This is a genomic window from Bradyrhizobium sp. CCGB20 (assembly GCF_024199855.1).
GTDB lineage: Bacteria > Pseudomonadota > Alphaproteobacteria > Rhizobiales > Xanthobacteraceae > Bradyrhizobium.
Genome location: NZ_JANADN010000001.1, coordinates 4947192 through 5058061 on the forward strand (window position 1 = coordinate 4947192; position 110870 = coordinate 5058061).

The 110870-nt window shown below is 64.3% G+C and carries 112 protein-coding genes and 1 tRNA gene (2 of these 113 cut by a window edge); 52 read left to right on the forward strand and 61 right to left on the reverse strand.

All coding sequences use genetic code 11. The features are described from left to right. Together mfd and NLM15_RS22825 are read right to left on the reverse strand one after the other, a co-directional pair. On the reverse strand, positions 1-1106 hold the start of the coding sequence (gene mfd / locus NLM15_RS22820) for a transcription-repair coupling factor (RefSeq protein ID WP_254119598.1). It extends 2413 nt beyond the left edge of the window; 1106 of the gene's 3519 nt are visible here — the first part of the coding sequence; its start codon is at positions 1104-1106; the stop codon falls past the left edge of the window. Continuing rightward, complete coding sequence (locus NLM15_RS22825; RefSeq protein ID WP_254119599.1) at positions 1103-1393, reverse strand: succinate dehydrogenase assembly factor 2; 291 nt, start codon at positions 1391-1393, stop codon at positions 1103-1105. Before NLM15_RS22825 ends, mfd begins: the two co-directional genes overlap by 4 nt. Positions 1394-1732: 339 nt before the next feature. Here NLM15_RS22825 and NLM15_RS22830 point away from each other — a divergent pair, with 339 nt between their 5' ends. The 3 genes from NLM15_RS22830 (at position 1733) to recG (ending at position 5782) form a co-directional block, all read left to right on the forward strand. Continuing rightward, on the forward strand, positions 1733-2923 hold the full coding sequence (locus NLM15_RS22830; RefSeq protein ID WP_254119601.1) for an RNA ligase RtcB family protein: 1191 nt from the start codon (positions 1733-1735) through the stop codon (positions 2921-2923). Continuing rightward, a complete protein-coding gene (gene prfH / locus NLM15_RS22835; protein ID WP_254119603.1) occupies positions 2920-3543 on the forward strand; it encodes a peptide chain release factor H in 624 nt (207 codons plus the stop codon). Before NLM15_RS22830 ends, prfH begins: the two co-directional genes overlap by 4 nt. A gap of 130 nt (positions 3544-3673) precedes the next feature. Continuing rightward, a complete protein-coding gene (gene recG / locus NLM15_RS22840; RefSeq protein WP_254119605.1) occupies positions 3674-5782 on the forward strand; it encodes an ATP-dependent DNA helicase RecG in 2109 nt (702 codons plus the stop codon). On the opposite strand, the gene panE is transcribed toward recG, so the two are convergent. After that, complete coding sequence (panE, locus tag NLM15_RS22845) at positions 5783-6658, reverse strand: 2-dehydropantoate 2-reductase (protein WP_254124361.1); 876 nt, start codon at positions 6656-6658, stop codon at positions 5783-5785. Between panE and NLM15_RS22850 the strand changes: the two genes are divergently transcribed. After that, on the forward strand, positions 6566-7408 hold the full coding sequence (locus tag NLM15_RS22850) for a hypothetical protein (RefSeq protein WP_254124762.1): 843 nt from the start codon (positions 6566-6568) through the stop codon (positions 7406-7408). The genes panE and NLM15_RS22850 overlap by 93 nt on opposite strands. A 28-nt stretch (positions 7409-7436) precedes the next feature. On the opposite strand, the gene NLM15_RS22855 is transcribed toward NLM15_RS22850, so the two are convergent. From NLM15_RS22855 to glmS, 3 genes are all read right to left on the reverse strand, one after another. After that, a complete protein-coding gene (locus tag NLM15_RS22855; RefSeq protein ID WP_254119607.1) occupies positions 7437-8306 on the reverse strand; it encodes an NAD(P)-dependent oxidoreductase in 870 nt (289 codons plus the stop codon). A gap of 105 nt (positions 8307-8411) precedes the next feature. Beyond that, positions 8412-9182 carry a DUF502 domain-containing protein gene (locus NLM15_RS22860; RefSeq protein WP_254119609.1) on the reverse strand — a complete coding sequence of 257 codons (771 nt, stop codon included), beginning with the start codon at positions 9180-9182 and terminating at the stop codon, positions 8412-8414. An 89-nt stretch (positions 9183-9271) separates the two neighbouring features. Beyond that, positions 9272-11098, reverse strand: coding sequence for a glutamine--fructose-6-phosphate transaminase (isomerizing) (gene glmS / locus NLM15_RS22865; RefSeq protein WP_254119611.1), 1827 nt, complete (start codon positions 11096-11098; stop codon positions 9272-9274). A 220-nt stretch (positions 11099-11318) separates the two neighbouring features. On the opposite strand from glmS, the gene NLM15_RS22870 reads away from it, so the two are divergent. Further along, positions 11319-11537, forward strand: coding sequence for a hypothetical protein (locus NLM15_RS22870; protein WP_254119613.1), 219 nt, complete (start codon positions 11319-11321; stop codon positions 11535-11537). An 8-nt stretch (positions 11538-11545) separates the two neighbouring features. Here the strand turns inward: NLM15_RS22870 and NLM15_RS22875 are convergent, their stop codons facing one another. Then, entirely contained in the window at positions 11546-11731 is a 186-nt protein-coding gene (locus NLM15_RS22875) for a hypothetical protein (RefSeq protein ID WP_254119615.1), read from the reverse strand. A gap of 12 nt (positions 11732-11743) precedes the next feature. Beyond that, positions 11744-13111: a bifunctional UDP-N-acetylglucosamine diphosphorylase/glucosamine-1-phosphate N-acetyltransferase GlmU gene (glmU, locus tag NLM15_RS22880; RefSeq protein WP_254119617.1), complete on the reverse strand. Its 1368-nt coding sequence runs from the start codon at positions 13109-13111 to the stop codon at positions 11744-11746. A 171-nt stretch (positions 13112-13282) separates the two neighbouring features. Here glmU and NLM15_RS22885 point away from each other — a divergent pair, with 171 nt between their 5' ends. Then, the gene (locus NLM15_RS22885; protein WP_254119619.1) at positions 13283-14674 is read left to right on the forward strand and encodes a hypothetical protein; all 1392 of its coding nucleotides are present in this window, start codon (positions 13283-13285) and stop codon (positions 14672-14674) included. A 183-nt stretch (positions 14675-14857) separates the two neighbouring features. Then, positions 14858-15238, forward strand: a complete 381-nt coding sequence (locus NLM15_RS22890) for a hypothetical protein (RefSeq protein ID WP_254119621.1) — start codon at positions 14858-14860, stop codon at positions 15236-15238. Here the strand turns inward: NLM15_RS22890 and NLM15_RS22895 are convergent. Next, on the reverse strand, positions 15198-16757 hold the full coding sequence (locus NLM15_RS22895; protein WP_254119623.1) for a beta-(1-6) glucans synthase: 1560 nt from the start codon (positions 16755-16757) through the stop codon (positions 15198-15200). The genes NLM15_RS22890 and NLM15_RS22895 overlap by 41 nt on opposite strands. Positions 16758-17084: 327 nt before the next feature. On the opposite strand from NLM15_RS22895, the gene NLM15_RS22900 reads away from it, so the two are divergent. From NLM15_RS22900 to NLM15_RS22910, 3 genes are all read left to right on the forward strand, one after another. Then, positions 17085-17681: a beta-1-3, beta-1-6-glucan biosynthesis protein gene (locus NLM15_RS22900; protein ID WP_254119625.1), complete on the forward strand. Its 597-nt coding sequence runs from the start codon at positions 17085-17087 to the stop codon at positions 17679-17681. Between the two features lie 215 nt (positions 17682-17896). Continuing rightward, a complete protein-coding gene (locus tag NLM15_RS22905; protein WP_254119627.1) occupies positions 17897-20566 on the forward strand; it encodes a glycosyltransferase in 2670 nt (889 codons plus the stop codon). Between the two features lie 326 nt (positions 20567-20892). Further along, a tRNA-Lys gene (locus NLM15_RS22910) sits at positions 20893-20968 on the forward strand. A 15-nt stretch (positions 20969-20983) separates the two neighbouring features. Here the strand turns inward: NLM15_RS22910 and NLM15_RS22915 are convergent. The 3 genes from NLM15_RS22915 to NLM15_RS22930 form a co-directional block, all read right to left on the reverse strand. Beyond that, on the reverse strand, positions 20984-21199 hold the full coding sequence (locus NLM15_RS22915) for a hypothetical protein (protein ID WP_254119629.1): 216 nt from the start codon (positions 21197-21199) through the stop codon (positions 20984-20986). A 2680-nt stretch (positions 21200-23879) separates the two neighbouring features. Continuing rightward, on the reverse strand, positions 23880-24119 hold the full coding sequence (locus NLM15_RS22925) for a hypothetical protein (RefSeq protein ID WP_254119631.1): 240 nt from the start codon (positions 24117-24119) through the stop codon (positions 23880-23882). A gap of 59 nt (positions 24120-24178) precedes the next feature. Next, a complete protein-coding gene (locus tag NLM15_RS22930; protein ID WP_254119633.1) occupies positions 24179-24328 on the reverse strand; it encodes a hypothetical protein in 150 nt (49 codons plus the stop codon). 335 nt (positions 24329-24663) lie between these two features. On the opposite strand from NLM15_RS22930, the gene NLM15_RS22935 reads away from it, so the two are divergent. The 4 genes from NLM15_RS22935 to NLM15_RS44055 all read left to right on the forward strand — a co-directional run bounded on the left by NLM15_RS22935 (position 24664) and on the right by NLM15_RS44055 (position 29482). Continuing rightward, a complete protein-coding gene (locus tag NLM15_RS22935; RefSeq protein ID WP_254119635.1) occupies positions 24664-26094 on the forward strand; it encodes an MBOAT family protein in 1431 nt (476 codons plus the stop codon). After that, on the forward strand, positions 26069-27064 hold the full coding sequence (locus tag NLM15_RS22940) for a hypothetical protein (RefSeq protein WP_254119637.1): 996 nt from the start codon (positions 26069-26071) through the stop codon (positions 27062-27064). Before NLM15_RS22935 ends, NLM15_RS22940 begins: the two co-directional genes overlap by 26 nt. Before the next feature lie 1164 nt (positions 27065-28228). Next, positions 28229-28399: a hypothetical protein gene (locus tag NLM15_RS22945; protein WP_254119639.1), complete on the forward strand. Its 171-nt coding sequence runs from the start codon at positions 28229-28231 to the stop codon at positions 28397-28399. A 900-nt stretch (positions 28400-29299) separates the two neighbouring features. Continuing rightward, on the forward strand, positions 29300-29482 hold the full coding sequence (locus tag NLM15_RS44055) for a hypothetical protein (RefSeq protein WP_375166856.1): 183 nt from the start codon (positions 29300-29302) through the stop codon (positions 29480-29482). A gap of 67 nt (positions 29483-29549) precedes the next feature. On the opposite strand, the gene NLM15_RS22955 is transcribed toward NLM15_RS44055, so the two are convergent. The 3 genes from NLM15_RS22955 to NLM15_RS22965 form a co-directional block, all read right to left on the reverse strand. Then, positions 29550-29942, reverse strand: a complete 393-nt coding sequence (locus tag NLM15_RS22955; RefSeq protein WP_254119642.1) for an NUDIX hydrolase — start codon at positions 29940-29942, stop codon at positions 29550-29552. A 96-nt stretch (positions 29943-30038) separates the two neighbouring features. Further along, entirely contained in the window at positions 30039-31118 is a 1080-nt protein-coding gene (locus NLM15_RS22960) for an AI-2E family transporter (protein ID WP_254119644.1), read from the reverse strand. A gap of 164 nt (positions 31119-31282) precedes the next feature. Continuing rightward, positions 31283-32002, reverse strand: a complete 720-nt coding sequence (locus NLM15_RS22965) for an outer membrane protein (RefSeq protein WP_254119646.1) — start codon at positions 32000-32002, stop codon at positions 31283-31285. 235 nt (positions 32003-32237) lie between these two features. Here NLM15_RS22965 and NLM15_RS22970 point away from each other — a divergent pair, with 235 nt between their 5' ends. After that, entirely contained in the window at positions 32238-32465 is a 228-nt protein-coding gene (locus tag NLM15_RS22970; RefSeq protein WP_254119648.1) for a hypothetical protein, read from the forward strand. Positions 32466-32723: 258 nt separating this feature from the next. Then, complete coding sequence (locus tag NLM15_RS22975) at positions 32724-34769, forward strand: acetoacetate--CoA ligase (RefSeq protein ID WP_254119649.1); 2046 nt, start codon at positions 32724-32726, stop codon at positions 34767-34769. A gap of 6 nt (positions 34770-34775) precedes the next feature. Here the strand turns inward: NLM15_RS22975 and NLM15_RS22980 are convergent, their stop codons facing one another. Continuing rightward, positions 34776-34988 carry a hypothetical protein gene (locus NLM15_RS22980; RefSeq protein ID WP_254119651.1) on the reverse strand — a complete coding sequence of 71 codons (213 nt, stop codon included), beginning with the start codon at positions 34986-34988 and terminating at the stop codon, positions 34776-34778. 209 nt (positions 34989-35197) lie between these two features. Between NLM15_RS22980 and NLM15_RS22985 the strand changes: the two genes are divergently transcribed. Beyond that, positions 35198-35500 carry a hypothetical protein gene (locus tag NLM15_RS22985; RefSeq protein ID WP_027534614.1) on the forward strand — a complete coding sequence of 101 codons (303 nt, stop codon included), beginning with the start codon at positions 35198-35200 and terminating at the stop codon, positions 35498-35500. A gap of 5 nt (positions 35501-35505) precedes the next feature. Here the strand turns inward: NLM15_RS22985 and NLM15_RS22990 are convergent, their stop codons facing one another. Together NLM15_RS22990 and NLM15_RS22995 are read right to left on the reverse strand one after the other, a co-directional pair. After that, entirely contained in the window at positions 35506-35739 is a 234-nt protein-coding gene (locus tag NLM15_RS22990) for a hypothetical protein (protein ID WP_254119653.1), read from the reverse strand. Positions 35740-36075: 336 nt separating this feature from the next. Continuing rightward, entirely contained in the window at positions 36076-36360 is a 285-nt protein-coding gene (locus NLM15_RS22995; protein ID WP_254119655.1) for a hypothetical protein, read from the reverse strand. 190 nt (positions 36361-36550) lie between these two features. Between NLM15_RS22995 and NLM15_RS23000 the strand changes: the two genes are divergently transcribed. The 3 genes from NLM15_RS23000 (at position 36551) to NLM15_RS23010 (ending at position 38170) form a co-directional block, all read left to right on the forward strand. Then, a complete protein-coding gene (locus NLM15_RS23000; RefSeq protein ID WP_254119656.1) occupies positions 36551-37138 on the forward strand; it encodes a formyltransferase family protein in 588 nt (195 codons plus the stop codon). 197 nt (positions 37139-37335) lie between these two features. Further along, the gene (locus NLM15_RS23005) at positions 37336-37680 is read left to right on the forward strand and encodes a hypothetical protein (protein WP_254119658.1); all 345 of its coding nucleotides are present in this window, start codon (positions 37336-37338) and stop codon (positions 37678-37680) included. Continuing rightward, complete coding sequence (locus NLM15_RS23010) at positions 37625-38170, forward strand: hypothetical protein (RefSeq protein WP_254119660.1); 546 nt, start codon at positions 37625-37627, stop codon at positions 38168-38170. The genes NLM15_RS23005 and NLM15_RS23010 overlap by 56 nt, the downstream gene beginning before the upstream one ends. 52 nt (positions 38171-38222) lie before the next feature. Here NLM15_RS23010 and NLM15_RS23015 read toward each other — a convergent pair whose 3' ends face one another. Then, positions 38223-38621, reverse strand: a complete 399-nt coding sequence (locus tag NLM15_RS23015) for a RidA family protein (RefSeq protein ID WP_254119662.1) — start codon at positions 38619-38621, stop codon at positions 38223-38225. A 147-nt stretch (positions 38622-38768) separates the two neighbouring features. Between NLM15_RS23015 and NLM15_RS23020 the strand changes: the two genes are divergently transcribed. Next, a complete protein-coding gene (locus NLM15_RS23020; RefSeq protein ID WP_254119663.1) occupies positions 38769-39644 on the forward strand; it encodes a DMT family transporter in 876 nt (291 codons plus the stop codon). Between the two features lie 203 nt (positions 39645-39847). Then, on the forward strand, positions 39848-41284 hold the full coding sequence (locus NLM15_RS23025; protein ID WP_254119664.1) for a caspase family protein: 1437 nt from the start codon (positions 39848-39850) through the stop codon (positions 41282-41284). A gap of 182 nt (positions 41285-41466) precedes the next feature. On the opposite strand, the gene NLM15_RS23030 is transcribed toward NLM15_RS23025, so the two are convergent. Together NLM15_RS23030 and cysK are read right to left on the reverse strand one after the other, a co-directional pair. Further along, positions 41467-41709 carry a BrnA antitoxin family protein gene (locus NLM15_RS23030; RefSeq protein ID WP_254119666.1) on the reverse strand — a complete coding sequence of 81 codons (243 nt, stop codon included), beginning with the start codon at positions 41707-41709 and terminating at the stop codon, positions 41467-41469. Positions 41710-41712: 3 nt separating this feature from the next. Then, complete coding sequence (gene cysK, locus NLM15_RS23035; protein WP_254119668.1) at positions 41713-42690, reverse strand: cysteine synthase A; 978 nt, start codon at positions 42688-42690, stop codon at positions 41713-41715. A 223-nt stretch (positions 42691-42913) separates the two neighbouring features. On the opposite strand from cysK, the gene NLM15_RS23040 reads away from it, so the two are divergent. After that, positions 42914-43132 carry a hypothetical protein gene (locus tag NLM15_RS23040; RefSeq protein ID WP_254119670.1) on the forward strand — a complete coding sequence of 73 codons (219 nt, stop codon included), beginning with the start codon at positions 42914-42916 and terminating at the stop codon, positions 43130-43132. Here the strand turns inward: NLM15_RS23040 and tgt are convergent. Then, positions 43129-44262: a tRNA guanosine(34) transglycosylase Tgt gene (tgt, locus tag NLM15_RS23045; protein ID WP_254119672.1), complete on the reverse strand. Its 1134-nt coding sequence runs from the start codon at positions 44260-44262 to the stop codon at positions 43129-43131. The genes NLM15_RS23040 and tgt overlap by 4 nt on opposite strands. Before the next feature lie 181 nt (positions 44263-44443). Between tgt and NLM15_RS23050 the strand changes: the two genes are divergently transcribed. The 4 genes from NLM15_RS23050 (at position 44444) to NLM15_RS23065 (ending at position 48663) form a co-directional block, all read left to right on the forward strand. Further along, positions 44444-45649 (forward strand): patatin-like phospholipase family protein, encoded by a 1206-nt coding sequence (locus NLM15_RS23050; RefSeq protein WP_254119674.1) that lies wholly within the window; start codon positions 44444-44446, stop codon positions 45647-45649. 135 nt (positions 45650-45784) lie between these two features. Beyond that, the gene (locus tag NLM15_RS23055) at positions 45785-46531 is read left to right on the forward strand and encodes a TetR/AcrR family transcriptional regulator (protein ID WP_254124363.1); all 747 of its coding nucleotides are present in this window, start codon (positions 45785-45787) and stop codon (positions 46529-46531) included. A 251-nt stretch (positions 46532-46782) separates the two neighbouring features. Beyond that, positions 46783-47385, forward strand: coding sequence for a PepSY domain-containing protein (locus NLM15_RS23060; RefSeq protein ID WP_254119676.1), 603 nt, complete (start codon positions 46783-46785; stop codon positions 47383-47385). A 240-nt stretch (positions 47386-47625) separates the two neighbouring features. Continuing rightward, positions 47626-48663 carry an aspartate-semialdehyde dehydrogenase gene (locus tag NLM15_RS23065; protein ID WP_254119678.1) on the forward strand — a complete coding sequence of 346 codons (1038 nt, stop codon included), beginning with the start codon at positions 47626-47628 and terminating at the stop codon, positions 48661-48663. A 99-nt stretch (positions 48664-48762) separates the two neighbouring features. On the opposite strand, the gene queA is transcribed toward NLM15_RS23065, so the two are convergent. From queA to coaD, 5 genes are all read right to left on the reverse strand, one after another. Continuing rightward, positions 48763-49836: a tRNA preQ1(34) S-adenosylmethionine ribosyltransferase-isomerase QueA gene (queA, locus tag NLM15_RS23070; RefSeq protein WP_254119680.1), complete on the reverse strand. Its 1074-nt coding sequence runs from the start codon at positions 49834-49836 to the stop codon at positions 48763-48765. Between the two features lie 170 nt (positions 49837-50006). Further along, positions 50007-50471, reverse strand: a complete 465-nt coding sequence (locus NLM15_RS23075) for a peptidylprolyl isomerase (protein WP_254119682.1) — start codon at positions 50469-50471, stop codon at positions 50007-50009. Then, positions 50468-50878, reverse strand: coding sequence for a hypothetical protein (locus NLM15_RS23080; protein WP_254119683.1), 411 nt, complete (start codon positions 50876-50878; stop codon positions 50468-50470). The genes NLM15_RS23075 and NLM15_RS23080 overlap by 4 nt, the downstream gene beginning before the upstream one ends. Before the next feature lie 9 nt (positions 50879-50887). Next, complete coding sequence (locus tag NLM15_RS23085; protein ID WP_254119685.1) at positions 50888-51451, reverse strand: peptidylprolyl isomerase; 564 nt, start codon at positions 51449-51451, stop codon at positions 50888-50890. A gap of 35 nt (positions 51452-51486) precedes the next feature. Further along, positions 51487-51984: a pantetheine-phosphate adenylyltransferase gene (gene coaD, locus NLM15_RS23090; protein WP_254119687.1), complete on the reverse strand. Its 498-nt coding sequence runs from the start codon at positions 51982-51984 to the stop codon at positions 51487-51489. A 270-nt stretch (positions 51985-52254) separates the two neighbouring features. Here coaD and NLM15_RS23095 point away from each other — a divergent pair, with 270 nt between their 5' ends. Together NLM15_RS23095 and NLM15_RS23100 are read left to right on the forward strand one after the other, a co-directional pair. After that, positions 52255-52512 carry a hypothetical protein gene (locus tag NLM15_RS23095; RefSeq protein ID WP_254119688.1) on the forward strand — a complete coding sequence of 86 codons (258 nt, stop codon included), beginning with the start codon at positions 52255-52257 and terminating at the stop codon, positions 52510-52512. 203 nt (positions 52513-52715) lie between these two features. Further along, positions 52716-54569, forward strand: a complete 1854-nt coding sequence (locus NLM15_RS23100) for a potassium transporter Kup (protein WP_254124365.1) — start codon at positions 52716-52718, stop codon at positions 54567-54569. A 196-nt stretch (positions 54570-54765) separates the two neighbouring features. Here NLM15_RS23100 and gyrA read toward each other — a convergent pair whose 3' ends face one another. Next, the gene (gene gyrA / locus NLM15_RS23105; RefSeq protein ID WP_254119690.1) at positions 54766-57546 is read right to left on the reverse strand and encodes a DNA gyrase subunit A; all 2781 of its coding nucleotides are present in this window, start codon (positions 57544-57546) and stop codon (positions 54766-54768) included. A gap of 192 nt (positions 57547-57738) precedes the next feature. Then, entirely contained in the window at positions 57739-58137 is a 399-nt protein-coding gene (locus NLM15_RS23110) for a DUF2306 domain-containing protein (RefSeq protein WP_254119692.1), read from the reverse strand. Positions 58138-58393: 256 nt separating this feature from the next. Here NLM15_RS23110 and NLM15_RS23115 point away from each other — a divergent pair, with 256 nt between their 5' ends. Further along, the gene (locus NLM15_RS23115) at positions 58394-58744 is read left to right on the forward strand and encodes a low molecular weight protein tyrosine phosphatase family protein (protein WP_254119694.1); all 351 of its coding nucleotides are present in this window, start codon (positions 58394-58396) and stop codon (positions 58742-58744) included. Here the strand turns inward: NLM15_RS23115 and NLM15_RS23120 are convergent. Further along, a complete protein-coding gene (locus tag NLM15_RS23120) occupies positions 58741-59241 on the reverse strand; it encodes a single-stranded DNA-binding protein (protein WP_254119695.1) in 501 nt (166 codons plus the stop codon). The two genes, NLM15_RS23115 and NLM15_RS23120, sit on opposite strands and share 4 nt — an antisense overlap. 448 nt (positions 59242-59689) lie before the next feature. On the opposite strand from NLM15_RS23120, the gene NLM15_RS23125 reads away from it, so the two are divergent. The 4 genes from NLM15_RS23125 (at position 59690) to NLM15_RS23140 (ending at position 63252) form a co-directional block, all read left to right on the forward strand. Next, on the forward strand, positions 59690-60469 hold the full coding sequence (locus NLM15_RS23125) for an outer membrane protein (RefSeq protein ID WP_254119697.1): 780 nt from the start codon (positions 59690-59692) through the stop codon (positions 60467-60469). Positions 60470-60706: 237 nt separating this feature from the next. Next, the gene (locus NLM15_RS23130; protein WP_254119698.1) at positions 60707-61396 is read left to right on the forward strand and encodes an outer membrane protein; all 690 of its coding nucleotides are present in this window, start codon (positions 60707-60709) and stop codon (positions 61394-61396) included. A 205-nt stretch (positions 61397-61601) separates the two neighbouring features. Next, on the forward strand, positions 61602-62363 hold the full coding sequence (locus NLM15_RS23135) for an outer membrane protein (RefSeq protein WP_254119700.1): 762 nt from the start codon (positions 61602-61604) through the stop codon (positions 62361-62363). Positions 62364-62502: 139 nt separating this feature from the next. Beyond that, positions 62503-63252 carry an outer membrane protein gene (locus tag NLM15_RS23140; protein WP_254119702.1) on the forward strand — a complete coding sequence of 250 codons (750 nt, stop codon included), beginning with the start codon at positions 62503-62505 and terminating at the stop codon, positions 63250-63252. A 47-nt stretch (positions 63253-63299) separates the two neighbouring features. Here NLM15_RS23140 and NLM15_RS23145 read toward each other — a convergent pair whose 3' ends face one another. Beyond that, complete coding sequence (locus tag NLM15_RS23145; protein WP_254119704.1) at positions 63300-63566, reverse strand: hypothetical protein; 267 nt, start codon at positions 63564-63566, stop codon at positions 63300-63302. Between the two features lie 27 nt (positions 63567-63593). Between NLM15_RS23145 and uvrA the strand changes: the two genes are divergently transcribed. The 4 genes from uvrA (at position 63594) to NLM15_RS23165 (ending at position 68972) form a co-directional block, all read left to right on the forward strand. Continuing rightward, the gene (uvrA, locus tag NLM15_RS23150; protein WP_254119706.1) at positions 63594-66578 is read left to right on the forward strand and encodes an excinuclease ABC subunit UvrA; all 2985 of its coding nucleotides are present in this window, start codon (positions 63594-63596) and stop codon (positions 66576-66578) included. Between the two features lie 127 nt (positions 66579-66705). Next, entirely contained in the window at positions 66706-67269 is a 564-nt protein-coding gene (locus NLM15_RS23155; protein ID WP_254119707.1) for a DinB family protein, read from the forward strand. Between the two features lie 18 nt (positions 67270-67287). Next, a complete protein-coding gene (locus NLM15_RS23160; protein WP_254119709.1) occupies positions 67288-67938 on the forward strand; it encodes an HAD-IA family hydrolase in 651 nt (216 codons plus the stop codon). A 107-nt stretch (positions 67939-68045) separates the two neighbouring features. Further along, the gene (locus tag NLM15_RS23165; RefSeq protein ID WP_254119711.1) at positions 68046-68972 is read left to right on the forward strand and encodes a nucleoside hydrolase; all 927 of its coding nucleotides are present in this window, start codon (positions 68046-68048) and stop codon (positions 68970-68972) included. A 118-nt stretch (positions 68973-69090) separates the two neighbouring features. Here NLM15_RS23165 and NLM15_RS23170 read toward each other — a convergent pair whose 3' ends face one another. Both NLM15_RS23170 and NLM15_RS23175 read right to left on the reverse strand, forming a co-directional pair. After that, positions 69091-70041: a YncE family protein gene (locus NLM15_RS23170; RefSeq protein ID WP_254119712.1), complete on the reverse strand. Its 951-nt coding sequence runs from the start codon at positions 70039-70041 to the stop codon at positions 69091-69093. Between the two features lie 2 nt (positions 70042-70043). After that, positions 70044-70625, reverse strand: coding sequence for an SRPBCC family protein (locus tag NLM15_RS23175; protein ID WP_254119714.1), 582 nt, complete (start codon positions 70623-70625; stop codon positions 70044-70046). Between the two features lie 987 nt (positions 70626-71612). Between NLM15_RS23175 and NLM15_RS23180 the strand changes: the two genes are divergently transcribed. Next, positions 71613-73694: a DUF1217 domain-containing protein gene (locus NLM15_RS23180; RefSeq protein WP_254119716.1), complete on the forward strand. Its 2082-nt coding sequence runs from the start codon at positions 71613-71615 to the stop codon at positions 73692-73694. 16 nt (positions 73695-73710) lie between these two features. Here NLM15_RS23180 and NLM15_RS23185 read toward each other — a convergent pair whose 3' ends face one another. The 3 genes from NLM15_RS23185 to NLM15_RS23195 all read right to left on the reverse strand — a co-directional run bounded on the left by NLM15_RS23185 (position 73711) and on the right by NLM15_RS23195 (position 76791). Beyond that, positions 73711-74571 (reverse strand): PCC domain-containing protein, encoded by an 861-nt coding sequence (locus NLM15_RS23185; RefSeq protein ID WP_254119718.1) that lies wholly within the window; start codon positions 74569-74571, stop codon positions 73711-73713. Between the two features lie 9 nt (positions 74572-74580). Then, on the reverse strand, positions 74581-76188 hold the full coding sequence (locus NLM15_RS23190) for an acyl-CoA synthetase (protein WP_254119719.1): 1608 nt from the start codon (positions 76186-76188) through the stop codon (positions 74581-74583). Between the two features lie 105 nt (positions 76189-76293). Then, positions 76294-76791, reverse strand: coding sequence for a hypothetical protein (locus NLM15_RS23195; protein ID WP_254119721.1), 498 nt, complete (start codon positions 76789-76791; stop codon positions 76294-76296). Between the two features lie 94 nt (positions 76792-76885). Between NLM15_RS23195 and NLM15_RS23200 the strand changes: the two genes are divergently transcribed. The 3 genes from NLM15_RS23200 (at position 76886) to NLM15_RS23210 (ending at position 78139) form a co-directional block, all read left to right on the forward strand. Continuing rightward, positions 76886-77245 (forward strand): hypothetical protein, encoded by a 360-nt coding sequence (locus tag NLM15_RS23200; protein WP_254119723.1) that lies wholly within the window; start codon positions 76886-76888, stop codon positions 77243-77245. Between the two features lie 91 nt (positions 77246-77336). Continuing rightward, positions 77337-77852: a DUF3828 domain-containing protein gene (locus NLM15_RS23205; RefSeq protein ID WP_254119724.1), complete on the forward strand. Its 516-nt coding sequence runs from the start codon at positions 77337-77339 to the stop codon at positions 77850-77852. Between the two features lie 11 nt (positions 77853-77863). Then, positions 77864-78139 (forward strand): GNAT family N-acetyltransferase, encoded by a 276-nt coding sequence (locus NLM15_RS23210; RefSeq protein ID WP_254119726.1) that lies wholly within the window; start codon positions 77864-77866, stop codon positions 78137-78139. Between the two features lie 45 nt (positions 78140-78184). Here NLM15_RS23210 and NLM15_RS23215 read toward each other — a convergent pair whose 3' ends face one another. Further along, on the reverse strand, positions 78185-78583 hold the full coding sequence (locus NLM15_RS23215) for an SPW repeat protein (RefSeq protein WP_254119728.1): 399 nt from the start codon (positions 78581-78583) through the stop codon (positions 78185-78187). A 265-nt stretch (positions 78584-78848) separates the two neighbouring features. On the opposite strand from NLM15_RS23215, the gene NLM15_RS23220 reads away from it, so the two are divergent. Next, complete coding sequence (locus NLM15_RS23220; protein WP_254119730.1) at positions 78849-79124, forward strand: GNAT family N-acetyltransferase; 276 nt, start codon at positions 78849-78851, stop codon at positions 79122-79124. Between the two features lie 53 nt (positions 79125-79177). Here the strand turns inward: NLM15_RS23220 and NLM15_RS23225 are convergent, their stop codons facing one another. Continuing rightward, the gene (locus NLM15_RS23225) at positions 79178-79579 is read right to left on the reverse strand and encodes a DUF3597 domain-containing protein (protein WP_254119732.1); all 402 of its coding nucleotides are present in this window, start codon (positions 79577-79579) and stop codon (positions 79178-79180) included. Between the two features lie 332 nt (positions 79580-79911). Between NLM15_RS23225 and NLM15_RS23230 the strand changes: the two genes are divergently transcribed. Beyond that, complete coding sequence (locus NLM15_RS23230) at positions 79912-80820, forward strand: DUF2189 domain-containing protein (RefSeq protein ID WP_254119734.1); 909 nt, start codon at positions 79912-79914, stop codon at positions 80818-80820. A 130-nt stretch (positions 80821-80950) separates the two neighbouring features. Next, entirely contained in the window at positions 80951-81775 is an 825-nt protein-coding gene (locus NLM15_RS23235; protein ID WP_254119736.1) for a lytic murein transglycosylase, read from the forward strand. Positions 81776-81850: 75 nt separating this feature from the next. Here the strand turns inward: NLM15_RS23235 and NLM15_RS23240 are convergent, their stop codons facing one another. Further along, a complete protein-coding gene (locus NLM15_RS23240) occupies positions 81851-82177 on the reverse strand; it encodes a hypothetical protein (RefSeq protein WP_254119738.1) in 327 nt (108 codons plus the stop codon). A gap of 622 nt (positions 82178-82799) precedes the next feature. Between NLM15_RS23240 and NLM15_RS23245 the strand changes: the two genes are divergently transcribed. From NLM15_RS23245 to NLM15_RS23260, 4 genes are all read left to right on the forward strand, one after another. Next, the gene (locus NLM15_RS23245; RefSeq protein ID WP_007590701.1) at positions 82800-82952 is read left to right on the forward strand and encodes a DUF1127 domain-containing protein; all 153 of its coding nucleotides are present in this window, start codon (positions 82800-82802) and stop codon (positions 82950-82952) included. Between the two features lie 126 nt (positions 82953-83078). Then, positions 83079-84506, forward strand: coding sequence for a methylenetetrahydrofolate--tRNA-(uracil(54)-C(5))-methyltransferase (FADH(2)-oxidizing) TrmFO (gene trmFO, locus NLM15_RS23250; RefSeq protein ID WP_254119740.1), 1428 nt, complete (start codon positions 83079-83081; stop codon positions 84504-84506). A 7-nt stretch (positions 84507-84513) separates the two neighbouring features. After that, positions 84514-85608: a serine/threonine protein kinase gene (locus NLM15_RS23255; protein ID WP_254119742.1), complete on the forward strand. Its 1095-nt coding sequence runs from the start codon at positions 84514-84516 to the stop codon at positions 85606-85608. Positions 85609-85705: 97 nt separating this feature from the next. Further along, the gene (locus NLM15_RS23260) at positions 85706-86269 is read left to right on the forward strand and encodes a CAP domain-containing protein (RefSeq protein ID WP_254119744.1); all 564 of its coding nucleotides are present in this window, start codon (positions 85706-85708) and stop codon (positions 86267-86269) included. 12 nt (positions 86270-86281) lie between these two features. Here NLM15_RS23260 and NLM15_RS23265 read toward each other — a convergent pair whose 3' ends face one another. From NLM15_RS23265 to NLM15_RS23285, 5 genes are all read right to left on the reverse strand, one after another. Beyond that, positions 86282-86755, reverse strand: coding sequence for a VOC family protein (locus NLM15_RS23265; protein WP_254119746.1), 474 nt, complete (start codon positions 86753-86755; stop codon positions 86282-86284). A gap of 126 nt (positions 86756-86881) precedes the next feature. Then, positions 86882-88213 (reverse strand): MFS transporter, encoded by a 1332-nt coding sequence (locus NLM15_RS23270; protein ID WP_254119748.1) that lies wholly within the window; start codon positions 88211-88213, stop codon positions 86882-86884. A 38-nt stretch (positions 88214-88251) separates the two neighbouring features. Continuing rightward, positions 88252-89193, reverse strand: a complete 942-nt coding sequence (locus NLM15_RS23275) for a hydroxymethylglutaryl-CoA lyase (RefSeq protein WP_254119749.1) — start codon at positions 89191-89193, stop codon at positions 88252-88254. Beyond that, positions 89190-90383, reverse strand: coding sequence for a CaiB/BaiF CoA-transferase family protein (locus tag NLM15_RS23280; RefSeq protein ID WP_254119750.1), 1194 nt, complete (start codon positions 90381-90383; stop codon positions 89190-89192). The genes NLM15_RS23275 and NLM15_RS23280 overlap by 4 nt, the downstream gene beginning before the upstream one ends. A 113-nt stretch (positions 90384-90496) precedes the next feature. Then, positions 90497-91456, reverse strand: a complete 960-nt coding sequence (locus NLM15_RS23285) for a LysR family transcriptional regulator (protein ID WP_254119751.1) — start codon at positions 91454-91456, stop codon at positions 90497-90499. A 202-nt stretch (positions 91457-91658) separates the two neighbouring features. On the opposite strand from NLM15_RS23285, the gene NLM15_RS23290 reads away from it, so the two are divergent. Further along, positions 91659-92837, forward strand: a complete 1179-nt coding sequence (locus tag NLM15_RS23290; protein WP_254119752.1) for an aminotransferase class V-fold PLP-dependent enzyme — start codon at positions 91659-91661, stop codon at positions 92835-92837. A 6-nt stretch (positions 92838-92843) separates the two neighbouring features. Here NLM15_RS23290 and NLM15_RS23295 read toward each other — a convergent pair whose 3' ends face one another. Genes NLM15_RS23295 through yajC form a run of 6 tightly spaced genes read right to left on the reverse strand, consistent with a single transcriptional unit; the run spans position 92844 to position 98485 of the window. After that, positions 92844-94088: a threonine ammonia-lyase gene (locus tag NLM15_RS23295; RefSeq protein WP_254119755.1), complete on the reverse strand. Its 1245-nt coding sequence runs from the start codon at positions 94086-94088 to the stop codon at positions 92844-92846. Between the two features lie 45 nt (positions 94089-94133). Further along, positions 94134-94994 carry a phytoene/squalene synthase family protein gene (locus NLM15_RS23300; protein ID WP_254119757.1) on the reverse strand — a complete coding sequence of 287 codons (861 nt, stop codon included), beginning with the start codon at positions 94992-94994 and terminating at the stop codon, positions 94134-94136. After that, entirely contained in the window at positions 94991-95374 is a 384-nt protein-coding gene (locus NLM15_RS23305) for an Mth938-like domain-containing protein (RefSeq protein WP_254119759.1), read from the reverse strand. The genes NLM15_RS23300 and NLM15_RS23305 overlap by 4 nt, the downstream gene beginning before the upstream one ends. Positions 95375-95434: 60 nt before the next feature. Further along, positions 95435-96454, reverse strand: coding sequence for a protein translocase subunit SecF (gene secF / locus NLM15_RS23310; protein WP_254119761.1), 1020 nt, complete (start codon positions 96452-96454; stop codon positions 95435-95437). Between the two features lie 10 nt (positions 96455-96464). After that, on the reverse strand, positions 96465-98069 hold the full coding sequence (gene secD, locus NLM15_RS23315) for a protein translocase subunit SecD (protein WP_254119763.1): 1605 nt from the start codon (positions 98067-98069) through the stop codon (positions 96465-96467). A gap of 47 nt (positions 98070-98116) precedes the next feature. Next, positions 98117-98485 (reverse strand): preprotein translocase subunit YajC, encoded by a 369-nt coding sequence (gene yajC, locus NLM15_RS23320; protein WP_254119764.1) that lies wholly within the window; start codon positions 98483-98485, stop codon positions 98117-98119. A 181-nt stretch (positions 98486-98666) separates the two neighbouring features. On the opposite strand from yajC, the gene NLM15_RS23325 reads away from it, so the two are divergent. Further along, positions 98667-99647, forward strand: a complete 981-nt coding sequence (locus tag NLM15_RS23325) for an ATP-binding protein (RefSeq protein ID WP_254119766.1) — start codon at positions 98667-98669, stop codon at positions 99645-99647. A 172-nt stretch (positions 99648-99819) separates the two neighbouring features. Here the strand turns inward: NLM15_RS23325 and NLM15_RS23330 are convergent, their stop codons facing one another. The 4 genes from NLM15_RS23330 to NLM15_RS23345 all read right to left on the reverse strand — a co-directional run bounded on the left by NLM15_RS23330 (position 99820) and on the right by NLM15_RS23345 (position 105196). Further along, on the reverse strand, positions 99820-101595 hold the full coding sequence (locus tag NLM15_RS23330; protein ID WP_375166857.1) for an arylsulfatase: 1776 nt from the start codon (positions 101593-101595) through the stop codon (positions 99820-99822). A 12-nt stretch (positions 101596-101607) separates the two neighbouring features. Beyond that, positions 101608-102606: a formylglycine-generating enzyme family protein gene (locus tag NLM15_RS23335; protein ID WP_254119768.1), complete on the reverse strand. Its 999-nt coding sequence runs from the start codon at positions 102604-102606 to the stop codon at positions 101608-101610. Between the two features lie 426 nt (positions 102607-103032). Next, positions 103033-104436 (reverse strand): LysM peptidoglycan-binding domain-containing M23 family metallopeptidase, encoded by a 1404-nt coding sequence (locus NLM15_RS23340; protein WP_254119770.1) that lies wholly within the window; start codon positions 104434-104436, stop codon positions 103033-103035. Positions 104437-104545: 109 nt separating this feature from the next. Then, positions 104546-105196 (reverse strand): protein-L-isoaspartate(D-aspartate) O-methyltransferase, encoded by a 651-nt coding sequence (locus tag NLM15_RS23345; protein ID WP_254119771.1) that lies wholly within the window; start codon positions 105194-105196, stop codon positions 104546-104548. 241 nt (positions 105197-105437) lie between these two features. On the opposite strand from NLM15_RS23345, the gene NLM15_RS23350 reads away from it, so the two are divergent. Continuing rightward, positions 105438-105809, forward strand: a complete 372-nt coding sequence (locus NLM15_RS23350) for a response regulator (protein ID WP_008547195.1) — start codon at positions 105438-105440, stop codon at positions 105807-105809. A gap of 30 nt (positions 105810-105839) precedes the next feature. On the opposite strand, the gene surE is transcribed toward NLM15_RS23350, so the two are convergent. The 7 genes from surE to scpB all read right to left on the reverse strand — a co-directional run. Continuing rightward, positions 105840-106607 carry a 5'/3'-nucleotidase SurE gene (gene surE / locus NLM15_RS23355; RefSeq protein ID WP_254119773.1) on the reverse strand — a complete coding sequence of 256 codons (768 nt, stop codon included), beginning with the start codon at positions 106605-106607 and terminating at the stop codon, positions 105840-105842. 106 nt (positions 106608-106713) lie between these two features. Continuing rightward, positions 106714-107076, reverse strand: a complete 363-nt coding sequence (locus NLM15_RS23360) for a hypothetical protein (protein ID WP_254119775.1) — start codon at positions 107074-107076, stop codon at positions 106714-106716. Between the two features lie 95 nt (positions 107077-107171). Continuing rightward, complete coding sequence (serS, locus tag NLM15_RS23365; RefSeq protein WP_254119777.1) at positions 107172-108503, reverse strand: serine--tRNA ligase; 1332 nt, start codon at positions 108501-108503, stop codon at positions 107172-107174. A 199-nt stretch (positions 108504-108702) separates the two neighbouring features. After that, positions 108703-109515 carry a twin-arginine translocase subunit TatC gene (gene tatC, locus NLM15_RS23370; RefSeq protein WP_092181319.1) on the reverse strand — a complete coding sequence of 271 codons (813 nt, stop codon included), beginning with the start codon at positions 109513-109515 and terminating at the stop codon, positions 108703-108705. Continuing rightward, the gene (gene tatB, locus NLM15_RS23375; protein ID WP_254119779.1) at positions 109512-110051 is read right to left on the reverse strand and encodes a Sec-independent protein translocase protein TatB; all 540 of its coding nucleotides are present in this window, start codon (positions 110049-110051) and stop codon (positions 109512-109514) included. The genes tatC and tatB overlap by 4 nt, the downstream gene beginning before the upstream one ends. Before the next feature lie 88 nt (positions 110052-110139). Then, positions 110140-110373, reverse strand: a complete 234-nt coding sequence (locus tag NLM15_RS23380; RefSeq protein ID WP_254119781.1) for a twin-arginine translocase TatA/TatE family subunit — start codon at positions 110371-110373, stop codon at positions 110140-110142. Between the two features lie 168 nt (positions 110374-110541). Then, a protein-coding gene (scpB, locus tag NLM15_RS23385; RefSeq protein WP_254119782.1) for an SMC-Scp complex subunit ScpB crosses the window boundary here: on the reverse strand, positions 110542-110870 show its end. Its footprint extends 433 nt past the window's final position; only the last 329 of its 762 coding nucleotides appear in the window; its start codon lies off the right edge, out of view — the gene reads right to left on this strand; it ends in the stop codon at positions 110542-110544.

The window sequence follows — 110870 nt, forward strand, 5'->3', positions numbered from 1 at the left end:
ATGGTCGCGCCGTCGGCCGGGACTGAAAACTGCGTCAGCCGCACCAGCGGCATCTCGCGCTCGCGCTTGCTCCATTCCTCGTCCGTGAGATAGAGCCTGTCAGGCGGCAGCGGCTTGTAGATGGCACCGCCGCCCGGATGCTCCATCGCGTCGCGGCGGGCCTGGTAGTAGTCCAGGATCTGCTTGAAGCGCTCGCGGATGGCGTCCTCGGCCTGCGGCTCGATCGCAACGGCTGCGCCTTGCAGATAGTCGAACAGCGTGTCCATCCGGTCCTGGAACAGCGGCAGCCAGTGCTCCATGCCGGGATGGCGGCGGCCTTCGCTGACGGCTTCATACAGCGCATCGTCACGCTCGGGCGCGCCGAACTCGGCGACATAGCCCATCCGGAAGCGGCGGATGGTGTCGGTGACGAGCTGGAATTCCGAGATCGGCACGAGGTCGAGCGCGCGCATGTCGAGCAGCGTGCGCTGGGTCTCGGCGTCGAAGGTGCGGATCGATTCCAGGCTGTCGCCGAAGAAGTCGAAGCGGACCGGCTGCTCAAGGCCCGCCGGAAACAGGTCCAGGATGCCGCCGCGCACGGCATATTCGCCGGGCTCGCGCACGGTCGAGGAGCGGTTGTAGCCGTTGTGCTCGAGCCAGGCGACGATGGTGTCCATCGGCACGACATTGCCGGGCGCGACCGACAGCGCCTGCGCCGCGACCAGATCGCGCGAGGGCACGCGCTGCACCACCGCGTTCACCGTCGTCAGCACGATCAGCGGCTTGTCGCTGCCGGTGAGCGAGGCGAGCCGCGCCAGCGTGGTCAGACGCTGCGCCAGAATGCCGCCATGCGGCGAGACGCGATCATAGGGCTGGCAGTCCCAGGCCGGGAACTGCAGCACCGGCAGATCGGGCGCAAAGAATTGCAGCGCCCGTTCGAGCTGCTGCATCCGCGCACCGTCGCGGCAGACCACGGCAAGGCTGACGGCCGGCTTCTTCGGCCGCGCCGCGATCGCGCGCGCCAGATCGGAGATGACGAGGCCTTCGGCGCCTTCCGCCACATTGGCAAGCGTCAGCGCGCGGCCGGGCGTGAGCAGCTCGGCCGGAGATTTCATGCCCTGCTTCATGCGTCGCGGTCCGCGATCGGGAATGCCTTGATGCGCGCGAAGATCGCGCCGGTGACATCAGCTGGCAGCACCTTGTCACCCGTGATGGCGGCATAGAGATCGGGATCGTTGACCTCGAGCAGGGCCTCGAGCTCGGTCAGCTCGGCGTCGGACAGGTTGCCGATCTCGGCATCCGCGAAGCGGCCGAGGATCAGATCCATCTCGCGCGTGCCGCGGTGCCAGCAGCGGAACAGCAACCGCTTGCGGCGATCGTCCAGTCCGTTGCTCGATCGTGTCGTTCCCGTCATGTCTCAAATCCAGTCAAACGCCAAAAGCCCGGACGTGCCGGGCCGGGGTGATATAGGCCCTGAGCTTGCGAATGTCAGCAGCATTCCAGGCGCCGGTGCGTGCAAAAACGCCGGGTGTGGCCCTGCCACTTGCAGCTTTTCAATTTCACCGCTATGTGTCTGCCCGATTTCGCGCCCCGCGGGCGCGATCATCAGGGAGAAGGCTCGATGACGATCATGTCTCGCCGCCCCGTCGAGGGCATCGCCTAAACTGCGCGTGCGTTGGCCGCGCCGTTAGGGAAACCACGCGCATAGCACAGCTGCGCGTGTCAACGATCCCTATCTGCTGAAAGCTTTTCAATGGGCACTTCTGCCAACGTGGACGGCCGCGCGCCGATCCACATCTTCGCCTCGTCCAAATCATGGATCGAAGGCAACGCAACACTTCAACTGGAACACGTCGCTGGGCTCCCTGGAGTCCGGGCGGTCGCTGCCATGCCTGATCTGCATCCGGGCAAATATGGCCCGGTCGGCTGCGCCATTCTGTCGGAACGGATTCATCCGCAACTGGTCGGCTCCGACATCGGCTGCGGCATGGGCCTGTTCGAGCTCGGCGTGGCCGCGCGCAAGCTCCGGCTCGATCACCTGGCCGAGCGGATGCACGACCTCGACCAGCCCTGGGATGGCGACGCCAAGAGCACCGCTGCCAACGATGGACTGGATGCCACCACCTTTGATGCCGCGCTCGGCAGCATCGGAGGCGGCAACCATTTCTGCGAGATTCAGGCCATCGACGACATCCTTGCACCGGATGCGGCTGCACGAGCCGGCCTCGAGCGGAGCCTCGCTTACGTGCTGGTCCATTCCGGATCCCGGGGCCTTGGCTTCTCGATTCTGGAGCGGGCTCTCCGCGACGGATACGATAGCCTGACCATCGAGAGCGACGAAGGACATGCTTACCTCGCGGCACACGATCACGCCGTGCGATGGGCCAAACTCAATCGTCGCATCATCGCGGAACGGGCAGGCATCGCAGCCCGCGCTGATCTGCGTCCCGTTGGCGACCTCGCGCACAACATGGTCGAATGTCGGCCCAGTGCCGCGGGCGAAGTCATGGCGCTGCATCGCAAGGGGGCTGCAGCCGCCGATCGCGGACTCGTGCCAGTGCCGGGATCGCGCGGTACGCTGTCCTATCTGGTCGAGCCTCTCGCGGACATGCCAGCCGAGGCGCTTGCATCGCTCGCGCACGGAGCGGGTCGCAAATACGATCGTGCATCCATGCACGGTCGTGTCCGGGTCAAGAAGTCCGACATCGCAAGGCTGGAACGCAATCCGTTCGGCGGCATCGTCGTCTGCGGGGATCGCGGCCTGCTCGCGGAGGAAGCGCCGGACGCCTACAAGAGTATCGAGCGCATCATCGGCGACCTCGTGGAGTTCGGCCTGGTGCGCGTGGTGGCAACCTTCCGGCCACTGCTGACATTCAAGAAGGCGCAGTCCAGTGTCCCGGCGAGCGGCAAGCGCGACAAGGGCTGGAAGGAGGATCGCCGATGATCCGCCTTCTGTTCACCAGCGGACGCGGTCCGGCGGAATGCCGGATCGCGGTGGCGAACGCGGTTGCGGCTCTCGTCAGCGAAGCGACCGCGCTCGGCTTCGATACCGACCATCTTGAAGGCCCCAATCCCGACAAGCACGGTCCCGCATCGGCGCTCGTTGTCGTTCATGGCGACGGTGCGGCCGCCTTTGCGCGGCCGTGGATCGGTGCGATCCAATGGACGGTGCAAAGCCCGCTCAGGCCGCATCACAAGCGCAAGAACTGGTTCATCGGCGTTTTCGAGCTTCCCGCGCTGCCCGACGCGGCGAAGGCCATCAGCACCCAGGATGTTCGCTTTGAGGCCTTCCGTGCCGGCGGCCCGGGCGGCCAGCACCAGAACAAGACCGAAAGCGCCGTGCGGGCCGTCCACGTTCCAAGCGGACTTGCGGTCGTCGCACGCGAAGAACGTTCGCAACATCGGAACAAGGCGCTGGCACTAGACCGGCTGGCGGCTTTGCTCAGGCTGCAAGGCGAGCTGGCCGCGATCGCCGCCCGCAACGAAGCGCACGCGGCGCACGATCAGCTCGAGCGCGGCCGGCCGGTCAAGCGGTTCAAGGGCGCCGCGTTTCGAGCCGCATAGCATGGTCGCGCCTGGACCGGCAGCACTCCGCCGGTCCAGGCAGGCCCCATCATGGCCAGGCCGAAATAAAGCCGTGGACGTCCAGCACAAAACTGGCCATCACGGCAGCGAACGGTTCTAGATTCCACGAATGCGCCCCAGCCTGCTCAATCCGCTGTTTGCTCCCGTGACCAGCCTGCCCGGCGTCGGTCCGAAGCAGGACAAGCTGCTGCAGTACCTGCTCAGCCGCAATGAGACGCCGCGCCTGGTTGACCTGCTGCTGCATTTGCCGAGCCAGGTCATCGACCGCCGCGCGCGGCCAAAGATCCGCGACGCGGTCCAGGGAACAATGGTGACGCTGGAAGTCACCGTCGATCGCCATCGCCCGCCCCCGCCGCGCAACGCCCGCGCGCCGTATCTGGTCTATGCCAGCGACGACACCGGCGATGTCGTGCTGACCTTCTTCCGCGCCAAACCCGGCTATGTCGAAAAACTGCTGCCGATGGGCGAGAAGCGCTACGTCTCGGGCACGCTCCAGATGTATGACGGCATCCCGCAGATCGTGCATCCCGACCGCGTGCTGGACGAGGAGGCGATCGCAAAGCTCTCCGGCATCGACCCGGTCTATCCGCTGACGGAGGGACTTGCGCTCGGCTCGCTGCGACGCGCGATCGCGCAGGCGCTTCTGAAGCTGCCGGCGCTGCCCGAATGGATCAGCCCGGAGGTGATGCGGCGCTGCAATTTTCCGCCGATCGCGGAAGCGCTCAACCGCGTGCACCAGCCGGTCGAGCTCACGGACATCCTGCCTGAAAAGCCGTTCTGGTCGCGCCTCGCCTTCGACGAACTCTTGGCCGGTCAGCTCGCACTCGCCCTGATCCGCGCGCAACTGCGCCGCCCGGCTGGCGTCCGCAACGCTGGCGATGGGCATCTCCGGAACAAGATCATCGACGCCCTGCCCTATGCCCTCACGACGTCGCAGCGCGACGCGGCCGCAGCGATCGCCAACGATCTGCAGCAACCCGTGCGCATGCTGCGCCTGCTTCAGGGCGATGTCGGCTCGGGCAAGACCGTGGTGGCGCTGCTGGCTGCCGCCGCCGTCACGGAGGTCGGCAAGCAGGCCGCATTGATGGCGCCGACGGAAATCCTGGCGCGGCAGCACATCAAGACCATCGCGCCGCTTGCGGAGCGCGCAGGCTTGCGGGTCGCCATCCTCACCGGCCGCGAGAAAGGCAAAGAGCGGCGCGAGCTATTGGCGCAACTCGAATCCGGCGAGATCAATCTCCTCGTTGGCACCCATGCGCTGATCCAGGACGACGTGATCTTCAACGATCTCGCCCTCGCCGTCGTCGACGAGCAGCATCGTTTCGGCGTGCGCGAACGCCTCGCGCTGACCTCGAAGGGCGATGCCGTCGACGTGCTGGTGCTGAGCGCGACGCCGATCCCGCGCACGCTGGTGCTGACCTATTTCGGCGACATGGACATCTCCGAGCTGCGCGAGAAGCCCGCCGGCCGCCAGCCGATCGAGACCCGCACCATATCGATGAGCCGCCTCGACGAGGTCACGGAGAGCATCGGCCGCGCGCTCCAGTCGGGCAAGCTGGTCTACTGGATCTGCCCGCTGGTCGAGGAATCCGAGGCGGAGGGTACCGAGCACCTGACCAATGCGACCAAACGCTTCGAGAGCCTGCAAAAGCGTTTCGGCGACCGCGTAGGCCTGGTCCACGGCCAGATGAAGGGCACCGAGAAGGACCGCGTGATGGGCCAGTTCGCCGCCCATGAGATCGGCCTCCTGGTTGCGACCACCGTGGTCGAGGTCGGCGTCGACGTGCCCGCCGCGACCATCATGGTGATCGAGAATGCCGAACGTTTCGGACTGGCCCAATTGCACCAGCTGCGCGGCCGCATCGGGCGCGGCTCCGAAGCCTCGACCTGCCTCCTGCTCTACTCGGAGCCGCTCGGCGAGATGTCGAAGGCGCGGCTGAAGGTGATCCGCGAGACCACCGACGGTTTTCGCATCGCCGAGGAGGACCTGAAGCTGCGCGGCGAAGGCGACGTGCTGGGCGTGCGCCAGAGCGGCCTGCCCGGCTACCGCATCGCGCGCTCGGAGGTGCACGGCCAGCTCATCACGCAGGCCCGCGACGAAGCGTTGCGCATCCTGAAGGATGACCCGAGACTCAAGGGTGAACGCGGCGAGGCATTGCGGTGCCTGCTGTATCTGTATGAGCGGGACGAGGCGATTCCCCTGATCGGAGCAGGCTAGCTAGCCCCCTGCTCTCTGCCGACCGACTTCGTAGGCCGCCACATGCGCGCGAGCCAGATCCAGCAACGGCGTGTCGATATCAAGTGCGTAGGCCCGGTTGGCCATATCGCCAAGAATATGTTCAGCCTCGGTGATCGAGCCGCGCTCGATGTCCCGCAGCATCGAGGCTTTGAGCGGCGAATCCATGGTCGTGAAGAGCTTCCGGTCGAACTCGATGAACGGCGCCCGTGGTTCGAAACCGGACGCCGTCGCGATGGCGCAGCACTCCGCGAACAAGCGGAAGATCGCCTCCTCGCCCTTCGGGACAGACAGGATGTCTCCGATGCTTGCGCGCATCAGGCAAGTGATGCCGGCGAGCGTGCTGAGCTGCACGAACTTCTCCCACATGTCCTGCATGATCGCTTCGCTAGCACGCACGTCGATGCCGGGGACCTGGAGCAGCGTCTCCAGCGCGAGCGCACGCTCGCTCAACGATCCCTCGAGCTCGCCGAAGACAATGGTCTGATTGGCCATGAACTGAACGACACGGCCATCCGCATCGAGCCCGGCACTGACGTTCGCGAGCCCGCCGAGGACGCGCGCGGCGCCGAACCGCGCCGTCAGAGCGTCGATATGTTTCAATCCGTTGAGGATCGGCAGAATCATCGTGTTGGCGCCAACGGCCGGGGCAAACTGGCTCATGGCGTCTTCGAGCGAATAGGATTTCACGCCGACGAGCACGACGTCGAACGGGGCCTTGAGATCGTTCGCCAGGATCATTTTCGGCTGCACAGCAAAGTCGCCATGCGGGCTGACGACCTGCAATCCATTTCGCCGCAATTGTTCCGCCCGCCCGGACCGCACCAGAAAGGTCACGTCGCGGCCGGCTCGGACCAGGCAAGCGCCGTAATAACCTCCAAGCGCTCCCGCGCCGATGACGAGCACTCTCATTCGAACTCCCCCGTGAAGTTACATGTCACGGCTTTGCGCATTCAGCCACTGCCCCCCTGGCAGGGCAAGCGGATTTCGCTTCAGCCCCGAACGATCGTCGATCACTCGTCTTGGTTAGTCCTCGACCAAGAGCGCAATCTTTCGCCGAGGCTGATTTCATGGAATCCTCGGCCCATGCGCCGGATCATCGTCGTGGGCTCCCAGGGAAGCGGAAAGACAAGTCTCTCCCGAAATCTCGGGCGGAAGCTCGGGCTGCCTGTGGTGCATCTCGACGTGCTCTATTGGCGGCCGGGCTGGAAGCCTTCCGACAAGCCGGGCTTTCGGGCACGCGTCGCCAATGCGATCGCCGGCGACGAATGGGTTGTCGACGGCAGCTTCTCGGGGCTGGCCTTCGATCTCACGCTCGCGCGCGCGGACACGCTGGTCGTCATCGACCGCCCGCGCTGGGTGTGCCAGTGGCGCATTCTGTTGCGTTCAGCGTTCGATCGCAACAAAGTCCGGCCCGATCTGCCCGAGGGGTGTCCGGAACAGTTCGACTGGAAGCTGATGAAGGAAGCGTGGCGCTACGACACCGAGCGCGTCCCTGTTATCGAGGCCGAGCGCATCCAGTTTGGCGCTGATGTCCCGGTCGTGCGCCTCAGACGCGACCGTGACATAGAGGGTTTTCTGGAGTCGGTTTCAGTGCACGGCGAATGATCCATTGCCGTGACTTCAGACGGGCAAGCTAGGCCTTCTTCTGCGCGATACGCGCAGCGAACGCCTTCATCAGTTCCGCATCCACCGCCTCGCCATTCGCGTCCGCAGCGAGGTGCTCGAACCAGCGCGCAAAGCCTTCGTAGATCTGGCTGGCGGGATGATCGGCCCCGAGGAAGCCTGAGATCTCCCGCATTTCCGCGACCCAGCGATAGGCCTTCGGGATCATATCCGGCAGCGCGACTTCGAGCCGGGCCAGAACCGCGGCCTGGCTGAGCGCGAGTTCGTCACGCAGCGCATCGGCCGCGCCCGCTTTCGTCGCCGCGACCACCATGGCCGAGCCGATGCCAGCCAGGCCCTTGACGATGCCGGCATAGGACATCTTCAGCGCGGAGGCCGCGCCCACGGGGCCCTCGACAATCCGCACGTCGAGCCCGAGATCCTTCAGCACCGCGAGGTCCTTGGCGTGCTCGCCGGAGAGGTAGAAGGCCGGGCTCTTGCTGCCGGGCTGCGGCGGGAACCCGATAATGCCGCCGTCGACGAACGGCGCCTGCGCCGAACCGATGATCTCCTCGATTCTTTGCACGGTATCGACATTGACCGCGTTGCAGTCGACGACGACCGGCTTCTTCGCGCGCCTGACGATCAGCGCGGCCAGCCGCTCGGCCAGCGCGACAGCTTCGCCCGGCGGCACGATTGAAAGGATGATGTCGGCCCCGGCGATCTCGTCATCCTCGGCGCCGACCATGCCGGCGTCAGCCGCGCGCTTGCGCGTGGCCTCGCTGCGCCCTTGCAACGACGTCAGCACGCGTGCGCCGTTCTCGCCGAGGCGGCGGGCCACGGCACTGCCCATGGCGCCGGGCGCAAGGATCGCAATGGTCTTTGGCGTCGTCTTGGTCATCGTGCACTCCAGGTCGAATTCCAAGCGAGGCGCTCAGATCAGCCGGAGAATAGCAGAGGATGCGAATGCCCGCGTGACCGACGGCCATCCCGCAGCGGAATGGCCCTACTCCACCTTCGCAGGCTGGGGCTGGAGCGCAGACGCGTTGGCGATGCGCGCAGCATTCGCCATGCCGGCGAGCGCCGCAGCCTTCTTCGGGTCGGGCGCCGAGCCCGGTTGCACCACGCCGGCCGACATAATCAGCGTCGCGGCATCCTCGGCGGTGAGATCGACCTCGATGATCTTGCTCTTCGGCACGTAGAAGAAGAAGCCGGTGGTCGGGTTCGGCGAGCACGGCAGGAACACCGAGACATGCTCCTCCTGCCCGGGCAGGCTGCGCGAAATGTCCTCGTTCGGCGATTGCGAGATCAGCACGATCGACCACATGCCCGGCGACGGAAACTCGACCAGGCCGACTTTCCGGAAGCTCGAGCCCTTGCCCGAGAACAGCGTCTCGAACACCTGCTTCAGGCCGCGGTAGATGGCGCGCACCGCCGGAATGCGGCCGAGGAAGGTCTCGCCGACGTCGACCAGCGTCCGGCCGATCAGATTGGCCGCGAGGAAGCCGACCAGCGTCAGCGTGAAAAATGCGACAATCAGTCCCCAGCCGGGAATGACGTAGGGCAGATAGGTCTCGGGCCGGTAGGCCAGCGGCACGAACGGCCGCACCACGCCATCGACCCAGGTGACGAACCACCAGACCAGATACAGCGTGATCGCAATCGGCCCCGTCACGACGAGGCCGGTGAGGAAATAGTTGCGGAAGCGGCCCATCAGGCCGGTATGCGGCTCCGGCACGGGATCAAGGGGCGCAGGCGCGTCGTCACGGGGGGTCATTCGGGTTCCAGGTCGGTCGCAGCACACAAGCTAGGGTCTTCTAGCAGGTTTTGGAAGACCACGAAGCGACCGACCGATATCCCTTCTGCCTATTCCACGGTCACCGACTTGGCGAGATTGCGCGGCTGGTCCACGTCGGTGCCCATTACGACAGCCGTATGATAGGCGAGCAGCTGCACGGGGACGGCATAAACCATCGGCGTGAACGCCGCCGCCATGTCGGGCATGACGATGGTGACGAGGGATTCGACCGTCGCCTCTTCCGCGCCCTTGGCGTCGGTCATCAGGATGATGTTGCCGCCGCGGGCGGCGACCTCCTGCATGTTGGAGACGGTCTTTTCGAACACGCGGTCGTAGGGCGCGATGACGACGACCGGCATGGTCTCGTCGATCAGCGCGATCGGCCCATGCTTCAGCTCGCCGGCGGCGTAGCCCTCGGCGTGGATGTAGGAGATCTCCTTCAGCTTCAGCGCGCCTTCGAGCGCGAGCGGGAAGCTGGTGCCGCGGCCGAGATAGAGCACGTCGCTCGACTTGGCAATTCTGTGCGCAAGCTTCTCGATCTGCAGCTCGGTGGTGAGCGCATCCGCCATCAGGCGCGGGATCTCGACAAGGCCATGGACCAGCTTGGTCTCGTCCTCGTCGGACAGTTCGCCGCGGGCCTTTCCGGCCGCGATCGCAAGGTTTGCCAGCACCATGAGCTGGCAGGTGAAGGCTTTGGTCGAGGCAACGCCGATCTCGGGGCCGGCCAGCGTCTGCAGCACCGTCTCGCTCTCGCGCGCGATCGTCGAGGTCGGCACGTTGACGACGGCGACCGTGTGCACGCCCTCGGCCTTGGCATAGCGCAGCGCCGCCAGTGTGTCGGCGGTCTCGCCCGATTGCGAGATGAAGATAGCGAGATCGCCCTTGCGCAAGGGCGCCTCGCGGTAGCGGAATTCGGAGGCGACATCGACCTCGACCGGCACGCGCGCAAAACGCTCGAACCAGTATTTGGCGACAAAGCCGGCGTAGCTCGCGGTGCCGCAAGCCGTGATGTTGATGCGCTGGATGCTCTTGAAGTCGAACGGCAGCTTGACCGGCAGCGAGACGCGCTCGGCCGCCATGTCGACATAGCGCGCCAGCGTGTGGCCGACCACTTCCGGCTGCTCGTGGATCTCCTTCGCCATGAAGTGGCGGTAATTGGCCTTGTCGACCAGCGAGGTCGAGGCGGCGTGCTTGATCTTGTCGCGCTGGGCGGCATGGCCGTCCTTGTCGAAGATCGTGGCGCTCTTGCGCGTCAGCACGACCCAGTCGCCGTCTTCGAGATAGCTGATCGTGTCGGTGAACGGGCCGAGCGCGATGGCGTCGGAGCCGAGATACATCTCGCCGTCGCCATATCCGATCGCGAGCGGCGGGCCGTTGCGCGCGCCGATCATGAGGTCGTCGTCACCGGCGAAGATGAAGCCGAGCGCGAAGGCGCCGCGCAGCCGCGCCAGCGTCAGCTTCACCGCCTCGACCGGCTTGCTGCCGCGCGTCAGCAGATCGTCCACGAGATGCAGCACGATCTCGGTGTCGGTCTCGGTGTGGAACACCGTGCCCTTCTTCTCGAGCTCCTCGCGCAGCTCGCGGAAATTCTCGATGATGCCGTTGTGGACCACGGCAACGCGTTCGGTCGCGTGCGGATGGGCATTGTTGACGGTCGGCTTGCCGTGGGTGGCCCAGCGGGTGTGGCCGATGCCGGTCGTGCCTTTGAGCGGCTCGGCCTCGAGACGCTTCTCCAAATTCTTCAGCTTGCCCTCGGCGCGGCGGCGCTCGAGATGCTTGCCTTCGAGCGTGGCGACCCCCGCGGAGTCGTAGCCGCGATATTCAAGACGTTTGAGCGAATCCACCAATTGCTCTGCAACCGGCGCGCGCCCGAGAATGCCGACAATCCCGCACATGCGGATCAATATCCCCCAAATCGTCGAAAAATCGCTTAAACGACGCGCTCGGTTTCTAGCCAAGTTCCTAAGGAACCAGATACTCAATAATTATTGCTGATTGAGACAGCGCCGGTTCGTTTCCGGTTTCGACTGCGTCGAATTGGCCGGCGTTAAACCGCGCGAATTAACTTGTTGTCAACAAGTTTGACCAACGATTCGCGGTCAGGAGAGTAAGGCCATGAAGAGTTCGTCCGGCCGCAAAGGTCTGTCATCGATGTCTGTGCACGCCAGCGAGACCACGGGCACGCACCTTGCGCATTGGCCGCCGCCCCAGCGCGGCAAGGAAAGCAAGCCCGTCTTCGTCAAGCACACTCCCGGAGAGCCTGCGAAACGCGCCAAGCCGCGCGGCTGGCGCCTGACGCGCGCCATCTTCTCGGAATTCTCCGACGACGAATAGCGGAAGCCTCACCACCCCCGCGCCACGGCAAACACCAGGAAAGCGACAAGCACCCAGAACGCCAGCCCGATGACGAGGCACACAATCTCGGGCGGATTGTCCTCGTACGGTTCCCGCAGCAGCGACCGCCCTATCCCCGTGACGAACGTCTCGATCAGAAAACTGACCAGATCGCGAATAAAGCGAGAGGACACGGCAGCTGGCGCTCACGTCTCCGTCTTCTTTTCCAACTTCTTGCCGCCCGTCTTCAGCTCGCGATAGCGCGCCGCGCCGCCTTCCCTGATGGTCTGCTGGTTGCGCTCCAGCGCCATCGCATCGTCAGGCACGTCCTTGGTGATGACCGAGCCGGAGCCGATATAGGCGCCGTTGCCGATTTTCACCGGGGCGACCAGCGATGAGTTGGTGCCGACGAAGGCGCCCTGCCCGATCACCGTCTTGTGCTTCTTGAAGCCGTCGTAGTTGCAGGTGATGGTGCCGGCGCCGATGTTGGAATTGGCACCGACGGTGGCATCGCCAATGTAGGAGAGATGGTTGACCTTGACGCCGGCCTCCAGCGTCGCGGCCTTGGTTTCCACGAAATTGCCGATGCGCGCGCCGTCGCCGAGCGAGGTGCCGGGGCGCAGTCGCGCATAGGGGCCAATCGAGACGTTCCTGCCGAGCGTGGTCTGCACGATGTGCGAGAAGGAATGGATCACCGTGCCGTCGGCGATCGACACGCCCGGACCGATCACCACGAACGGCTCGATGGTGACGTCCTTGCCGAACACGGTGTCGGCGGACAGATAAACGGTCTCGGGCGCAATCAGCGTGACGCCGGCTTCCATCGCCGCTTTCCGCAAGCGCGCCTGCATCACGCTTTCGGCCTCGGCGAGCTGCGCCTTGGTGTTGATGCCGCGCACCTCGTCCTCGCTGGTCTCGATCACGACAGACTCCCATCCCTGTTCACGGACAATGCCGACCGCGTCGGTCAGATAATATTCGCCCTTCGAATTCGCATTGCCGATCTTGTCGAGGATCTCGAGCGCGCGGCGCCCGTCGATCGCCATCAAGCCGGCATTGCACAGATCGATCTTGCGCTCTTCTGCGCTGGCATCGGCCTGCTCGCGGATCGCGACCAGGCGGCCGCCCTCGACAATGAAGCGGCCATAGCCGCTGGGATCGGCGGCGCGAAAACCGAGCCCGGCGATTGCTGCGCCCTTCGCGAGCGGGGCGCGCAGCCGCGCGAAGGTCTCGGCCGAGATCAGCGGCGTGTCGCCGAAGGCAATCAGCAGATCGTCCGCGCCCCGCGCAATCGCCTCGCGCGCCGCCAGCACCGCATGCGCGGTGCCGAGCCGCTCTGTCTGCACGAAGGTGAGCGCATCCGGACGGATGCGCTTCGCCTCGTCCGCGACAGCTTGATGGTCGGGGCCGATCACGACGGCGAGCGCGGTGCCGGTTCCCTTCGGTGCGGCAGCAAGCACATGCGCAAGCAGGCTCTGGCTCGCGACCGGGTGCAGCACTTTCGGCAGGCTCGATCGCATGCGCGTGCCTTCGCCGGCGGCGAGCACGATCGTGAGGCTGGAACGGGCGGTCATCGAAATCCTGTCAAATACGGCCGAATCAATGGGTGGCGGCAGGCCGATGCCGTCACGAGCTGCCGCCTTGCTACCCCCGCGAACGCCCGGAATTCAAGTGCGACGGGGTTTTCCTGTTAATGTTCCTTGATTGATTCGGGGAAGCTGTTCGGGGCTGGGCACTTAACGTTCATGGCAAAGGATTCCGACCCACTGGCGGATGCCTTCGGCGCCAAGGAGACCGGCGGGCTGTTCTCCGGACTTTTGGCCGAAGAAAGCGCTGTCGACCGCCGCTTGATGTGGCGACTGGGCTCGTGGGGCGTGGCCGCCGTCGGCGCCGTCGTGCTGGCTGTGATGGCCAATCAGGCCCAGCTCGGCTGGCACCGCGACCAGATTGCGTCGGCCGATCTGTCGCGCCAGGCCGACCGGCTCCAGACGCTGACCAAGGAGAGCCAGAACGAGGCCCGCCGCCTCGCTTCCGCCATCGAGACGCTGAACACCGATCGCGACCGACTCTATTCGCGCGTCACCGTGCTCGAGCAAGGGATGGATTCGGTCACCGGCGCCATCGCCAGGCAGAGCGCGAAGCCGCAGGACACGCCGGCACCTGACGCACAGCCCACGCCGCCCAGCGTCGCGCCGGTCGCCTCGACGCCGGCTCCCTCCAATGACAAGTCGCGCGCGGCAGCCGCGAAGGAACAGGCAAAGGAGCCTGCCAAAGACGCGCTGAAGGAGGCCGCAAAGGAGCAGTTGCTCCCGCCGCCGCAGACCTCTGCCGCGGCCTCGCTGGTGTCGCAGTCGCCGCTCACGACGTCGGCGCTGCCCATGCTTCCGCTGGTGCCGTCCAAGTCGATCATGGCGCCACCTGATGCCGCCGCGTCGAAACTGGTGCAGCCCGAGACAACCGAGAAGGCCGCCGAGAAGAAGCCCGAACAGGCGCCCGCCCCGACCGAGATCGCCGCGGTGCCAGCCAAGCCCGAGGCAACCGAAAGCGTGTCACCCGCGATCGCGGTTCAGCAGACGCGCTTTGCGATCGACCTCGGCGGCGCCAACTCGATCGACGGCCTGCGCGCGCTGTGGCGCGGCCTGACCAAGTCCAATCCGGAGATCGCCGCCCTGCGCCCGATCATCATGATCAAGGAAGGCAGTACCGGCCTCGGCATGCAGCTGCGCCTCGGCGCCGGCCCATTGATCAACGCAGCCGCCGCCGCAAAACTCTGCGCGGGCCTCGCCGAAAACGACCACCGTTGCGAGACGACCGTGTTCGACGGCCAGCGCCTGTCGATGCGCGGTGGCCAAGAGAAGGGTCAGGACAAGGCGCAGGACAAGGGACAAGACAAGTCGCAGGACAGGGTTCAGGAGAAGAACTCCGAGAAGAACCAGGACGCCGTGCCGCAAGCCGAGGCCGCACCTGCTCCCGCACCGACCGCCAAGCCCGAGAAGCGTCGCCGCAGCTACTCCACAAAGCGCTCGTCAAGGCGCGAGGAGCCTCCGCCTGCTCCCGCGGCACAGCAGCCAGCCGCACCGGCCAAGCCGGAGGCGGCGTCGGCGGGATCGACGCTGTCGTCGTTCTTCAGGCGGTAGACACGCGTACGAGCGAGATCATGACCCGCGGATTCTTGTTGCGCGACCGCGGGGCTCGCTGCGGCCTCTGATCAACGCGGGGCGTTTACGGCCGTCGAGCAATCAATCGCCGAACGACGCACGCGATCAGAAATATCCACCTCGCCTGTTGCCCCTCCGCGCCATCCCGACCATATTGCGCCCATGACAAAAAAGCCCTTCCGCCTCACGCCCTACCAGGTGCAGTTCCTGATCGTCGTCGGATTCGTGTCCGTCGGCTACGCGATCTATCTGCGTTATCTCGGCATCGAGAACTCGACCGTCGGGCTCGCCTGCGATGCCGGGCTTCAGACGCTGATGTGCAAGGCGCGCTCGGTCTCGACCGTGCTGTTCAAGAATTCGGTGTTCGGCATTGTGGCGCTGGTGGTTGCGACGCTGAACCTGATGCGACCGTCGATCGTGCTTCTGACCGTCGGCATCATCGCCGCCGGTCTCGGCATCGTGCTCTACAATGTCGTGCTGTCCGGCCTTGCGATCGGCCTGTTCATTCTCGGATTTGCTCGGCCCGCGCCCGCCACAGCGTGAGCGCGAACAGCAAATAGATCGCGCAGGTCCACAGCGACTGCCAGTTCTCGCGGCCCTCGTTGAAGAGCACGTAAGCGGCCGACAACGCGAGCACGCCGGCGAACACCGATTCCGCGATCGGACGCTGGCCGATCTGCGGCCGGTTCAGCATCAGCACCGCGAACGGCACCACCGCCATCGTCAGCGAGGCGTAGGGGAAGTCGTGGTAGCGCGGGTCGAACACGAAGGCGAGCGCGGTCTGCGCCGCGATCACAGCAGTCACCGCAAGCGTCAGGCCGAGCAGAGCGGTGAGCTTCGACCATTTCCGCCCCTCGCGCGGGCCGAGCAGATCGAGGAAGGTCGGAAGGCTGCGGCCGATCACCATCGCCTGCGCGCAGAAGATCGGCGACAGGATGCCGGCGAGCAGCAGGATGCCCCAATGCAGCCAGCCTCCGATGCCGTAACTCTCATAGTACATCTTGTCGGCGCCGATCCCGAGCAGGATGCCCGCTGACGTCGCCGAAATGGCAACGCCAAGCCAGGCCGAGAAGCGCGGCGTCCACGGCCGCCTGCGCAGCGTGAGGCCGGCGATCGCGAACACCAGCACGCAGAGGCCCATGCCCGCGCCCATGTACCATTTCCAGTACGGGAAATTGCTGATCGGCTGGCCCGGCGGATATTTCAGGTTCCGGCGCACTGAGTCGAAGAGTCCCCAATAGCCGCCGACGGTGCCTTCCAACTTGCGCTTCCACGGCTGGTCGTAGGACTCTATCAGGTTCACGCGGAACTTGTTCGACTTCGCCAGGGAGAGGATCTCCGAGACGACGCGCGCCTGGTTGGTGCGCGACGGCAGCGCGCCCTCGCGCATGCGCCCTTCGCTGGGCCAGCCGGTCTCGCCGATCAGGATCTCCTTGCCGGGGAACGCCACCGCCATGCGCTCGCGGATCGCCTCGACATGGCTTGCTGCGAACTTCGCCTTGACCGGAATGTCCTCCCAATAGGGCAGGATGTGGATCGTGACGAAGTCGACGGCGTCGTAGACCTCGCGATTCCTGAGCCAGAACTCCCAGACGTCGGCATAGGTGACGGGCACGCTGACTTGCGCCTTCACCGAGCGGATGATGGAGACGAGGTCCGCCGTCGTCATCTCGCCGCGCAGCAGCACCTCGTTGCCGACGATGATGCTGGTGACGATGCCGGGGAAATCCTTGGAGAGACGAACGGCGAGCGCGGCCTGCTCAAAATTCTTGCTGCGGTTGCTGGAGAGCCAGATGCCCTGGAGCACCTTCAGCCCACCGACCTTGGCGGCGATCGCCGGCACCTGGTCGAGCCCGTTCTCCATCGAATAGGTGCGGACGCAGTCGGTGATCTCCTTGAGCTGGCGCAGGTCCTGTTCGATCTGGTCGGCCTCGATATGGGTCCACGCGTTCAGCGGCGACTGCTCGCCGCGGAACGGCGCGTAGGAGACGCATTGAACTTTGTCGCTGGGATCGATCGGCGCGCGCGCGAGCGTGATCGGCGTGGCCAGCCACCACCACACGGCAGCAATCGCACCCAGTGAAACGAGCAGAAGCGCCAGTGGCGTACGAAGAGAAATCGGTTCCGTCCTCCGCGAAGGGCCGTCGATTACCTGCTCGCACGCCGTCTGCCAAGGGGTGTCTCCGGGATGGATCCCTCCCTCCCCCGAGGAATTTACCTGCGGCCGTTCGACCGAGGCCTAGGATCGTGACTTTGCTGGACAAAATTTGAAATTCAGGTCATGGACTCGGGGAGACTTTTCCGCCGCATTGGAGACCCATTTGGACGCCATCACCGGCGGGTCCGCGAGGTTCTGGCGCGGGCGGTCAGCTGATATATTGGGGAATTCATGCGGCAACGGGTGTTTGAGTTACGAAATGCGGTCCTGCGGCAGTTCGCCGCCACCTTGGCCGTCTCCGCCCTGGTCGTCATGGTCGGTCTCTGTGGCGCCTCCGCCCAGAGCGGCACGCCCGCTCCGGACCAGAGCAAGGCAGCCGCCCAGCCCGCCGATGCCGCCGCCAGGGACGCTGCCCAGAACCAGCGCCGCACCGACGAGTTCGCCGAAGCAGCCCAGGTCATCAACGGGCCGGCCGGCAACCCCGAATGCGTCTGGCTCGGCCGGCGCGTGGTGCGGCTGATGTGGCGGGATGATCTCGACACCGCGTTCCGCCATCTCGACCTTTACGACCGGTTCGGCTGCCCCGGCGGCCACATCCAGGCCGCCTTCCGTTGCCTGACCCGCTTTGGCGGCCAGATCGATCCCAAGGTCGCCGAGACCCTGGACAGCCGCGTGCATGCTTGCTGGATCAACCCGGCATCCCAGCCGCAGCAGGCGGCGGCCAGCGCCGCCCAGCCGGCGGCGGCGACATCGGGCAATGCGCCAGCCCCGCAGCCGGCCGCGAGCCCCTCGCCTGCGGCCAGCCCGACACCGGCGCCCTCGAAATAGCCGCGATCGTTTCAGCCGCCGTTCAGGAACGATCGACGATAGAAGCGGTTGGCACTGCCGCGCACTCCAAAACTGGCCATGCCCTCATACGGTCATGAGGCCATGACAGTTGTGAAACCGCGCGGCAGAGGTATGCTCCTTTTGCCGCGGACTTGGTCGGATCTCGGGGTCGGGTCCGCTTCCCTGCCACCTCAGCCCCTATTGGTTTAGCCGCGATGCGCGTTGTCGCCGCCGTTCTGTTGCTCGTATCCGTGCTCCATGCCGGCATCTGGGGAGTCCTGCGCGACAGGGAACCCGCGCCCGACTTCAAGGGCCTGCTGCCCAGCGTCTCCTACGCCCCGTTCGAAGGCGCGGCCCACCCCGACATCGACAACATCCCCACCGTCGAGAAGATCCGCGCCGACCTGAAGACGCTGTCGACGATGACGCGCGCGATCCGTCTCTATTCGTCGACCGGCGGCGTCGAGCTGGTGCCGCCGATCGCGGCCGAGTTCGGCCTCAAGGTCACCGTCGGCGCCTGGATCGACAAGGACAAGGACCGCAACGAGCGCGAGATCAAGGCCGCCATCGAGCTCGCCCGCAAGAACAGCAACGTCGTCGGCGTCGTGGTCGGCAACGAGGTGATCTACCGCGGCGAGCAGAAGGTCGAAGACCTCATCGACATGATCAAGAAGGTCAAGGGCTCGGTCCGCGTGCCCGTCACGACCGGCGAGATCTGGAACATCTGGCGCGACAATCCCGACCTTGCCTCCAACGTCGACTTCATCGCCGCCCACGTGCTGCCCTACTGGGAAAACTTCCGCTCGGACCAGGCGGTCGACCAGGCCGTCGACCGCTACAATTTGTTGCGCAACCTGTTCCCCGGCAAGCGCATCGTCATCGCCGAGTTCGGCTGGCCGAGCCAGGGCTATAATTTGCGCAACGCCGATCCCGGTCCGTTCCAGCAGGCGCTGACCTTGCGCAACTTCGTCAGCCGCGCCGAAGCCATCGGCATGGAATACAACATCGTCGAAGCCATCGATCAGCCCTGGAAATACTTCGAAGGCGGCGTCGGTCCGTACTGGGGCATCCTCAACGCCAGCCGCGAGCCGAAATTCGCCTGGACCGGTCCGGTGGAAAACCCTGACTACTGGAAGCTGATGGGAATCGCGCTGCTGGTCGGCATCCTGCTGTCGCTGCCGATCCTGCGGCTGCAGCAGCCGACCGCCAAGCAGGCGTTCCTGCTGTCGGCGACCGCCAACGGCGTCGGCGCCTGGGCCGCGACCGTGTTCGCATTCTGGAACGGGCACTATTTCATCTTCGGCTCGGCGTTCGCGCTCACGCTCGGCATGATCCTGCTCGTTCCGCTCGTTCTCATTGCGATGGCGCGCATCGACGAGATCTCGGCGGTGGCTTTGGGCCGGCCGCCGCAGCGGCTGCTCTCCAAGGGCAAGCCGGTCGAGAACGTGCCCGAGAACTACTACCCGAAGGTCTCGATCCACATCCCCGCCTATTTCGAGCCGGTCGAGATGCTGAAGCAGACGCTCGATGCGCTGTCACGGCTGAACTATCCGAACTACGAATGCGTCGTCATCATCAACAACACGCCCGATCCCGCGTTCTGGCAGCCGATCCAGGACCATTGCCGCGCGCTCGGTGAACGCTTCAAGTTCATCAACGCGGAGAAGGTGCAGGGCTTCAAGGCCGGCGCGCTGCGGATCGCGATGGACCGCACCGCTGTCGACGCCGAGATCATCGGCATCCTCGATGCCGATTATGTCGTGGATCCCGACTGGCTGAAGGACCTCGTGCCTGCGTTCGCAGACCCGCGCGTCGGCCTCGTGCAGGCGCCGCAGGAGCACCGCGACGGCGACCTGTCGATCATGCACTACATCATGAACGGCGAATATGCCGGCTTCTTCGACATCGGCATGGTCCAGCGCAACGAGGCCAACGCCATCATCGTGCACGGCACGATGTGCCTGATCCGCCGCGCCGCGATGGACATGGCCGGCGGCTGGTCATCCGACACGATCTGCGAGGACAGTGATCTCGGCCTTGCGATCCAGGAGCTCGGCTGGACCACCCACTACACCAATCACCGCTACGGCCAGGGCATGCTCCCCGACACCTATGAGGCCTTCAAGAAGCAGCGTCACCGCTGGGCCTATGGCGGCCTCCAGATCGTGAAGAAGCACTGGCGACACTTCCTGCCCGGCCGGAGCCGGCTGACGCCCGACCAGAAGCGCGAATATAGTCTGGGCTGGCTGAACTGGCTCGGGGCCGAGAGCCTCGGCGTGGTCGTGGCGCTGCTCAACCTCATCTGGGTGCCGATCGTCGCCTTCGCCGACATCGCCATCCCCGACAAGATCTTGACGCTGCCGATCATCGGCGCCTTCATCGTCTCGCTCGCGCACTTCCTGTCGATGTACCGGCTGCGCGTCGCGATCAAACCCGGCCAGATGCTGGGCGCCATGATCGCGGCGATGAGCGTGCAGTGGACGGTGTCGCGCGCGGTCGCGCAGGGACTGATCACCGAGCACATTGCGTTCGCGCGCACCTCCAAGGGCGGCCTGTCCCGGATGTCGATCGAGTTCCAGGCGTTCTGGGAGGCCGTGATCGGCGCCCTGCTGCTGATCGGCGCCGGCGTGCTGATCGCCTCCAACAGCTATCGCCAGATCACCGAGATCTACATCTTCGCCGGCGTCCTGGTGCTGCAAAGCCTGCCGTTCCTGGCCGCGGTTGCGATCGCCATCCTCGAGCTCAGCCGCATCAACTCGTTCCAGTTCTGGCGCGACAGCGCGATCCGCACCGCCGAGCTGATCGGCCTGCGCCCCGTCGCGCTGCCGACCCCCGCCGGCACGCCGCAACCGGTGCCGAACGAGGTCCGGCGCGAGGCGCAGTGACGGGATGGAGGCCTCCCGGCGCAGAGGGATACGTCCGCGCCGGAAGCATCTTCGTTGTCCGGCGTGGATGACAGCCCGCCAATCGCGTTGAAAATCCGGACCTAAGCCGCGGATGCCGCGAGAAAATCCTGCTGCTGCCGCGCGTTTTGCCAGCCACCTGCTGCTATTGACCTCGGCGCCCCATCCCCCTACACAGCGCGGGCCGAAAGCATGATCCGGAAACGGCCGGTTTTCCCCGCGGCGCAAGTTACGCGTAGCGGCAAGACATGCTTCTCGAAATGACCGAAGACGATGGCGATCGATCGCAAAGCCATCAGCGGCCATGGGAGCGCGTAGCTCAGCCGGTAGAGCACGTGACTTTTAATCACGGGGTCCTGGGTTCGAGCCCCAGCGCGCTCACCAAGCCAAATCAACGACTTAAGCTGAAATCAACAGTTGAATGAAAAATCCTCGTGTGGGCACCGTGTTGGCAAATCGATTGTCCGCCTGCACGTCGAGAGCCGCGGCGCGGTAGTTGCTCGCCATCTCGATCAGGCCGGCGCGCTCGAGCGGCAGCCTGCTCTCCCCCGCCAGCTCCAGGCAGATGCGCTCCATGCGCGCGAGCTCGTCGATGTTGTGCTGATGTTGCCCCATGGGCGCCGATCAGCCTCTGGCGCGCATCACGTCGTCAAGGGTCATCTCGAGGCCGTCTTGTCCCTCAGGCCTTTGGGCGGTCTTTCTGAAGGTTCTCGATTGACGCGGCCGCTCGACGGCAATCTTCGGCGACCTTCAAAAGGCCGACGCGCTCAAGCTCCATGGAAGCTATCGCTGCATGTTCACGGCAAATTTGCTCTAGTCTACGGAATTCCCTTAGCTCTCGGTCCACGTGCCCTCCGCGAATGTGAGGTGATGATCACGTCAACGATCGACTGATGAGAAGTGGCGATCCGTAAGTTTCCCGTAAGTAAGGCTGAGCGAAACGGGAAAATCAAGCAACCCTTTGGCAGTACTTAGGAATGGAACCCGACGACCACGGTGCCCTTTAGAAGGCCCCGCCGGTGTGAATCGGCCGGCCGTTGTCACACCCACGACGCGCAGTAGTTCGCGCGCCATCCGCAGCCCAAGGGATTGATAATTTGACTCTCGCCGGCACCGCGCTTCGGAATGGCAGGCGGCGATGGAAGCGCTGATCCTGGTGGCGGAAGGCGGCGGTACAACGATGTTCGCGCGGATCGGCATTATGCGGGCTTTGAACCGGCACCTACGTGCCAGAGCTCAATCCCAAGGACAGAGCCGCATTGGGGGCGACGCAAGCTGAAGAGAGATCAATGAAATTGAGATAACACCTCGGTGAACGAAGCCGTTTGCTGCCTCAGACGAAGCACTCCCGAAACAGTCCGAGCCCAGCCTTGGCCTTACCAACGAGGGGATCGCAAGATGATCGCGCTGAAAGCAATCGCAGCTATCCTGGGTGCCGGGTTTATCCTGTGCATGTATTCGGGTGACCTGAGCGCCGACGTAGTTCTCGCCGTCGTTGCCTGCCTGTCTTAATGGCGTCGCCCCAACGAGACCCGGCGCTTCGGAAGCGTCACAAACCTGTGGCATGACCGTTGCACAATTGAAACCAACTGGGATTTCAGAACTCAGTTAGAGAATAAAACGCTGCCGGGACGTGTATTTCGAGCCCGGCAGCGTTCCTTTTTGGGAAGGCTGGGACACCCGCTGGCGTGGACCGGCGGGGGAACCATAATCTCCACCCGCCTCATCGGCGCGGCCGGACCTTTGAGACATGGCAAGCGTTGACGCTCGAACACCAGGGCAGGATCGTGAACCTGGAGCATCGGACGTGAGTATAGTCCCTCTGGAATTCGAAAGACGGTTGGCGCAGCGGTGGGCGGCCAGATTTCAGCGGCCCATCTCACCAGTACAGCAAGTGCGTCAGCCGCCCAGCGAAGGTTGGCAGGTCGTCACTAGCTCGAAGCGTAATAAATCACCTGCCAAGAAGAGGCGTCGGCGCATGGAGAGCCCGCCGGCTCAATAGCCGGCGGGACATTCGTCGTTCACCAAGCGGTCGGCGGTGCGGTGCCATCGGTGCTGGGGCGATATAGTCGCCTGTTTCTGATTTAAACCTAGGGCGCACCGGATTTTGGCCCTGCACCCTCGAGACCGAGTCGTGGTGCTCCCTTCTCAGTTAGGCAGATCGGCGAGTCCTGGTAAGCCTTCACGCAATTCCTGTACAATCGCATCTCGATTGTATCATCGAGCACGCCGAAAACGGCCAGTAGCGCGAGCCCCACACCGCCCGCGATCCCAACCGAATAGATTGCTGCGCGCCGAACCTGCGACGCAAGTTTCTCACTCATCGAATTGCCCAGCGAAACATGCTCGACAATGCTGCGGATTGAGAGTTGTTCCGCGGGACCGTCAAACGCCAACTGAGGCGGCCTACTTCGGCTTTTCAGCTTGGACGTGCAGAACGTAGAGTGTGGTCTGGAACTCGTCCGTGACTTCCACCTTCAAGCAGCATGCTTGTCAGGCAATTCCTGGCCACGCGGTCGATCTCATGGCGCTCGTGCGTGTGACGGAAGTATCCCGGCATGCGTCAGTCATACTGTCGCGACAGTCGCGTTCCACCGAGAGACCGGAACAAGCAGGCCGCAGGCGCGGGGTTATTTGCTTCCAGTCAGAGCTTCGAGTCTGTCGAGTTGACCGGCTACACCAGCAAAGCTTCTGGCGATATTCTTCATTAGAAAAGCGCGGTCTTCGGAATTGGTAGGGTCCGAGGCAAGAGTCTTGTAGTGGTTTGCAATATCCCTGCATTGGGCGGCCGTAATCATATGACACTCCAATCACTGCAATTCGCAATGGATGATTGTGAGCACACAACCGGGGTCAGATTACGGCACTCGCGCACTAGCGACGATTGAGGCTTAAAGGGCAAGCGGGTCGGTTGGCGGAATCGAAACCGAGAGCCGCTGCCGTCTCTTGCTGCGCCGCAAAAGGGAAAGGCCGCAGCGTGGTTCCAGCCCCACTGCGGCCATCCCGGACAAATTAGAATTTTGGTACTCAAATCTCGCCGGTGTTCACACCATAGAACACCCCTTTCCGAAAATGGAGTCGGTAAAACTACCGGACTTCGACGTCCGACGGATTGCCATCCGAGAGTGAGGATGGCACTCCTCCCCTTGCCAGCCCCAACTGCTCCCGGCTGCCGATCCAATTGAGGATTAGAGCGCCGGGAGTGCGACACCTGTCAGTGTAAAAGAGGCCGCCCACGGAGGCGGCCTTGCTTTATGGCCCTCGAAAAATTTGCCGGCGAAGCCGCTAGCAACAGCTAGTGTCGCTTCAGAGCATCCTGCCTGGCGATCGCGGCCCTCCCCATTTGCTCGATGGTATCGGCCATGTTGATCCTGCGTTGCGCTTCCAATTTTTGGGCGCAATCTTCATTGGCGTCGCATTGCTTCCTGAACAGTTCAAGCGTCGTCGTGAAGTGAAATCCCGGCCGTGTCGCGACGTAGGCGATACAACCGAAGCTGGCCGCGAAACCAGTCCAAATGAACAGGCGAGACGGCATACGTTCTCGCGCTCCACGGTGGCACGAACGCGCGTCGGTCGTTTTTGGCGGCGGAGACGCTACGGAACGTAAAATCCGAGCCGCAATGCACGTTCCTCAGTCAGGCAGACGATCGACAGGTCCGGGTGAGCCCTCAGGCAATTCCAGTAAAGTCGCCTCTCGATCGCATCGTCGAGCAGGCCGAGAACAACGAACAGCGCGATGCCCACCCCGCCCGCCATCCCAACCGAATAAATCGCTGCGCGCCTCACCCGGGACGCGCGGGAAAATTCCAAGCCCACTGTAATTCACTAACTACCAAAGAGTGCACTGACGTAAAGTACTACTCATGCAGCAAGTCAAGGTTCGGGTCAATCGCCCGAGCTGAATCAGCGGCGCATAACTAGAAATCCCGCCTGATTTGCCAACAAATCCGCCCCTATCGGGCGCTCCAGGCATTGGCTCGCCTGGCTACTCATGCACGCCCGTAGAACTGGGCGGAATACCCAGCTCGCAACTTGTCGTAGCAGTTACGCACCTGTAGGTTGCCCGCCTGCGGGGGTACATGCTGTTTTCGACCACACTTTTTCTCTTCAGCTTCTTGCCGAGGGCTCTTGCAGCCAGTTGGCTCACAAGTTTCGGGCCATATTGGCTCTTCCTGCTGACCCTGACCGGCGCCTCAGCGTATTTCTACGCGGCCCATATCCCAGCGTATCTGTGGCTGCTAGGCCTCTCGGCGGCCGCGAATTACGTGATCGCAACGCTGATCGGGAAAGGACATCGACGCTGGTTATATCTTGCCGGCATCGCGTTCAATCTGGCGCCACTCGGCTACTTCAAATATTGGGACTTCGTTGCCCGCAATATCGATCGCGCTCTGGGCCTGCCCTTCACGCCGTCCAACATCATCCTGCCCCTCGCGATTTCGTTCATCACCTTTGAGCAGATCGCCTTCCTGTCCGACGTGCATGCGGGCCGCGTCGAACGCGGCTCAGCGCTGCGCTATGCCGCATTCATCAGCCTGTTTCCCAAGCTCATCGCCGGACCGATCATCCGATATACCGAGATGCTGCCCCAGTTTCGCGCCGAGAAGCGGCCGAGCCTGGACTTGATCGTCACAGGACTCTGCATCTTCTCGATCGGTCTGTTCAAGAAAGTTGCTTTTGCTGACCAGCTCGCACCGTCAGCCGATCGCATCTTCGGTCTTGCGAGCGGGCAACTGGTGTCGGGAACGGATGCGGCCCTTGCGATCGCCGCGTACGCCGCTCAGATCTATTTCGACTTCTCCGGCTATTCCGACATGGCCATCGGACTTGCATGCATGCTCGGACTGACGCTGCCGATCAATTTCTTTTCACCCTACAAGGCGACGTCCATCATCGAGTTCTGGCGATGCTGGCACATCACGCTGTCCCGCTTCCTGCGCGACTACTTGTATATCCCCCTTGGCGGCAGCCGCGGCCGGATATCACGGACTTACGTCAACCTATTCCTGGTGATGACCTTGGGCGGGATCTGGCACGGCGCCGGATTTGCCTTCGCCATATGGGGCGCACTTCACGGCGCGGCCTTGATCATCAATCACGCTTGGAATTCGATCCGTCCCGCCACACTGGCGGGCTCACGTCTCGTGTCGTTTGTCGGCTGGACCGCGACAATGGCCACCGTCCTGTTCGGCTGGATTTTCTTCAGGGCCGTCGATCTTGCGACGTCACGCAACATGATCTCGTCGCTCTTCACGCCATGGGCGACGAGCACCCTCGAACCAAGGGCTATCCATCTGCTTGGCTTCTGCTGGCTGCTGATCCTCGTGTGCCCGAACACCGCGCAACTGTTTGGCTTCAGCTTCCTCCTCAAAGGAAGCGAGAGCGACTACCTGCGGCAAATCCCTGCGGCCAAGCTCGGGCTTGTGGCGCTCGGCGGCACTCTGCTCTTTTTCTCGGTTGTCATCATGGTATCCGGCACGCCAAATGCTTTCATCTATTTCCAGTTCTAGCCTGGCCAGGCTCGCCGTTCTGATCCTGACACTCCCCGCCTGCGTGCTGGGTATCGAGGCTTACTGCCATCTCTCAGGGCGATATGCAGCGACGACCTATTATTTCCTCAAGAACGCTGCGTTTTCGGACCCGACAAATGCGGTGTTCGGCGATTCCCACGTCATGGCCACCTCTCGCATTCCAGAGTTCTCTTTCTATGGCTGGGCCGGCGAGCAGCCCGAAGAACTCAACACGCTCACGCGCTACCTCTACGATGCGACCAAACCCGGGAAGATCATCCTCCAAGCCGACCCGCAATGGTTCGGCGGATACCATGAGAAACGCCAGAAATTCGTCACGCAACGAAATCTGATCAACCGGCGATTCCCGACCGTTCTCTCGTCAGCCTACTATTGGGAAACGCTGCGCCCCAACATCGTCGCTTCTGGCTATGACGTCGCTAATCAGATCATCTCCTCCGCTCACGCGCAGGAGACCTCCCCTGTGCGATCACGAGCCGCAGCAGCCGAGAAAAGGTGGGTCGAATTGTATCCGCGGCAGGACTTCAATTGGACTTGGCTCTCTCCCGACGATCGAGCAGATCTTACCGAAGTTCGCGTCTTGGAACAGAACCCACGAGCTGACTTCGTCCGCAGCACCTCCGCAGCCGAGTTCGAGGAGGCCATATCACGCCTCGTCGAGCGCGGAGCAAACGTCTGTCTCTTTAGAACGCCTGTGACGCAGGAATACCTGAAGATGACGAGTTCGATCCCGGACAGCCGCTTTGCCGAATTCGAGGGCTACATCAACAAGATTGCAAGCCGCTTCAAGCTTCGACAGGTCGACTTCAGAGATCTTCCTCGCAACTTTAGCGACCAGGCCTTTGCTAACTCCGATCATCTGCTGGATAGCGAATCCATCGCGCTCTGGCCCCTCGTTGCGCGCGCCTGCTTCGATGATGGTCGGTCGGTCGATGAGCCCCGCAAATAAAATGCGGCCCCGGCCGTGGGGGCTTTAGGGGATTGCGGAGGGCCGGGGCCGCTGGAGGCGCCTGGGCCTTGGGGAGGACCAAGCATCCTGAGCCTAGGAAAGACCGACAATCGGTGCTGTTCGCTTTCGCACATTGGCGACAGGTTCCATCGACGCAAGCGGAATAGCTGCAATGAAAGTCGTGCAGGCTTGCTTGGAGAGCTTCGCAAGGTTGCGGCCGCGTGCGCGTTGATCCGCGATCAAGCTGCGATACAGGCGCTGATATTGGTGGCAGAAGGCGGCGGCCCGACGACGTTCATCTAATCGTCACACTCAGCGCATGCACGTTAAGCAACTAATCAATTGTGATTTGAATCATATTGACCCCGCGCAGAGTTGCGGTAGGCTTCTTTCACCGGGGCTGGCTGCTTATTTCACTTACTCTGACTTTTTCATTTTAACCCGGTCGCCGCTGTGGTCTCCACCGCGGCCTTTTATTCGGGATTGTCGTTAGCAGTCGGCTCGCTGCATGAGGGAGTATTCTTCCATGAGCGACACAGCACCTTCGCAGAGCAGATTTTTAGTTCGAATGGGTGGCAATGGCTGGATGGTCTATGACCGAGAGCGCAAAGGTCCCGCAGCAATTGGTTTCGACTTGGCCGCAGATCTGAGCAAAGAGCGAGCAGAACAAGTGCACCGCTTCCTGACTAAGCCGGAGGCGCGGAGCTGCGGTTAAACCGCCCGCCAGCGTGAGCCGGTGGGCCCAAGATTGATCTGCGCCCGCCTGCTGTACGCCGCGCTCCGATGACGGAAGCGGTCAACACCGAGCTCGTGGAACTCGACCGACTCCCGAATTTTCCCATCACGATCAGGACGCTTGGCCGCGCGCGACGCCTGGCCTCGCTGAGTGACGGCCCGTCACTCGGTACCGCCGAAAGTAGTCATCCGGCGGTCCCGGAATTATCGTGGAACCGTACCGTTCAGGTCGCGAAGACCATCGCGGATAGCGAGGTCAGCGCCGTGGCCGCACGGCACCGGACGCCGGCGCATTCCATGGGAAGGCCGCGGGCCCTCGTAATCCCCCCTGCAACACCGCATCAGTCTGCTGTTCCAGGCGCCTCGCCACAAAAGCCGGGAGACAACGCGCACAAAAGGTGTAGGATTCACAAAAATCGGAGGAGCGGCATGTTTGAAATCAGCGGTTTCGACACGGCAGGCGTGGTCAGCCTCAAGCGGCTCTCACTCGCCGCCGCCCTCAAGAAGGCCAGAGAACTCGTCCAAGACGGGTGTTGGGAAGTTCAGATCGTTGATCCGGCTGGCCGGGTGTACACTTCGTTTGAGGAGCAAGCCGCTTAGTCGCCACGCCCTTCGGCGCTTTCCAGAAGGCACCCGCCCCGGCCGATCACGCTTTGCGAGGTCGGGCTTTGGCCGCGATCCGCCGTGGCTATCCGCCTCGGCCGACGTTTGACGAGGCGTTATCGAGCCAGCGCTGTGTTGCTTCATCGCTCCAGCCGGGGACCGCGAAGCGCACTCGAGAATTCACTTCCGCACCGGAACGATCGACCGCAGGATGGCGTGCCGCAGGATCGCGCGCACGAGCGTGATGCAGCGTTGCAGCGTTTGCAGACGTGCACAGGACGATCAAAAGGCCCACGGCCAAAACAGGGCGCATCGCATCGGCTCCAATCAAATCTCCTCCCGCTTAGGTAATATGCCGACCGTCCCACGCGATCCGACGCGGCTTCACAGCTGAGAGAGCGAAGCGCGAACACAACTCAGCGAAGTCCTGAATCAATTGAACGAGACCTCGCTGAGCCAGTTGCGTCGCGATCACGACCCCGGGCATCTTGGGCACAAGATCGACCACGCCTCGAAGTGAATCTCGACAAGGTGCTACCGCCTATCTCAACCATTGCCTGGACACATTGGCGGCCAAGCAATAGCGGCTGAAGGCTGGCTCAACCGGCCGAGCGCCACCTGTTGCGACGGGCCAACACCGTTTAGCCGCCACTCTGCCAGCAGCGCCGACATTCGCGCGCCCGCTGTATCGGGCGCGGCAGGGTCCGCCGGTCAATTCGCGTGCGCATTCAACCTTTCTTCAGAAATTTACGCTCACCCTGCACATCCATTTCCAATAGTCATTGTTGAGCGCAGATGAGTTCGGTTCAGGTTCAGTGCACGCGGTGCAAATCCGTGTTTCGCGATCGCGCCGGGCGATTGCAGGATGGCTATTCCAGGCAATGTCCGAGTTGCGAGGTGGTGCTGTTCTTCGCCGAGGATTCGCAGCATCCTTTCGTCAAGCGCGCGATGCGTGATGCACGCAAGGTGCGCAAGGAGCTGCGCGAGGCGGGAGCGGCAAGGCGGCTCGTGCCGGATGCCCCCGCAACGCCGTCCCGGTCGTTGCAGGGCCGCAGGCGAATGCCAGGCCGATCCGAGTAGCTCCTGCCGTCGTGGACCCGCGGGCGATTTGCCGCACCCACGCCGCCAGGACGCGGCCGCCCCCTCCTCACCGGCGCTGCGGCTTCCTTGGAAACAGCCGATCGCGGATGTAGCGCGAGGTCGGCGTCAGGCGGATGCCGCGCGGCTTCTGCCAGGCCGCGCGGTCGATCTCGTTCTTGTCGCCGATCGCGAGCCTGCCCTTGGCGCCCTTGGCGATGAAGATCGCATCGCTCATCTTGCGCCCGGAGCGCTTGTTTCTGGCCTTCACTTCCTTCCAGAGGCTGATCCGGCCGAGCTTCAGCTTGGGCAGCTCCTCCTTGATCTCCCGCCGCAGGCAATCCTTGTCGGATTCGCGCGCGCGCTTGCGGCCGCCCGGGAACATCCACAGGCCGTCCGACCGTCGTCTGACCAACAATACCTTGCCGCGCCTTGCGGCAACCAGCTTGGAAGACTTCGCCATTGCTGCCGTAGATCGGAAACAGAATCGTCCCATCGTAACTTGTCTAGTTGAATAGACAAGTTCGCGGACGCGTTGATCACAGCCCGTGCGGGAAGCTCAGCTTTCGCTCGCCGCCGCCCGGTCCTCGGTCCTGATCCAGACCATCATCAACTCCCAGGCCACCGACAGGATGATCGGCCCGATGAACAGGCCGACGATGCCGTTGGCGAGCGTGCCGCCGATCACGCCGACGAAAATCACGATGGTAGGCGTGGTGAGTCCGCGCCCCATCACCAGCGGCTTCAACATGGTGTCGATGAAGCCGACGAGGACGAGAAACACGGTGAGCAGCAGCGCCGTGGTGACGTCCTTGGCGGTCCAGATCCAGATGATGACCGGCAGCAGCACCAGGAAGGCGCCGATCTGAACGATCGAGAGCAGCAGCACGATGAAGGCGAGCAGGCCTGCGCTCGGCACCGCGGCGAGCTTGAAGCCGATGCCGGCGAGTAGCGCCTGCACGATCGCGACGCCGATCACCCCTTGCGCGACGGCGCGGATGGTGGCGCCTGCAAGCTCCAGGAAATGCTCGCTCTGCTCGGGCACGATGCGGAAAAGGAAGCCGCGGCCAGCCGCAACCAGCCGCGGCCCATGCGGAAATAGGAAGCCGGCGACGAACACCGAGACCAGGAACTGGAGCGCGCCGAGGCTCGCATCGCCCGCTAGCGATAACAAGGGTCCCGCCAACGGCTGGAGATAGGGTGCGACCTCGCGCAGCACCGCGCGGATGTTGTTGTAGGCCTGCTCCCAGAGCTCAAAGAGCCAGGGTCCGACGACCGGCCACGATTTGAGCTGCTCCGGCGCCGACTGGAGCGCGAGGTCGCCGGTGCCGAGCTGGCGCGCCAGATCACGCACGCCGTCGACTGCGCTGAGGCCGAGCCAGGTCGCAGGGCCAATGACGATGCCGAGCGTGATCAGGGTGAGGATCACGGCCGCGGTCTTCGGGCGCCCGCCGAGGATCTTGGCGACCCAGCTGAAGGCCGGGTAGAACGCGACCGCGAGCACGCCGCTCCAGGCCAGGATCGGCACGAACGGACGGATGATCAGGAAGGTCCAGATGATCAGCAGGCCAAGCAGGCCGAGCCGGATCACGAGCTGGATGATGTCCTCTCCCGTCAGGAGCTGACGGAGGCTTTTCACGGGCACGCCTTTCCTTGCGGCATTGACGCGGGTTCCGGCACTAGCACGGCCCTGCGTTATTGCCAGCCGCGCATCCGGCGTCAAGACGATCGGGCCCGTGGCCATCGAACCGCTACGCCGCCCGGCGCGGCGTCAGTCGCCGCCGGGCAGACGGTTTGCCCCCGTTAGAAGTGGTAGTTCAAGCCCACCGTGCCGGTCTGGATGTTCAGCTTCACATTGGCGGGCGTTGCCACCAGATTGCCCGTCGTCACCGGCAGCTCGGTGATGGCGCCGAAGCCCATGTAATTGTATTCGGCCCGCACCGACCAGTTCGGCATGAACATCCATTCGACGCCGCCGCCGGCAAGCCAGCCGGTGCGGTTGAAGCTGCCCGAGGCGGAGCCTGCGAGCGCGCCGGCAAGGCCATTGTTGACGTAGTATTTGTCGCGGGTGAAGGCTGCACCGCCCTTGGCGTAGAGCAGCACGCGGTCGAAGGCGACGCCGAAGCGGCCGGCGACCGTTGCGATATAGTCGTTCTTCAGCGAGAACACGAAGCCCGCGCCGCCGCCGAACGGGCTGTTGTCCTTGAGTGTGACGCTGGACCAGGCGCCGGTGCCCTCGAGGCCAATCACAAAATTGCTGATCTGGTAGTTGCCGCCGATCTGGCCGCCGACCACGCCGCCGCTGGCCGTAACCGAGCTCCAGGTTGCCGTCGGATCGGCCGGATCCACGCCGCTCCACTTGCTCCAGGCGCCGCCGCCATGCGCACCGATGTAGAAGCCGGTCCAGCTGAAGATCGCCGCCGCAACCGGCGCCTTCACCGGCACGGCCGCGACCATGTCGGCGGCAAATGCCGGCGTTGCCAGCGCCAGCAGCGCAACCGTCAGAACCAGTTTCTTCCCCATGACTTCACCCCCACTTGAAGCGCCTTCAGACCGAGGCGACGGGATGAAATCTAGCTGCCGGATCAAGGGCGCGCTTGGACCCGCCGGCGTCGCGATTTGGACTGACGGGCGCTGCGTTCGCCAGCGCGCCGGGTTTGGCTAACGGCGATTAACCGGATTTTCCGGGACCGGTTTACGCGGCTGCAAAGGCTCGCACCTAGGCTTCTCGCAACGCATCTGAGAATACTGAAGTGCAATGGCCAACAGCATCTGGACGACCGAAGAATTCACCTGCACGGGTTGCGGCATGAACTACACCGCGACACGGGAAGAGCACAGCGAAGCGCACACCGGCAGCTTCAAATGCAGCATCTGCAGCGGCGTGGTGCACAGCTGGTCCGGCAAGCATCACTTCTTCGGCTGGCAAACGGTGAAGACCAAGCCGCCGGTGTTCGGACGGCGCTGGGCCGGGGTCGGGTACTAGGCTGAGGCGACAACGCCTCCGCGCCGTCATTGCGAGCGCAGCAAAGCAATCCAGAGTCTTTCCGCGGAGACAGTCTGGATTGCTTCGCTGCGCTCGCAAATGACGGGTCTGTTGAAGCAATCGCGTTACACCACCCCAACCTGCTCCTAGCGCACGCAGACCCGCCACAGCTGTCATTGCTGTCTGCACGAACTGCAGCTTCTGCTCCTCTGCGGCACGGGTTAGAATACCCCTCCCCGCAACTGAAGCCGACACGCAATGACCGCTCCCTTCGTTCCCCAGATCGCCCTCTATCGCAACTGGCTCGCCGAGCAGCGCGGCCTCACCTTCGCGGGCTACGAGGAGATGCGGCAGTGGTCGGTGCGCGATCTCGACGGCTTCTGGCGCAGCATCTGGGACTATTACGATCTGCAATCCCCGACGCCGTTTGAGGCCGTGATGACCGAGCGCAAGATGCCCGGCGCGGTGTGGTTTCCCGGCGCGCAGGTCAACTATGCCCGGCAGGTGTTTCGACATGTCGAAGCCGCCGACGACGCCGGCCTGCCCGCGATCGTCAGTTGCGGCGAGGACGGCAAGCTCAACGAGACCAGCTGGCCGGAACTGCAGCACAAGGCAGCTGCGCTCGCGCTGCATCTGAAGGAAAAGGGCATCAAGCCGGGCGACCGTATCGCAGCCTATCTGCCCAACATCCCCGAGACGATCATCGCGTTCCTGGCAAGCGCCAGCATCGGAGCGGTCTGGAGCGTGTGCGCGCCCGACATGGCCGCGCCCGCCGTGATCGACCGCTTCAAGCAGATCGAGCCAAAGGTGCTGATCGCCTGCGACGCCGTCACCTATGCCGGCCGCCGGCACGACCGCAAGGACGTTGTCGCCGAGCTTCGTCGATCCCTGCCCACGCTCGAGCACGTCATCCTGCACAGCGAAGCCGCGCCCGCAGCGCCGGATGTCCTGCTCGCCAGCATCGTCGCACGGACAGGCGCCGCGATCGATGGGTTCGAACCGATGTGGCTGCCATTCGATCATCCGCTCTGGATCGTCTATTCCAGCGGCACCACCGGCCTGCCGAAGCCGATCGTGCACGGCCATGGCGGCATCGTCGTCGTGGCACTGGCGCTGCTGGGCCTGCACAATGACGTCGGCTGCTCCTACCACCACAATTCCTTCGGCGAGCGCTATCACTGGTACTCTTCGACCGGCTGGATCATGTGGAATTCGCAGGTCGGCGGCCTGCTCGGCGGCACCACCTGCTGCATCTTCGACGGCAGCCCCGGCGGCGCCAAGGACAAGCCGGACTGGACCACGCTGTGGCGCTTCGTGGCGCAATCGAAAGCGACCTTCTTCGGCGCGGGCGCGGCGTTCTTCGCCAACTGCGCCAAGGCCGAGGTCGATCTCACTGCCGCCGGCGAGCTGTCGCAGCTGCGCTGCCTCGGCTCGACCGGCTCGCCGCTCAGCGCGGATACGCAAGCCTGGTTCAACGCGCGTTTCGCGGCGCTGTCGAAGACCAACGGCAGCAAGGCGCAGGCCGACATCTGGTGGGCGAACATCTCCGGCGGCACCGATTTCGCCGGCGCCTTCATCGGCGGCAACCGCGAATTGCCGCAGACGCCGGGCGCAATGCAATGCCGCCTGCTGGGCGCGGCCGTCGAGGCCTTCAGCGAACAGGGTCGCGCCGTCATCGACGAGGTCGGCGAGCTCGTCTGCACCGAGCCGATGCCCTCGATGCCGCTCTATTTCTGGAACGACGAGGGCGATACGCGCTATCGCTCCAGCTATTTCGAGACCTATCCGGACAATTTCGACGGCAGCGGCCGCGGGCCAGTGTGGCGGCACGGCGACTGGCTCAAGATCAATCCGGACGGCTCCTGCATCATCTATGGCCGCAGCGATGCCACCATCAACCGCCACGGCCTGCGCATGGGCACGAGCGAGCTCTATTCCGCGATCGAGACGCTGCCGGAGGTGCTGGACTCTCTCGTCGTCGACCTCGAATATCTCGGCCGCGACAGCTACATGCCGCTGTTCGTCGTGCTGCGCGACGGCGTCGCCTTCGACAGCGCGATGCAGGCCAAGATCAACAAGGCGATCGAGGCCAGTCTTTCCCGGCGCTTCCTGCCGAACGAGATCTTTGCCGTCGCCGAGATCCCGCGCACGCTCTCGGGCAAGAAGCAGGAACTGCCGATCAAGAAGCTGCTGCTCGGCCAGCCGGTCGAGAAGGTCATCAACAAGGAGGCGATGGCCAATCCCGCCTGCCTCGACTGGTATCTCGCCTTCGCCCGCGACTATCTCGCGCGAACCGCGGCATAGCTTCGATCAAGCGCCGCCGAAATTCGAGGGATCGAGATTCCTGTTCTCCGACGGCGGGATCGGTGGCCACCCCGGAAATTTGTACCAGCCGGGCGGCACGGGCGCATCTTCCGCCGGACGGACGACGACGTGATGCCGCGCGCGGGCGTGATGCGCCGGTGCGGCGGCCGCAGCCGCACAAGTCGAAATCAAGAGAACCAGGACCAGGACAGACCGCATCGCACGTGCTCCAGACGTCCACCCAGGCCTCCCATGTGGTCCTGGAACCGCGCGGGGACGATGCATCCGCCACGTCACGATGTCTCACATCGGCGGCATCGCTGCCTGCCGCGGCGTTCGAGATCGACCCAATTGCGCCAATGGCGTTTGGACTCCGTTCACCGATGGCCGCTAGATCAGGACGGATCCAACCGTGACCAGCAGCAGCAATGGCCGATCTCAACGCCGTCCTCACCAGGCTCAACGACCGCCTGCTCCGCCTCGAGGGCGAGCTGTTCGTGCTGCGCTCGCTGGCGCGCGCGACGCTGACGGCGGGGGACGACCATGCGGTGCGCATGCGCAAGCTGGTCGAGGCCGCAAAAATCGCGCTCGACGACGAGGCGAAGCGTGAGCTCGACAAGCCGACGCGCAAATATGTCGATGCGGCAACCGCGCTGGTGGAGGAGCTGCTGGTCGAGCCGACCCCGGCACGGCCGCTGTTCACCGTCATCGACGGTGGTCGGCGCGACTGAGTGCGTCAGATCGGACGTGTCGCACCGAGATCCGCGGACTCGGCCTTCAGCCGGCTAAGCCCAGCCTCGATGATCGCGATCTCCTCGTCGATCTTGCCGATCGGCAGGCTGAAGTCGTAGCCGGATTTGCTCTTCAGATCGACCGCGAGCCGCTGCCGGTGCATCATCAGCGCGTCGAGGCCGCGGCGGTTCTTCAGCCGCACATAGGCGTCCACGATCTGCTCAATTGCGCTCGACATGAAATCGGTCCCGGCAAAAAAGCCCCGCGCGGCGCCCCCGCGCCGGCGGGACATTTTTGGTGTCGCGGTACGCAATACAAATCCGCGACGGATTCGTCGATACGACAGTCAGGTTGAGAACGCGTTACCGTTCGATGATTTCGTGATGGCCGGCATGAAAAGGCCGCTGGCGATCGTGCCAGCGGCCAAAGCCGGGTTCGAAAACGGATGCGGAATCAAATTTGGCCAGCCCCGGTGGGCATATCCTAACGGCACACGACGGACTCCTCTGTTACAAATGAAACATTGGAACCGACGAATGCATCATTGGCTGTCGATCGTGGCCGCGCGGCAACGCTAGTCCGTGACGCAGAAGTATTTTCGCGGCAGCCTGCGATAGGCGCTGTAGCGGTAATACGGCCGGTAGGCGTAGCCGCGATAGAGTGCGGGCGGCTCCTCGCCGTAATAGGCGCCGTCGTAGAAATTATGGACCGGCCCTTCGGCGCAACGATAGGCATCCCATGTCGGGCCGATGAACGGTGCAACCCCGATCTCGGGCGGGACCGCGGGGTACGGTCCACCGGCGTGGGCCGGAGCGGCCGCAATCAGTGTCGCCAGAAGGAAAAACCACGCGCTTCGCATGCGCATGCTCCTGATACGATGCAATTGCGCGCATGGAAGCACCGGAACGGCCGGCTGCGCAATCGCACAGGCCAGCCGTCCTGCGCCCGGCGCATTGTTGATAACCGGCGCAAACCGCCCGCGGCTGGTGACACGGCGCACCGACGTGTTATCGGGAGGATGACGCAGTTGCGAGACGGATCGGACACCCATGCGCATTACCCTCGTCGGCTCCCGCCATTTCGGCGTGACCACCCTGAACATGCTCCGGGAGCATAGCGTCTCGATCGCGCGGGTCGTCGTGGCCGATGCCGAGGATCGCCTCGCCGCGACCGCCAAGGCTGCCGGCATCGAGGTGGCGGTCCAGGCCAATCCGAAGCTGGTGGTCGCCTCCGAAATCGCCCCCGACACCGACCTGATCATCACCGCCCACAGCCACGCCCGGATCGGCCGGGACGCCCTGGCCGCCGCCAAGTTCGGCGGGATCGGCTATCACCCCTCGCTGCTGCCGCGTCATCGTGGCAAGGCCGCGGTGGAATGGACCATCAAGGAAGGCGATCCGATCGCCGGCGGCACGATCTATCATCTTGCCGACCGCATGGACGCCGGCGCCATCGCCGCCCAGGACTGGTGCTTCGTCAAGAAGGGCGAGACCGCCCGCGAGCTCTGGGAGCGCGCGCTCGCCCCGCTCGGCCTCAAGCTGCTGGCCGACGTGATCGACTACGTCAAAGTGCACAAGGCGCTGCCGTCCAAGGTTCAGGATGAGCAGTTCGCCACCTCAGCGCCAAGCCTCTCCTGAGTCCACTTCCGAGTCGCCCTGCTCACGTTAACGATTAACGTGAGGCAGCCTTGATTCTGCTTCGAAAATCGGAGTCGGAAACACAAATAAACTATTGTTTCCACAGGAACAATTTTCGCTTTGGCATTGCAACAAATTTCCGTCACATTTGGGCCGAATAAGCGTCAGCATATCAGACAGATTCAAGGACGGAATTCATGCGTTTTGCTCGCATTGCGGCCTTCTGTGCCGCTTCGGTTATCACCCTCGCCGCCCCCGCTTTCGCCCAGACCCCCTATGACGGCAACTGGCACGTCACGATCGTCACCAAGAGCGGCTCCTGCGAGCCGACCGCGAGCTCCATGCTGACGGTTGCCGACGGCAAGATCACCGCGCCCGGCGCTAACGTTTCCGGCACCATCGGCAGCGGGGGACTTGTGAAAGTTTCGATCAATGGTGCATATGCCAACGGTCAACTCAGCGGCAACGCCGGATCGGGGAAGTGGAATGGAGCATCTGCAGGCATACCGTGCAGCGGGCGGTGGGAAGCATCGCGCCAATAAGCAATTCGGGACGAGCGTCCTAAGCCGGCGGCTGCTGATCGCGGCCGCCGTTTTGTTTGCGGCGGGGATCGCCAACTCCGAGAGCAAGGCCCAGTCCGGCCCGTTCGCCCCGCTGGCGGGGAGCTGGAGCGGCGCCGGCGTCGTCACGCTGGATGACGGCTCGACCGAGCGGATCCGCTGCCGGGCCAAATACGCTCCGGTCGGACCGACCATGGAGATGTCGCTGACCTGCGCCAGCGACGCCTACAAGTTCAACCTCGGCGCCAACGTCAAGGCCGAGGGCGGCGCCATCGCCGGCAGCTGGTCCGAGGCCAGCCGCAACATCAGCGGCTCCCTCCAGGGCCGCGGCGCTGGCGGAAACTACGAGCTGGTCGCCTCGACCGCCGGCTTCAACGCCAACATCTCGCTGAAGACGTCCGGCAACAAGCAGAACGTCACGATGCGCGCGGACAGCCAGTTCCGCGGCGCCAACATCTCGCTGTCGAAGTAAGACGCAGCAGTGACACGATAATCGATCCGGTGTCCGGCACCGGATCGATTTTTTATGCGCCCGGCACGAACGCGGTGACCTCGATCTCGACCTTGGCCCGGTCGTCCACGAGACCGCCGATGTAGAGCAGCGTCGAGGGTGGGAAATTGCGCCCCAGCGTTTCCTTCCAGGCTGCGCCGATGCCGGCCCCGGCCGCCTCATATTCGCTGCGGCTGGTCAGGTACCAGGTCAGGCGGACGATGTGCTCGGGGCCCGCGCCGGCCTCGCCCAGGAGCTTGATGATCCGCTTCAGCGCGGTTGCGACCTGGGCCGCCATGTCAGGTGCGTAATTGCCTGTCTCGTCGCCGCCGGTCTGCCCGGCCAGCACCACCCAGCGGCCCGGCCCCTCCGCCACTACGCCATGTGAGAAGCCGCGCGGTTTTTTCCATTCGGCCGGCTGCAGGATTTGCATGAGCGAATATCTCCCTTTTCTTGTTGTTCAATGATGCCTTAGCACGCCGCCCTGCATCGCTGCATCCGCAGATTTGACCGTTGCAAACCCTGGCGATGTCGCCGATACCGGCCGTCCCTCGAATTCGATCCTCGCGCCCCCGCACCGATGACCGCGACACCGTCCAAAACGATGGCTGCACTGTGGATGGCCGGCTGGCTCGCGCTGATGCTGGTCATGGCGGTTGCCGGGCGCGAGACCACGCGCGACCTCAACGTTTTCCAGATCATGGAAGTGCGCTCGGTGATCGGGTTCACCCTGCTGCTGCCGCTGATCTACCGGAGCGGTGGTTTCAAGGCGGTCGCGACCAAACGCCTGCCGCAGCACCTCGCGCGCAACGGGGTCCATTATTTCGCGCAGCTCGGCTGGTTCTACGCGCTGACGCTGATCGGAATCGGCCAGGTCGTCGCGATCGAATTCACCATGCCGATCTGGACCGCGCTGCTGGCCGCAACGTTCCTGGCCGAGCGCATGACCGTCTGGAAGATCGCCGCCGTCGTGCTCGGCATTGTCGGCGTCGTCATGATCGTGCGGCCCGCCACCGGCGAGGTCAATCCGGGCCAGTTGATCGCGCTCGGAGCCGCGATCGGCTTCAGCATCTCCATGATCCTGGCGAAATCGCTGACCCGGACCGAAAGCGCATTGTCGATCCTGTTCTGGATGATCGTCGTGCAGATGGTCGTCGGCTTCCTGCCGACGTTCTATGTCTGGACCTGGCCGTCCGCCTATCTGTGGGGCTGGCTGTTCGTCATCGGGGTCTGCGGCACATTCTCGCACTATTGCCTCGCCAGCGCGCTCCGCTACGCGGATGCGACCATCGTGGTGCCGATGGACTTCCTGCGGGTCCCACTCACGGCAACCGTCGGCTGGCTGCTCTATGCCGAGCGACTCGACGCCTGGACCGTGATGGGCGCGGCACTGATCCTGTGCGGCAACCTCCTGAATTTGAAGCCGGCGTCAGCAGTTCCCGCCCGCGCGCAGTGAACCTCGCGCCGCCTCGCGCGACAAAACGAAGTGGCCGTGTGATTTGGATCACGTTCGAGGGGCGTTCCATCGTGCACATTCGGCCACACAGCAGCGGGTTGAATGCGACGTACTGCCGTTTTGGTGGCGCGAAGTCGGGCACTTCGTGTAGGTTCGTTGCCAATTTGTTGCTGCCTGCAATTCGATTCTGTTGGGGATTTCAGATGCGCACTCTCACTCTGCTCGCTTCGCTGATGTGCATGGCACTGTCAGTCAGCGCCGCGAACGCCGACCGCCGTGTCGCTTTCGTCGTCGGCAACGGCTCCTACAAGAACGTCGCGCAATTGCCGAACCCGCCGATCGACGCCAAGGCGATGGCGGCGACGTTGCGCAATGTCGGCTTCGAGGTGATCGAGGGATCCAACCTCAGCCGCGACCAGATGACGGAGAAGCTGCTGGACTTCGGCCGCAAGGCGCAGGGCTCGGATGTCGCAGTGTTCTATTACGCCGGCCACGGCATCGCCGTCGGCGGCAGCAACTATCTCCTGCCCGTCGACGCCGACATCAAGTCGGAGATGGACGTCAAGTTAGGGGCCGCCATCAATATCGACCTGACGCTCGAGCAGACCATGGGCGACGCCAAGGTCAAGCTCGTCTTCCTCGATGCCTGCCGCGACAATCCGTTCGCCGCCAAGATCAAGTCGAACTCGGCGACCCGCAGCGTCAACGTGCAGAGCGGCCTTGCCGAGATGAAGTCGGGCGAAGGCACGCTGATCGCGTTTGCCACCGGCCCGGGCCAGACCGCGCTCGACGGCCAGGAAGGCAACAACAGCCCGTTCACCCGCGCGCTGATCGACAACATCACCAAGCCCGGCGTCGAGATCCAGCAGGCGATGACGTCGGTGCGCGCCCAGGTCAACGAGGAGACCCGCAAGGGCCAGCTTCCCTGGGGCCACACCAACCTGATCGGCGCGGTGTATCTCAACCCCTCGCAGCAGACACAGGTGGCCAATGCGGCGCCGACCGCGGCTGGCAGCATTCCCGCGGCTGCCGCCACCAACGGCTCTGATGGCGTCGAGCTCGAGTACTGGCGCTCCGTGAAGGAGTCCAACAAGCCGGAAGAGCTCAACGCCTATCTCGCCGCCTATCCGAACGGCCAGTTCAAGGCGCTGGCGCTGGCGCGACTCGCTGCGATCAAGAGCGGCCCCTCGACCGCGACTCGCACCCTCAATGCTGGCGTCGACCCCGCAGCCTTTACCGATGAGGCCAGCCAGCTCACCGAGGATCAGATCGGCCTCGACAAGAACCAGCGCCGCGACGTGCAGCGCCGCCTCACCGGGCTCGGCTTCGACACCAAACAGACCGGCGCCTTCAGCGATGACACCCGGTCGGTGATCAAACGCTGGCAGGCCGCGCGCGGCTATCCCTCGTCAGGCTACCTCAATAAGCCGCAGCACAAGGCCCTGCTCTCCGAGGTCGTGGCCGCGCCGGCGACCGCAAGCGATAGCAGCCAGAAGGCGGCCCGGCGTGCCGCCAGCGCCCCCGCGGGCAGCGCGCCCGCGCCCGCACCGGCTCCCCGCAGCAACCCCGGCGATGCTGCCGGCGCGGCCTTCGTCGGTGGTGTCGTCGGCGGCATGATGGGCGGCATGTTCCGCCGCTGAGGCGAGACTGGATCGCGGATACAAAAAGCCCGGCGTGAGCCGGGCTTTTTTCGTTGCCAACTCCTCATCCTGAGGAGCTTGCGAAGCAAGCGTCTGGAAGGGATGAAAGGCCCGGATGCAGCGGCGTGGCCTTCCATGGTCCGAGACAGCGTGACGCGCCTCCTCACCATGAGGGGGAGAGCCTACTTCCCCGCCGCCTTGCGCAGCGCCTCGTTGATGCGGTCCTGCCAGCCCGGTCCGCCCTCCTGGAAGAACTCCAGCACGTCCTGGTCGATGCGCAAACTGACCTGCTCCTTGATCCCCGGCGCCACGTTCTGCTTCGGCGGCGCCGCGGCGACCTTGGCGGTCACCTTCTTGAACGCCGCCTCGGCTTCGGTGCGCGCATCGCCCAATGTCCGCGGCCGCCTCGGTGGTTGATCCGCCATGTCCTAGATTCCCTCAAACAGAGCCGTCGAAAGATACCGCTCGGAGAAGGACGGCACCACTGCCAGGATGGTTTTTCCCGCAGCTTCCGGCCGCTTGCCGATCTGGAGCGCCGCCGCGATCGCAGCGCCCGAGGAGATGCCGCCGGGAATGCCTTCATGCCGCGCCAGCGCGCGAGAGGTCTCGATCGCGGTCGTCGAGTTGATCGTCACGATCTCGTCGATCACGGAGCGGTCGAGAATGTCGGGTACGAAGCCCGCGCCGATTCCCTGGATCTTGTGCGGCGTGTGCTGGCCGCCTGACAGCACCGGGCTTTCTTCCGGCTCGACCGCGACGATGCGCAAGGAGGCCTTCCGCGGCTTCAGCACCTGGCCGACGCCGGTGATGGTGCCGCCGGTGCCGACGCCGGCGACGAAGAAATCGATGTTGCCGGCGGTGTCGTTCCAGATCTCCTCCGCGGTGGTGCGACGGTGCACCTCGGGATTGGCGAGGTTCTTGAACTGCTGCGGCATGACCGAGTTCGGCGTGGTCTTCAGGAGCTCCTCGGCGGTCGCGATCGCGCCCTTCATGCCCTGTGCCGCCGGCGTCAGCACCAGCTCTGCGCCGAGGAAGGCCAGCATCTTGCGCCGTTCGATCGACATCGATTCCGGCATCACCAGCTTGAGCCGGTAGCCGCGCGAGGCGGCAACGAACGCAAGCGCGATGCCGGTATTGCCGGAGGTCGGCTCGATCAGCACGGTGTCAGGCTTGACGATACCGGCCTTCTCCATGGCGATGATCATGGCCGCGCCGATGCGATCCTTCACGCTCGCGGCGGGATTGAAATATTCAAGCTTTGCCAAAATCGTCGCGTTCACGCCGTGCATGCCCGGCAGCCGCTGCAAGCGCACGATCGGCGTGTCGCCAAAAGCCTCGACGATCGAAGAGTAGATCCGGCCGCGGCCGGGCTGGTGCGCTGCACTCGTATTGGACGATGCGTCCATGATGAACTCCCTGTGGCGACAATTTACGTTTCCGTAGCGTCTCTTGCGCAGTTACGGACAGCTTGAGATGACACGCAGGCGACAATGCGGCACATGTTAAATACGCTGCATCGCAAAATCACGTGAGCCGTAATTATCAGAAAACCAACGCATTTGTGTTGCGACCTCGTCAACTGATTCTGCTTATGTTAGACTTAGGTCTCAGAGCAGAGAGGTCACCACGATGTCAGCAGTTGCTGAAGTGTTGTCGACCGTCGCACATCACCGCGCTCCGCGTTGCAGTGATTTGCCCACTTGTCCTGTCTGCGCCGACTCGATGGTCGCCGCCGAAGCCTCCGCCTACATCTCCGACCAGGTGATCAGCTATCTCTGGACCTGCGACACCTGCGGTTACGGCTTCGTGACCAAGCACGCCGTCAAGCAGCGATTGATCTGCAACTAGCGCGGGGCGATGTCGCCCCTCGCCCAGTCCTCGCGCGTACGCTGATAGAACTCTTCGAACATTCCTCGTGCGATCGCGTCCCTGATGCCCTGCATCAGGAACTGGTAGTAGGCGACATTGATCTCGGACAGCAGCATCGCCCCCAGCGTCTCGCCGGCCTTGACGAGATGGTGCAGATAGGCTCGCGCGTAGTTGCGTGCTGACGGCCAGGAACTCTCTTCATCGAGCGGACGTGGATCGTCGGCGTGTCGCGCGTTGCGCAAATTGACCTGGCCGAAGCGGGTGAAGGCAACCCCGTGCCGGCCATTGCGCGTCGGCATCACGCAATCGAACATGTCGATGCCTCGCTTCACCGCTTCGAGAATGTCGTCGGGCGTGCCCACGCCCATCAGATAGCGCGGCCGCTCTGTCGGCAATGCCGGCGCGGTCTCGTCGATCATCGCCAGCATCACCGCCTGCGGCTCGCCGACGGCAAGGCCGCCGATCGCATAGCCGTGGAAGCCGATCTCGACGAGGCCTTCGGCGCTGGCATGACGAAGCTGCGGCACGTCGCCGCCCTGCACGATGCCGAACAGCATGTAGCCGTCGGGCGCACTCTCGAATGCACGCTTGCTGCGCTCGGCCCAGCGTAGCGACAGCCGCATCGCCCGCTCGATGTCGTCGCGCCCCGCCGGCAGCCGCACGCATTCGTCCATCTGCATGGCGATGTCGGAGCCGAGGAAGCGCTGCACCTCGATCGACCGCTCCGGCGACAGCTCGACCTTGGCGCCGTCGATATGCGAGCGGAAGGTGACGGCGTTCTCGGTGACCTTGCGCAGGTCCGACAGCGACATCACCTGGAAGCCGCCCGAATCCGTCAGCATCGGCCCGTTCCAGCCGGTGAACCGCTGCAGGCCGCCGAGCGCCGAGATCCGCTCGGCGCCGGGCCGCAGCATCAGATGATAGGTGTTGCCGAGGACGATGTCGGCGCCGGCCTCGCGCACCTCGCGCCAGTGCATGCCCTTCATGGCCCCAGCGGTTCCGACCGGCATGAAGGCCGGCGTCCGCACCACGCCATGCGGCGTGGTCAGGCGGCCGGTGCGCGCGGCGCCATCGGTGGCGAGCAGTTCGAAATGATTGGGTAGATTCATGGGCGTGCTTATTGCGTGTCGGACAGGGACGATCAACCCGCTCGGGCGCACGATGCCTCAGACTGGGACACATTTGACGCGGACTTGATGTCCGCGACACCTTGCAAAATAAAACGATACAGTGTAGTTTCTTCGTGGGGGCTGGACGAGATGCTGCGGCGAGATTTGCCGGCGGCAGTACATGCGTGATCGCCAGCCACCGACGATGCCCTCCGCTTCATGTTCGACCGACGTCTCCGGCCCCGCACGCGGCCGGACAAGACGGACAGCCGCCCGCCTGATCGGCTTCCTCGCTTTGACGTGCAGCCTGGCGCTGGGCGCCTGCACCTCCCTGCCCCGCACGCCCTACACGGCCGCCGAGGCCAGCACATCGCGCGTGCTCGATATCGACGGCTTGCGCCGCTATGCCGACGAACCCGTCACGAAATTCAGCTTCGAGAAGGACACCAGCACCGCGACGAAGTCCTATCTGGCGCTCTCCGGCGGCGGCGCCGACGGTGCCTACGGCGTCGGCGTGCTCAACGGCTGGACCACGGCACGCACCCGTCCGACCTTCTCGGTCGTCTCGGGCGTGAGCACCGGCGGCCTGATCGCGCCGTTCGCGTTCCTCGGCTCGCAATACGACGACACGCTGAAGGAGGTCTACACCAGCGGCATCGCCGAGAGCCTCCTGAACGATCCCAGCATCATGCGCGTGCTGTTCGGATCCGGCCTGTTCGGCAACACGCGGCTGCGCGAGCTCGTCGCCCGCTATGTCGGACCTGACATCCTGGCGCAGGTGGCGCGCGAGAACGCCAAGGGCCGAAAACTGCTGGTGGTGACCACCGATCTCGACACCCAGCGGACCGCCATCTGGGACATGGGCAAGATCGCAGCGGTCGGAACACCCGAGGCGCTAAAACTGTTTCGCGACGTGATGGCGGCCTCCGCCAGCATTCCGCTGGTGTTTCCGCCCATCATGATCGACGCCGAAGGCCAGGGCCGCAGATTTCAGGAGATGCATGTCGACGGCGGTGTGACGGCACCGGTGCTGACGCTGCCGGAAGCCCTGTTCTCCCAGGACCGCCTGCCCGGCAACGCGCGGATGAACATCTACATCCTCGTCAACAAGAAGATCGAGCGCAACTTCGAGCTGGTGTCCAACAGCACCATCGACGTCGCCTCGCGCAGCCTGTCGTCGATCACCCAGTCGCAGACGCGGTCGATCATCTTCTCGACCTATGATTTCGCCAAGCGCAACCACCTCGGCTTTCATCTCTCCTACATCGCGCGCGACTATCCCGCGCCGCCGTCGGAAGGGTTCGACACCGCCTATATGCGGGCGCTTTATCAGTACGGATATGAGAAGGCCGCGTCCGGCCAGGCCTGGACATCGACGCTTCCGTGATCCCTCGTGACGGAACGAGGCCTTGCTGAAATCGTTGACGATACGGCCAATTCGGCCAGATTCGCGATGACGCCTCCGCTCCTGCGCGATATAGAGCGAATGTCGACCATCAGAGACGCGCAGGAATCATTGGGCATGGGATTGACTGCGACCAGGACCAGAACCGCCGCGCCACGGCGCGAGGTGCCGAGATCGCGCGGCGGCCGGCCGACCAAGACCGCCGCGATCGAGCGCGACCAGCGGCTGATCGAGGTCGCCACCCGCCTGTTCCTGGATCGCGGTTTTGACGCAACCTCCCTCGATGCGGTCGCGGAAGCGGCCCGCGTCAGCAAGCCCACCGTCTATTCCCGTTATGGCGACAAGCGCGGCCTGTTTGCCGCCGTGCTGAGGCGCGAAATCGAGCGCTGGCTCGCGCCGCTGTCGGCGGCCGCCGAGACGCAGCTCAGCAGCGCCTCGGACATTTCGGTCGAGCAGCGGCTGGTCGAGATCGGGCGCGAGATGCTGACCTTCACCTGCGGGCCCGACGCCGTCGCGTTCAGCCGCATGATGACGTCGCAGGCCATCAACTTCCCCGACGTCGCCAAGCTCGGCAAGGAGGAAGGCTGGCTCAAGGCCGTCGCCACCACGGCGCGCTTCTTTGACCATCTGGTGGCGCAGGGCGCGCTCGACGTCGACGACACCACGATCGCAGCGGAAGTCTTTCTCGACGTCGTCGTCGGTCACACCCACCGCATGGCGACATTCGGAATGGCGCTCGAGCTGAAGGCCGCGGAAAAGCGCATGCGCGCGGCGATCAAGCTGTTCCTGGCCGGTGCGCTGGGACCTGCAGACCGCATCCAGGGCGCCGCAAAAGGTCCGCAGCGCCGGCGCCCGTCCCGCTGACAATTCCGTGAGATCGCGATCTATCCCCCGCGGGGACACGCCCGCTCCATTGACCAAAACAAAACGATACGGTATGGTTTAATTATAGGGCGATACGGACCGCTTTTTCACCAGCCCCAAAGAGGTCCGTACTGCTTCGATCGCCGCAACGGGTACAGCCCGTTGCGGCGCTCCGCGGCCGGCCGATGCCCAAGGCCGGCCGCGAATTCTTTACGATCATCCGGCACACTCGCTGGCCGAGGGTTTCGAGCATGACGACAGCCAAACGATGGACCTCACGACTGCTTGCGATCGCCTTGCCCGCGCTGCTCCTCGCAGGGCCGGCGCAGGCGATCGTCACCACGGGCACGCCGACCGCGCTCCACGGCGACACAGATGGTGATGCCGAAGCGGACCGCCAAGCGGTCAGCCGCGAGATCGAGCGCTTCCGCAGCTCGTCGATCTCGATCAGCCAGGCCATGGCGATCGCGGAAGCCCGTCATGCCGGCGCCACGACGGCGGATGTGAGTTTCGACGGCGCCTCCGGCGTGCCGGTCTACCGGGTGAAGACCCTGCACAACGACCGCATCTGGCGCCACACCATCAATGCCGCGACCGGCGAGCTGGTCGGCGGGGAAGCCGCCCTCCCCCTCGCCGAGCTCGATCTCGACGACCGTAGCAACCTCGCAGCGCTCGGTGCCATCAAGCACCGCCTTGCGGATGCCGTGCACGTCGCCGAACGTGCGGCCTCAGGCAAGGCGATCAGCGGCGGACTTGTGCGCGAACGCGGCCGGCTGAATTTCGCGATTGTCGTCATCAGCGGCGATAACCTCAAGGAGGTCCTGCTGGAGCCGCCGGGCGCCCGGGCCAGGTAACGCCAAGGAACGCAGGTCCCGCCCGCGGCCACAATCCCGCCGAAAAGCCATTGACGGGCGCAAGACTCTCCCGCATAAGTCGCCGCCATGTTCACGACCACCAAACGCACGACCAAAACCACCACGGCCTTCGGGGCCCGGGGAGGCGTGCGCGTGTAGTCGTCGACTAAAACGCATCAGCTCTACCGAAGCCCCGCCCTCGATGGTCCGGGGCTTTTTTGTTGTCTGGATTTCAACGCAATGGAGGACAAAGTGAGTAACGATCCCGTCGTCGCGATTGTCGGCGTCACCGGTGCGGTGGGCGCCGAATTCATCGCCACCATGGACAAGCGCGGCTTTCGCGTCGGCAAGCTCAAGGCGCTGGCCAGCGCCCGCTCGGCCGGCAAGACGGTGTCGTTCCGAGGCAAGGACGTCGTCATCGAGGAGCTGACCGAGCGCGCCTTCGAGGGCGTCGACATCGCGCTGTTCTCGGCCGGTGGCAGCATCTCGAAGAAGTACGCGCCGATCGCGGTCAAGGCCGGCGCCGTCGTCGTCGACAACTCCTCCGCCTTCCGCATGGATCCTAACGTGCCGCTGGTGATCCCCGAGGTCAACGGCGGCCGCATCCGCGACCACAAGGGCATCATCGCCAACCCGAACTGCGCCGCGATCACCGCGCTGGTGCCGCTCTGGCCGATCCACCAGAAGAACCGCATCAAGCGCGTGATCATCTCGACCTACCAGGCCGCCTCCGGCGCCGGCGCCGCCGCGATGGAGGAGCTCGTCGAGTCCACCCGCGCCAATCTCAACGGGCAGGTCTATGCGCCGAAGGTGATGCCGCACCCCTACGCCTTCAACCTGTTCAACCACAACACGGCGATCGACCCTGAAACCGGCTACAACGACGAAGAGACCAAGGTCATCAAGGAGACCCGCAAGATCTTCGAGGACGAGAACATCGCGATCGGTGTCACCTGCGTCCGCGTGCCGGTGCTGCGCGCCCATTGCGAGGCCATCACCTTCGAATGCGAGAAGCCGATCAGCGAGGACCAGATCCGCGCCATCATGGCGCAGGCGCCCGGCGTGAAGGTCGTCGACGACCGCGCGAAGAACTACTTCCCGATGCCGATCGACGCCTCGGGCCAGGACGACGTCCTGGTCGGCCGCATCCGTAAGGATCTCAGCGATCCCAGCGGACATTCGATCTCGATGTTTGTGGCGGCCGATCAGCTGCTCAAGGGCGCGGCCCTCAACGCGGTGCAGATCGCGGAGCTGCTGCCGCAGCGCGTGATGGCGTAGCGGAAGATACGTAGGGTGGATTAGCCGAAGGCGTAATCCACCTCCTTGCTGTCGACGCGTATAGAGAAGTGGTGGGTTACGCCTGACGGCTAACCCACCCTACGGCTCTGCCCGAAACAGCAAGCACGCATCCCCGTACGAATAGAACCGGTAGCCGCTCGCGATCGCATGCGCATAGGCGGCTTTCATCGTCTCGAGCCCGGAGAAGGCCGACACCAGCATGAACAGCGTCGACTTCGGCAAGTGGAAGTTGGTCAGCAAGATATCGACGGCGCGGAAGCGATAGCCGGGGGTGATGAAGATCGAGGTCTCGGCCGCAAACGGCTGGATCGTCCCGTCCTCGCTGGCCGCGCTTTCAAGCAGCCGCAATGACGTCGTGCCGACGGCAATGATGCGGCCGCCATTCTTTCGCGCGGCGTTGAGCCGCGCCGCCGTCTCGGCCGAGATCGTGCCCCACTCGGCGTGCATCTTGTGGCCTTCGGTGTCGTCCACCTTCACCGGCAGGAACGTCCCTGCCCCGACATGCAGCGTGATGCGATTGATGCCGACTCCGCGCGCGTGCAGCGCCTGCTCCAGCGCGGGAGTGAAATGCAGACCCGCAGTGGGAGCGGCAACGGCACCTTCGTGCGCCGCGAACATGGTCTGGTAGTCGGCGAGGTCCTGGTCATCAGGCGTGCGCTTGGAGGCGATGTAGGGCGGCAGCGGCGGGCTGCCGAGATCGGCGATCGCCTGGTCGAGCGCAGGCCCGTGGAACGAGAACGACAACGTCACCTCGCCCTCCGCGCCCTTGGCCTCGACCTCGGCGTCGAGATGGCCGAGCAGGCAGACCTTGCCCTCGTTGCCGAAGCGGATGCGATCGCCGGCTGTGAGCTTCTTCGCCGGCTTCACCAGCGCCTGCCAGCGCGAACCGTCGAGGCGCTTGATCAGCGTCGCCTCGATCTTCGGCTCGGTCTCGCGGCCGATGCGGCGCCCCTTCAACTGCGCCGCGATCACCCTGGTGTCGTTGACGACGAGCTGGTCACCCGCCTTCAGCCATTGCGGCAGGTCGGAGATGATCTGGTCGCGCAACGCGCCCTTCTCCACGACCAGGAGGCGCGCGGAGTCGCGCGGGCTCGCCGGGCGCAACGCGATGCGCTCGGCGGGCAGATCGAAATCGAAGAGATCGGTGCGCATAATTGGGCCTGGCGCGACACAGCCAGACCCTCATGGTGAGGAGGCGCACTGGCGCCGTCTCCGGACGATGCTTCGCATCGCCGTGCGAACCATGAAGGCCGAGCTGCAGCAGTGGGGCCTGCATCCTTCGAGACGCGCGTTCCGCGCTCCTCAGGATGAGGGGCGAGCGCTTACTTCGCGTCCGCCGCCATCCGCGCCTTGACGATCTTGTCGGGGTTCTGCACCGGCTCGCCGCGCTTGATCTTGTCGACGTTCTCCATGCCCTCGGTGACCTTGCCCCACACCGTGTACTGGTTGTCGAGGAAGCGGGCGTCGTCGAAGCAGATGAAGAACTGGCTGTCGCCGGAATCGGGGCTGGCGGCGCGGGCCATCGAGGTGGTGCCGCGCACATGCGGTTCCTTGTTGAACTCGGCCTTCAGCTTCTTGCCGGAGCCGCCGGTGCCGGTGCCCTGCGGACAGCCGGTCTGCGCCATGAAGCCCTCGATCACGCGGTGGAACACGATGCCGTCGTAGAAGCCCTCGCGGACCAGTTCCTTGATGCGCGCGACATGGCCGGGCGCGAGATCGGGCCGCATCTCGATGGTAACGGGGCCCTGCGTGGTCTCGAGGATCAGGGTGTTTTCGGTGGCGCTCATGCTCGTCTCTCTTGCGTTGGGGGTGAAGTCCTACGGCTACGGAACTGGATCGCGAATGGACGTCCCGCGGCGGCGCCGGCCATTGCATCGGTAAATGGCATCGGCGTGCAGCGTTGCAACGCCTCCATCACCGCGATCCGGTATTGCAGCCGGTCATCGTCGGAGGCCTCCGCGGACTCATAGGAAATCCTCGGATGGCCCAAAATGTTTCCGGACCGGTTAAAGCTCACGACGACGGTGATGTCGATAGGGCGAGCCTTGGCCGGCGGTGGCGGCTTCCAGCAGGTCCGCAAGTGCCGGAAGATGTCCTGGATGGTGTTGACCTGCGCGTCTCCCGCGGCCGTGCCGGAGACGCCAGACAGCAGCAGCGCGGCAGCCAGCAGAAGCTTTTCGCCGCGACGCGCCATCATCTCATCCTATTTGATGTCGGAGGCGACCTGGACCTTCACCATCTTGTCGGGATCGGTAACGGCGCCGCCGGCCGAGCCGGGCGGTGCCTTCTTCAGCTTGTCGACGACGTCCATGCCCTGCACGACCTCGCCGATCACGGTGTACTGGTTATCGAGGCTGCCGCCGTCCGCGAACATGATGAAGAACTGCGAGTTGGCGCTGTCGACGCTGTCGCCGCGCCGCGCCATCCCGACGATGCCGCGTGCGAAGTGCACCTTGGAGAATTCCTGCTTCAGGTTCGGATATTTCGAGCCGCCGGTGCCGTTGAACTTTTCGCCGTCGCCGGTCTGCGCCATGAAGCCGTCCATGACGCGATGGAACGGCACGTTGTTGTAATAGCCCTCGCGCGCGAGCTGCTTGATGCGCTCGGCATGCTGGGGCGCAATGTCGGTCCGCAGCTTGATGACGATGCGGCCCTTGGTGGTGTCGATGACGATGGCGTTGGCCTTGTCGAGGCCCGCCGGCAATTGCTGCGCCACCGCCGGCACCGCGAACAGAAGCGCGGCAAGAACTGCGAAAATTCGGATCATGACAACTCCGGATCAGGATGAGAGGAAACGCGCCGCTATCCGGCGAATTTTGCCTTGAGCTGTGCCGCAACGAGCGGCGGTACGAAGGCCGAGACGTCGCCGCCCATGCCGGCGATCTGGCGCACCAATGTGCCGGTAATCGGGCGGACCGCCGGAGAGGCCGGCAGGAAGACGGTTTGCACGTCGGGCGCCATAGTGCCGTTCATGCCGGCGAGCTGCATCTCGTAGTCGAGGTCGGTGCCGTCGCGCAGACCCCGAATCATGATGGTTGCGCCGTGCTTGCGCGCCGCGGTGACCGCGAGATCGTCGTAGGTCACGGCCTCGAGCGTGCAGCCGGCCGCGGCCGCAACCGGCCCGCAGACGTCGTGGAGCATCTTGAGCCGCTCCTCCGTCGAGAACAAAGGTTTCTTGCCGGGATGGACCCCGATCGCGACAACGAGCCTGTCGCACAGCGGGGCACTGTTCCGGACCACGTCCAGATGGCCGTTGGTGATGGGATCGAAGGAACCTGGGTAGAAGGCAATGCGCGGCATGGCCCCGTCCTACCTCGCCCGGCCCGGCCCGGCAAGCCGGACAGGTTCCTTGCCGGTTTCCGCCCGTTTCCCTGCAAATCGTGCCGTCCGCCCTGTCGGGCCAGAGCCCTTTGTTTCGTCCTGGAGACGGCCACGAAACAAAACGGAGCGCGAACGAAACCATTTCGGACGTCCGCGAAGACGTCCGGAAACTGGCCATGGTTACTAAACCACCCAACGAATGACGGGCCGCACACAAGGCGCTAGCGGCCGCATCACAGGGGACCGTCAATGATCAAGACCATCTCGGCCATCGGCATTGCCGCGTTTGTCGCTGCTGCCCTCACCGTCCTTCCCGGCTTCGCTCCGACCGTCGAAGCGAGCGTTCCGCAGCCGCTCGCCAAGAGCGACCGCCTCGATATCCGCACCATCGGCAAGGACCGCTCGCAGCAGGCCTGGCCAAACTTCGAAGCGTCCTGCCTGCGCCAGGCCGGCACCAAGGCCAACATCCGCGAGGCTCGCCTCGTGACCGCCGACCGCACCCCGTAGTCGGGTCTGTCAGCTTCGCGTCAGAAAGCTCCCCCTATAATCCCCGAGATGAATCCCATGGCTATTTGCGACGTCCCGTCGCAGACTGCGTGATCATCGCGCCCGTCGGAATGGCCCGCCGGGCGCGATCCCATCGGGGGGTCACATTGTCCAGTACGCCCGCGGTCGCTTCCGGCCATCACCCTGACCCTCTGCCGATTGCCATGACCATGGGCGCCCTCGGGGTCGTCTATGGCGATATCGGCACCAGCCCCCTCTATGCCCTGAAGGAAGCCGCCAAGGCGGCTGCTCATGGCGGCACACTGAGCCACGACGCTGTCCTGGGCGTTGCCTCGCTGATCCTCTGGGCGCTGCTGCTGATCATTTCGCTGAAATATGCGCTGCTGATCCTGCGCGCGGACAACCGCGGCGAAGGCGGCATCGTCGCGCTGCTGGCGCTGCTGCATGCTCGCCACGCCCAGCCCGGCACATGGCGCGCGCATCTGCTGGTCGTCGGCCTTGTCGGCGCCGCGCTGCTGTACGGCGACGGCGCGATCACGCCGGCGATCTCGGTGCTCAGCGCCATCGAAGGTCTCAAGGTCGACGCGCCCTCGCTGGCGCCTGCGGTAGTGCCCGTGACCATCGCCATCCTGATCGGTCTGTTCATGATGCAGAAGCAGGGCACGGGCTTCATCGGCCGCATCTTCGGGCCGGTGATGCTGGCCTGGTTCTTCGTGCTCGCCGCACTCGGCATCCACGGCATTGCGAAGGCGCCGGCCGTGCTCGCGGCGCTGAGCCCGCTCTATGCCTTCAATTTCCTGATCCATCAGGACTTTCACATCTCCTTCGCGATCCTCGGCGCGGCCTTCCTGGCGGTAACAGGAGGCGAGGCCATGTATGCCGACATGGGGCATTTCGGCCGCCTGCCGATCCGGCTCGCCTGGTTTACGATCTGCCTGCCCGCCCTCGTGCTGAACTATTTCGGCCAGGCCGCGCTCCTGATCACCGATCCCACGATGATCGAGAATCCGTTCTTCCAGCTCTGCCCCGACGCCCTGCACTACCCGCTGGTCGCGTTCTCCGCGGTCGCGACCGTGATCGCCTCGCAGGCGATCATCTCCGGCGTGTTCTCGCTGACGCAACAATCGATCCAGCTGGGTTTCCTGCCACGCATGCAGATCCGCCACACCCAGAGCGACGCGATGGGCCAGATCTACGTGCCGCTGGTCAACTGGCTGCTCGCAGCGGCCACGCTCGGCGCGGTCCTGAGCTTCGGCAGCTCGGACGCGCTCGCGGGTGCCTACGGTATCGCGGTGTCGCTGCTGATGGCGATCACCACACTGCTCGCCGCCCTCGTCGCGATCCAGTGGGGCTATTCGCCGTGGATCGTGGTTGCCGTCAACGGCTTCTTCTTCGTGATCGACGTGATCTTCTTCTCGGCCAATTCGGTCAAGCTGTTCGAGGGGGGCTGGTTCCCGCTGCTGCTCGCGGCCCTCGTCGCGTTCATGATGCTGACCTGGCGCAGTGGCGTGAAGCTGGTCGAAGTCGCGCGCGGCAAGCTGCGCCAGCCCGAAGAGGACCTGATCGAGACTGCGGTGAACAAGTGCAGCGCCAGACTGCCCGGCACCGCCGTCTTCCTGGCGTCGGCGCCCAACGGCGTGCCGCTGGCACTGACGCAGTTCGTCAAGCACAACCACGTGCTGCACGAGCGCATCGTCCTCGTCACCGTGCAGATCGAGGAATCCCCGCATATCCCCGACGAAGAGCGCGCCGAGGTGATCGAGATCATCCACGGCATCACGCGCGTGATCCTGCATTACGGCTTCATGCAGAATCCGACGATCTATGACGGACTCAAACTAGCCTGCCGCCAGGGCAAGCTGCCCGGCATCGACCTCTCCGACATCACCTACTATGTCGGCCGCGAGACCATCATCCCGAGCGAGGACATCCCGGGCATGTGGGTCTGGCGCGAAGGCGTGTTCGCCTTCCTCCAGCGCAACGCCGAACGCTCAGCCGCGTTCTTCGGCGTGCCGACCAAGCAGGTCGTGGAGTTCGGGACGGAGCTGGAGATTTAGCGCGATGATCGCGCAACACGTTCGGTGTCGTCCCCGCGGACGCAGGGACCCATAACCACAGGAAGTGGTTTGACGACGCTTGAGATCACAAATCTCGCGCTACAACATCTTCCTGTGGCTATGGGGTCCCGGATCTGCGCTTCCCTTGTCCGGGACGACAGTGGAGAGTGGGACGCAGTCTCCGCGGAGTGACGTATCACTCCCCGTTTGAATCCCCATTCGCACCATTGCCGCTCTCGGCCTCTTCCGTGATGTGCTCGACCGAGACGACGTGCTCGTCCTCGGCGGTGTCGAACACGATCACCCCCTGGGTCGAGCGGCCGGCGATGCGGATGCCCTCGACCGGGCAGCGGATCAGCTGGCCCTTGTCGGTGACCAGCATGATCTGATCGGCATCTTCAACCGGGAAAGACGCGACCAGATTGCCGTTGCGGTTGTTGACGCTCATGGCGACGATGCCTTTGCCGCCGCGGCCGGTGGTGCGGTACTCGTAGGACGAGGTCCGCTTGCCATAGCCGTTGACGGAGACGGTCAGCACGATTTGCTCGGCTGCCGACATCTCGGCATAGCGCTCCTGGGTGAGCTGGAAGTTGCCGGAGGTCTCTTCCGCCTCGGTATCCACCGCAGGCTCCTCGGCCGCGGCCTCGCCGGCCACCGCGCGACGCATCTTCAGATACGCCGAGCGCTCGTCGGACGTGGTCTCGACATGGCGCAAGATCGACATCGAGATGACCTTGTCATCTTCAAGCGAAATGCCTCGAACGCCCATCGAGGTTCGACCGCCGAAGACCCGAACACCGTGCTCCTTGATCTCGCCATCCTTGTCAGGTCGAGGGTCACTGACCCGGAAGCGGATGCACTGGCCGGCGGCCGTGGTCAGCAGCACGTCGTCATGCTCGGTGCAGATCTGCACGTCGACGATCGCCTCGCCCTCGTCGAGCTTCATGGCGATGATGCCGGAGCGGCGGACATCGACGAAGTCGGACAGCTTGTTGCGCCGGACGTTGCCGCCCGTCGTGGCGAACATCACGTCGAGATTGCCCCAGGTGGACTCGTCCTCGGGCAGCGGCATGATCGTGGTGATGCGCTCGCCCTGCTCCAGCGGCAGGATGTTGATCATCGCCTTGCCACGCGCGTTCGGCGCGGCCATCGGCAGGCGCCAGACCTTCTCCTTGTAGACCTGGCCGCGGGACGAGAAGAACAGCACCGGGGTATGAGTCGATGCGACAAAGAGCCGGCTGACAAAATCCTCGTCGCGGGTCTGCATGCCGGCGCGGCCCTTGCCGCCGCGGCGCTGCGCCCGATAGGCCGACAGCGGCACGCGCTTGACGTAGCCGGCGTGAGAGACGGTGACCACCATGTCCTCGCGCTGGATCAGGTCCTCGTCCTCGACCTCGCCTTCCTGCTCGATGATGACGGTGCGGCGCGGCGTGGCGAACTCGGCCTTCACCTCGGCGAGCTCGGTCTTGATGATGCCCAGCACGCGGGCGCGCGAGCGCAGGATGTCGAGATAATCGGCGATCTCGCCGGCGAGCTTGTCGAGCTCGTCGCGGATTTCGTCGCGGCCAAGTGCAGTGAGGCGCTGAAGACGCAGATCGAGAATGGCCCTCGCCTGCTCCATCGACAGCCGGATCGTGCCGTCCTCGCTGATGCGGTGGCGGGGATCGTCGATCAGCGTCAGCATGTCCTCGACATCCCGGGCCGGCCAGTCGCGCGACATCAGGGTGTCGCGGGCCGTGGTCGGGTCGGGCGAGGTCCGGATGACACGGATCATCTCGTCGATATTGGCGACCGCGATCGCCAGGCCGACCAAAATATGCGCGCGATCGCGCGCCTTGGCGAGCAGGTACTTGGTGCGCCGCGTGACGACGCGCTCACGGAAGTCGACGAAGATCGCCAGCAGATCCTTCAGATGCATGATCCGCGGACGGCCGCTGTCGAGCGCAACCATGTTGACGCCGAAGCTCGTCTGCAGCGGCGTGAACCGGTACAGCTGGTTCAGCACCACATCAGGCACGGCGTCGCGCTTCAATTCGATGACGACGCGGTAGCCTTCGCGGTCGGATTCATCGCGCAGGTCGCCGATACCCTCGATCTTCTTTTCCTTGACCAGCTCGGCGATGCGCTCGACCATCGTCGCCTTGTTCACCTGGTAGGGAATCTCGGTGATGATGATCGCCTCGCGCTCCTTGCGGATGGTCTCGATCGCGACCTTGCCGCGCATGACGATCGAGCCGCGGCCGAGGTGATAGGCGGCGCGGATGCCCTGCCGTCCGAGGATGACGCCGCCGGTCGGGAAATCCGGTCCCGGCACGATGTTGATGAGCTCGTCGATGGTGAGCGCAGGGTTGTCGATCAACGCGACGCAGGCGTCGATGACCTCGCCGAGATTGTGCGGCGGGATGTTGGTCGCCATGCCGACCGCGATGCCGCCCGCGCCGTTGACGAGGAGGTTCGGGAACTTGGCCGGCAGGACCGACGGCTCGGTTTCGTTGTTGTCGTAGTTCGGCTGGAAGTCGACGGTGTCCTTATCGATGTCGGCCAGCAGCGCCAACGCCGACTTCGTCAGTCGCGCTTCGGTGTATCGATAGGCCGCCGGGGGATCGCCGTCGACCGAGCCGAAATTGCCCTGGCCGTCGATGAGCGGCACGCGCATCGAGAAGTCCTGCGCCATGCGGACCATGGCGTCGTAGATCGACTGGTCGCCGTGCGGGTGATACTTACCGATGACGTCGCCGACCACGCGCGCCGACTTGACGTACTTCTTGTCAGGCGTGTGCCCCTGCTCGTTCATCGAGTAGAGGATGCGGCGATGAACCGGCTTCAACCCGTCGCGCGCATCGGGCAGCGCACGCGCCACGATCACGCTCATCGCGTAATCGAGGTAGGACTTCTTCATCTCCTCGTAGATGGAAACGGGACGAATGTCCGAGGGTTGCGCCGGCTGGTCGCCGGGCTTGTTGTCGTCGTCAGCCAAGGGGAAATCCGGTGAGGTTTTATCTGGGAATCATATAGCGCATCGGCTCCCTGATAACCACCCTTGCGAGGGTCTCGGGAAGCGCTTTTTCCCTTCGTTTTTTCATGGACTTACCGGGCTGTCAGGAGGCTGTTCCCGGGGGCCGTTTTGGGTGCCAGGGACACTGCCGCGGGAAGCCGAATTCAGCCATCGCTATGGCCCGAAGACCACCGCATGCATGAGCCGGCCAGGCACGAAGGTGAACAGGCCGGCAATCACGAGAGCGCCGAAGAAAATCGAGATCATCGTGATCTTGTGGCGGCGGACATTGCGGGCTCGGGCCGCCACCACGCCGGACACCAGCATCACCAGCGCGAAGATCGAGAGCAGATGGATCGGCCCCCATGGCCCGACCAGCCGGATCCCGTGGATCCAGAACGAGCTGATCGCCACGACAAGCATCAGCACGACCCAGACCCAGCCAAGCGCCCGGTGCGGCAGCGTCCCCTTGGGCGCGGCGAGCTGGACGATCCCCAGGACGAACGCAGCCATGGCCGCGAAGGCGTGCAGCGGAATGGCCGGAGCGGCCTCAAGCAGCGGCGTAAAGCTCATACGGCGTCCTCCGGTCCGTGGGAGCCCGACCACGGGAACAGGATTAACCATTCACATCGCGCGCCGTCAAAGCTCAAGCGACACGTGAGCAAGGCCGGAAAAGCCGAACCTTCCCCGTCAGCTGACTAGAGATCCTGTCGCTTCACGCGAGCAGACTGATCCAAGGAGCGAGCGCTCCGAGCTCGGGATGTCCCAGAGTCCACCGACGATCAGAAGGTGTGTATGTAGGTCCCCGCTCGTTCTCCTGGAGCCAGAAGTGACCAACGTCCTGTTCGTCTGCAGCGCCAATCGCCTTCGCAGCCCGACCGCCGAACAAGTCTTTTCGACCTGGCCGGGGATCGAGACCGATTCGGCAGGCATCTCAAACGGCGCGGACGTGTTGCTGTCTTCCGAACAGGTCGCGTGGGCCGATATCATCTTCGTCATGGAGAAGGCCCACCGCAACAAGCTGAACCGGAAATTCCGATCCAACTTGAATGGCAAGCGGGTCATCTGCCTCGACATCCCGGACGACTACGAGTTCATGGACCCCATGTTGGTCCGGATACTCGAAAGCCGCGTGGGCCGTTTCCTGTCACGACCCGCGTCCGCTCCTCCCGAACCTTAGAACGGGATATCGTCGTCCATGTCGCTGTTGCGGCCACCACCGCCGCCGCCGGCGGCAACGGCACGGCGCGGTGCGCTGCTGACGGGACCGGAGGAGCCGAAATCGCCGCCCGGCTCGTCGCCGAAGCTACCGCCTCCACCGCCGCCGCGGCCGTCGAGCATCGTCAGCGTCGAGTTGAAGCCCTGGAGCACGACCTCGGTGGAGTACTTCTCGACGCCGCTCTGGTCGGTCCATTTGCGGGTCTGGAGTGCGCCCTCGATGTAAACCTTCGCGCCCTTCTTCAGGTACTGCTCGGCGACCTTGCAGAGCCCTTCATTGAAGATCACGACGCGATGCCACTCGGTCTTTTCCTTGCGCTCGCCGCTGTTCTTGTCGCGCCAGGTTTCCGAGGTGGCGATGCTCAGATTCGCGATCGGCCGCCCGTCCTGGGTCCGGCGGATTTCGGGATCCTTGCCGAGATTTCCAACCAGAATGACCTTGTTGACGCTTCCCGCCATCGCCGCTCTCCACTCCAAATGCCACTGAATTCAAAGGCCGACCCCGCGCCCGCGAAGCTCTGTCGCCCTGTTGAGGCGACCGTATACGCTTGCGAGGGCTGACCAGCCCGGTACCCCTCAACTTATCCCCACATATAGCACTGACCCGCGGCGCGTTCCAGATTTGTTCTTCTCGCTGATCCAGGCGCAATGCGGAATTGGGTGGGCTCTGATCTGCAACCAGATACCGGCGCGATGAATGGAACCCTTTCGGGTTCCCGGGAATAGGAAAAAACTCTTAACATTCATCAAGTTGCGGCGCTTCAGCCGGCTCGCGACTGTTGCATTTCGGAGACGGACTCTGCCTCCCGGCTCAGCTACGCTCGCCTTGGAATTGATTCATATGGGCGTCGCGCCTGATCAACCGCTTCGGGGAATTTAAGAAGCGGACGAAACTGGGGAGACTGCAATGAATAAGATCTTGATTGGTACAATCGGTGCAATCGCGTTGGGCCTCTCGGCGCCCGCAAGCGCAGCAGATCTCGCTGCGCGTCCCTACACCAAGGCTCCACCACCGATGGTCGCTACCATCTACGACTGGAGCGGCTTCTACCTCGGCATCAACGGCGGCGGCGGCACCAGTCACAAGTGCTGGGACTTCGTCACGCCCGTAACCGGCACTCTGCTCGGCGAAGGATGCCACAACGCCACCGGCGGCACGGTCGGTGGCCAGGTCGGCTACCGCTGGCAGTCTGCCAATTGGGTGTTCGGCTTCGAAGGCCAGGGCAACTGGGCCGATTTCTCCGGCGACAATATCAGTACGACCTTGTTCGGCACGGGTCTTCGCGATCGGTCCAAGATCAACGCCTTCGGCCTGATTACCGGCCAGGTCGGCTATGCCTGGAACAACGTCCTCGTCTACGTGAAGGGCGGCGGCGCCGTCGTCAGCGATCGCTACCGCAGCTACGACACCGTCACCGGCCTCGAATTCGATCGGGCCAACGAGACCCGTTGGGGCGGCACCGTCGGTGCAGGCGTCGAGTTCGGATTCGCGCCGAACTGGACCGTGGGCTTCGAGTACGATCACATCTTCCTCGGCAATCGCACCATCGGCTTCAGCGGTTCTGGCAACTTCCTGATCGCCCCGCTCGGCGTCGCCACACGCTCTGAGCGCATCAGCCAGGACGTCGATATCGGTCTGGTCCGCCTGAATTATCGCTTTGGTGGCCCGATGATCGCGAGGTACTAACCTCTCTGATCCCACTCGAGAATTCAAAGGCCGGCCTCGCGCCGGCCTTTTTGCTGAGCGCAGGCGAACAGGAACTATACGTCAGCGATTGTTACGTTTTGCAATTATTGTGACTTTTGGGAGACACAACTTGCGGCTTTGTTGGTGTAAGCACGACGTCAGTTGGACCACAGCGTCTAATGTCCTTCCGGCGCACGGAGGGCAAAAATAGAAACCGGGACTGGGATTACGTTGAAAATGAAGAAGGTTTTGTTGGCTTCGGCCTGTTTGTTCGCTCTCGCCGCTCCGGCTTCGGCCGCTGATCTCGCGGCGCGCCCCTACACCAAGGCTCCGGTGGCTGTGGCCTCGGTCTACAACTGGACCGGCTTCTACCTCGGTATCGTCGGTGGCGGCGCCTGGGAAAACGGTTCCGGCGACCCGAAGATGAAGGGTGGCTTCGTCGGTGGCACCGCCGGCTACAACTGGCAGACCGGCAATGTCGTGTTCGGCATCGAGGCCGACGGCACCTGGGCTGATGTCAGCGCTTCGGCCACGGGCCCCGTCGCCGTCCCCGGCTTCGGCATTGTCAGCACCACCCTGAGCTCGAAGACCGACGCGATGGGCACCGTGCGCGGCCGCATCGGCTGGGCCGTCAACAACGTGCTGTTCTACGGCACCGGCGGTTACGCCTGGATCGACAACAAGCTCACCGTCAGCGCGCTCGGCGTGAGCATCTCCGACAGCAAGTGGCACTCGGGCTGGACCGTCGGCGCCGGCGTCGAAGCTTTCTTCGCTCCGCAGTGGTCGGTCAAGGGCGAGTACCTCTATCGCAGCCTCGGCGGCGAGACCTACTTCTCGGGCGCCCTGCCCACCGGCACGCTCAACTTCCACACCGTGCAGGTCGGCGTGAACTATCACTTCGGGGGCCCGGTGGTCGCGAAGTACTAAGCTTCGCCCCAACGCCATCGCGTTACGAAAGGCCGGCCTTGTGCCGGCCTTTTTGTTTTTGACCGGTTGTTTCGACCGGCGGCTTCACCTTGGCCTGCGGACAAAGTTCCATTTTTGGTGGGCTGTGGCTCGCCGGTGACAGACTGTCGCACCTCAAAGGTTGTAGGAAAGATCACGATCAACTGTGGGCTCGGGGGAGACCGCCTTGAAGACATTCGTGCTTGCCGCCGTCAGCGCTCTCGTGATGACAACCTCTGTTTCAGCGGCCGATCTGGCGGCCCGCCCCTACACCAAGGCCCCCGTCTCGGTTGCAGCCATCTACGATTGGAGCGGCTTCTACATCGGCGCCAACGGCGGTGGCGGCTGGAGCCACAAGTGCTGGGACATCGTCACCAACATCCTCGGTGCGCCGGTCACTCCCCCCGCATCCGAGGGCTGCCACACCGCGACCGGCGGCGTGGCCGGCGGCCAAATAGGCTTCCGCTGGCAATCATCTGAATGGGTGTTCGGCCTCGAGGGCCAGGGCGACTGGGCCCATCTCAGCGGCTCCAATGGCCCGAGCCTGGCTGCCGGCGGCGTCGGCTCCGACCGCACGAAGATCAACGCGTTCGGTCTCATCACCGGCCAGGTCGGCTACGCCTGGAGCAACGTGCTGTTCTACGCGAAGGGTGGCGCGATGGTTGTGAGCGACCGATACGAGGGCTTCACCACCGCCACGGGCGTCGTGTTCGACAGGGCGAACGAAACGCGCTGGGGCGGAGCAGTTGGCGCTGGCCTCGATTTCGGCGTAACGCCCAACGTCGTGGTCGGCGTCGATTATGTGCACGGCTTCATGGGATCGCGCGACAACAGCTTTACGTTCAACAACGGCACGTTCTCGCGCACCGATCGCATCCGGCAGGACGTCGACATCGTCACCGCCCGCGTCAACTACCGGTTCGGCGGCCCGCTCATCGCCAAATACTAAATTCGTGGTACGGACCCGACGATGAAAGGCCGGCCTCGCGCCGGCCTTTTTGTTTTCGCGGAAGGCCGTGCCGGGCCGTCAAGGAATCGTGGGGCGCAGATAACCCACGCGAATGGGCTCGGCGAGTTGGGGACGTGACATGAAAACTTGGACGCTGGCTGCGGTCAGCTTGCTCGCACTCGGCGCGGTTGCACCCGCCGGTGCCGCGGATCTGCCGCTCTACAAGGCCCCCGTAGCGCCCGTCCTCGCCTACGACTGGAGCGGCGTCTATGTCGGCATCAATGGCGGTGGCGGCTGGGCCCATGCCTGCTGGGCCGTGACCAACTCGCTGGGCGCCGCTGTCGATCCTCCCATCGGCGAAGGCTGTCACAACGCGGGCGGCGGCACGATCGGCGGACAGCTCGGCTATCGCTGGCAGAGGGGGCGCTGGGTTCTCGGCGTCGAAGGCCAGGGCAACTGGGCCGACTTCAAGGGGAGCAATGTCAGCGTGGTGCTGGCGCCGCAGACCAACCAGACCAAGATCGACAGCTTCGGCCTGTTCACCGGCCAGATGGGCTACGCCGTCAACAGCCTGCTGCTCTACGGCAAGGCCGGCGCGGCCGTCGCCCACGACAAATACGACATCTTCTTTCCCGGCCTGCCGGCGTTCAACAGCGTCAACCAGACCCGCTGGGGCTACAGCATCGGTATCGGCGTGGAATGGGGCTTTGCCGAGAACTGGTCGGTCGGAGGCGAGTACAACCACGTGTTCCTCGGCCATCACAATTCTGATTTCGCCACCCTCACCGGCGGCTTCCTCCCGCGCACCGACCGGATCGGCCAGGACATCGACATGGGCCTGATCCGCATCAACTATCGCTGGGGCAACCCGGTCGTCGCCAAATACTGAGCCCGGATACTGAGCCAAAGTTTCTAGCAGGAACCTCCAAGTCCTGATCATGTGCGGATTGCCCCAAGTCCGCATTCAAACGCGAACGAAGGGCCGGCTTCGCGCCGGCCCTTCGCGTTGTCCTTGGCCTTTTCCTTGGCATGTTCCGGATGCCCTGCTCCTGCCAGATGCCGCCAGCGCGCCAACAATCCGTTGACGATTCGCAAGTCCCACTGGAAATCCGTCCCCGTTCTTCCTACGTTCGCTGACATACCCATCGGCGCCGATCCCGGTTCCGGGCGAAGCGCGCCTTTTTTGTTGGCGCGATCGCGCACCTTTGGGATTCCTTGAGGGCAACTCGGATGGATGAAGTGATCAAGGCGAAGCGCCAACAGCAGAACGCGGGATCGCACCTGCGCGCAATTACGATCCGTGGCGCGCGCGAGCACAACCTCAAGAATGTCGATGTCGAGCTTCCCCGCGACAAGCTGGTGGTGTTCACCGGCCTGTCGGGCTCGGGAAAATCCTCGCTCGCCTTCGACACCATCTATGCCGAAGGCCAGCGCCGCTACGTCGAATCGCTGTCGGCCTATGCCCGCCAGTTCCTGGAGATGATGCAGAAGCCCGACGTCGACCAGATCGACGGCTTGTCGCCAGCGATCTCGATCGAGCAGAAGACGACGTCGAAGAACCCGCGTTCGACGGTCGGCACCGTGACGGAGATCTACGACTACATGCGCCTGCTCTGGGCGCGCGTCGGCGTGCCCTATTCGCCCGCCACCGGCCTGCCGATCGAAAGCCAGACCGTCTCGCAGATGGTCGACCGCGTGCTGGCGCTGCCCGAAGGCACCCGCCTCTACCTGCTCGCCCCCGTCGTGCGCGGCCGCAAGGGCGAGTACCGCAAGGAGCTCGCCGAATGGCTCAAGAAGGGCTTTCAGCGCGTCAAGATCGACGGCACCTTCTACGAGCTCGCCGAAGCGCCTGTTCTCGACAAGAAATTCCCGCATGACATCGACGTCGTGGTCGACCGCATCGTGGTGCGCGCCGATATCGGCCAGCGCCTCGCCGAAAGCTTCGAGACCGCACTGAAGCTCGCCGAAGGTCTTGCCGTCGTCGAGTTCGCCGACGCGCCGGCGGCAGCGCCCGCGGAAGAAAAAGAGAAAAAGAAGACCGCGAAAATCCACGACAAGAGCGGGCCCGAGCGCATCCTGTTCTCGGAGAAATTCGCCTGTCCGGTCTCCGGCTTCACCATCCCCGAGGTCGAGCCGCGACTGTTCTCGTTCAACAACCCCTACGGCGCCTGCCCGGCCTGCGGCGGTCTCGGCGTCGAGCAGCATGTCGACGAAGATCTCGTCATCCCCGACAAGGAGCTCGCCATTGGCAAGGGCGCGATCGCGCCCTGGGCCAAGTCGTCGTCGCCTTACTACATTCAGACGCTGACGGCGCTCGGCAAGCACTACAAGTTCACGCTGACAACAAAATGGAAGGATCTGGCCAAGAAGACGCAGAACGCGATCCTTCACGGGTCAGGCGAGGACGAGATCAAGTTCTCCTACGAGGACGGGGTGCGCTCCTACGACACCAAGAAGCCGTTCGAGGGCGTGATCACCAACATCAACCGCCGCTACCGCGAGACCGAGAGCGAATGGGCGCGCGAGGAGCTCGCAAAATATTTTCATGACGTGCCCTGCGAGGGCTGCAAGGGCTTTCGGCTCAAGCCGGAGGCGCTCTGCGTCAAGGTCGGCACCAAACACATCGGCGAGATCTCGGAGCTGTCGGTCCGGAAGGCCGGCGAGTGGTTCGAGACCGTGCCGGATTCCCTGAACGCGCAGCAGAACGAGATCGCCGGCCGCATCCTGAAAGAAATCCGCGAGCGCCTCACCTTCCTGCTCGACGTCGGCCTCAACTACCTCACCTTGTCCCGCTCGTCCGGCACGCTGTCCGGCGGCGAGAGCCAGCGCATCCGCCTGGCGTCACAGATCGGCTCGGGGCTGACGGGCGTGCTCTACGTGCTGGACGAGCCCTCGATCGGCCTGCACCAGCGCGACAATGCGCGCCTGCTCGATACCCTCAAGCGACTGCGCGACCTCGGCAACACCGTGATCGTGGTCGAGCATGACGAGGACGCGATCCTCCTCGCCGACTACGTGCTCGACATCGGGCCCGGCGCTGGCATGCATGGCGGCAACATCGTCGCCGAAGGCACGCCCGCCGAGATCATGCGCAACCCGAAATCGCTCACCGGCAAGTATCTCACCGGCGAGCTGGAGGTCGAGGTGCCGGAACGGCGCCCGCCGAACCATCGCCGCACCATCAAGGTGGTCAACGCGCGCGGCAATAACCTCAAGAACGTCACCGCCGAGATTCCGCTCGGCCTGTTCACCTGCGTCACCGGCGTCTCCGGCGGCGGCAAGTCGACGCTCCTGATCGACACGCTCTATCGCGCCATCGCCCGCAAGCTGAACAACGCCAGCGAAGGCGCAGCCCCGCACGACCGCATCGAGGGCCTCGAGCACATCGACAAGATCATCGACATCGACCAGTCGCCGATCGGCCGCACCCCGCGCTCGAATCCCGCGACCTATACCGGCGCCTTCACCCCGATCCGCGAATGGTTCGCAGGTCTGCCCGAGGCGAAGGCGCGCGGCTACGAGCCCGGACGCTTCTCCTTCAACGTCAAGGGTGGCCGCTGCGAGGCCTGCCAGGGCGACGGCGTCATCAAGATCGAGATGCACTTCCTGCCTGACGTCTACGTCACCTGCGACGTCTGCAAGGGCAAGCGCTACAACCGCGAAACGCTGGAAGTCCTGTTCAAGGGCAAGAGCATCGCCGACGTGCTCGACATGACTGTCGAGGAAGCCGCCGAGTTCTTCAAGGCGGTGCCGCGCGTGCGCGAGACCTTCCAGACCCTGCACCGCGTCGGCCTCGACTACATCCATGTCGGGCAGCAGGCCACCACGCTGTCGGGCGGCGAAGCCCAGCGCGTCAAGCTCGCCAAGGAATTGTCAAAACGCGCCACCGGCCGCACGCTCTACATCCTGGACGAGCCCACCACCGGCCTGCACTTCCACGACGTCAAGAAGCTGCTGGAGGTGCTGCACGAGCTGGTCGCGCAAGGCAACACGGTCGTCGTCATCGAGCACAATCTCGAAGTCATCAAGACCGCCGACTGGGTCATCGACCTCGGTCCCGAAGGCGGCGACGGCGGCGGCGAAATCGTCGCCTGGGGCCCGCCGGAAGACATCGCGAAAGCGCCGCGGAGCTACACAGGGCAGTTTCTGGCTCCGGTGCTGGAGAAGGCCCGGAAGCCGAAGCGAAGGCGGACAGCGAGCGAGGCGGCGGAGTAGAAGCTTAGGATCGAAACCGTAGGGCGGATTAGCGAAGCGTAATCCGCCACTGCTGTTCTCGTGAGACCGAGGGCCAGGCTCTGCTATTCTGCCATACGAACCACGCTGGATCCGGGAAAGAACCGACATGCCCGCTGGACTTTTGCAGACCTACCGCGCCTTCAGCCACAACAATGCCTGGGCGAACCATCGCCTGCTCACAGCCTGCACCGGTCTCAGCCAGGCCGAATTCGAAGCCCAACGAACCGGCTTCTTCCCAAGCATTCAGCGCACGCTGAACCACATCTACGTCATCGACCACTTCTACATCGATGCGCTTGAGGGGGGCTGGCTCGGACCACGCGCCTTTGAAAACGAGGTGCCGTATCCCTCGCTTTCCGAGCTGAAACCTGCCCAGGCCGCCATGGACAAGCGACTGCTCGCCGTCTGCGACGCGCTGACACCTGAAGGTCTCGACGGCTTTGTCCGGGTCAACCGTGACACGAGCGTTCAGACTGAACGCCGCGACCGCCTGCTCATGCACCTGTTTCAGCATCAAATCCATCACCGCGGACAGGCGCACGCCATGCTCTCCGAAACCAGCGTCGCGCCGCCTCAGCTCGACGAGTTCTTCGCCGAAGGAGAAGCGCCGCTCAGGTCCGCCGAATTCGACGATCTCGGATGGACCGAAGAAACGGTATGGAAATCCTGAGGCCGTAACTTCTTTTCCATGCCCTACTCCCTCGCCATCTTCGATCTCGACGGCACGCTGGCCGACAGCTTTCCGTGGTTCCTGCGCACCATCAACGATGTCGCCGACCGCTTCGGCTTTCGCCGCGTCGCGGATGAAGACATTGAGGGGCTGCGGCATGCATCGAGCCGCGAGATCCTCGCCCGCCTCGAGGTGCCGCTGTGGAAGCTGCCGGCGATCGCCCGGCATGCGCGGCGGTTGAAGGCGGAGGCGGCGGCCGAGATCTCGCTGTTTGCGGGCGTCGAGACGATGCTGCGGACGCTGGCCGATAACGGCGTTCAGCTCGCGCTGGTGACGTCCGACAGCGAGGCCAATGCGCGTGAAAAACTCGGCGATTCCGCCGCCCTGTTCGCGCATTTCGACTGCGCGGCATCGCTGTTCGGCAAGCCCGCGAAATTCCGCCGGGTGATCCAGCGCGCGGGCGTGGACCCGGACAAGGTCATCGCGATCGGTGACGAGGTCCGCGACATCGAGGCGGCGCGGGCCGTGGGGATTGCCTGCGGCGCGGTCAGTTGGGGCTATGCTGCGCCAGCCGCGCTACAGGCGCTTGCGCCCGATCACATGTTTGAACACATGCGCGACATTGCGGAGACCTTGTGCGGAAACGTAGGGTGGATTAGCGAAGCGTAATCCACCACTGTTCGCATCCGCAGAGACAGAAGAGGTGGGTTCGCCAGCGGACCGCGCTTCGCGCAGCAGCGGCCAACCCACCATACGAACTGCTCGGAGAAACGGTGATGACACTCACGGACGCAGCCCGCTTCGAGCTCCTGGCGCCGCCGGTCGGCCGGTTGCGCGTCGTGCTCGACACCGACACCTATAACGAGATCGACGATCAGTTTGCGCTGGTGCAGATGCTGCTGTCGCCGGAACGTTTTGACGTCGAGGCGATTTATGCCGCGCCGTTCTTCAACGCGCGCGCGGACAGTCCCGGCCACGGCATGGAGCTGAGCTATCAGGAAATCCTTCGCCTGCTGGAGCGCCTGAACGTCGCGCCTGACGGCCTGGTTCATCGCGGTGTCACCGACTATGTCGGTTCGGCCAAGACCGCGCGGCCGGCAGCCGCCGTCGACGATCTCGTGGCCCGGGCGCGGGCGGGCTCGCCCGACAAGCCGCTCTATGTGATTGCCATCGGCGCCATCAGCAACGTCGCCTCTGCGCTGCTCGAGGCGCCCGACATCATCGACCGCGTCGTGGTGGTCTGGCTCGGCGGCCATGCGCTGGAATGGCCTGATACCATCGAGTTCAACCTCAAGCAGGATGTCGGCGGCGCTCAGGTGCTGCTCGACAGCGGCGCGCCGCTCGTCCTCGTGCCGTGCAAGGGCGTTACCTCGCGCCTTCACAGTACCGTGCCGGAGATCGAGCGCTATGTCGAACCACATGGCAGCATCGGCGCGTTCCTCGCCATGCGCTTCAAGGAATACTCCTCCGACCACATGGGCTGGGCCAAGGAGATCTGGGACATGGCGGCGGTCGGCTGGCTGCTCAATCCCGTGTGGGCACCGAGCGTGATCATCCCGGCCCCGGTTCTGACCGATCAGATGACCTGGAGCGTGGATCGCCGGCGGCATCCGATCCGTTACGTGACCTACGTGGATCGCAACCCGATCCTGAGGGATTTCTTCGTGAAGCTGCAGGCGTTTGCCGCGAAGCAAGTGCCGTAGGGTGGGTTAGCCCCGGGCTGCGCGAAGCGCAGTCCCTTGGCGTAACCCACCTCTTCTGTCTCCGCGGAGATAGACAGTGGTAGGTTACGCCTTCGGCTAACCCACCCTACGCAATCCCCTACTCCGTCCTCCGCAAGAACGCCCCGAACGCGCGCGGGCCGTCGCCGGTCTTGATCTCGCCGACCACTTTCAGCTCGGCTGCGTCGATGATGTGAAGCGTGTTGCTCTCCCAGCACGCCACGATGACGCGTTTGCCGTCCGCGGTCGCGGCAATGCCTTCCGGATAGTCACCAACATTGATGCGCTTCACCGGCTTCAACGTCGCAAGGTCGAACACGCTGACGGTGCCGCCATATTGGTCGGTGACGAAACCCCGGCCCTGCGTCAGCGCCACCGCGTAGGGACGCATCCCGACCGCCACGCGGCCGACCTCGCGCGCCTCTGCAATGTCGATCACGGAGACGTCGTCGGAGCCGACATTGGCGGTATAGGCGCGCTTGCCCTCGGCATCGATGGTGACGCCGAATGGGCGGGTGCCGACCTTGATCGTCGTCTTGCGCTGCCGGGTCGCGGTGTCCACGACCGAGACGCTGTCGTCGTCGCGGTCCGCCGAGAGCAGCAGCTTGCCGTCAGGCGTCACCGCCAGGCCCGACGGCGAGGCGCCGACCGCGATGCTGGCCGTGACACTGCGCGAGGCCGCATCGATCACCCGCACCGCCGCCGCATACCAGTCGGCGACATAGACTGTCTTGCCATCGGGCGCGACGGCAATGCCGAGCGGCCCGCCGACCTCGACGCGGCCAGCGACCTGCCGCGTTGCCGCGTCGACCACGGTCACGGCCTTGGCGTCGGGGCTCGTCACATAGGCAAAGCGCCCGTCCGCGCTGACGGCCACACCGGCCGGCTTGCCGCCGATCGGGATGGTCGCGACGCTGCGCGATGTCGCGAGGTCCACGACCATCAGATCGTCGCTGAGCTGGTTGGTGACGAACGCCTCCTCGGCGGCCGCGCTGCCGAGACCGGCAACGCCAAGGCTGGCGGCGAGCGCCGCCAGGGCCAGCGTCCGCACGGTCAGCTTCCGCTCTCGATCTTCTTCTTCAGCGCCTCGAGGCCGGCCTTGTAGAGCCCGCTCACTGCAGTCTTGGCGGCCTCGTCGCTCAGCTCCGGCGGCGGATCGTTGTTGGGAAAGCCGCGGTAGAACGCGCCGGCCCACTCCAGCGTCGAGCCCTTGCCGTCGGCGCTGGGCGTCACCGTCAGCGTCGAGGAATAATTGGTGACCGGCAAGACCTTCACGTCGACGGTGGTGATCCGGTAGGAATAGGTCATCGCGGCGGCGTCGAACTTGTAGAGCTCCTCGTCGACGGTGGCTCCTCCCGTCAGCGTTAGCTTCCGCGTGGCGCCGATCTCGTTGCCCTTCTCGCCCTCGGTCTTGGTGACGGGCGGAAGCCAGCTCATGTCCTGGAAATTGCCGATTGCGGCCCACACCTTGGCCGGGGCTGCGTTGATCTCGATGGATTCGCGCACCTTCTGCCGGGTCGGCCCATGCGCCCAGGCAGGTGAAAAGGCTGGCGCCAACGCCGCCGTCAAAGCCGCCGCGCCCGCGGCAGTCAGCACCGCGGCCATGACCGTGCGCCGTCCAATCGTCACCCTCATCTCGTTTCCTCATGCGTCCAGTTGATCGTGCGCGACTTGAGGCGCGCTGGGATCATGGTAGCGCATTTTGCGGCCGCTGGGAGACCTGTTCGTGGCGCCGTTGCGGCGGGCGCTCGCGCGCTCCACAACCCCTTGCGCCGCCCGGCGGGCAAAACACCCAACGGGAGGGTCAACCACACCACGCGAAACTAATTCTCTTTATCCGCATTTCGGATTATCATATAGAAAGCCATCCCAACCCGGCCGAGGGGCGGATCGCGATCGTCACGAACGCGGGATGGGACGTGGTGGACGCGGGCGGCGCCGGCGCGAAGGTGGTTTGCAGGGCGGGTCACACCGTGAGCAGACGCCGCGCGCACACGACCGGTGCAGCCTGCGTACGGCAAAATCGTGTGGTCCTGGCGCCCGGGGCCTGTGTGCCAAGTCTTGCGGTGATGCGTGCGGCCCGACCGGGTCCGCAACATCAGCCATCGGCAAGGCGACGGGGGCAATAGTGCATCGCTCCCCGGGGAGAGCACGACATAAGCTGTCAACCCACTGCGCTGGGAAGGCCGGATGTTTGGCTTCACCTGTATGCCGCTGTGCATCACTTCCAGCGCATTTCGCGCACAGCGGACCGCGGGTGCCCGCCGGCACCCGGCCTTCCCTGCGCCCTCGGCACCTTTAGGGGGCGGCAACTGAAGCAAAGCTCGGGCACGACGTGCCGCGAGGATGCGCAAGGGTGCCCGCAAGCGGCCCCGAACGTCGATTAGAACATATCGGGAACACAATCTTCACGAAAGCCGCATCTGAGAAACATACAGAAACACATAGAAACAGACTCAATATGCGTCACTTGGGTGAACACTAAAATCTAAGATTGTGGGCAAGAATCGCCTCAAGAAAACGTAGCTGCAAGACCGTCTGCTGGCATGAGGCCAGCCCCACCTCGCGACCCGGCAATGATTGGCGGAAGTCCGGGACCTTAAAAGCCGCGAGGAATGCGCGATGGTATCAACGTATTTCGGTTACAACTACATCACGCGCAACCTCAAGCAGTCCCTGACGCGGGTCGAACAGCAAGCGGACGTGGCGCGGGAGGCCGCCTATTACAAAGCCAACATCGGCAAGGTGAAGACCGTTGACGATTTCATGAAGGACTATCGCCTTTATCATTATGCGATGAAGGCATACGGCCTGGAAGACATGGCCTACGCCAAGGCCTTCATGAAGAAGGTGCTGGAGAGCGACCTCAACGACTCCAAGAGCTTCGTCAACAAGCTGGTCGACAAGCGTTACCAGGAGTTTGCCGCAGCGTTTTCCTTCAACGGCACTGCAACGCCGGTTGCGCAATCGGAGAACCAGACCGACGAGATGATCGGCCTGTACACGGCGACCATGAAGAGCCAGGTCGACGCACTCGCCGACGACACGAATTACTACAACTCCAAAATCGGCGGCATCACCAGCGCAGACCAACTGCTGAACGACGACCGTCTTCGCAATTATGTCTATTCGGCATTCGGGATCGACGAGAGCAAGTGGCCGCGTGACACCATAAGCCAGGTCCTGCGCAGCGATCCGTCCGATCCAAACAGCTACGTCAGCACCACCTTCACCTCCCAGTTGACCGGCCTCAACGCCCAGCTCACGCAAGCCAAATCAGATGTGAGCGCCACCAATACGAAGATCGCCGACTACACGGCCCAGCTCTCGCAACCGGGCGCAGACGTAGCCCAGTTGAACGTCCAGATCCTGGTCGAAAAATATCATCTGGAGACATATACGAAGAGCGTTTCCAGCCTCAACGACCAGATCTCGACGATCGGCGAGTTCGTAGATTTGGCTGGCGCGTTCGAGTTTTCGGCTGACGGGTCGCTTCCGTCGGGTGTGCCCGCCCAGACGGCCGCAAACATCACGCTCACCAAAAAACAGTTCGACGACAGCAAGTCCGCCGTCTATGCGGCGGCAAGCCCGCTGAGCGAAGCTGCGGCAATCAAGAATTTCAGAAACGCCATCCTCAATATCAATTCAGTCCAATCGCTCGTATCGACACCAGCCGTGTATGATTTTGCACTGGGCGCCGTCGGCCTCGATCCCAAACAGGTCTCGCAGGCTACCGTCAAGGCTGTCCTCGAAAGCGACCTCAGCGACCCCAAGAGCTACGTCTATACTCTCAAGGACAATCGGTACGTAGAGCTCGCACGCGCCTTCAACTTCGACGCAAAGGGCAATCTGACGACCCCCCTGGTTGCTCAGGACCGGGCTGAAGTCCTCCAGATTGCGAAGGACTACGTCATTCAAGCAGTGAAGAGTGCAAGCACGGCGAGCACCCAGCAGCAGGCGGCAGTTCGGGCACAAGCCGCCAAGGATGCGACGGACTATCAGGAGGCGATCGCAGGCATCGACAGCGTTTCCGATCTTCTTGCAAACCGGCCGATGGTCGATTTTATTCTCCTGGCCAAGGGTTTGGACCCCAGGAAGGTCAGCGACGAATTTCTCAAGAAGATCTTCGCCTCCGACCTGAACGATAAGAAGAGCTTCGTGAACACGCAGAGCGATCCTCGATTTGCCGAAATCGTGGCGTCGTTCAACTTCGACAGCAAGGGTAACGTCGCGCGCCTGGCGATGATGGGTCCGCAGAAGCGGGATCAATTCCGGGAAACACAGGCGAACTATCTCCAGCAAAGCCTGGAGCAGCAGCAAGGGGATACGAATCCTGGCGTGCGCCTGGCGCTGTATTTCCAGCGAAAGGCGGGGGAAATCACGTCCGCATACGACATCCTGGCCGACAAGGCGCTTTCGGAGGTGTTCAGGACCACCTTCAATCTGCCGGATTCGATGGCGGCGATGCCGATCGATCAGCAGGCCAAATTCGTGGACAAATTCATGAAGATCAAGGATCTGTCCGATCCCGCGAAGGTCGAAAAGCTGTTGGGCCGTTTCTCCGCCATGTATGATGTCAAGAACAGCGAGAGCACCGGCCAGGGACAATCTCCCTTGCTCAACCTCTTTCAGGGATCGAGCTCGGGCATCTCAAGCATGAGTGAATCCACGTACCTGGCGATTGCCAAACTGCGTGCTCACTGATGATCGCGCGCCGATCCTAGCCTAGCACCTCGAGCACCAGCTCCATGGTCATCAGCACAGGATTGTCGCCGCGGATCAAACGGCCCTCCGCAATGCCGCCGGTGTAGTCGATCAGGGCAACATCGAGCGCGGCTTCCAGCGCCCCGGAAGGGCCCGGCGCGATCACGCCGGCCGTTATCGCAAGCTCCGTCGCGAACGGTTCGGTCACGCCGCCATGGGTGAAGCGCGCGCCGATGGTCGAGCCGACTCCGCCGTGGATCTTCGCACGCGCGATGCCGTGCGCGCGGCAGAACGCTTCGAGACAGCGGGAAAAATCCTGATTCGGACGCAGCCGCAGTGCGAAGGCGCGGCTGGTGGCGCGCGCGCCGGTGCTCGCGGCCGCGACTGGCCCGAACAGCTTGAAATTGGTCTCCGGGTCAGGCTCGGCCGTGAACATCGCGCCATCGACGCCAAAGGCCTCGACCACGAACGGCTCGTCGACATCAGTCTCATCTGGCAGCATGTGGCCGCCGCTCGCCTTGCCGTCCGCCTCGGTCCACAGCCCATGGCAATGAAAGAACGGCGCGCCGTCGCGCATGCCGAGCGTCATGCTGCCGAGCCTGGTGCGCGTCACGCCGCTGGGGCGAAAAGTGTCGCTGTAGAACGCCGCGTTCTCAGCTGTCTTCGACAGCGCCGGCATCACGTATGCGAACGGTCCGAGCGCAGCGTTGCCAAAATTCAGCACGCCGCCGGCAAACCCCTCCGCCGCAAAACCACGCCGCGCGGCTTCGAGCAGCGGCAGCCCTGCTTCGAGCCTGAACGCGAACGCGCGCCCCCTCGCCTCTACCCATTGGATGCGCTCGCTGACTGGCGTGCCCGGCTGCTTGATACTCCGCATCGCGTACGCTCAGCCTGCCTGCTTCTTGTCGAGATCGAGCAGCCCGCGCGCCTCGAGCTCGTCACGCACCATGCGTTTTGGAATCTTGCCGTAACCGGATTTCGGCAAGGCCTCCCAGAAGAAGAAGCGCTTCGGCATCTTGTAGCGCGGCACCTTCGGCAACAGGAACGCCGCCATCTCCGCCTCACTCACGGGCTTCTCGCCTTCGCGCGCGACGCAGACGGCGACCCCGACCTCGCCCCAGGTCGCATCGGGCACGCCGAGCACGGCGACCTCGCCGACCGCGGGATGGGTCAGGATCTTTTCTTCGATCTCGCGCGGATAGATGTTGGAGCCGCCGGAGATGTACATGTCGGAGGCACGTCCCGTGATGTAGACGAACCCCTCCTCGTCCATGTGGCCGAGATCGCCGGTGCGGAACCAGCCGTTGCGGAACGCCTTCGCATTGGCCTCGGGGTTGTCGTAATAGCCGGCAAGTACGGCAGGCCCGATCACGCAGATTTCGCCGCTCTGGTTGGCCGCGAGCTCGCGGCCCTCGTCATCCTGGATCGAGACCTGCATGCCGGTGCGCTCGAAGCCGCAGGTGCCGATCTTCGCGTGCGGGCCGTCCTCTGGATCGTGCAGCGCCGCCGGCAGCACCGTGATGTTGCCGGTGACCTCGCCGAGTCCGAAATATTGCACGATGACCTTGCCGAGCTTCTTCAGCGCGGCCTTCTGGTCCTCGCGATACATCGGCGCGCCGGCATAGATCACGTGACGCAGCGAGGAGTGATCGTATTTATCCGCGGCGGGGTGCTCGACCATCATCTTCAGGATCGTCGGCACCGTGAAGAGATTGCTGACGCGATGGGCCTCGATCAGGCGGAAGGCCTCATCGATGTCGAATTTCTCGGTCGGCAGCAGCACGGTGCGCACGCCCCGCGCGGTCTGCACCAGCTGATGCACGCCGGCGCCATGCGACAGCGGCGCCACCACCAGCGATGCATCCTCTTCCGTGACGCCGGGGGTGAGATCGGCGAGATGGTTGGTGACGACAAAGCCCATCTGGCCATGGGTCAGCACCGCCGCCTTGGAGCGGCCCGTGGTGCCCGAGGTGAAGAAGAACCAGCAGGGATCGTCGTGCTCGACGTCGACGTTCGTAACGCTTGCGCCGGCTTGCGAAGCGATGGCATCGGCCACCGAGCGCTCACCGAACGATGCCTTGCCGTCGATGCTCCAGGTGAATTCCAGCGCGCCGCCCTTCACGGCCGCGGCATGCTCGGGAAAATCGACGTGGCACAGAAACGCCTTGGCGCCGGAGGCCTGCGCGAGATAGGTGACCTCGTCCGGCATCAGGCGGAAATTGGTGGGGACCCAGACCGCACCGAGCCGGAACGCGGCGAACATCGAGAAGAACATCTCGTCGCCATTCTTGGAATGGACGAGGATGCGGTCACCCTTGACGATGCCGCGCGCGGCGAGCGCAGCCGCCAGCGCCGAAACCTGCGCGTCGATCTCACGCCACGTCCAGGATTTGTCCCCCCAGACGAAACCGGAACGCGCCCCATGCCGCCGCGCATTCTGCGTCAGCATGTGAGCGAGATTCATGACGCGGCGGGACATGCGCAGGGGCTGCATCGGGCTTCCTCTTCAGCGGCGGACGGCATGCCAGCCGCCCGCTCGTTTCAGCCCATTTATCGCCATCGCCACCGGCCCTGCAAGGCCGCCGGCCGCACAGCTGCCCTACGGCTGCTTGAACGCGAATGGCGTCGCCGTGATGGCCTTCTCCTTCCAGCAGGCCTGCGCACCAAAGCCGCCGCAATAGCTGCCGTGCAGATCGAAGCGAACGGTGCGCGCGGCGCCGCGCTTCATCGGCGGCGCCAAAATCTTGTAGCTGCGCACATAGCCATCGAACACGGGGCGCACGCTGCCATCGGGCAGAGTCACCAGGATGTTCATGACGCAGCCGCCGGTTCCGCAATAGGTGGTCTCGCGCTCCCCGCATCTGGTATCGCGGAAATCGACGATGTAGTCCTCACGGCCGTCCCCGGTCAGGTCGACCTTGCGCACCGTGTCCGCGGCGAAGGTCACCGGACCTCCATCCTGGCTCTCGCATTCCTCATTGGCGTAGCGCAGCGCCTTCTGCACGCCGGGCGGATAATCGGAAGGATTGAACGGCTTTGCCTCGTCGGCACGCGCAGCGGTGGCGAACAGAGCGAGCATGAGGATCAGATAGCGCATGCGCGTTTGTCGCCGGCGCAGCTGCGATCGTTCAGGGAATTTTAAACATGATCGGCGCAACCTCGCTCAGTTCTTGCGTACAGAGTGCTGCATCATGGTCAAAGCGCCCGCCTTCCTCCTGTTGTCGCTGGCGCTCGGCGGATGTGCCGTGGCCCCGCAAGCGCATCTCGCCTCCGATCCCGCCTTCAATCCTGCGCGCTATGCCTGGGACGGCGCCGGCGAGGATCCGAACAAGTCGCGTGCGGCGTCCGGGCCTGCGCGGACCGCTGGCCGATCCGAGCGCAACAGATCGCAAGCCGGACTTGAGCCCTATTCGAAGGAATGGTGGCAGGCGCAGGACAGCATCGAGGCCGAGCAGGACGCCAGGGTCAACCGCTCGCTCGTCATCTGCCAGGGCTGCCTCCGCCCGCAGCCGCAGCCCGAAGATTCCAGGCTCGCCAAAGCGACCGATTGAACCGAACCGCGGCTCCATCGGTCTACAGAGATACGCGCTGATGCAGGCCGTTCCGGCCTGTGGTCGCGCGCCATGCTCTCAGGGACATTCCATGCTCACCCGTCGGACCTTCGTCGCCGCCTCTCTGCTTGCCATCGTCTCCCCCGCATTCGCCGTAATGCCTGTCTCCAGCGATCCCGTCGCGATCCTGACCGCGATCTACACCCGCGCGGCCAAGGGCAAGGGCGACGGCGGCGGCGGCTTCGTCATCGAGAACAAGGCGGCCAAGGCGCAATATCTCTCCAAGGCGCTGGTCGCGCTGTGGGCCAGGGCGGACGCGCATACGCCGAAGGGCGACGTCGGGCCGGTCGATTTCGATCCCGTCACCAATTCGCAGGAACCGGACGTAAAATCGTTCAAGGTTGACGCCGAGAAGATCGAGGCCGACAAGGCGACGATCGCGGTGACCATCACCGGCCACCGCAACGACCGCAAACCCGCTGATCTGATCGTGCGTTACGACTTCGTGCGCGAGGCCAATAACTGGCGGATCGACGACATCAAGGGCTCGTCCGACGGCGAGGCCTGGTCGATCCGCAAGATGCTGACGGACTCGCTGAAGAGCTGACCGGAGACGACATGAGCGACGTCATCGACAACAAGGACCATCACCGCTTCGAGCTTGAGGTCGAGGGCCATCTTGCGACCGAGCATTACAAGCTCGACGGCAATTTCATCACCTTCGAGCACACTGACGTGCCGAAGGAGCTCGGCGGCAAGGGCGTCGGCTCGAAACTGGTGCAAGGCGCACTCGACCAGGTCCGCGCGGCCGGATTGAAACTGATCCCGGAATGCCCGTTCGTGAAGGCATGGATCGAAAAGCATCCAGAGTACCAGGACCTGGTGAAGAGATGACGGCGAAGGCCCGCCGCAGCCAGGCGGGCCTGCCGGTCTCTGAGGCTATTGCCCGTGCCTGAGCATGTCCTGGTCACTCAGATCCCAGTCCTGCCACAGCTGGAGCACGCCGAGGAGCACCACCACCGCGCCGAGGCTCGTATGATAGACGCGAAGATAGCCTTCGCCGGAATAGCCGATGACATAGGGCGAGGCGATGAGCCACAGCCCGATCAGTATTGTCGTCACCTCTTGCCAGCGCTGCAGCGCGACATATTCGAGCTGGCTGAGGCCAAACACGACAAGGCCGACCGCGACCGCATTCAGGATCATCATCTGGTGTCCGGCGATCGGCGGTTGTTCCTGGATGGGAAACCACGGCGAAACGACGATCAGTGCGCCGAGCAACATCCCGCACCAATCTTCCCACGTTCGATGAGTATTCAAGAAACCAAAGTCCGACATAGTACCCTCCTACGACAGAGGCATACGTCTGCGGCTGGCGAACATGATACTCCGAACGTCTGGCAGCTCTGCCGGCCGCATTCAGGCGTATGTCCTTCAAAGGACGTGGCAATCGCCCTGGAACTTGCAAGGGCCGTATCGCGGATTATTTAGGATCTCCCGTTGCCGGGCAGCAGCTTGGCCCCAGCTGCCCTGGTCGCACCTTGGCAAGAGCCGGTGCTGGCGCCTAGATCAGGAGGCAGACAGCGCTTCGGAAGGATATTGCATGGCGGCAACGGTACGGGACAACAAGGACAGCAGTCGCTTCGAGCTCGATGTCGGCAACGAAATCGCCTTCGCCAATTACCGGCTCACGCCGTCGGCCGTGATCATCACCCACACCGAGACGCCGCGCGCGCTCCGCGGCCGCGGCATTGCATCCGAGCTGATCAAGGGTGCGCTGGACCTGATCCGCCGCGACGGCAGGAAGGTGATCGCCGGCTGCGGCTTCGTCGTCGACTATCTCGAAAGGCATCCGGAAGATGCGGACCTCGTCGCCTGAATGCAAAAGGGCCCGCGAGATCGCGGGCCCCTGGCTTACGACCGAGCGATCGGTCAGTGCTTGATCTCGGGCGGGAGCTTGCCGCCATTGGCGGCGAGCTTGGACATCACCTGCTTGTGCAGCCAGACGTTCATGCTCGCGGAATCGTTGGTGTCGCCACTATAGCCGAGCTCCTTGGCGAGATCCTTGCGCGCGGCGAGGCTGGAATCGATGTCGAGCGCCTTCATGAGGTCGACGATCGAGGTGCGCCATTCCAGCTTCTCGCCCTTGTGCGCGGCCACGGCCGCATCGACGATCGCGGCAACGTCCACTGTCGACGCAGGCGCGCCGGCAGGCGCTGCTCCGCCCGGCGCGGCGCTAGCGGGCGCGCTGCCCGACGGTGCGCTGCCTGCAGGTGCGGCGGAAGCTGGATGGCTGCCGAAGATCGCGCCCATGATTTTCCCGAAAATGCTCATGTCTGCTCCCCGAATAGGATCCGTTGGAAGGGCCTTGAGTGGCACTTATAAACGAAGTTTCTGCGTTGCGCCCGCGAAGTCCTGCGAACCGACAAGCAGCATCAGCTTATCTGCGGCGAAATGACGGCCGAATGACATCATTGAGGTTGCAGTGCGGCATCGAATCTCGACCAAGCGTGAGGGACAGGACTCGGAAATGGGCGTACGCTTGAGGTTCAGCTCGCGATGGCGTCCGGAATTCGCGTCTGGTCGACATCGCGAAACTCAGAAAAGCGGCCGCTTGCGCCGTTGCCGGCGCCGAATTCGGCTGCATGGCAAGGGAGCTAGCGACCATGGCCACACTCTACCAGGGCAATGTCCCCACCGTGGGCCAGACCGCCAAGGCGGCTGGACCGGTGATCCGCACCATCCAAATCTCCGATCTGCACGACGCGCTCAGGCGGGGCTGGGAAGATTTCAAGGCGGTGCCGAGCCACGCCATCATCCTCTGCGTGATCTATCCGGTGCTGGGCCTCGTGCTCGCCCGCGCGGTGATGGGCTATTCGGTGCTGCCGCTGTTGTTCCCGCTGGCCGCAGGCTTCGCGCTGATCGGCCCGTTCGCCGCCCTCGGTCTCTATGAGCTCTCCAGCCGGCGCGAACGCTATGAAGAGGCCAGCGCCTGGGATGCCATGGAGGTGCTGCGCTCGCCATCGTTCGGCGCCATGCTCGGTCTCGGCACACTGCTGCTCGCGCTGTTCGTGACCTGGGTTGCGACCGCGCAGGCGATCTATATCGCGGCGTTCGGCTATGAGGGCGCGACCGGGATCTCTGATTTCATGACGCGCGTTCTCACCAGCCGGCAAGGCTGGTGGCTGATCGTGGTCGGCTGCGGCACCGGCTTCCTGTTCGCGCTTGCCGCGCTCTGCATCAGCGCCGTGTCGTTCCCCTTGATGCTCGACCGCCATGCCGGCGCGTTCGAGGCGATGGTGACGTCGCTGCGCGTCGTCGCCAAGAACCCGGTGCCGATGTTGGCCTGGGGCCTGATCGTCGCGGTGCTGCTGGCGCTCGGCACGATCCCGGCGTTCCTCGGCCTCGCCGTGGTGATCCCCCTGCTCGGCCATGCCACCTGGCACCTCTACCGCAAGGTGATCGCCTCGGAGCCCGGTGCACGTCCGGTGCCGCCCCCGCCGCATCGCCCGCGCAAGCCGGCCGCCGACTTCCCCGCCAACCTCTTCCCCTGGAGGAATCGGACGGACGCCTGACGATATCGTGACATGCGCTCCTGCCCGGGACCGGGCAGGAGCGCGCACTGTCATACGCCTTGCTTTGGCCGCGGTTACAACCGAGATTGCGCCCGCCGGCCAGACCACTTCACGGAATCCATTTCATCTGATGACCCCGACGATTTCTCGTCTCGCTCTCGCAGCCTTCGCCCTCTCCGCATCCATCCTGTCCGCCCAGCCAGCCCTTGCCGCTGTAGCCTGTGGCTCGGGCAATTTCGACGCCTGGCTCGCGGACTTCAAAACCGACGCCGCGGCCAAAGGCATCTCGCAGCAAGCCATCACCGCGGGGCTTGCCGGCGTGACGCTCGATCAGAGCGTGCTCAATCGCGACCGCTCGCAAAAGGTCTTCACCCAGACGTTCGAAGAGTTTTCCGGCCGAATGGTGCCGCCGCGGATGACGCGCGGCTCCAACATGATGAAGCAATACGGCTCGGTGCTCTCCCGCATCGAGCAGACCTATGGCGTGCCGGGCGAAGTGCTGGTCGCGATCTGGGGTCTCGAGACCGATTTCGGCGTCAACACCGGCAAGTTCGCGACCATTCGCTCGCTGGCGACGCTGGCCTATGATTGCCGCCGCTCCGACCAGTTTCGCGCAGAGCTGCTGGATGCGCTGCGCATCGTCCAGCGCGGCGACCTCGCACCGGCCGACATGAAGGGCGCCTGGGCCGGCGAGCTCGGCCAAACCCAGTTCATGCCGTCGTCCTGGATGAAATACGCCGTCGATTTCGACGGCAACGGCAAGCGCGACCTCCTGCACAACGCGCCGGACGTGCTCGCCTCCACCGCCAATTATCTTGCCGGCTATGGCTGGCAGCGCGGCAAGGATTGGCAGCCCGGCGCTCCGAATTTCGCAGTGCTGCAGCAGTGGAATAAGAGCGAGGTCTACTCCAAGACGGTCGCCTCGTTCGCGACCCAGCTCGCGCGCGCCCCTTAGGATACCTGGCAAACGTGTAGGGCCGATCGCCCGGCGACCGGCCCTCTCTTGGGTAGCGTTGACCTCGCGACGTTTCTATTTGCCCATGGTGGCGTGCATCGCCTTGTTCAGGTGCGCGCCGCACACACCCATCTTGCCGTTGAGCAGCGCGTCCTGCGCGGCCGCGATCTCCTTCTGCGCAACGAACTTGCTGTCGCCGTCGGCCATATTCTCGATCGCGGTCTCCGTCTTCTCCAGATTGGCCGAGCTGCAGCCGCCCATAGCGTGCTTGGCGGCCTGGGCCGGCGCGACAGCGAACGCGACGGCGGCAATTGCGATAACCCCGAGTAACTTCGTCATGATGTTACTTTCCTTCTCTTGTTCTTGAGACAGAACCAGCGACATTGCCGGAATCTGCGACATGACTTTCCTCCGGGCGCGGCAACTTGCCGCAATAAATTCCTCGCGAGAATTGCGTGATGTTGCGCGCGGCGCAGAGGCGCATGCGAAAATTCTGATTTTCATTACACCCTTGTAATGAACGCCACACGCTCGGCGTGTGTGCACTGCACCAGCTAGGTGTTGCGGTCTGAAACGAGGCCGGATCAGGGCGTCCAAGCCTTGCTGCCCCTCGTCGGGCGGATTCGCCAGACCCCAAGCGAGGCGAATCGTCCTGCGGACAATAAATGAATTTATATTCACAATTGTCGTCTTTTCATCATGCGATTCGTGCATGCGAGACTTGGGCGCAGAAGCTGCTCGATTGCCTTGCGAGGGATTGGAACGCAACCTATTTCCTCCCTTGAGGGAACCGGATTGACTGAACTAAATCCGTGAATTCACGGGGCTTTATGGCAATCCAATCTCGCTTCCGCCTACCCTTTGGGCGGGAGTGCCGCCGGGTTAATCGTCCGTTACCACCGCTATGCACCCCACGCTTAGCTGCATCGCAACATCGGAACTTTCGCACTGCACCACTCTCACCTATATTCATTTCAACGATGAGGCCCGGGCAAGGGCTGAATCGAACTACAGGAGACTACCAATGCTGCTCTCGCTCATCCGCATGATCCAGGCTTTCCGGGACTATCAGCGCAATGTTGCCGAGCTGTCCCAGCTCAGCGATCGCGAACTGGCCGACATCGGCCTCGATCGCTCGGACATCCCGCGCGTTGCCGCCGGTCAGTATCAGGGCTGACATCGTTCAGCCCTTCACCGGACGAACCGATAGCGCCCGCCTCGTGCGGGCGTTGTCGTTTCTGATGGCAGAAAACTCGATCTCGGCGATTCCACTGACCGCCGAAAAGCGCTACCTGTCCGCCCCATGACAGGACCCCTATCCAACACCGTGCACGTCATCGGCGCCGGCCTTGCCGGTTCCGAAGCCGCCTGGCAGGTCGCCAAATCAGGCGTGCCCGTGGTGCTGCACGAGATGCGGCCGACCCGCATGACCGAGGCGCACCGCACCGACGGGCTCGCCGAGCTGGTCTGCTCCAACTCGTTCCGCTCGGACGACGCCGCCAATAACGCCGTCGGCCTGCTGCACGCCGAAATGCGCCGGCTCGACTCGCTGATCATGCGCGCGGCCGACGCCAACCAGGTGCCCGCCGGCGGCGCGCTCGCGGTCGACCGCGACGGCTTCTCGGCGGCCGTCACCAAGGCGCTCAACGACCACCCCCTGATCGAGATCGCCCGCGGCGAGGTTTCAGGCCTGCCGCCGGCCGACTGGAGCAACGTCATCGTTGCGACCGGCCCCCTCACCTCCGCGCCGCTGGCCGACGCCATCCGCGAGCTGACCGACGAAAACGCGCTCGCCTTCTTCGACGCGATCGCGCCGATCGTGCATCGGGAGTCCATCGACATGTCGGTGGCCTGGTTCCAGTCGCGCTATGACAAGGTCGGCCCCGGCGGCAACGGCGCCGACTACATCAACTGCCCGATGACCAAGGAGCAGTATGACGGCTTCGTTGCGGCGCTGATCGCCGGCGAGAAGACCGAGTTCAAGGAGTGGGAGACCAACACGCCCTATTTCGACGGCTGCCTGCCGATCGAGGTGATGGCGGAGCGCGGCCCCGAGACGCTGCGCCACGGCCCGATGAAACCGGTCGGCCTCACCAATCCGCACGATCCCACCACGAAAGCCTACGCGATCGTGCAGCTGCGGCAGGACAACAAGCTCGGCACGCTCTACAACATCGTCGGCTTCCAGACGAAGCTGAAATACGGCGAGCAGCAGCGCATCTTCCGCACCATTCCAGGGCTGGAGAAGGCCGAATTCGCCCGCCTCGGCGGCCTGCATCGCAACACCTTCCTCAACTCGCCAAAACTGCTCGACGGCCAGTTGCGCCTGCGCGCACAGCCGCGGCTGCGTTTTGCGGGCCAGATGACGGGCTGCGAGGGCTATGTGGAATCCGCAAGCGTCGGCTTGATTGCCGGTCTCTATGCGGCGGCAGATGCGCGCGGCGAGACGCTTGCGAGCCCGCCGGGCACCACAGCGCTCGGGTCGCTGCTCGGCCACATCACCGGCGGCCATATCGAGACCATCGAGCCGGGCACACGCTCGTTCCAGCCGATGAACATCAATTTCGGCCTGTTTCCGCCACTTGCGAGCGCACCGACGAAGAAGCCCGACGGCACGCGGCTGCGCGGCAACGAGAAGACGGTGGCCAAGAAGCAGGCGATGAGCGCACTGGCGCTCGCCGATCTCGACCGCTGGATCGCCGATCATCTGCGCATTGCCGCAGCCGCGTGAGTTTACGATGAGTCTCCCCAAAGACGACGCCGCGACACTGTCGGCGCGCTGGACCGAGGGCGTGCTGCTGAAGCGCGACGTGTTCTCGACCGTCGAGCGCGGTCGCTTCCGCGGCGACAGCGGCGAGGTCGACGCGGTGCTGCGCCGGCTCGACGAAGTGCCGTGGTGGTCATTCCTGCTGGCGCGCCACCTGTTCGCACGCGAGAAGCATGCGCTCGCCCTCGCCAAGGGGCTGAATGTCGGCCCTGAGCTGCTGTGGGCCGGCCGCCGCGCGCTGGTGCGCGGCTTCGTCGACGGCGTTGCGCTGCATCTGGCCAAGCCGCATGGCGATCTCGCCTATTTCCGCTCGGCCAAGGGGGCGCTGCGCCGGCTGCGCCGCGCCGGCATCTGCCACAACGATCTCGCCAAGGAACAGAACTGGCTGGTCGGCCGGGACGGCCGCGCCTATGTGACCGACTTCCAGCTCGCGGCCTGCTTCAATCGCCGCGGCCGGCTCTATCGCATTCTCGCGTATGAAGATCTCCGCCATCTGCTCAAGCACAAGCGCTCGTATGCGCCGGAAGCGCTGACGCCGCGCGAGCGAAAAATCCTCGCCAAGAAATCGTTCGCGGCAAGCCTGTGGCTCGCCACCGGCAAGAAGGTCTACCGCGCGATCACGCGCGGCCTGTTCAATTTCACCGACCGCGAGGGCGGCGGCCGCCGGCTGGTCAACGACGCGCCGGTGCTGGCCGAGCTGATCCGCAGGAATCCGGCCGTGCGCGACACCGCCATCGTCGCCTTCGCCGACCGCCGTTCCGGCGTCGGGCTCTATGCCTTCGTCGAGGCCGATCAGGCCACGCTCGAGGGCGAGCTTCGGAGCGAGCTCACCGCCGCGAAGGGCCCGAAGCCGCCGGAGCATATCCAGGTCGTCCACGCGCTGCCCCGTGATGGCAGCGGCAAGCCGCGGACCGAGATCCTGCAGCTGGTCGCCATGAACCAGCTCGATCTGATCGAGCCGATGATGAAGAACGACCAGGACCGCGCCTTCCTCAAGGACATCCTGGAGCAGCGCAAGAACCTGCGCGACCGCTTCAATTTCGAGGCGGACCTGCCGACCAGCTAGCGCGGCGCACTGGTGCCTTGAAGCGTCCACATTGGCGATAGAGAAGCGATCGGGAACAGGCAGGCTTGGCGGGGCTATGGGCATGCGGGGGACGATAATGCATCGTGGGGTTGGCGGCCTCATCGCCGGCCTCCTGCTGCTGGCTACTGCGCCCGCAATGGCCGAATCCCCCTCCGAGCTGATTTCCAGCTTCCGCCTCAAGCATGGCGAGGTCCGCGTCGTCCGCGACTCGACCCTCGACCGCATCGCCATGGACCAGGCCCGCGCGATGGCGGCGAAGGACGATCTCAGCCACGACGCTCTCGGCCCGTTCAACCGGCGCGTCGCACCGGCCGGCGCAGGCCGTGCCGCCGAGAACATCGCCTACGGCTACGACAATTTCGAGAAGACGCTGGGCCAGTGGATCGACTCCTCCGGCCACCGCAAGAACCTCTTGCTGCACAACGCCTCCCGGGTCGGCATCGCAAGCGCCAGGAATGCCAGCGGCAAGCGCACCTATTGGGCGATGGTGATCGCGGGCGATTACGAGCCGAAGGGCAAAGGCAAAGGCAAGAAAGACACCGAACCGCTGGTCGCCGTGAAGCGCGAAGCCGCGCCCGCGAGCAAGCCCAAGCCCAAGTCCAGCAGCTGCCACATCAAGCTGCTCAGCCTCTGCATCTGAGGCGCGATCACATCAGCCGCGACGCGCGGCCTCGATCGCGGCGACGTCGATCTTCGTCATCCCCATCATCGCGTCGAACGCGCGCTTGGCCTCAGTGCCGCCGGCCGCCAGCGCCTCGGTCAGCACGCGCGGCGTGATCTGCCAGGAAAGGCCCCATCGGTCCTTGCACCAGCCGCAGGCGCTCTCCTGCCCGCCATTTCCGACGATGGCGTTCCAGTAGCGGTCGGTCTCCTCCTGATCGTCGGTTGCGATCTGGAACGAGAAGGCCTCGTTGTGCTTGAAGATCGGACCGCCGTTGAGGCCGAGACAGGCAACGCCGGCCACCGTGAACTCGACCGTCAGCACATCGCCGGCCTTCCCGGACGGGTAGTCGCTGGGCGCACGGTGGACGGCACTCACGGCGCTGTCGGGAAACGTTTCGGCATAGAAGCGGGCAGCCGCTTCGGCATCCTTGTCGTACCACAGGCAAATCGTATTCTTCGCCATCGCGCGTTCCCTTTGGTTCCAGGCCGATCACACCGCAGCCCGTTGAGATCGGAGCGCGATGTGATCGACTTCGCCTAGATACCCTCTCGGGTGCGCCTCACCAAGGCGCGCCGATTGCCGCAGCCCCTATCGCGCGGGTTCCGCCACGTCCCTGGCTTTCAGGTCACGCGGAAGCACCGTCAGCAGCAGCATCGCGCAGAGCACGCAAAGGCCGCCGATGACGTAGAGCGCCGGTGTCGTGCTGCCGGTCATATCCTTGACCGAGCCGACCATGACCGGGCTGACGATGCCGCCGACCTGCCCGAGCGTGTTGATGAGCGCAATGCCGCTGGCCGCGCCCGCGCCGGTGAGAATCTTCGGAGGCAGCGTCCAGAAGGTTGGAATGGCCGCGACCACGCCGCCGCCGAGGATCGCGAGTGCACCAACCAGCGTGACGACGTTCCTGTCGAATACACCGGAGGCGAAGAAGCCTACCGCCGCAGCCAGAACCAGGCCTGCGACGAACTTCGGGCGTTCGCCCGAGGCGTCGGATAAACGGCCCACAACGATCATGCAGATCGCGCCGCAGATATAGGGCACGGCAGTCAGGAAGCCGATCGCGGCTGCGCTGCCTCCGCCGGCGGCCTTGATCAGGTCAGGCGCCCAGAAATTGAGGCCGTAGGATGCGATCTGGATCAGGAAGTAGATGAATCCGAGCAGCAGCACGCCCGGCATGAGCAGTGACCGCCACGCCGAGTGTTCGCCGATCTCGCTCTTCTGGCGGTCGAGCTGGACCAAGATCAGCCGACGCTCGTCGTCGCTCAGCCATTCGGCCTGCTCGATCCCGTCGTCGAAGCGCAGCAGCACGACGATGCCCAGCGCAACGCACGGAATGCCACCGGCCAGGAACAGCCATTGCCAGCCGGCGAGACCGTGCAGCCCGTTCAGGTAATTGAGGATGAGACCCGAGATCGGCGCGCCGATGATCCCCGAAAACGCCGTGGCGAGAAAGAACACGGACGTCATGCGGCCGCGATGCGACTTCGGAAACCAGAGCGTCAGGTAATAGAGAATGCCGGGAGCAAATCCCGCCTCCATGGCGCCGATCACGAAGCGCAGCGCGTAGAACTGCCACTCGCTCTGGACGAAAACCATGGCAGCTGTCGCCAGCCCCCAGGAGATCATGATGCGCGCGATCCAGCGCCGCGCGCCGAAGCGATAAAGCAGCATATTGCTCGGCACCTCCAACAGGACGTAGCCGACCACGAACAGGCTGGCACCGAAGCCATAGGCCGTGTTGCTGAGGCCGAGATCGGCCTGCAGTGCAGCCTTGGCGAAGCTGATGTTGACGCGGTCGAAGAACGCAAAGAAGTAGCAGACGATGATCAGCGGCATCAGCCGCCACGCGATCTTCTTGATGACCTGGTGCTCTGTGAGTCCGGTCTCGAGGTCGGCGGTCGCCGCCGTGGCAATAGTCATGGTTTCCTCCATTATGTTTTGAATTTGATTGCGGTCGCTCAGCCTGAGCGCCGCAAACGTTCGGGTATGGGATGCAGGTCGAGGGGGCGGCCAGCCTTGGCGACCTGCCCCGGCACCTCGTGTCCGACCAGTCCCGGCAATCGGAACGAGAGATCGATCAGGCGCTGCAGATCGAGGCCGGTCCGCAAGCCCGTTTCATGACAGAGATTGACGAGGTCCTCGGTGCAGACGTTGCCGGTCGCGCCCGGTGCGAACGGACATCCGCCAAGACCGCCGAGCGCCGCATCGAAGCGGCGCGCGCCCGCGTCATAGGCCGAAAGAACATTGACCAGTCCGAGGCCACGCGTGTTGTGGAAGTGAACCGTGAGCCTGTCCGCGGGGACCAGCATCAACACCTCGGTCACCAGCTTCGACACCTGATTGGGATTGGCCATGCCCGTGGTATCGGCGAGCGTGACGCCGTCGGCACCGAGATCGAGGTAGCGCCTGACGGTGTCGCGCACCTTCTCGAGCGGCTGCACGCCTTCGAACGGACAGCCGAATGCGGTTGCGACGGTGGCATTGACCGCCGCGCCGCCTGCATGGGCCGGCTTCACGATCTCGGAGAGAGACGCCAGCGATTGCGCGTGCGTCATGTTCATGTTGGCGCGATTGTGCGTTTCACTCGCGGACATCACGAAATTGAGCTCGTCGGCGCGCGCCGCCAGTGCCAGTTCGGCACCCTTCCGGTTCGGGATGAGCGCCGTGTAGATCGTGCCGGGACGCCGCTCGATACCGGCGAACACCTCCGCCGCGTCTCGCAACGATGGAACGGCCGCGGCCGATACGAACGAGGAGACCTCGATGCGGCCGAATCCGATGGCCGACAGCGAATTGATCAGCCGTATTTTTTCGGCGGTTTCGACCCACTTCGCCTCGATCTGCAGGCCATCGCGCGGGGCGACTTCCTGGATCAGGATGTCGGGCGGTGTTGCCGTCATTGCACCGCTCCACTTCGGCGCAGCTGCGCGATATCGCCCGCCTGCAAGCCGAGGCCCGTCAGCACCTCGTCGGTATGCTGGCCCAGCGTCGGCCCGGGCCATCTGACCGTGCCGGGCGTGTCGGAAAGCTTGGGCGCAATGCCCGGCATCTTCACGGTGACGTCGCCCGGCAGCTCGGTCGGCAGGATCATCTCCCGCGCGGCGTAGTGGGGATCGTCGACGATGTCGGCAACCGAATAGATCCGGCCCGCGGGTACATCGGCCGCATCGAGGCGCGCGAGGATCTCGTCCATGGTTCGCGCCGACGTCCACGCGGCAATGGCGGCATCGAGCAAGGCGTTGCTGCGGACACGTCCGTCGTTGCTGGCAAGCGCCGGATCGTCGGCGAGGTCCGGTCGGCCGACCACCCGCATCAGGCGCCGGAAGATCGCGTCGCTGTTGCCGGCAATCACGACGTGGCGGCCATCCGAGCTTGGATACGTATTGGATGGACTGATGCCCGGCAGCGCGCCGCCCGTGCGGCTCCTGACATGACCCATGAGGTCGTATTCGGGGACTAGGCTCTCCATCAGATTGAACACGCTCTCGTAGAGCGAGACGTCGACGACCTGCCCGCGCCCCTGCCCGGTCTTGACGCGGAGCAGCGACATCAGCGCGCCGATCACGCCGTGAAGGGATGCAAGGCTGTCGCCGATGCTGATGCCGACCCGCGCCGGCGGGCTGTCCGGATCGCCCGTGGTGAAGCGCAAGCCCCCCATGGCTTCGCCGATCGCACCAAAGCCGGAGCGGTCGCGATAAGGGCCGGTCTGCCCGTAGCCGGAAATGCGCACGAGCGTGAGGTCGGGGTTGAGCTTTGACAACACGTCCCAGCCGAGGCCGAGCTTCTCGAGGCTGCCCGGCTTGAAGTTCTCGATCACGACATCGGCTTGCGCGGCCAGGCGCAGCGCTACGTCACGGCCATCAGGCGATTTCAGGTCGATCGCGATCGACTTCTTGTTGCGCGATTGCAGGTACCACCAGAGCGAGGTGCCCTGATGCAGCTTGCGCCATGTGCGCAAGGGATCACCGCAGCCGGGCTGCTCGATCTTGATGACTTCTGCGCCGAATTCGGCGAACAGCCGCGCGGCAAACGGCGCGGCGATCAATGTTCCGAGTTCGACGACTCGTATTCCGGAGAGTGGTCCGTGCACGTCTGGCGCTCCTCGATCGTCTTTGATCGTGGTGTCGCCGAGTGTGAGGTCTTAAGTCCAATATCCTTTGATGAACACGCGTTCGCGGACGACGAACGACATGAAGAGCGTAGTCAGTGCGGCCTGCTGTCCGGTGTCCGCAGATGATCGAGCATCAGCTGGCTCGTCGCCGACAACCCGGCGGGATCCCTCGCAACCAGCACCAGTTCGCGATCGGCCCAGTCGTCGCTCAGCTCGATGGCGGTCAGGTTCATGCCGTGACTGAGGACCTCGAACGCACGATCCGGGATGAGGCCGATGCCCATGCCGGCCTGCACCATCCGGCACACCGCATCGAAGCCGGGAACATGAACCCGCAACCGGATCGACTTGCCGATCTGCTGCGCGGTGTATTGCGAGCGCAGGTAGATGGAGCTCGTCGCAAACAGGCCGACATGGTCGTAATCGAGCGTATCGGCAAACGAAACGTCTTTCGCCGACGCAAGCGGATGATCGGACCGCACCACGATGACGAGGCGGTCACGCCGATAGGAGAACCGCTCCAGCCCGCGCGTCGACACATCCGCCGAGCAGATGCCGATTTCGGCCACGCCCTCCTCGACACCGCGGACGACATCGGCGCTCGGCCGTTCCTGCAGGTCGAGGCGCACCAGTTCGTGCGAGCGGAAGAAGCCGGGCAGATCGTCGGGGAGGAACTCGACGATCGACGACAGATTGGCCAGCATCCGCACATGCCCGCGCACGCCGCGCGCATGCTCGGCCATGTCGACCGCGATCTTCTCGACGTTGAGCAGCGTCACGCGTGCATGATGCAGCAACGATTCACCCGCCGGTGTCAGCGCCATGCCGTTCGGATGGCGCTCGAACAGGGCGACCTCGAGCACCTCCTCGAGATCGTGCATGCGCTTGCTGACGGCGGATGGCGCGATCGCCTCGCGCTGCGAGGCGCGCGTCAAATTGCCTTCTTCGCAGATGGCGATGAACAGCCGCAGGGTCGTAAGGTCGATCCGTCTGGCGATGTTGATCCTGGGTGTCCCGCTCGTCGAGCGCGACGACTGCGTTTTGTCCTGCATGGTCTGTTTCCCGACGCGGGAGGATATAGCCTTCGACACCCCCTGATTTCCCAAATTTCCAGCCTGGCGCGGATGATTTTAGAATCGGATGCCAACGCAGAGTGCAAATCCGCCATTTTGTTCCAAGCAATGCACAGGCTTGCCCGCGCCCGCCATCGCGCCTAATTCATCGGACCGGGGTAGCAGAGGCGGAGACCAGCACGTGATCGACATCTACCAAATTCGGGCCGACACGCCGGCCGCCTCCCGGCTCGCATATCTCCACAATGCAGGCGCGGCCCTCATGCCGACGCCCGTCGTGGAGGCGATGAAGCGGCATATCGATCTGGAGAGCGAGATCGGCGGTTATGCCGCCGCTGACCGCGAAGCCGGCCGGCTTGACGCGGTTTACGGCTCGGTGGCGCGTCTGCTGAATGCCGCGCCCGATGAAATCGCCCTCGTGGAGAACGCGACGGTTGCCTGGCAAATGGCGTTTTATTCGCTTCCGTTTCGCAAGGGCGACCGCATCCTGACCGCCGAGGCGGAATACGCCGCCAATTACGTCGCGTTCCTGCAGGTCGCCAAACGCACAGGCGCGGTCGTCGACGTGGTGCCGAGCGATGCCAGCGGCGAGCTCGACGTCCATGCGCTCGAACGCATGATCGATCAGCACGTGAAACTGATCGCCATCACCTGGGTTCCGACCAATGGCGGGCTGGTCAATCCCGCGGCGGCGATCGGCAGGATCGCGCGGGCGCGGGGCATTCCCTATCTGCTCGACGCCTGCCAGGCGGTCGGCCAGATGACGGTCGACGTCGAAGCCATCGGCTGTGACATGTTGTCGGCGACGGGACGCAAATTCCTCCGCGGCCCGCGCGGCACCGGCTTTCTCTACGTCCGGAGGCCACTGCTACAGCAGCTTGAGCCACCGATGATCGACCACTTCGCGGCGCCCTGGGTCTCGCGGGACCAATATCAACTACGGGACGACGCCCGCCGTTTCGAGAACTGGGAGAACAATTACGCGGCGCGGCTCGGTCTGGGCGCGGCCGTCGACTATGCCCTCGAGGTCGGCATCGGCCCCATCGAACAGCGCTGTCGCCTGCTCTCGAGCCGTCTTCGCAGCGGCCTCGCTGCCGTCAGCGGCGTCACCATTCGCGACCTCGGACGTACGCCGGGTGCCATCGTCAGCTTCACGATGGAGGGACACGAGGCGGATCGCATTGTCAGCAGCGCCGTCGCGGCCGGCATCACCATCGGCGCGTCAGATCCGGCGAGCACCCGGATCGACGCCGAAATGCGCTCGCTGCCGAACGTCGTGCGGGCCTCCCCGCACTACTACAATACGGAAGCCGAGATCGACCGGCTGGTCAGCCACATCGCGGGCCTGGCGCCGCGATAACGGCGCTCAGGTGCAGCGCGCGCTCAGTCCGGATGCACCGAGCTTGGCCATGACCTCGTCGAGATGCGCGCTGTCGCGGGTTTCGATGACGAGCTGCAGCAGCGTCGCCTTGGCCGGCAGGTCGGAGAAGGTCCGCTGATGCGAGACCTCGATGATGTTGGCGCCGGCCTCGGCCAGCAGCGACGCCACCGCTGCGAGCTGCCCGGGCCTGTCAGGGATATCGAGCGACAGCTGGGTCAGCCGTCCCTCGCGCGCCAGCTCACGCGTGAGGACGGATGCGATCAGCCTCGTGTCGATGTTGCCGCCGCTCAGCACCAGGCCAACCTTCTGGCCAGCGAAGCGGGACGTATCGGACATCAGCGCGGCAAGGCCGGCGGCGCCGGCGCCCTCGACGACCGTTTTCTCGATCGAGATCAGGGTCGCGACCGCGCGCTCGAGCTCGGCTTCGTTGACCAGCGCGATGTCGTCGACGAGGCGGCGGACGATCTCGGTCGTAATCTTGCCCGGCGATTTCACCGCGATGCCTTCGGCGAGCGTATCGCCGCGCGCGGGCAGATTGCCGTCATGGATGGCGTTGTACATTGAGGGATACAGCCAGGCCTCGACGCCCAATATCCGCAACGACGGCTTGATCGATTTCGCGGCAATGCCGATGCCGCTGATCAGGCCGCCACCGCCGATCGGGACCACCAGCGTGTCGAGTTCCGGCACCGCCTTCAGCATCTCGAGCCCGACCGTGCCCTGCCCAGCGATGACAAGCGGATCGTCATAGGGGTGGACGAAGATCATGCCGCGGGCTTCGCCGTGGCTGCGCGCGTACGCGGCCGCCTCCTCCAGCGTCGCGCCCGTCACCACCACCTCCGCGCCGTGGTGCTTCGTGTTCTCGACCTTCACCATGGGCGTGCCGACCGGCATGACGATGGTGGCGGGAATGCCGAGCCGCTTGGCGTGATAGGCGACGCCCTGCGCGTGGTTGCCCGCCGACATCGCGATGACGCCGCGCGCTCGCTCCTCCGGGCTCAGCGCGGTGAGCCGGTTGAGCGCACCCCGCTCCTTGAACGAGGACGTGAACTGGAGGTTCTCGAATTTCAGCCAGATGTCGCAGCCGCAGATGTTGCTCAGCGTGCGGCTGTAGCTACAGGGCGTCTCGACGACGGCGCCGCGGATAGTGTCGGCGGCGGCATGAATGTCTTCAGGTGCGACCGGAAAGCCGCTGAGATCGGACGACGTGCTTTGGGACAACTCAGCCATGGGACAGCATAGAGCATCTGGCGGTTCGAGGCGATAAGCCAGCCGCTATTTGGTAAATTCCCGGGAACGTGAAGCCCGCCACAGCGTCCACAGCGTACGCAGCCGCGACGACGGCTGCGGCGCAAACGGATTGCGGCCGGGTTGCGACAGGCGCTTGAGGTCCGCACGTACCTGGCTCAGCGGCAGAAACGCAGGCAGTGCCGATGCCGGCACCTCCGCCAGCAGCGACATGGCCGTCGTCAAATGCCGCTCGGCTTCGCCCACGAGCTGGCCCAGCACCGCATGCAGATTCGGCGTCTCCTTGCCGGCGAACACGTCTTCCATCTGGCAGCCGTGGCTCGCCAGCAGCTGCTGCGGCAGGAACAACTGCCGGTGCGCCGAGTCGCGCGGCAGATTGGCGATCACCTGCACGATGCCCTGCGCCAGCCCGGCATGACGGGCGAGATGCTCGACAGCCTCCGACGGCGGCGCCATCACCTGCGCCGCCAGACCGAGCAGTGCCGATGAGGTCGCCGCGAGATAGCCCTCCAGCGCCGTCAGCGTCGGCATCGGATCGTTGTAGAGGTCGAACTGGTGCTCATCGACCAGCAGCGACAGCGGCTCGACCGGCAGGTCGAAATCGCGGACCGTGCGCAGCAGTTCCGCCGCCACCGGATTGCCCTCGGCGCTGCCGTGGACGAGACCCGAGAACAGATCTGTCCACCATTGGAAGCGGATCTCGCCGGGCAACGGCTGGCTTACCTGGTCGCGGACGCGGACGATCTCGACATTGAAGGCATAGAGCGCCAGCAGCGCGCGGCGCTCCGCGGCGGGCGCGAACAGGGTCGCGGCATAGCGCGGAAAATCGTGGCTGCGCACGAGGTCGGCGCAGAAAGTAACGTTGTCGGGCGGCGCAGCGCTACTCATGGCACGGCGATCAGCGCGGCCGCGACGCGGCGCCGCTCGCCGATCATGATGTTGTAGGTACGCACGGCAGGACCGGTCTGCATCGTATCCAGCACCACCCTCACCGCCTTGAGCGCCTGCCGCAGGTCCGGCGGCGGCAACCAGACCCCGGTTCCGGTGCCGATCAGAAGCGTGTCGATGCTGTTGGCCGCCGTGAAGACGCGATCCAGCGAATAGCGGTCGATCCTGCCGGGGTCCGTCACGTCCCAGGCCCAGATTGCGTCGGGCAGGCACAGCAGCGATCCGCGATGCGACATGCCGGCAAAGGCGAAGCCGCCCTTGCCATAGGCCTCGATCGGCGCCGAGCGCGGGAAATGCGGAGCGTTGGCATCGCCGGCCATCAGTTTCGTCCGAATGAGCTCATCGCCCTCGCAAACGCGCGCGAGGGCATGCGGTTCGGATCATGCCTTGTTTTTCTTCGCCGGCGTAGCCGTATCGGGCGCATCTTCGCGATGCTCGCCGACGCCGAGATAGATCAGGATCGGGGCCGCGATGAAGATCGAGGTATAGGTGCCGACCAGCACCACGCCGAACATCATCACTGCGGTGAAGCTGTGAATGGCGTGACCGCCGAACAGCAGCAGTGCCAGCAGCGCCAGCGTCACCGTGAAGTGGGTGATGATCGAACGCGACAGCGTCGAGTTGATGGACTCGTTGAGCAGCTGCGGCATCGGCATCTTCTTGTAGCGGCGCAGCATTTCGCGGATACGGTCGTAGATGACGACGGTGTCGTTGAGCGAATAACCGAGAATGGTCAGAAGTGCCGCGATGCTGGTCAGGTCGAAATCGACCTGGCTGATCGACATGAAGCCGATCGTCAGCACGATGTCGTGCACGTTTGCGATCATGGCGCCGAGCGCGAACTGCCACTCGAAGCGGAACCAGAGATAGATCAGGATCGAGACGATCGCGAGCATCAGGCCAACCATGCCGTAGGCGAGCAGCTCGCCGGCGACGCGCGGACCGAGCACTTCGGTGCGCTGAATGTCGACGCTGTCGCCGAGCGCGCCACGAAGCTTCTGCAAGGCTGCCTGCTGCGCGGCGTCACCGCCCGGCTGCTCCGCGACGCGGATCAGGACGTTCTCGGGTCCGCCGAACTGCTGCAACTGCACTTCGCCCAAACCAAGGGCGTCGAGCGAGGTGCGCATCGCAGCAATGTCGGCGGTTCCGGACTTCGCCTTGACCTCCAGCAGCGTGCCGCCCTTGAAGTCGATGCCGAGGTTCAGGCCGTGGGTGAAGAACAGCGTGATCGCGACGATCGACAGCGCCGCCGAGATCGGGAAGCTGATGCGGCGGAAGCGCGTGAAGTCGAAATGGGTATTGTCAGGGACGATGCGCAGCGAGGGCAGCAGGCCGAGCGCCGCGACCACGGTGAGAACGGCAATGAGGACGCCGAGCCCGATGAGAACGGTGTGAGTCACGATCAGGCTCCTAGATCGGCACGCTCTGCGGCCGCTTCCACCGCACCCACCAGGCGACGATCAGCCGGGTCAGGGTAAAGGCGGTGAACACCGTGGTGATGATGCCGATCCCGAGCGTCACGGCGAAGCCGCGCACCGGGCCGGTGCCGATGTAGAACAGCACCGCGGCGGCAATGAAGGTAGTGATGTTGGAATCGAGGATGGTCGCGAGCGCCCGCTTGAAGCCGGCGTCGATCGCGGAGATCGCGTTGCGGCCGCCGCGCAGTTCCTCGCGGATACGCTCGTAGATCAGCACGTTGGAGTCGACCGCGATGCCGACGGTGAGCACGATGCCGGCGATGCCCGGCAGCGTCAGCGTGGCGTTGAGCAGCGACAGCAGGCCGAAGATCATCGCGACGTTGATGGCCACCGCGATGTTGGCGAACACCCCGAACAGCCGGTAGGTCAAAAGCATGAAGATGATGACCAGGATCGAGCCGACATAGGCCGCAAGCTCGCCCTTCTCGATCGAGTCCTGACCCAGACCCGGGCCGACCGTGCGCTCCTCGACCACCGTGAGCGGCGCCGGCAGCGCGCCGGCGCGCAGCAGGATCGCGAGATCATTGGCCGATTGCACGGTGAAATTGCCGGAGATCTGGCCCTGGCCGCCGGTGATGGGCTCGCGGATGACGGGCGCCGAGATCACCTTGTTGTCGAGCACGATCGCGAAAGGCAGCCCCACGTTCTCTTGCGTGGCCTGCGAGAACTTGCGCGCACCCGAGGTATTGAACTTGAAGCTGACGACCGGCTCACCCGTACGCTGGTCGAAGCTCGCCTGGGCATCGGTCAGGTCGCCGCCGGCCACCAGCACCTGCTTCTTGACCACATAGGGCGTGGGCGGCGGCGAGGCGCTCATCAACAGCTCGGATTCCGGAGGCAACCGTCCCTGCTGCGCCTGATCCGGCGGCACGGACGTATCGACCATGCGGAATTCCATCTTCGCGGTCTTGCCCAGCAATTCCTTCAGGCGAGTCGGATCCTGAAGACCGGGGACCTGCACCAGAATGCGGTCGTTGCCCTGGCGCTGGATGACGGGCTCGACGGTGCCGAGCTCGTTGACGCGGCGCTCGACGATCTGGATCGACTGCTCGATGGTCTTGCGCATGCGGTCGAGCATGGCGGCCTGCGGGATGCTCAGGCGGATCACGCCGCCCCCGGCATCCGCGACCTCAAGGTCGCGCTGACCGCTGGATCCCATCAGACCGCCGAGCGGCTGGGACAGTTCGCGCAGCTTGGCGAGCGCCGGCTGCACGTCGGATTCCTTGGTGATGCGAACCTCGGCCGCGTCGTTGCGCACGGTCACACCGCCGGTGAAGCCGATCTTGGCATCGCGCAGCGTCCGGCGAACGTCGTCGCGGACCTGGTCGAGCCGCTCTTTCTTCACATAGGCGGAATCAACCTCGAGCAGCAGATAGGAGCCGCCCTGGAGGTCGAGGCCGAGCACGAGCCGGCGCTGCGCCCAGGCTGGCCAGGTCTTGACCTGGGCCTCGGGGAAGAAGTTCGGGACCGCACAGAGGCACACGATCAGCGCCGTCAGGATAATCCCGAGCGCCCTCCACCGCGTGAAATACAACATCGACTGGACCTGTCAGATCAGGAGACTTGAGATGCTCGCGGAAGCGTTCACTTCGCCGCGGTATCGTCCTTGGCGGCTTCCTTGGCGCTTTCCTTGGCCGGCTCGCCCTTGGCGCGCACGCCGGAGATCATCTGGCGCATCTGCCGCACGCGCACGCCATCGGAAATCTCGAACTCGATCTGGTCGTCATCGACGACCTTGGTGACCTTGCCGACGAGGCCGCCCGAGGTCACGACGGTGTCGCCACGGCGGATGTTCTTCACGAGGTCGGCATGGTCACGGACCTTCTTCTGCTGCGGACGCAGAATCAGGAAGTACATGATCACGAAGATCAGGGCGAACGGCAGCAGCGACATCAACATGCTGTTGGTGTCGCCGGCGCCCGCGGCCTGGGCATACGCAGGGGTAATGAACATTCGGACGATCCTCGTGAGAACGGGGGAGAACCGGTCAGGCCCTCAAAGGCGACCGGTTCGGTCAAATTCGCGCGGACTATAGCGGCCATTGCCCCAATTGCAACGCTGCCAGACCGTCGATTTGGCCACCTTGCGGCGCGCCCTCAGGCCCGATAAGGCTGCATTCTCAGGAACTTCGGACATGCCCAAAAAACCAAGCAAAAGCCCGGCCGGCAAAGGCCCCCGTACCCCTGCCAGGAAGCCTGCCCGCGTCGCGGCAAAACGTCCCAAGGCAGCCCCCAAGGTCGTCCCGGACCTCTCCCAGGATCGCATCGTCCGCGCGCTGGAGACGATCGCGGCGCACCTCGCCGCCCAGGGCAAGCCGAGCGTCGAACGCGAGTCGTTCGAGCGGGCCGATGCCTACGTCTGGCACCCGGACGGCCGCCTCGCTGCGGTGCCCCGGGTCAGCCGCGTCGAGCTGTTCCTGCTCAAGGGCGTCGACCGGATGCGCGACATCCTGATGGAGAACACCGAGCGCTTCGCCAACGGCCTGCCCGCCAACAATGCCCTGCTCTGGGGCGCGCGCGGCATGGGCAAGTCGTCGCTGGTGAAGGCGGCGCATGCCAGCATCAACGCCGACCGCAAACCGGCCGACAGACTGAAGCTGATCGAGATCCACCGCGAGGATATCGAAACGCTGCCGATGCTGATGGAGAAGCTCCGCGACGCCGACTTCCACTTCATCGTGTTCATCGACGACCTCTCCTTCGATGGCAATGACGCGTCCTACAAGTCGCTCAAGGCCGTGCTCGAAGGCGGGATCGAGGGCCGGCCCGAGAACGTCATCCTCTACGCCACCTCCAACCGCCGCCATCTGCTGGCGCGCGACATGATCGAGAACGAGCGCTCGACCGCGATCAATCCCGGCGAAGCGGTCGAGGAGAAGGTCTCGCTGTCGGATCGCTTCGGCCTCTGGCTCGGCTTCCATCGCTGCAGCCAGGACGAATACCTCGCCATGGTGCGCGGCTATTGCGGCCATTTCGGCATCAAGGTCGACGACGAGGCGCTGGAGCGTGAGGCGCTGGAATGGTCGACCACGCGCGGCTCCCGCTCGGGCCGCGTCGCCTGGCAGTTCGTGCAGGAACTGGCGGGACGGCTCGGCGTGAAGCTGGCGACGGCGTAGCGGTCGAATCGCGGTTTCGGCTGTCTTCCCCCGAAAGCGGGGAATCAAGGGCGCGTGCGCATAAAGACCTGCTCTGGCGGCGTGTAAGGATCTGGGGTGCCTTTTTGCCCCCAGATCATAGCCACCGACTGGCGAGCGTCGAAAGCGACGCCCGCCAATTCATACTGATCCATTAGTCGCTGCGACCGGCAGTCTTGGCCTGCTTGACCTGTTGCAGCACCTGCTCGAGATTATAGCTCGCCGGGTCCTGCAGCGGCGGGAATGCAGTATAGGTCTCGAGTTCCTTCAGCCAGAGCGCCTGGCCGATGGGCAGCATGTTCCAATCGTAGACGTAGGCAGTAGAGGGGGAGCCGAGTGTGCCGCTCAGGCCCATGAGGGTCTTGTATTGTGAGCCGATCGAGGTCTCGAACGGATCGCGCTTGATGTTGACGACCTGGGCCCAGTGATAAGGGAGGGCTCCGGAAATAAAGCCCGCCGGGTTGTCGGACACCATCGTGAAGTAGATCTTCCAGTTCTTGTAGCGGACCGCCGACGGGTCCTTGCCCGAATAATAGAAGAAGGTATCGCGCGCCGATTTTTCCGAACGCCCGGAAAGGTATTCGGTCTGATCGACGCCGTCGAGCGTCGTCTTCACGATGCCGGGATATTGGCCAGCCTCGATCCGCTTCTTCAGCGCGTCTCCCTTTGCGCCGCCCGCGATGTTGACAAACGTGGGCAGCCAGTCGAGTGACGCGAAGATGTCATTCTTGATGGTGCCGGGCTTGATCACCCCCGGCCAGCGAACGAGCGCCGGAGCGCGCATGCCGCCTTCCCAGGTGCTCAGCTTGCCGCCCTTGAACGGAGTCGTGCCGCCGTCGGGAAAGCTGATGGTTTCGGCACCGTTGTCGGTGGTGAACACGACAATCGTGTTGTCGAGCTGTCCCATGTCCTCGAGCTTCTTCAGCACATAGCCGACGTTATCGTCCAGCTGCTTCATGCCGGCCTCGTTGAGGCCCCAGTCCTTGCCGCCGGGCTCGCCGACCATGGCCGTGTACTTGTCATTCAGCACGGTCGTAATGTGCATGCGCGCGGGGTTGTACCAGACGAAGAAAGGCTTGCCCGTCGTCTTCGGATCGTTGCGATCCATGAAGTCGATGACCTTGGCCGAGATTTCCTCGTCGACCCCCTTCGACCGCTCGAGTGTCAGCGGGCCCTGATCGACGCACTGCTGGGTCCTGGATGAACCGTCCGACTTGCACGACAGGACGTTGCGCGGAGGCGTCAGGCAAATCGTCGTTTTCGGATCGACCGCGCCCGGTACCTCCGGGATGCCGGGGATCGGCGTATTCTTGCATGGCGGGGCGACCGTCTGCTGGGTGGGGGACTTGTTGATGTCCGGGAAGCTCACGCCCTGCATCGCATCGAGGTGATACAGGTAGCCCCAATATTCCTGGAAGCCATGCGCGGTCGGCAGCGCGTCGGTGTGATCGCCGAGATGGTTCTTGCCGAACTCGCCGGTATTGTAGCCGAGATCGAGCAGGAATTTTGCGATCGCCGGCGTGCCGGGCCGCAGATAGGACGGGCTGCCGGGCAGTTGCGGCGGGATCATGCCGGTGCGCAGCGGATGCATGCCGGTGAAGAAGGCGTTGCGACCCGCGGTGCAGCTCTGCTCGGCATAATAATGCGTGAATATCGCACCTTCATTGCCGATGCGATCGATGTTGGGCGTCTCTCCGACCATCAGGCCGCGATGGTAGATGCTCGGCTGGTAGAGGCCGATGTCGTCGCCCATGATGAAGAGGATGTTGGGCTTTGGGGCTGGCTGGGCGGTCGCCGGAGTGCTGACCAACCCTGACGACGGTATCATCATTGTCGCACCGAGCAGTGCTGAGCAGGACCGCTTGAGCCAGGTTTGCGTCTTGCGCGGCGTTGCGACCGAAAGCATGTCATCGAAATTGCAATTCAACATGGCATCACTCTCCTATTGAGATGTGTCGGAGACTCCTCGCCTGATGCACCGAAATCCAAGATGACTTGTGGATGTGTCGACCGGCTCCGCATGCCGCGCAGCCGGCCGATAGCGCCGGCAGTAATTCGGCGCGCACAAATGCGAGCCGCCTTTGATGACCTTGCGTGGAATCTTGACGTTGATGGTTCTGGGGTCGTAGCTATCGGCCTCACGGCCGCCGCGCGGGTTCTCTGGAATGCAGCAGGTCTTTGGAGCGTCGGCTTCATGCCGAGGCGAATACCAATCTGACGTCCATTCCCAGACGTTGCCGATCATATCGTGCAGCCCGTATCCGTTCGGTGGAAATGCTGTGACCGGCGATGTCCGTTCGTATCCATCTTCCCTTGTGTTCTGGCGTGGAAATTCGCCCTGCCAGGTGTTGGCCATGTGACGGCCCCCGGGTGCAAATTCGTCTCCCCATGCGAACTCGGCGCCATCCAGCCCGCCGCGCGCCGCGAATTCCCATTCCGCTTCGGTTGGCAAATCCTTGCCGGCCCATGTTGCGTAGGCGAGCGCATCGCTGAAGGCCACGTGCACGACGGGATGATCGTCCAGCCCACGGATGTCGCTGCCCGGCCCGTAGGGATGCCGCCAGTTTGCGCCTTTGGCGAAGGCCCACCACTGGCTGAAGTCCCGGAGACTGACCGGATACGCGGGCGGAGAGAACATCAGCGAGCCCGCATAGACCATGTGCGGGAGAATGCCGGGATAGTCCTTTGGATCGGGCGGGATCTCGGCAATTGTGACGTGGCCGGTCGCCTTGGCGAATGTCTTGAATTGCCGGTTCGTCACTGGATGGCGATCCATCCAGAATGCATCCACGGTGACGCGGTGGACCGGCGCCTCCTCCGGATAGTGCCGATCCGACCCCATGCGAAACGTGCCGCCCGGCACGTGCAGCATCCCCTCACCTGCTGGATGCTGGTACGATTGTCCGTAATCAGGCGACGATTTCGTACCAGCCAGCTTCATTCCGATCTCCGGACCCGTTGGCGTGCGCTGCTACGGACACGGAATGAAGGACCTGCAGGTTGATCTAAATCAAAGGGTCGTGGTCGGGTTGTTCACCGCGTTGCTGGGTCCGCCAGCAAGCCCTGCCGCGTCCGCTGCGCCATCGAAACCGAAGCAGATTCAGAAAATTAGGACGTCTCACCGGCAGCCACCGGCTACGACACCGGCACCTCAAATCATACGCGACGGGCTCAACGATTTTGAGTGGGTCGGGCTTCAGAGAGCTTGCGGAAAACAAGACGCAAGCACGATCATTCCGCCGGAGCGAGATCGCATCGACACGCCCCGCTTTGAGCGCTCGTCGGAATGCCGGATCGTCCGCCTACGCCGACGCGGACGACGATAGCGCGCGCGAAGAGAGCGCGCGCCGGCGAAGCAACGTCAGCCTCACGCCCCGTTCAGGAATTGAAGCGGGTCAACCGGGCTCGATCCCTTACGGATCTCGAAGTGGAGCTGCGGCGACGCCACCTCCCCGGATTGACCCGACTTGGCAATGACCTGGCCGCGCTTGATGGTATCTCCGCGCTTCACCATCAGCTCACTCGCATGGGCATATGCGGTGACGTAGCCGTTGGAGTGCCGAACCAGAACCAGATTGCCATAACCCTTCAGCTCGTTGCCGGAATAGGCGACGACGCCGTCTTCAGCCGCCTTGACCGGCGTCCCCTCGGGCACCGCGAGGTTGATGCCGTCATTGGACTTGCCATTGGTCTTGGCACCGTAGCTCGTGACCACCTTGCCGCGCACCGGCCAGCGGAACGTCGGCAGCGCGCCGGTGGCCTCCGCAGCCTTCGCCGGCGTCTCGGCGGGCTTCTCTTCGACATTGGCCGTGGCCTGAGCCAGGCGCGCGCTCTGCACCGGCGTGGCAGCAGCGGCCATCTTGGTGGCGGGCGCGGGAGCGGCCGCGACGGGCTGCAGCGCCCCCGCAACCGGAGCAGCAGCCACTGGAGCCGCAGCAACCGGCGCCGCAAGAGCAGCGGTCCTTGCACCGGGCACAGTCAGCTTGGTGCCGAGCTTGAGCTTGGCCGACGGAGCGAGACCGTTGGCACGGGCGAGTTCGGCCGACGAGATATGGTTCTTGCGGGCGATGCTGGCGAGCGTATCGCCGCGATTGACGAAGTGCATGCTCGGCGGCGCAGCGACGGCCGCAACCGGCTTCGCAGCAGGTGCCAGCGCCGGAGCCGCAGCGACGGGAGCCATCAGTGGCGCCGGCGCAGCAGCTGTTGCGCTCGGATGCGGGATGATCAACTGCTGACCGGGAGACAGCGAGCGCGGGCCCTTGTAGCCGTTGGCGGCGAGGATCGCCTGCGGCGTGACGTGATAGCGCTTGGCGAGCACCTCGAGCGTGTCGCTGGTGCCGACGATGATCTTGGTCCCGCCGGCCGGCTGGGCGGCCGCGACCGAGCGCGACGGCACGGTGGCCGTGGTCTCGAGGCGCGGTTGCGCCGGGGGCGCGTAGGAGCCGACGCCACGGCCGCCTCCGGACACGCCACCACCCGCCGCGACGGGATAGGATTGCGGCGCGGAGACCGCCGGCGGCGGCAAGGGCTGCGACTGATAATAACCGGGCTGCGTCTGCGGCCGCGAATATTGCGGCAGCTCACGCTGCTGCGGCGGCGGCGCCTGCTGCACCGAGCCGGTCTGGTCAGACGCGAAGGGATTGGAGAAATTCGACTGGGAGAGCCGCGACGACATGTCGGCGCTGCACCCTGCGAAGCTGAAGGAGATCAGCGCCAGCACCGCGACCTGCGGTACGCGGCGCGAGTAAAGCAACTCGGCGACGACAGACATGGTTACTCACTCGTACGCAACAGAACTGGTGTTTTAAGTAAACACGCGACGAGTAAATAACGGCTTAACCCTCCCAATAAGATGTTGGCAGCACAGCCGATCCGGAAATCTACAGCTCCCGCGCCACCCCGGGCAGTGCCGGCACGAAGCGGACCTCGACGAGTTCCTTGCGCTCGATCCCGGTTTCGGTCCGGCGGAGACGGACCAGCGTCTGCACGCCCTGGTGCGGGCCAATGGGCGCGATCAGGATGCCGCCGACCTCGAGCCGCTCGACCAGGTTCTCCGGAAGCTGCTCCACGGCGGCGGTCACGATGATGCGGTCGAACGGGCCGATATTGGCCGGCAGGTTGAGGCCGTCGCCGAGCATCACCTCGACATTGTGACAGTTCAGCTTTTCGAGCCTGAGACGTGCCGCATCCGCGAGCTTGCGGTAGCGCTCGACGGTCAGCACCTGGCCTGCGAGCCGCGACAGCACCGCGGCCTGATAGCCGGACCCGGCCCCGATCTCGAGCACGCGGTGCTTCTTCTGGAGCTGCAGCTGCTCGGTCATGTAGGCGACGACGAAGGGCTGGCTGATGGTCTGCCCGCAGGCGATCGGCAGCGCGCTGTCACGATAGGCACCGTCGCGATCGGCTTCGTCGACGAACTGCTCGCGCGGCACCTCCTCCATCGTCCGCAGCACCGCCTGGTCGCTGATGCCCCGACGCCTCAGCGTGAGCTGAAACATCATCTTTTCCGGTGGGTGCTGATTGGAGATCATCGCTGCTTGTGTCGTCCTGTCCCGTCCGGATCGTCAGCCGTATCGCCAAGACCCGGGGCAAGAATCCTGTTCCTGCTCAGGAACCCAAGATAGCCTTTCGGGTGCGTTATTAGACCATAAATTGGCTTGCAACGGACTGGCCGCAAAGGTCATTTTGCGGTTTCAGTTCGCCGAAACGCGCATTGCGTCGATTCGCATAATCTGCGAACGTTTTTTGGGAATGGGCAAGGACTCAACGAAAATGACCGCAACAGGGCTTTCGGGCCGCTCTGTATTCCTCGTCGAGGACGAGGTGATGATCAGAATGATGGTCGCGGACATGCTCGAAGAGCTCGGTTACAAGGTCGCAGCCGAAGCCGGCGACATCACCGAGGCGATGCGGCTCGCCCAGGCCACCGAGTTCGACATCGCCATCCTCGACGTCAACGTCAACGGCAAGGTCATCTCGCCGGTTGCCGACGTCATCAAGGCGAAGGGCTGCCCGTTCATCTTCGCCACCGGCTACGGCTCCTCCGGCCTGCCCGAGCAGTACCGCGACCGGCCGGCGCTCCAGAAGCCGTTCCAGCTCGACGCGCTCGGCAAGACCATCGAAGCCGCGCTGCGCGGCGGCTAGCCGCGACTTCCGGGCCTGTAGCCCGGATCGCTACTTCAGCGTCGCGCTCAGCGCTTCCGAAAACGCCTCGTTGGTGCGGTCGAGCCTGAGCGGCGTGACCGAGACATAGCGCTCGCGCAGCGCCGCGAGATCGGTGCCCTCGGCGGGCGTATCCATCATTGCCGCGCGCTCGAAGCCGATCCAGAAATAGGGATTGTTGCGGCCGTCCCTGCGCTCGTCGATCCGCAAGAAACCGAGATTGCGCTTGCCCTGCCGCGTCACGCGGATGCCGAGCACCTCCTCCGGCGCGCAGGACGGGAAGTTGACGTTGATGACGGTGTCCTTGGGGATGCCGGCGGCGATCACCTTGCGCAGGATGTCGGGCCCGAACTGGCGCGCGGTGTCCCATTGCGGCCGGTCGCGGGTCTCGACGCTGAACTCCTGCGACAGCGCGAACGACGGCAGCCCCAAAATGGTGCCCTCCAGCGCGCCGGCGATGGTGCCGGAATAGACCACGTCCTCGGCGACGTTGCGCCCCTTGTTGACGCCCGAGAGCACGAGGTCCGGCGGCTTGGTGCCCAGGATATGGCGCGCGCCCATGATGACGCAGTCGGTCGGCGTGCCGCGCACGGCGAAGTGGCGCGGGCCGACCTCGCGCAGGCGCAACGGATCGTTCAGCGACAGCGAATGCGACACGCCGGACTGGTCGAGCTCGGGCGCAACGACCCAGACGTCGTCGGACAAGGCGCGTGCGATCTCCTCCACGACCTTGAGGCCGGGGGCGTGAATGCCGTCGTCATTGGTGCAGAGAATGCGCATGCGAAGGGTCGATTCCTGAAGCGGGTCTGAGCCGTCTTATCCGGCCGGGGCCGATCAGGCAAACCGGCCGATGGGGTCCGGCGGCCAGGTTCCCGGCCTGGTCCTGCTAGCGCCGGACGCGCCATTGCGGCAGGAAGCGTGCGAGCCTGCCTTCCGCACGCAGCTGCATCGCCGGCACCACCAGGCTCACGACCGGAGCCTCGATCACCCCGAGCGTCTCCAGATGCGTAACGATCGGGTCCGACACCGGCGTCTGCGGAAAGCGCTCGCGCGCCACGGTCAGCGCCTTGTCGAAATCTGCGGCATTCACGCCGGGCTTGGCCCGCCGGCTGCGCACGAGATCGTCATCCCAGAGCCGCGCGATCGCGATGTCCAATACACCACGCAGCCGCTGATCGACGGCCTGGATGCCGGCACCTGTCACCGCCCATTGTCTGCCGACCCAGAAGATGTCGCGGTGCAAGGGCATGAACGGTGGGGTTCGCGTTGTCGGGTGGCCGGCAGGATAACCGGCCGCCCGTTCTTCGCAACCAAACGTTTTGCGTTATAGGCAGGCAATGCGCGCTAGTCGCGCGCGACCACCTTCAGGCCGCCCATATAGGGCTGGAGCACGCTGGGGACCGCGATCGAGCCGTCCTCCTGCTGATAGGTCTCCATCACGGCGATCAGCGCGCGGCCGACCGCGGTGCCGGAGCCGTTCAGCGTATGCACGAAGCGCGGCTTGCCGTCCGGCCCGCGCGAGCGCGCATCCATGCGCCGCGCCTGGAAGTCGCCGCAGACCGAGCAGCTCGAGATCTCGCGGAACATGCCGCCATCGCCCTGCCCCGGCATCCAGACCTCGATGTCATAGGTTTTTTGCGACGAGAACCCCATATCCCCTGCACAGAGCGTCATCACGCGATAATGCAGGTCGAGCTTCTGGAGCACCTGCTCGGCGCACGACAGCATCCGCTCCAGCTCGTCCTTGCTCGCCTCCGGCGTCGTGATCGAGACCAGCTCCACCTTGGTGAACTGGTGCTGGCGGATCATGCCGCGGGTGTCGCGCCCCGCAGCGCCCGCCTCGGCGCGGAAGCACGGCGTCAGCGCGGTGAGCCGCATCGGCAGCTGCTTCTCGTCGAGAATGGATTCGCGCGCGAGGTTGGTGAGCGAGACCTCCGCGGTCGGGATCAGGCCGAGGCGCTCGGTCTTCAGCCGCTCGTGATCGGGTGTAGCCAACAGCTCACCCTTGATCGCCCAGAACTGATCGTCCTCGAATTTCGGCAACTGTCCGGTGCCGAACATCACCTCGTTGCGCACCAGGAGCGGCGGGTTGATCTCGGTGTAGCCGTGCTCGGTCGTGTGCAGGTCGAGCATGAACTGGCCGATCGCACGCTCGAGCCGCGCCAGCCCCTTCTTCAGCACGACGAAGCGCGCGCCGGAGAGCTTTGCCGCTGCCTCGAAATCCATGTAGCCGAGCGCGGTGCCGAGATCGTCATGCAGCTTCGGCGCAAAGCTGTAGTTGCGCTTGTTGCCGAACACATGGCGCTGCACATTGCCGTGCTCGTCGACGCCGTCGGGCACTTCGTCGAACGGAATGTTCGGGATCGCGGACAGCTCTTTCGTCAGCTCCTCGTCGGCGGCCTTCGCGGCGGCCTCGAGCTCGGGCATGGTGGTCTTGAGCTCGGCGACCTCGGCCATCAGCTTGGCCGCGCGCGCCTCGTCCTTCGCCTTCTTGGCGTCGCCGATCTCCTTGGAGGCGGCGTTGCGCCGCGCCTGCGCCTGCTCCGAGGCCAGGATCGCCGCCCGCCGCTTCTCGTCGATCGCCAGCAGCGATGCCGACAACGGCTTCAGGCCCCGCCGGGCGAGACCGGCGTCGAAGGCTTGCGGATTGTCGCGGATCGATTTGATGTCGTGCATGGGGGCGGTCCTGGGGCTTGTTGCAGACATGCAAATTCTGGATTTGCATTCATGCAAATGGCTGCTTCCCCTAGCACGGCAGTCATCACCCGCGAAAGCGGGTGATCCAGTATTCCAGAGACGGCGGTGATTCCTCGATAGGCCGCGGCGTACTGGATTCCCCGCTTTCGCGGGGAATGACACCGGTGATGTGGCCGCCCTACTCGGCCGGATTGGCCGGCGTCGACACGTCGGTGCCGGTCGCGGCCTGTGCGGCGGCAGCCTTCTTCTCCACCATCCCGACCGCGATGATCGAGCCCTCGTAGAGCGCCAGCAAGGGGATCGCGAGCGAGCACTGGCTGAGCACGTCAGGCGGCGTCAGCACAGCCGCGATCACGAAGGCGATAACGATGAAATAGCGGCGCTTCTCGCGCAGCATTTTCGAGGTCACGATGCCGATGCGGCCGAGCAGCGTCAGGATCACCGGAAGCTGGAAGGCGATGCCGAAGGCGAAGATCAGCGACATCATCAGCGAGAGATATTCGCCGACCTTGGGCAGCAGCTGGATTTGCGCCGTCTCGTCGCTGCCGGCCTGCTGCATGCCGAGCGAGAAGCGGACCAGCATCGGCAGCACGACAAAATAGACCAGCGCCGCGCCGAGCACGAAGAAGAACGGGGTCGCGACCAGATACGGCAGGAAGGCCTGCTTCTCGTGCTTGTAGAGCCCGGGCGCGACGAACTTGTAGATCTGCGTCGCGACGATCGGGAACGAGATGAAGCCCGCGCCGAACAAGGCGAGCTTGAGCTGGGTGATGAAATATTCCAGCAGCGCCGTGTAGATGAACTTGGAATTCTCGGGACCCGCGACCCACACGAACGGCCAGACCAGCACGTTGTAGATCTGCTTGGCGAAGAAGAAGCAGAAGATGAAGGCCACGCCGAATCCGAGCAGCGCCTTGATCAGCCGCGACCGCAGCTCGATCAAATGGTCCATCAGAGGGGCTTTGCTGGCCTCGATATCGGCGTCGCTCATGACGCTTTGACGTCCTTGATCGCCTCGGATGGCGCAGTGTCCTGGGTCACCGAGGTCTGGGCGGCCTGCGCCTGCTCGACCTCACGAGTGATGGCGAGCGGCTCATTCACCGCCGCATGAGCCTCGGCCTCCACGAAAGTCTCCGGCGTCGGCGCTTCCGGAGTGGTCGGCGTCGCCGGCGCTTCACTTGAAGTCGCCGGCGGCTCGACAGCCGCGGTGGCCGTCGTCTCGGCGGGCTTGTCCAGCGCATCGACGCGAAGCGCGTCGCTGACGTCCTTCTGGAGCGAGGTCATCAGATTGTTGCCGGCAAAGCCCGACGCCGCTTCCTTGACTTCGTCAAAGCTCTTCTTGAGGTCGGCCATCTCGGCCTCGCGCATCGCTTCCTGGAACTGGCCCTGGAATTCGGCGGCCATCTTGCGGGCCTTGCCCATCCACTGCCCGACCATGCGCAGCACGCCCGGCAGCTCTTTCGGGCCGATGGCGACCAGGGCCACGACCCCGATCAGGACCAGTTCACTCCACCCGATGTCGAACATGAGGTCTTCCGTTCACGCCAGCCGCAACCGGCCCAATCCCTCGCGCGCAGGATCGGGACCGCTACCCGCGTCTCGCGTGCTCTCTTTCTCAGACGGCCTTGCTGCCGACGTCGGACCGGGTCGTGCTCGGCGCTGCGTTGTGCTCGAGCGACTTGGCCGGCTCGGGCTTGTCGGCGACCTTGTCGTCGTCCTGCATGCCCTTCTTGAACGCCTTGATGCCCTGCGCCACGTCGCCCATCAGATCCGAAATCTTGCCACGGCCGAACAGCAGCAGGACGACTGCGATCACCAGGATCCAGTGCCAAATGCTAAGCGAACCCATCCTGCAACCCTCCAAACACGCTTGGCCGGGGACCCGACCGATCTTCCCCGAAACCTAGGCTCGGCAGGCCTCAAAAACAAGGACCAAGGCAGCGCCAATTCGCTGTTGGCGCTACGTAATCTTGCTAAGTGTTAACTGGTCGCAGGGAGCCTCTCCGGGGCCGGGACGTCAGTCCTCGCTGCCACCCTCGCCGCCCTCATTGCCGCCTTCCGGCGCCTCTTCCGGCGTCTCGGGCTCGACCGCAGGTGCCAGCGCCAGATCGAGGTCCTCGCCGGGTTCCAGCGGATCCTCGTCCTCACGCAGCTGCGGGTCGTCCGACGGGGTCGGCACGCTGAACCCGGTCGGCAGGCGTGAATCCAGCAGGCCCGTGCCCTTGAGCTCTTCCAGGCCCGGCAGATCGCCAAGCTGTTCCAGGGTGAACTGCGACAGGAAGTCCTCGGTGGTTCCGAAGGTCAGGGGCCGGCCGGGCGTCTTGCGGCGACCACGCGGCTTGATCC

What these genes read in the sequence shown, in the direction of transcription:
- NLM15_RS22825 (WP_254119599.1), bottom strand. Translation starts at nt 1,393, where the DNA reads ATGACGGGAACGACACGATCGAGCAACGGACTGGACGATCGCCGCAAG.
- NLM15_RS22830 (WP_254119601.1), top strand. Translation starts at nt 1,733, where the DNA reads ATGGGCACTTCTGCCAACGTGGACGGCCGCGCGCCGATCCACATCTTC.
- prfH (WP_254119603.1), top strand. Translation starts at nt 2,920, where the DNA reads ATGATCCGCCTTCTGTTCACCAGCGGACGCGGTCCGGCGGAATGCCGG.
- recG (WP_254119605.1), top strand. Translation starts at nt 3,674, where the DNA reads ATGCGCCCCAGCCTGCTCAATCCGCTGTTTGCTCCCGTGACCAGCCTG.
- NLM15_RS22850 (WP_254124762.1), top strand. Translation starts at nt 6,566, where the DNA reads ATGCGGGCTGACGACCTGCAATCCATTTCGCCGCAATTGTTCCGCCCG.
- NLM15_RS22855 (WP_254119607.1), bottom strand. Translation starts at nt 8,306, where the DNA reads ATGACCAAGACGACGCCAAAGACCATTGCGATCCTTGCGCCCGGCGCC.
- NLM15_RS22860 (WP_254119609.1), bottom strand. Translation starts at nt 9,182, where the DNA reads ATGACCCCCCGTGACGACGCGCCTGCGCCCCTTGATCCCGTGCCGGAG.
- glmS (WP_254119611.1), bottom strand. Translation starts at nt 11,098, where the DNA reads ATGTGCGGGATTGTCGGCATTCTCGGGCGCGCGCCGGTTGCAGAGCAA.
- NLM15_RS22870 (WP_254119613.1), top strand. Translation starts at nt 11,319, where the DNA reads ATGAAGAGTTCGTCCGGCCGCAAAGGTCTGTCATCGATGTCTGTGCAC.
- glmU (WP_254119617.1), bottom strand. Translation starts at nt 13,111, where the DNA reads ATGACCGCCCGTTCCAGCCTCACGATCGTGCTCGCCGCCGGCGAAGGC.
- NLM15_RS22885 (WP_254119619.1), top strand. Translation starts at nt 13,283, where the DNA reads ATGGCAAAGGATTCCGACCCACTGGCGGATGCCTTCGGCGCCAAGGAG.
- NLM15_RS22890 (WP_254119621.1), top strand. Translation starts at nt 14,858, where the DNA reads ATGACAAAAAAGCCCTTCCGCCTCACGCCCTACCAGGTGCAGTTCCTG.
- NLM15_RS22900 (WP_254119625.1), top strand. Translation starts at nt 17,085, where the DNA reads ATGCGGCAACGGGTGTTTGAGTTACGAAATGCGGTCCTGCGGCAGTTC.
- NLM15_RS22905 (WP_254119627.1), top strand. Translation starts at nt 17,897, where the DNA reads ATGCGCGTTGTCGCCGCCGTTCTGTTGCTCGTATCCGTGCTCCATGCC.
- NLM15_RS22915 (WP_254119629.1), bottom strand. Translation starts at nt 21,199, where the DNA reads ATGGGGCAACATCAGCACAACATCGACGAGCTCGCGCGCATGGAGCGC.
- NLM15_RS22925 (WP_254119631.1), bottom strand. Translation starts at nt 24,119, where the DNA reads ATGCCGTCTCGCCTGTTCATTTGGACTGGTTTCGCGGCCAGCTTCGGT.
- NLM15_RS22935 (WP_254119635.1), top strand. Translation starts at nt 24,664, where the DNA reads ATGCTGTTTTCGACCACACTTTTTCTCTTCAGCTTCTTGCCGAGGGCT.
- NLM15_RS22940 (WP_254119637.1), top strand. Translation starts at nt 26,069, where the DNA reads ATGCTTTCATCTATTTCCAGTTCTAGCCTGGCCAGGCTCGCCGTTCTG.
- NLM15_RS22945 (WP_254119639.1), top strand. Translation starts at nt 28,229, where the DNA reads ATGTTTGAAATCAGCGGTTTCGACACGGCAGGCGTGGTCAGCCTCAAG.
- NLM15_RS22955 (WP_254119642.1), bottom strand. Translation starts at nt 29,942, where the DNA reads ATGGCGAAGTCTTCCAAGCTGGTTGCCGCAAGGCGCGGCAAGGTATTG.
- NLM15_RS22965 (WP_254119646.1), bottom strand. Translation starts at nt 32,002, where the DNA reads ATGGGGAAGAAACTGGTTCTGACGGTTGCGCTGCTGGCGCTGGCAACG.
- NLM15_RS22970 (WP_254119648.1), top strand. Translation starts at nt 32,238, where the DNA reads ATGGCCAACAGCATCTGGACGACCGAAGAATTCACCTGCACGGGTTGC.
- NLM15_RS22975 (WP_254119649.1), top strand. Translation starts at nt 32,724, where the DNA reads ATGACCGCTCCCTTCGTTCCCCAGATCGCCCTCTATCGCAACTGGCTC.
- NLM15_RS22980 (WP_254119651.1), bottom strand. Translation starts at nt 34,988, where the DNA reads ATGCGGTCTGTCCTGGTCCTGGTTCTCTTGATTTCGACTTGTGCGGCT.
- NLM15_RS22985 (WP_027534614.1), top strand. Translation starts at nt 35,198, where the DNA reads ATGGCCGATCTCAACGCCGTCCTCACCAGGCTCAACGACCGCCTGCTC.
- NLM15_RS22990 (WP_254119653.1), bottom strand. Translation starts at nt 35,739, where the DNA reads ATGTCGAGCGCAATTGAGCAGATCGTGGACGCCTATGTGCGGCTGAAG.
- NLM15_RS22995 (WP_254119655.1), bottom strand. Translation starts at nt 36,360, where the DNA reads ATGCGAAGCGCGTGGTTTTTCCTTCTGGCGACACTGATTGCGGCCGCT.
- NLM15_RS23000 (WP_254119656.1), top strand. Translation starts at nt 36,551, where the DNA reads ATGCGCATTACCCTCGTCGGCTCCCGCCATTTCGGCGTGACCACCCTG.
- NLM15_RS23005 (WP_254119658.1), top strand. Translation starts at nt 37,336, where the DNA reads ATGCGTTTTGCTCGCATTGCGGCCTTCTGTGCCGCTTCGGTTATCACC.
- NLM15_RS23010 (WP_254119660.1), top strand. Translation starts at nt 37,625, where the DNA reads ATGGAGCATCTGCAGGCATACCGTGCAGCGGGCGGTGGGAAGCATCGC.
- NLM15_RS23015 (WP_254119662.1), bottom strand. Translation starts at nt 38,621, where the DNA reads ATGCAAATCCTGCAGCCGGCCGAATGGAAAAAACCGCGCGGCTTCTCA.
- NLM15_RS23020 (WP_254119663.1), top strand. Translation starts at nt 38,769, where the DNA reads ATGACCGCGACACCGTCCAAAACGATGGCTGCACTGTGGATGGCCGGC.
- NLM15_RS23025 (WP_254119664.1), top strand. Translation starts at nt 39,848, where the DNA reads ATGCGCACTCTCACTCTGCTCGCTTCGCTGATGTGCATGGCACTGTCA.
- NLM15_RS23030 (WP_254119666.1), bottom strand. Translation starts at nt 41,709, where the DNA reads ATGGCGGATCAACCACCGAGGCGGCCGCGGACATTGGGCGATGCGCGC.
- cysK (WP_254119668.1), bottom strand. Translation starts at nt 42,690, where the DNA reads ATGGACGCATCGTCCAATACGAGTGCAGCGCACCAGCCCGGCCGCGGC.
- NLM15_RS23040 (WP_254119670.1), top strand. Translation starts at nt 42,914, where the DNA reads ATGTCAGCAGTTGCTGAAGTGTTGTCGACCGTCGCACATCACCGCGCT.
- tgt (WP_254119672.1), bottom strand. Translation starts at nt 44,262, where the DNA reads ATGAATCTACCCAATCATTTCGAACTGCTCGCCACCGATGGCGCCGCG.
- NLM15_RS23050 (WP_254119674.1), top strand. Translation starts at nt 44,444, where the DNA reads ATGCGTGATCGCCAGCCACCGACGATGCCCTCCGCTTCATGTTCGACC.
- NLM15_RS23055 (WP_254124363.1), top strand. Translation starts at nt 45,785, where the DNA reads ATGGGATTGACTGCGACCAGGACCAGAACCGCCGCGCCACGGCGCGAG.
- NLM15_RS23060 (WP_254119676.1), top strand. Translation starts at nt 46,783, where the DNA reads ATGACGACAGCCAAACGATGGACCTCACGACTGCTTGCGATCGCCTTG.
- NLM15_RS23065 (WP_254119678.1), top strand. Translation starts at nt 47,626, where the DNA reads ATGGAGGACAAAGTGAGTAACGATCCCGTCGTCGCGATTGTCGGCGTC.
- queA (WP_254119680.1), bottom strand. Translation starts at nt 49,836, where the DNA reads ATGCGCACCGATCTCTTCGATTTCGATCTGCCCGCCGAGCGCATCGCG.
- NLM15_RS23075 (WP_254119682.1), bottom strand. Translation starts at nt 50,471, where the DNA reads ATGAGCGCCACCGAAAACACCCTGATCCTCGAGACCACGCAGGGCCCC.
- NLM15_RS23080 (WP_254119683.1), bottom strand. Translation starts at nt 50,878, where the DNA reads ATGGCGCGTCGCGGCGAAAAGCTTCTGCTGGCTGCCGCGCTGCTGCTG.
- NLM15_RS23085 (WP_254119685.1), bottom strand. Translation starts at nt 51,451, where the DNA reads ATGATCCGAATTTTCGCAGTTCTTGCCGCGCTTCTGTTCGCGGTGCCG.
- coaD (WP_254119687.1), bottom strand. Translation starts at nt 51,984, where the DNA reads ATGCCGCGCATTGCCTTCTACCCAGGTTCCTTCGATCCCATCACCAAC.
- NLM15_RS23095 (WP_254119688.1), top strand. Translation starts at nt 52,255, where the DNA reads ATGATCAAGACCATCTCGGCCATCGGCATTGCCGCGTTTGTCGCTGCT.
- NLM15_RS23100 (WP_254124365.1), top strand. Translation starts at nt 52,716, where the DNA reads ATGACCATGGGCGCCCTCGGGGTCGTCTATGGCGATATCGGCACCAGC.
- NLM15_RS23110 (WP_254119692.1), bottom strand. Translation starts at nt 58,137, where the DNA reads ATGAGCTTTACGCCGCTGCTTGAGGCCGCTCCGGCCATTCCGCTGCAC.
- NLM15_RS23120 (WP_254119695.1), bottom strand. Translation starts at nt 59,241, where the DNA reads ATGGCGGGAAGCGTCAACAAGGTCATTCTGGTTGGAAATCTCGGCAAG.
- NLM15_RS23125 (WP_254119697.1), top strand. Translation starts at nt 59,690, where the DNA reads ATGAATAAGATCTTGATTGGTACAATCGGTGCAATCGCGTTGGGCCTC.
- NLM15_RS23130 (WP_254119698.1), top strand. Translation starts at nt 60,707, where the DNA reads ATGAAGAAGGTTTTGTTGGCTTCGGCCTGTTTGTTCGCTCTCGCCGCT.
- NLM15_RS23140 (WP_254119702.1), top strand. Translation starts at nt 62,503, where the DNA reads ATGAAAACTTGGACGCTGGCTGCGGTCAGCTTGCTCGCACTCGGCGCG.
- uvrA (WP_254119706.1), top strand. Translation starts at nt 63,594, where the DNA reads ATGGATGAAGTGATCAAGGCGAAGCGCCAACAGCAGAACGCGGGATCG.
- NLM15_RS23155 (WP_254119707.1), top strand. Translation starts at nt 66,706, where the DNA reads ATGCCCGCTGGACTTTTGCAGACCTACCGCGCCTTCAGCCACAACAAT.
- NLM15_RS23160 (WP_254119709.1), top strand. Translation starts at nt 67,288, where the DNA reads ATGCCCTACTCCCTCGCCATCTTCGATCTCGACGGCACGCTGGCCGAC.
- NLM15_RS23165 (WP_254119711.1), top strand. Translation starts at nt 68,046, where the DNA reads ATGACACTCACGGACGCAGCCCGCTTCGAGCTCCTGGCGCCGCCGGTC.
- NLM15_RS23175 (WP_254119714.1), bottom strand. Translation starts at nt 70,625, where the DNA reads ATGAGGGTGACGATTGGACGGCGCACGGTCATGGCCGCGGTGCTGACT.
- NLM15_RS23180 (WP_254119716.1), top strand. Translation starts at nt 71,613, where the DNA reads ATGGTATCAACGTATTTCGGTTACAACTACATCACGCGCAACCTCAAG.
- NLM15_RS23185 (WP_254119718.1), bottom strand. Translation starts at nt 74,571, where the DNA reads ATGCGGAGTATCAAGCAGCCGGGCACGCCAGTCAGCGAGCGCATCCAA.
- NLM15_RS23190 (WP_254119719.1), bottom strand. Translation starts at nt 76,188, where the DNA reads ATGCAGCCCCTGCGCATGTCCCGCCGCGTCATGAATCTCGCTCACATG.
- NLM15_RS23195 (WP_254119721.1), bottom strand. Translation starts at nt 76,791, where the DNA reads ATGCGCTATCTGATCCTCATGCTCGCTCTGTTCGCCACCGCTGCGCGT.
- NLM15_RS23200 (WP_254119723.1), top strand. Translation starts at nt 76,886, where the DNA reads ATGGTCAAAGCGCCCGCCTTCCTCCTGTTGTCGCTGGCGCTCGGCGGA.
- NLM15_RS23205 (WP_254119724.1), top strand. Translation starts at nt 77,337, where the DNA reads ATGCTCACCCGTCGGACCTTCGTCGCCGCCTCTCTGCTTGCCATCGTC.
- NLM15_RS23210 (WP_254119726.1), top strand. Translation starts at nt 77,864, where the DNA reads ATGAGCGACGTCATCGACAACAAGGACCATCACCGCTTCGAGCTTGAG.
- NLM15_RS23215 (WP_254119728.1), bottom strand. Translation starts at nt 78,583, where the DNA reads ATGTCGGACTTTGGTTTCTTGAATACTCATCGAACGTGGGAAGATTGG.
- NLM15_RS23220 (WP_254119730.1), top strand. Translation starts at nt 78,849, where the DNA reads ATGGCGGCAACGGTACGGGACAACAAGGACAGCAGTCGCTTCGAGCTC.
- NLM15_RS23225 (WP_254119732.1), bottom strand. Translation starts at nt 79,579, where the DNA reads ATGAGCATTTTCGGGAAAATCATGGGCGCGATCTTCGGCAGCCATCCA.
- NLM15_RS23230 (WP_254119734.1), top strand. Translation starts at nt 79,912, where the DNA reads ATGGCCACACTCTACCAGGGCAATGTCCCCACCGTGGGCCAGACCGCC.
- NLM15_RS23235 (WP_254119736.1), top strand. Translation starts at nt 80,951, where the DNA reads ATGACCCCGACGATTTCTCGTCTCGCTCTCGCAGCCTTCGCCCTCTCC.
- NLM15_RS23240 (WP_254119738.1), bottom strand. Translation starts at nt 82,177, where the DNA reads ATGTCGCAGATTCCGGCAATGTCGCTGGTTCTGTCTCAAGAACAAGAG.
- NLM15_RS23245 (WP_007590701.1), top strand. Translation starts at nt 82,800, where the DNA reads ATGCTGCTCTCGCTCATCCGCATGATCCAGGCTTTCCGGGACTATCAG.
- trmFO (WP_254119740.1), top strand. Translation starts at nt 83,079, where the DNA reads ATGACAGGACCCCTATCCAACACCGTGCACGTCATCGGCGCCGGCCTT.
- NLM15_RS23255 (WP_254119742.1), top strand. Translation starts at nt 84,514, where the DNA reads ATGAGTCTCCCCAAAGACGACGCCGCGACACTGTCGGCGCGCTGGACC.
- NLM15_RS23260 (WP_254119744.1), top strand. Translation starts at nt 85,706, where the DNA reads ATGCATCGTGGGGTTGGCGGCCTCATCGCCGGCCTCCTGCTGCTGGCT.
- NLM15_RS23265 (WP_254119746.1), bottom strand. Translation starts at nt 86,755, where the DNA reads ATGGCGAAGAATACGATTTGCCTGTGGTACGACAAGGATGCCGAAGCG.
- NLM15_RS23270 (WP_254119748.1), bottom strand. Translation starts at nt 88,213, where the DNA reads ATGACTATTGCCACGGCGGCGACCGCCGACCTCGAGACCGGACTCACA.
- NLM15_RS23275 (WP_254119749.1), bottom strand. Translation starts at nt 89,193, where the DNA reads ATGACGGCAACACCGCCCGACATCCTGATCCAGGAAGTCGCCCCGCGC.
- NLM15_RS23285 (WP_254119751.1), bottom strand. Translation starts at nt 91,456, where the DNA reads ATGCAGGACAAAACGCAGTCGTCGCGCTCGACGAGCGGGACACCCAGG.
- NLM15_RS23295 (WP_254119755.1), bottom strand. Translation starts at nt 94,088, where the DNA reads ATGGCTGAGTTGTCCCAAAGCACGTCGTCCGATCTCAGCGGCTTTCCG.
- NLM15_RS23300 (WP_254119757.1), bottom strand. Translation starts at nt 94,994, where the DNA reads ATGAGTAGCGCTGCGCCGCCCGACAACGTTACTTTCTGCGCCGACCTC.
- NLM15_RS23305 (WP_254119759.1), bottom strand. Translation starts at nt 95,374, where the DNA reads ATGGCCGGCGATGCCAACGCTCCGCATTTCCCGCGCTCGGCGCCGATC.
- secD (WP_254119763.1), bottom strand. Translation starts at nt 98,069, where the DNA reads ATGTTGTATTTCACGCGGTGGAGGGCGCTCGGGATTATCCTGACGGCG.
- yajC (WP_254119764.1), bottom strand. Translation starts at nt 98,485, where the DNA reads ATGTTCATTACCCCTGCGTATGCCCAGGCCGCGGGCGCCGGCGACACC.
- NLM15_RS23325 (WP_254119766.1), top strand. Translation starts at nt 98,667, where the DNA reads ATGCCCAAAAAACCAAGCAAAAGCCCGGCCGGCAAAGGCCCCCGTACC.
- NLM15_RS23330 (WP_375166857.1), bottom strand. Translation starts at nt 101,595, where the DNA reads ATGTTGAATTGCAATTTCGATGACATGCTTTCGGTCGCAACGCCGCGC.
- NLM15_RS23335 (WP_254119768.1), bottom strand. Translation starts at nt 102,606, where the DNA reads ATGAAGCTGGCTGGTACGAAATCGTCGCCTGATTACGGACAATCGTAC.
- NLM15_RS23340 (WP_254119770.1), bottom strand. Translation starts at nt 104,436, where the DNA reads ATGTCTGTCGTCGCCGAGTTGCTTTACTCGCGCCGCGTACCGCAGGTC.
- NLM15_RS23345 (WP_254119771.1), bottom strand. Translation starts at nt 105,196, where the DNA reads ATGATCTCCAATCAGCACCCACCGGAAAAGATGATGTTTCAGCTCACG.
- NLM15_RS23350 (WP_008547195.1), top strand. Translation starts at nt 105,438, where the DNA reads ATGACCGCAACAGGGCTTTCGGGCCGCTCTGTATTCCTCGTCGAGGAC.
- surE (WP_254119773.1), bottom strand. Translation starts at nt 106,607, where the DNA reads ATGCGCATTCTCTGCACCAATGACGACGGCATTCACGCCCCCGGCCTC.
- NLM15_RS23360 (WP_254119775.1), bottom strand. Translation starts at nt 107,076, where the DNA reads ATGCCCTTGCACCGCGACATCTTCTGGGTCGGCAGACAATGGGCGGTG.
- serS (WP_254119777.1), bottom strand. Translation starts at nt 108,503, where the DNA reads ATGCACGACATCAAATCGATCCGCGACAATCCGCAAGCCTTCGACGCC.
- tatC (WP_092181319.1), bottom strand. Translation starts at nt 109,515, where the DNA reads ATGAGCGACGCCGATATCGAGGCCAGCAAAGCCCCTCTGATGGACCAT.
- tatB (WP_254119779.1), bottom strand. Translation starts at nt 110,051, where the DNA reads ATGTTCGACATCGGGTGGAGTGAACTGGTCCTGATCGGGGTCGTGGCC.
- NLM15_RS23380 (WP_254119781.1), bottom strand. Translation starts at nt 110,373, where the DNA reads ATGGGTTCGCTTAGCATTTGGCACTGGATCCTGGTGATCGCAGTCGTC.